The sequence below is a fragment of the Telluria sp. AC161 genome (assembly GCF_979258535.1).
Window position 1 is genome coordinate 1,142,480 of record NZ_OZ409861.1, and the last position, 109,893, is coordinate 1,252,372.

Sequence of the window (109,893 nt, forward strand, 5' to 3'; positions counted from 1 at the left end):
CGGCTCAGCATCAGCAGAGCATCCGCGCCCAGCAGGGTCTGGCGGTATTCGCTGCGACCCTGTTCGAAACGGGTCTGGCTGGCGCCGACCTGGATGTCCCAGTTCTGACTGACCGCCTTACCGAACTTCAGGCCGCCACCCGTGTCGCGGTCATCAACGCCGAAGTCTGCATCTGGCTTAACGTGGTTCACGCTAGGCTGGATATACCACGATGGGTTGATCTCTTGAGCGAGGGTGGCGCCGGATGCGCACAGCAGTGCAGCAGCCAGGGCGATTTTCTTGGTGTTGTTCACAGGTAACTCCCGTTGGTTAAAATTGATGACAAAGCATGCGTCAGCAGCTAAGTTGGATAAAGCTTAACAGTGCCAGTTCCGAATCCTCGGTGCGCTACCGCACCTAATGCAAAAACGCTGTGCGATTTTACAACAGTGGTCAAATTCGCACATTTCTAAGGTGAAACGAACTGTAACGACGCTGTCATGTTGCAGATGAAAAGAGTGCACACTGCAGAATGTCATGTTGCAGTCATGCAGGTATAGTGTTGCTTGTGCAGATGACATGATACGGCAGCGTCGTCATGTCTTAGAGAGTTTACAAGATTGCAAAGAGTTCCACCAGCGGCGCCAAAACAACGCGTTTTGTGCTCTGCACCATGGTGCTTTCAGGAATCTTGTCGAATGTTGGATGGCGCACAGACCATGGTGTCTGATGCAGGCAATCTTGAGGCTAGTTAAGCGGAACCGAGATGTTGTCAGGGTGTCACACGACACACAGCGACCCGGACCACACAGTCTCACTCTCTATTGGAGCTAATCAATATGCATGCAACGACACAGCACAACGCGGTACATAGCGAGACCAGCGCAGTGCACACCTCCGGCAATTCGGCGCTGATCGAACGCGTCCCACCACAGCCAACCGAGCGCGCACCGATTTCTTTGGCCCCGATCGAGCGCGTGCGTTCGACGTCTGCCACCCAGCGCCGCATTGAAAATATGCAAAAGCTGATCAATGAGCTCTCGAGCCATGAAATGCTGGCTGATGAAATCGCCTGGTTCCTCAAGTTTTCGCCGTCCGGCGCCCGCAAGTACATCCGCGACCTGCGTGAAGCTGGCGTGATCGAGCTGGCCCGCTACATCGAAGGCACCGCTACCTACCTGGGCAAGGCCGTGTACCAGATTTCGCCAGACCCAGACCGCGTCAAGGCGTTCCTGGCAGCGATCTGCCAGCCAAAGCGCGAAGGCGTCGCCCCACGCAAGGAGCGTCCAGGCCTGCGCGAGCAGAACATGGCTGGCAGCGGTCGTCACTTCCACATTCTGGCCGATGACACCCACTACGCCATCCGCGTCAATCGCAGCCCTGTGGCACGCGATCCACTCGTTGCAGCACTGTTCGGCCCGCCACCAGGCCAACCTGCAGTCAAGTAAGGCGCCGTAGTTGCGCCCCCGGGCTGGTGCGGTCGAGACCCGCACTGGCCACGGTCCTGACGAACGCTGTCGTCCTTCGCCGCGCATTTTGCGCGGTTTTGTTTTTTGGGCCGCGTTTTTTGCATTGCGTGTGTTGAAAACAAATCAATAGTCCTCAACTGACGTGCCATGTCGCTGTGTTTGCGCGACGCACATTCAACCAGATAGGAGTATCGATGTTACCGAGTGCCGAATCGCTGGAAGGCAAACCCGTACCCAAGGTGACGTTCAAGGCGCGCCCCGACGATCAATGGCGCGATGTGACGTCCGATGAATTGTTCAAGGGCCGCACCGTCGTGGTCTTTTCGCTGCCCGGGGCGTTCACACCAACCTGTTCTTCAACACATCTGCCTCGCTACAATGAACTGGCGCCCGTGCTGCGCTCGCACGGTGTCGATGAGGTCCTCTGTATTTCGGTCAATGACGCCTTCGTCATGAACCAATGGAAAGCAGGGCAGGACGCGGCCAATATCACGGTCATCCCGGACGGCAATGGTGACTTCACGACCGGGATGGGCATGCTGGTCGACAAGCGCGACCTTGGTTTTGGCAGCCGCTCGTGGCGTTATTCGATGCTCGTGCGCGACGGCGTGATCGACAAGATCTTCATCGAGGCCGACAAGGAAGGCGATCCGTTCGAGGTATCCGACGCCGACACGATGCTTGACTACGTTGCGCCGCAGGCCCAGGTGCCCGAGCCGGTGGTGATGTTTTCGCGACCCGGCTGCCCGCATTGCGCGCGCGCACGGCAAGCGTTGCAGGAACAGGATATCCATTTCACCGACATTTCCGAAGACCAGAAGATCAATTCGATCGTCTTGCGCGGCATCACGGGCCGCATGACATGGCCACAAGTATTCGTTGGTGGTGAATTGATCGGCGGCGCCGACGACGTGCAGGCCTGGCTCGCCAACCGGACCTGATGATGGAAGCGCTTGCTGTCGGGTTGCTGGGCGTCGTCATCCTGGCCGCCTGGCTGGTGCCCAAATGGCGTCTGCGCCGCGCTGTCTCCCGGCCGCTGCCGCCTCAGCATGTTGCAATCCTGGCGCGCAATGTCATGCAATACAGTGGCATGGACGACCTGCAGCGGCAGCAACTGGCGCGGATGGTCCAGCACTTTCTGCATCAAAAGAAGTTTGTCGGCTGCGCCGGGCTGGAACTGACCGACGAGATGCGCGTGACTATCGCGGGCCAGGCGTGCTTGCTGTTACTGGGCCGTGTTGGCAGCCACGAAAAGCCGGTCAGTTATCCGACGCTCGAGATGGTTCTGGTGTATCCGGGGGCGTTTCTGGCGCCGCGCAGGCAGATCGATGTCTCCGGCGTGGTGACTGAAGAGCGGCAGGACTTGCTGGGTGAATCGTGGGGCGATGGGCGCGTCATCCTGTCGTGGGATCACGTGCGGCGCGGCGATACTGCCAATGCGCCTGGCCACAATGTCGTGCTGCACGAGTTTGCGCATCAGCTCGACAGCGAGTCCGGCAACACCAATGGTGCGCCGTATCTGGGCAGTAGCGAGCGCTACCGTAGTTGGTCTGAAGTGCTGTCGCGCGATTACGCGAACTTGCAGCACGATGCCATGTGGGGGAAGCAGGGTGTGCTGGACCATTACGGCGCCACCAATCCCGCCGAATTTTTCGCCGTCGCCACGGAAAGCTTCTTTGAGAAACCGCACCAGCTCGCTGCGCGCCATCCCGCGTTGTACGACGAATTCCTCAAGTATTACAGGATCGATCCACGTCAATGGCAAAGCACCCCACCTGCGCCCTTGGAGGAACCGCCGCAGTATGGCGTGGTCTATGGGCAGTGGCGCTGAATCCTGACGTCGTCACATTGATGGCGACCGCCTGTGACAGGGTGCGTGCGGCGCCGTACAGATGGGTCGCTGCCGCGGGCGCATGCTGGCCTCTCTATCCAGGAGAACTTGCCCATGTCTATGATCATCGCAGGACGTTTCCAGCTTCAGGACGAGGTGGACCGCGCGCGCAGCGCACTGGTCGACGCTGGTTTTGAAGCCGATCGCATCAGCGGCTTCTATCTGAGCCAGCCGGGTCAGCACGATATGACGCCTATCGGCGGCGACAATTTGCAGTCGCCCGGCGCGAAGGACACGCCCGAAGGTGTCGTCCAGGGCATGGCGACGGGTGGTGCGGTGGGCGTGGCCGTTGGCGCGGCAACGTCGCCTGTTACCGGGCCGATCGGGCCGATCGTCGGCGGGCTCGTGGGCGGGCATATCGGTTCGCTGTTCAGTTTTTCGAAAATGAAAGACCGGGGCGAAGCGGAAGAGGGTGGTGAAAACGCAGTCGCGCCACGCACGGCCGGCATGCTGGTGGCGGTCGCGTTCACCGACCCCGCGTTGGAAGCCCGCGCCGTTGACCTGTTGCGCGGGCTCGGTGCACATCATATCGAGCGTGCGCAGGGCAATATAGTCGCTGGGGACTGGGCCGATTTCGATCCGTCGAGCCTGCCGGACGTGATTGCCTGAGCGTGTCAGTGCGGTTCGGCTGACGGCCTTTGTGCATCTTCACCCAGCAGGATTCAGGTCTTGGCTGTTGAGCCCGACTTGAGCGTCTTGAGTGTGGCGTTATGGAGCTGTATTTTCTCCAGCGCAGCGCCCACTGTCGAAAACTGGCCCCTGGCGATGCTGCCGACCAGTAACAGAATCCCGCCAACCAGCCCGGTGACTTCACCGATGACACCGATGCGCCGGATTTTTTCGGCCGCCTCTGCCGTCAGGGCCATCAGCCGATGTTGTGGCTCTTTTAGATCCTGGATCACGAATGTGGCCGCGTCGGCGTACAGCGCATGGGCGTACTGGCGCAGCAACCGCTCATCGTCGGTCAATGCGCGCATCAGGGCCTTTTGCGCATCCGGCATGGTGCGATCGTTGTAGCCGGCAATCTCTTGCAGAATACGTTCGTGCAGGTCATCGGCGATACAGACCACGCTGTCGGCCAGATCAACGACGCACTGCATGGTCGATAATGCATTGGCGCGAGTGGCACTGTCCACATCGAGCCGGTCTGCGGCTGCTGGCGGCATGCCAGGCGTCACTGTGGTGACGATGGCCTCGGGCATGGGTGGCTGGTTCGGCAGAGGCGATGCCGCCTGCTGGCGCGAAGTGGCCGACGTTGGCGTCGGGCTGGTGTCGTCGGATGCCGGGTCGGGATTGCTGTGTGAAGATGTCGCCATGATATTCCCCATTATTCGCCGCTGAGAGCGTCGCGGATCAGATTCAGGTCGTGAACATAGCCCGCCAGCATGTGGCGCGTTTCCTCGCTGCTGAGCTTATCCATGTTCTCACGCATTTTCTGGTGGCCCAGTGCCACCTTGGTCAGGCCCTGCTGGGCCAGCTTGTAACGACGGTCGATCAGCTTGTATTCGGCTGTCTTGTTTTGCAGGTGCACCTTGGCCAGCGTCACCAGCATGCGATCGGTATTGCGGTTGGCCATCGGGATTTCAGCATTGAAAAGACCCATCACGGTCTTGCGTTCATTCTCGTTGGCCTTTTCATAGATGCGGGTGAGGACGATCATGGCGTCGATCAGCGTCTGCACATCGGCATTTCCATCGCGCACCATCGTGTCGACGCTGCGGTTCTGGTAGCGGGACGTGATCACCCGCGTCAGCAGTCGGGTCATCCCTGTATAGGCGGCCACATGCCGCTGCTGCAAGCCCGAATCCGTCATCGCCTTGAGACCGCTTCCTAGATCATCGATGCGCCCGGACAAGTCATACCGGCCATCGCCCGCCAGCGAGCTCAGTGTCTGCATATACAACACGAGCGTCTTCTGAATCGCGACAAAATCATCAAACACCGCCCGCCGCCGCGCATCGGTATCACGCGCCACACGCTCGGCCTGCGGCGACAGATACGGCGACTCGCGATCATACGTATCCCGATACCGCCGCGATAACTCCGCATACCCGCCCAGCCTGGCCGACGCATCCGCAAACTCCCGCACCTCACCCAGGCTGACCTGCCCCGTCGAAGCACACCCGGCCACCAACAGCCCCACGAGCACCAGCACCCTGCGCGCCATACGACCTCCCGCACCCCAAAATCCCATTCTTCCCACCCACCTGCCACACAACTTTGTTATTCCTCAATATCCACCCATTAACATCACCAAAATAAACATGAGGGTCAGAGTCGAATTGTTTGACAACTTTAAAAGTTATCAAACAATTCGACTCTGACCCTAATTGATTAGTAATTGATTTTGAGGAAGTCGATAATGCAACAATCTCCTGGTGAATTGACTCCCGGATGTTACTCAATAATTCGACTCTGACCCTCATTAAATACAAGGCCAAAAACATCCAGGCGGAAATAAAACGACGCGAGACGAGTAATCAATGTTCTAACGAGCATTGATCGGCGAAGTTCTTGGAGTTTTAGGGATCAGCGGCAACAAAAATAATGAGGGTCAGAGTCGAATTAAATGACAACTTTTAAAGTTGTCAAACAATTCGACTCTGACCCTCATTGTTGGGTAAGAGCTTTGGCGATATTAACCTTCAGGTGACATCGAATCAGCGAGTGGTGTGACAAAGTTTCTCGATAATTCGACTCTGACCCTAATTGGGACCCTGATTGGGTTAGCGGTCGCGGCGTACTGCCGAGGCGGGGCGTGGGCCGCTGCGTTTTGCGGCTGCGGGGGCGCCGCCGGGGGCGCGGGGCTTGTTGCCGCCGCCGCCGTTACCACCACCACCGCCGCCGTTACCACGGCCACCGCCGTTGCCGCCGCCCGGACGACCGCCGCGGCCGGTGTGGCCTGGGGCGCCGCTGCGCAGCTGGATTGGCTGTGGCTTGGCGTTCATGTCTGGCTCGAAGCCTTCGATGACTTCGCGTGGCAGCGTTTGCTTGATCAGCTTTTCGATGTCTTTCAACATCTGGTGTTCGTCGACGCACACCAGCGACACTGCTTCACCCGTCGCGCCGGCACGGCCCGTACGGCCGATGCGGTGGACGTAGTCTTCCGGGATATTCGGCAGGTCGTAGTTCACCACGTGTGGCAACTGGTCGATGTCGATGCCGCGCGCGGCGATGTCGGTGGCCACCAGCACTTGCAGGCTGCCGTCCTTGAATTCAGCCAGCGCCTTGGTACGTGCCGACTGGCTCTTGTTGCCGTGGATCGCCATCGCGCCGATGCTGTCCTTGCCCAGCTGCTCGACCAGCTTGTTGGCGCCGTGCTTGGTGCGCGTGAAGACCAGCACCTGCGTCCAGTTGTTGGACTTGATCAGGTGCGACAGCAGCGGGTGCTTCTTGTCGCGGTCGACCGGGTGGATCTTCTGTGCGATGACTTCGACGGTCGAGTTGCGGCGCGCCACTTCGATCATCTGCGGGTTGTTCAGCAGGCGATCGGCCAGCGTCTTGATTTCTTCCGAGAACGTGGCCGAGAACAGCAGGTTCTGGCGCTTGGCCGGCAGCAGCGCCAGCACTTTGCGGATGTCGTGGATGAAGCCCATGTCCAGCATGCGGTCGGCTTCGTCCAGGATCAGGATTTCGACCTTCGACAGGTCGACGGTGCCCTGGCCAGCGTGGTCCAGCAGGCGGCCCGGCGTGGCGACGAGGATGTCGACGCCATGCTTGAGCAGCTTGATCTGTGGATTGATGCCGACGCCGCCGAAGATGACGGCCGAGTTCAGGTTCGTGTACGTGCCATACAGGCGCACGCTTTCCTCGACCTGGGCCGCGAGTTCGCGGGTCGGGGTCAGCACCAGCGCGCGGATCACGCGTGGCGAGGTCTTGTTTTTCTGTGCTGCGCCGATCGTGTCGGTCGACAGGCGATGCAGGATCGGCAACGTGAAGCCAGCCGTCTTGCCGGTACCGGTCTGGGCACCGGCGAGCAGGTCGCCGCCGTTCAGCACGGTTGGAATGGCCTGGCTCTGGATCGGGGTCGGGGCGGTATAGCCTTGTTCGGTTACCGCGCGCACGATCGCGTCAGAAAGACCAAGTGAAGAAAATGACATAGATTTTTTCAGTAAAAAAGCGGCCCGTCGCCATGCTTGGCGGCAGTCCTGGAATCGGATTGATCGATGCATGCGCGCAAGCTAGCGGGCGCCCGGACGCTGCCGCAAAGGCGGCTGGCAGGGATTATAGTGAAGTGTATTTCACTGTAGAAAGTATTTGATGCAGAACTCTGTAACGTATTGTACAAAAACACAGGCCACTGGCAAGCACCGCCTGCGAGTGGCCTGACTGTTACAACTTGTATTTTACGCGAAAGGCGACAACAGCGGGACAAGCGCGCCGAAAACCTTCGGGCCGGCGGCGATCACGTCGCCTTTGTTCAGGTAATCGGACTCGCCGCTGAACTCGCCGACGATGCCGCCAGCTTCGGTCACGAGAAGGGCGCCGGCGGCGATGTCCCAGATCTTCAGGTTTTTCTCAAAGAAGCCGTCGATACGGCCGGCGGCCACGTTGGCCAGTTCCAGCGCTGCCGAACCGCCGCTGCGCACGCCATGGCTGCGCGAGGCGACGACTTCGTACATGCGAAGGTATTCGGCCAGGGCGCGTGGGTCCGGACCGTGGCCCGACGACAGCAGGGCGCGGCCGATGCGCTCGGTGCTGCGCACGCGGATACGTTTGTCGTTCAGGTAGGCGCCGCCGCCCTTGGTGGCGGTGAACAGGTCGTTGCGGACCGGGTCGTAGACCAGGCCGTTCGTGATCACGCCGCGCTGCTTGAGCGCGATCGAGATGCAGTAGTTGGGGTAGCCGTGCAGGAAGTTGGTGGTGCCATCGATCGGGTCGATGATCCACACGTTTTCACTCTCGTCGTTCAGATTGGCTGATGCACCGCTTTCTTCGGCCAGGATGGCATGGCCCGGATATGCCTTGAGCAGCGTTTCGACGATCTCATGCTCCGCCGCCTGGTCGACGTCGGTGACGAAATCGTTGTGTTGCTTTTCCGAAACGACGATGCGGTCGATGTCGAAGGACGCACGGTTGATGACGGTGGCGGCGCGGCGGGCGGCCTTGATGGCCGTGTTGAGCATTGGGTGCATGGAGGCTTTTCCGTAAGAACGCGAACGCCCACTCACGCACCGATGGGGCGCCGTGAACGATCAGCTATTGAAGAGTGATTAAAGAGCAGGGTGGCGCCGGAACCCGTTACAATCCGGGGCTTGCCCCCGCTACCGTAAAACCGTCCGCACCACGCGATGGTCGCTATTGTAAATGAACCCGACCCAAACCGACACTTCTTCTTTCAGAGCGCAGCCGCTGTTCGGCCGTTTGCGTTTCGTCCTCGTCGAAACGAGCCGCGCCGGCAACATCGGCTCGGTCGCGCGTGCGATGAAAACGATGGGCTTTACCGATCTGGTGCTGGTCACGCCGAAGTGCGCCGACTTCGTCAACGATCCCGAGGCAATCGCCTTTGCCAGCGGCGCGGGCGATGTCCTGAACAACGCGCGGGTCGTGCCCGATATTGGCGCGGCCCTTGATGGCTGCAACTTCGCCGCCGCGGTCTCGGCCAGATTGCGTGAATTCTCGCCCCCCGTCTGGACCCCGCGCGCGTTCGCCGAACACGCTGGCGCCGCGCCCGAGCTGAGGGCCGCCATCGTGTTTGGTAACGAGCGCGTCGGGCTGCCAAACGACATCGTCGAGCGCTGCAATGTGTTGATCAACATCCCGGCCAATCCCGATTACTCGTCGCTGAACCTGTCGCAGGCGGCCCAGGTGCTGGCCTACGAGGCACGCATAGCTTCCGTCAGCGGCGCGCCCGATACGCGTGGCGTTGGCTTCCAGGGCGACGCTGCCAGCGTGACCCAGATCGACGGCATGTATGCGCACCTCGAGCAGGCCCTGGTCGCCATCGGGTTTCTGAATGCCGACAACCCGAAAAAGCTCATGCCGCGCATCAAGCGCATGTTCGCGCGCGGTGGTCTGGAACTCGAAGAAGTCAACATCCTGCGCGGCATCGCCCGCGCGATCCTGAAGGACGCGCCACCCCGTTGATGGGCTTGCCGCAGCAAGCCCAAACCCAAGCCTATACTCGCGTCATGGACACCGACCGCATCGCCCCCATCCTGCGCGGCGCCCGCCCTTTGAACAGGTTGCCGGCATGAGTTCGCGCCTGCTATTGGGCCTGGTCCTGCTCGTGCAGGCGCTGATCGCCTGTGCCATCGCTGCAGGCGCCGCCCGGGCTGGCGCCGGACCCTGGCAAGCCGTTGCCATCGGCGTCATGAGTGTGGTGCTGGTGCGCCTGGCGATCAATGCAAACAATTTTGTGATGAGCCGGCGCGTCGCCAGTCCCACGCCGCCCCGGCACCAGCTCGGGCCAGTCGCCGCGGTGCGCATGCTCGGCGAAGAATTCGGCGCCAGCATGCTGGCCAGTTCCTGGCACATGCCGCGCGCACGGCCCTATACACGCATTCATCCTGATTGCCGTACGCCGCCGGTCCTGCTGCTGCACGGCTACGGTTGCAACAGCGGCTACTGGGCACACCTGGCGCCGCGGCTCGACGCGGCCGGCATCAGCCACGCCACGCTCGACCTCGAACCGCTGACCGGTGACATCGACGGCTTTGCCGATGCGATCGAAGAGGGCGCAACACGGCTGCTGCGCGCGGCCGGCGCGCAGCAGGTCATCGTCGTCGGCCACAGCATGGGCGGGCTGGCCGCGCGCGCCTGGCTGCGCCGGCATGGCAGCGCGCAGGCGGCGCGCGTCATCACGCTTGGCACGCCGCACCACGGCACGTGCCTGGCAACGTTCGGGATCGGCATCAACGCCATGCAGATGCAGCGCGCGGGTGTCGACGGGCCCGCCTGCGCGTGGCTGAGCGAGCTCGCCGCGCACGAAGACGCTGCCACGCGCGCGCGCATCACGTCGATCTACACGCACCACGACAATATCGTGGCGCCCCAGACATCGGGGCACCTGGAGGGGGCGCGCAACCTCGAACTGGGCGGCGTCGGCCACGTGGCGCTGGGCCGCAACCGGCGCGTGCTGGCGCTTGTCATGGACGAGATCGGGCGTGTGCCGACGGCTTGTCCGGCACCCCCTGTTTTGCACGGCGCTGCGTGAATCCACCCCGCGCCCGAGCGTGGTACAGTCATGTCAATAACGCATCCTTTGGAGCACCCAGTGGCGCGCATCCTGATCATCGAAGACAACCCGGCGAACATCGAACTGATGTCGTTCCTGCTCAGCGCCTACGGCCACGCGCCATTGAGTGCGGCCGACGGCCCCCGCGGCGTGGCCGCTGCGCGCAGCGAGCGCCCCGACCTGATTGCCTGTGACGTCAACCTGCCCGGCATGGATGGCTTTGCCGTGCTGGCCGAACTGAAAGGCGACCCGGCGCTGGCCGGTGTGCCGATCCTGGCCGTGACCGCGCTGGCCATGACGGGCGATCGTGAAAAAGTGCTGGCCGCCGGCTTCGATGGCTATATCAGCAAGCCGATCGAACCCGAAAGTTTCGTGGCCGAACTCGAAGCCTTCCTGACCAGCACGCCAGCGACAGCATCAGCACCCGCAGCGCCTGCAGCTGCAGCGACTCCTCCGGTCACAGCCATGGCGGCCAATGACGCCACGGCCACGCCGGCCACCGGCGCACGCACGCTGCTGCTGGTCGACGACGACCGCTTCATGCTCGGGGTGCTCAACGACATGCTGGTCGGCCAGCCGTACCGGGTGCTCAGCGCCTGCTCGGGGGAAGAAGCGCTGCAGGTGCTGTCGCACGAGCCAGTCGAGGTGATTCTGTGCGACCAGGCCATGCCCGGCATGCGCGGCACCGAGGTGCTGGCCGAGGCGGCAGCGCGCTATCCGAAGACGGTGCGCCTGATGCTGTCGGGCCAGCCCGACCTGACCGATATCGAAGCGGCCATCAAGAGCGGGGTGGCTGATGGCCATTACATCAAGCCGCTCGGCGCGCGGGCGCTGCGCGAGCAGCTCGACGAAGCCTTCCGTCTGCAGAGCGCGCGCGGCACCCGATAAGGCGAGCCCGCGCCCGGTCAGCCGGTCGATTGCTCGATAGAACGACGGTTCGATGATATCCTTGCGGGAACAAACACGAACAGCGGCCTACATGCAACAAAAAGCACCGCGCCGGACCCGTGAACGCATCCTCGAGCTCTCGCTCAGGCTGTTCAACGAGTTCGGCGAGCCCAATATCACGACCACCGTCATTGCCGAAGAGATGAACATCTCGCCCGGCAATCTGTACTACCATTTCCGCAACAAGGACGACATCGTCAACTCGATCTTCGTCCAGTTCGAGGCGGAGATCGAGCGCATCCTGACGGTGCCGGCCGGGCGCCGCTCGAACATGGAAGACGTGTGGCTGTACCTGCACCATATGTTCAAGCTGATCTGGCGCTACCGCTTCTTCTACCGCGACCTGAACGATCTGCTGTCGCGCAACCGCAAGCTCGAACTGCACTTCAAGGCGATCCACGCGCACAAGATCAAGGTCGCGCGCCAGCTGTGCGAAGACTTGCGCAGCGAAGGCTCGCTTGACGCGTCCGACCAGCAGATCGGCGCCATGGCGACCAATATGGTGGTCGTGGCGACCTACTGGCTCTCGTTCGAGTACGTGCGCAACCCCCGCAAATACAGCGAGCAGCAGGCGATTGCCGATGCACTCGCGCGCGGCTGCTACCAGGTACTGTCGATGGTCGGGCCCTACCTGAATGGCGAGACGCGCGTCCTGTTCGAAAAGCTGTCTGACGACTATCTTAAAAAACTGTCGGCCGACGCCAGGCCTGGCGCCGACTTCCTTTGAAAATGCACACGATGAAAACCCTTGCTGTCTACTGCGGCGCCGCGCAAGGCGTCAACCCTGTCCACGCCGATGCGGCGCGCCTGCTGGCGCGCGCGATGGTCGACCACAATATCAGCCTCGTCTACGGCGGCGGCAAGGTCGGCCTGATGGGCGTGATCGCCGATGAAGTGCTGCGCCTGGGCGGCGAAGCCACCGGCGTCATCCCGCGCGCCCTCGTCGAGCGCGAAGTCGGCCACGCGGGCCTCACGCGCCTGTTTGTCGTCAAGGACATGCACGAGCGCAAAGCCATGATGGCCGACCTGTCCGAAGGCTTCATCGCCATGCCGGGCGGGATGGGCACGCTGGAAGAGCTGTTCGAGATGGTGACCTGGGCCCAGCTGGGCATCCACGCCAAGCCGATTGGCCTCCTGAACGTCAACGGTTTCTATGACGGCCTGCGCGCCTTCGTGGGCCATCAGGTGGCCGAAGGATTCGTGCGGCCCGAACACGAAGACCTGATGATCGCCGACAGCGATCCCGACCAGCTGATCCAGCGTCTGCGCGCGGCAGTACCGGTCGTGCTGGAGTCGAGCCTGCCAGCGGCGGCGGCCGACGAATTGAAAGGCTAGCGCTGAAAGGCTAGCGCTGAAACGCTAGGCGACCTCGATCCGGTCGCGTCCGGCCGCCTTGGCCCGGTACAGCGCCTTGTCGGCGCGGCTGATCGCTTCCGTGAACGGTTCGCCATCGCGCCGTTCGGCCAGGCCGGCCGAAAAGCTGATCCGCCGCGCCGGCGTCATGCCGTCGATCTGCAGCGCGTGCACGCGCGTGACGATGCGCTCGAGCACCTGGCGCGCCGCCTGTGGCGTGGCGTCCGGCAGCAGCAACAGAAATTCTTCGCCGCCCCAGCGCGCCAGCGTGTCGTGCTCGCGCAGCGCGCCGTGCGCCGCGCCGGCAAACCCGCGCAGCACGGCGTCGCCTACGGCGTGGCCATATTGGTCGTTGACTTGCTTGAACAGGTCGAGGTCGAGCAGCGCCACGCAGCTGGTGGCGGGCGCCGAGCGCCGCTCTTCGGCGCCCAGCAACTCGTTCATGTGGCGGCGGTTGGCCAGCGACGTCAGTTCGTCGACCGTGGCAAGCAGGCGGATGGTCTCGAGGGCCGCAAGCAGCTCCTGCTTGCTGGCCTTCATGCGCCGGCGCAGCTTGGTCATTTCGCTGGCCAGCAGCGTCGTCGCCAGCAAAGCCGCCGCCAGATAGCCGAAGCTCATCGCCTCGACGGCGGGCGGGTGGCCCCGGGGATCGATTGCCTGCAAATACCACATGATGCAGGCCATGCCGGCCAGGGCGGCGCCGGCCAGCAGCAGTGCGCGGCGCGGATGCATGGCGAACGTGCAGAAGGCGATGGCCACCACCAGCATGCTCAGGAGCGAGGAGCGCAGCGGGCCGGCGATCGCATAGCCCGCAATGGTGCAGCCGATCGCGAACAGCGATTGCAGCGCAGCGAGCATGTCGGGCGCGATCTTCAGTCGCGCGCTGAAATGGATCAGGGCGTAGAACGCGAGCGTGCCGCATGCGGCGACGACGCTCAGCAACAGAGCGGGGCCGCGCGGTGTGTAGCCGGCCCCGACCTGCGCCGCCAGCAGGCCCATGGTAGCCAGATACAGCATGGCAGTGGCGATCCAGTAGTTGCGCATGCGGCGCAGCATGGGCGCCGTATGGGCCGGCGCGGCGGTCATCCCCTTGCTATCGGTGCTACTCGGCGCAGGGGTCATGGGCATCTCCTGCGCTGCCTGCGAGCAGGCGTGCGATGTCGCTCGCCGGGAGCGGCCGGCTGAACAGGTAACCCTGCATTTCGTCGCAGTCGTTGGCACGCAGGAAGTCGCGCTGCTGTTCGGTCTCGACGCCTTCGGCAATCACGCGCAGGTCGAGCTTGTGGCCCAGCGAGATCACGGCCATCGCGATCGCCTGGTCGTCGGGCGAGTCGGCCAGGTCGGCGACAAATGACTTGTCGATCTTGAGGCGGCTGATCGGGAACGACTTGAGCGCCGACAGGCTCGAGTACCCGGTGCCGAAGTCGTCGATCGACAGCGCCACGCCCATTGCTTCAAGTTCGCGCATCTTGTCGATCGAGCGGCCCAGGTCGCGCATGATCAGACTTTCGGTGACCTCGACTTCGAGGCCGTCGGCCGGCAGGCCGCTGGCGCGCAGGGCATCGGCGACGCGTTCGACGAGGCGCTTGTCTTCGAACTGGCGCGCCGAGACATTGACCGACACGCTGACCGGGGGCAGGCCAGCCGTGCGCCAGGCCTGGGCCTGGGCGCAGGCGGTGCGCAGCACCCAGTCGCCGATCTGTACGATCAGGCCACTCTCTTCGGCGAGGCCAATGAAGCGCAGCGGCGAGACCAGGCCCTGCTCGGGGTGGTGCCAGCGAATCAGCGCCTCGACGCCGAACAGGCAATTCGTGCGCAAATCGATCTTCGGCTGGTACAGCAGCTGGAACTGGCACGGGCCCGGATAGTCTTCGGCGCAGGTATCGATTGCTGCGCGCAGGCCTTCGAGCAGCACGAGCTTTTCGTCGACGCTCTCGTTCATTTCGCTGACGTAGTACTGCACGTTGTTGCTGCCCAGTTCCTTGGCGCGGTACATGGCCACGTCGGCGTGCATCATCAGGGCATTGGCGCTGGCGCCGTCGCGCGGGTAGAACGTCACCCCGACGCTGCAGCTCACTTGCACTTCCTGGCCCTCGACCAGCACCGGTTCGGTAACGGCTTCGCGCACCCGCTCGAGCAGCGGCGCGATCGCCATCGGGTCGCCCGCGAGGTCCGGCAGCAGGATCACGAATTCATCGCCGCCAAAGCGCGCCAGCGTATCGTCGCTGCGCAGGCAGCGATGCATGCGCGCGCCGACCACCTTGAGCAGTTCGTCGCCGGCGTTGTGGCCCAGCGTGTCGTTGACCAGCTTGAAGCCATCGAGGTCGATGAACGCGAGGCCAACCGCGCGACCCGCTTCGGCAGCGGTGACGATCGCCTGGCCCAGGCGCTCGCGCAGCAGGCTGCGGTTGGGCAGGCCGGTCAGGTCGTCGTGGTGCGCCAGATGGCGGATGCGCTGCTCACCCATCTTGCGCTCGGTGATGTCGCGCACGATCACGACGACGCCATCCTCGACCGCCACCGCCTGGCGGTGCAGCCAGACGCCGGGCTGGGGCAGGGTCTGCGCCTGCCATTCGGTTTCGCGCGCAATGCCGTCGCGCGCCACCGCCGACAGGTCGTCGAAGACGGATTGACTGATCGACGGCGGCAGCAGGCCCGAGATCGGCTTGGCTGCCATCTGCTGCTTGGTCAGGCTGGTGAAGCGCTCGGCGCGGCTGTTGGTGGTGGCAACCACGAAATCACGCACCTCGCCGCGCGGACCGAACACGGTGCGCAACACGAAGAAAGCGTCGGGGCTGGCTTCGGATGCAGCGGCGTAGGTTTCCTGCGCCAGCCGTTCGCGCCGGCGCGCCTTGGCCAGCTGCCACGACCACGCGCTCACCAGGATCACGACGGCAATCAAGAGCGCGCTGGCCGCGCCCGCGCCAAGCAGCCACGCGCGCCGGCCCTGATAGAAATCGGCCATCTGTTCGGCTTCGGACAAGCCGGCCACCGCGACCAGCGGGAAGCTGTTCATCGGCCGGCTGGCGACAGTGCGTGCCTCGGATTCGAGCACCGGTGCGCCGCGCGCGGTCGTGCCGGCCGCGACGCCGCCGTTTGCGCCCGGCACGAAGCGCTGGCCCCACGAGACCGTTTCGCCCACGCGCAGCGCGCGCAGCATGCCGTCGGTGCCCGCCATACCGAGCAGGCCGCGATCGCCCTGGCGCGAGCGTTCGTAGCCGCTGGTGAAATAGGCCGGGTCGAGGGCAACGACGGCCACGCCGGAGAAGCGCCCGGCCGCATCGTTGATGCGGCGCGAAAAGTGGACGGTCGGTTCCCTTGAGTACTCGCTCAGGCTGGTCAGGCTGACGAACGGCACGTCGTCGCTGGTCTGGCGATGAAATTCGAACCACGCGGTGCGTGCCAGGTCATGCCGCTTCGACGCGGGATTGCTGGCGACGATGTGTCCGCTGGCGTCGCTGATCTCGACCTGGAACACGAGGCCGGGCGGCAGCAGGCCCTTGGCTTCGAGGGCGGGCAGGGCGCCGGTCGGGCCATTCTGCTCGACCGCGTACTTCAGCACGCGCAGGGTCTGGTCGATCGCGCTCAGGCTGCGCGCCAGTTGCGCTTCATACGTGTCGAGCAGTTCCTGGGTCGCGTCGCGTGTGGCCACGACAGCGGCGCGGCGCTCCGATTCGATCACGTGCAGCGTGCCGAACCACATGGCGCCCAGCAGTGCCAGCGCGAACAGCGGCAGCGAGATGTGCGTCTCGAGCGCCAGGCCAAGCCAGCGCGCCAGCAGGCCGCGCGTGCGCGGCGAGCCTGCCGACGGCGCGCCGTCGCCCGTGAGCGACGGCCCGCTGGAACGCGCGAGCATGTTCATGGCGTGCTCACTGCAGCACCAGCACCGGGCGCACCGACGGGTCGAGCGCGGTGCGCTCGATGTAGCCGATCATCGACGGGTTGTCGGCCACCATGCGGCGCACGGCGGCGTCGCTCGCCGCTTCGCGCGGCGGCTGGCCGCGGCCCGTGAACACCATCTTGGACCAGTGGGCCTTGAGCAGCGCAGGGGTCTTGCCGGTGAGCTGGCGATAGAACAGGTCGCGCTGCGCTGCGCCCAGCCCCTGGTCGATGGCGACAGCGGCCGCGCCATCCGGGAAGCTGCCCGTCTGGCCGAGGAAGATGGCGCTGACTTGCTCGGCGTTGAGGACCGGGTTCGGGTTGCGGCTCGAGACGATGACGACCAGTTCGGCCGACGCGCTCGTGGCGACGAAGCACAGCGTGCACAGGGCCAGCAGGTGGCGGGAATAGTTACCGAGGCGTGTTTTCATCGGCGTCAAAAGACAAAGTCCAGCGCAATGCTGGTCACGTTAGTCGTGCGGTTCGAACGAAACGCAGGCGTGGAATTGATCAGGGTGCCGCGCGAACCGCCGCGCGGCCGCACGCTCTCGAACTGCAGCTTGAGGGCGACGTTGGTGGCGACGTCCCAGCGTACGCCGGTGCTCCAGGTGGTCTGGATCGGAATCGTCGCCAGCAGCGTGTTCAGCGCGCCATTGATCTGGGCGGCGCCGGCGGCGACCGGCGGTGGCAGGCCTTGCAGTGACAGGCCGGGGTCGGACGTGGCCACATCGGCGCGGATCTGCGCATAGCCGATGTAGGGCGTGAATGCGCCCTGGCGCCAGCCGGCGCCGACATACACCGACGTGCCGCCGCCGAGCAGGGAGTCGGTGCGGGTACGTCCCGTTTCGGCGGTGACGAACCACGCACCGGGGTCATAGCTGGCGCCCGCGCTGATCATCGACACGCGCTTGTTGACGATGGCGTAGCGCTCGGCCAGCATCTGGCCCTGCGGGCCGAACATGCGCAGGCCGGCGAACAGGTCGGCAGCGATGTCGGTGTTCAGGCGCGCGCGCGCGGCCGACAGGCGTACGGTCAGGGGACCATAGTCGATGCTGTGCGACAGGCCCAGGATGTTTTCGGCGTCGATTTGCAGGCCAAAGCCCAGGTCCTGGTCGGTGCTGCCCGAAAACACCTGCGTTGCGTGACGCACGGCGCCGGCGTTCCAGCGCCAGGTCGCGTCGACCCCGTCGCTGCTTGAAATCGGCAATGCGCCATAGACTTCGACCGGCGTGCGGACCCACGGAATGGTGTAGCCGACCTTGCGCGATTCGGCGCCAAGAAAGACGGGCAGTGCGATGCGACCGACGCGTACGGCGAGGTCGGGCGTCATCTGGTACTTGATATTGGCCCATTCAACGCGCGGGTGGTAACTGCCATTCAGGCGCTGCTCGCTGATTACCTGCAGCACGCCCGACCAGGCGCCCTGGCCCACGTCGAGCTGGGCGGCGAGGCGGCTATCGACGTCCGGGCTCCACGAGCCGGACACGCCGGCACCGCTCGCGCGCAGGATGGACGAGCTGAAATCGGCCTCGCGGTTGTTCGAATGGACGACGCCGAGCGTGCCGAAGCCGGACAGCTTCCACGTGGGACCTGCAGCGGTGTCAGGCGCCGGGTCGGCGGCCTGTGCCTGTCCTTGTGTCTGCGCCTGTGCATACAACGGCGTGCAGGCGAGCACACAAGTGGCAAATGCGGCAGGCAATAGCGTGCCGGGAAAATAGTGCGAAAGCATGTGATGTGATGTTGGCGCCATGGGCCTGAGCGGTGTCGGGTGACGCCGGGCCAGAACCTGACGACTCTAGCGAAGCGCCCCTGCAAAGTCGAGCGGAGCACGACAAGACAAGCAACTGATGATCGTTTTTGTTGCGTATGCGCAACGACAGTTGCACATGGTAACATCAACGCGGAAGCGGTGCCGGTTCGGCGTTCCACAGGCGTGCGCCCGCCAGATCGAGCCACGTCAGATACAGCCGCACATCGAATTCCAGCTGGTGATAGGCCGGCTCCATCCAGCAGCACAGCTTGTAGAACGCCTTGTCGTGTTCTTTTTCTTTCAGGTGCGCCAGTTCGTGCACGGCAATCATGCGCAGGAATGGCAGCGGCGCATCACGGAACAGGCTGGCGATGCGAATCTCGTGCTTGGCCTTGAGGCGTCCGCCCTGGACGCGCGAGATGGCCGTGTGCAGGCCCAGTGCATGCTGGACCACCTGGATCTTGCTGTCGAAGGCGACCTTCGAGACCGGCGCCGCCTGGCGCAGGTATTCGTCCTTCAGGTCCTGGACGTAGTCGTACAGGGCGCGGTCGGTGCGGATGCCGTGCGGCGCCGGATAGCGCTGGCGCAGCGTGTCGCCAAGACGGTCTTGCGCGATCAGGCCGCTGACCTGCGTGCGCAGTTGCTCGGGGTAGGCTGTCAGGTATTTCAGGGTGTGCATAAGCCGCGCAATGTACCACAGGGGGTGGCACCGTGCCTGGCGGGTAATAGAGCAGCCAACAGAGCAGCCAACTGCGACCGGGGCAGCCGATACAGCCGACGCCGCAGAAAAGCGTCGTTCCCGCACCGTCTGGGAACGACGCTGCCAGGGCCAGGGAAGCACTGATTAATTCATGGCGGCGGACTTGGCGCTGAAAAGAGCCACCCTGCGGCGTTGCAAATTCTCGCAATAGCCCGCTATTGCTTCGATTTTGCGCCTTGCAGGCTGACTTTTTCAAAGCCAATTCCATCCCCCAGAATAAATCAGTGCTTCCCTAGCTGTCCTTGCTGCTCTGGCGATTGCCTTTGTCGGCCATGGCCGCTGCCGCCGCGCGCTGCGCCGACTGCCGGCTTTCGCCACCCTTGCGGCCGATGTCGGCCATGTGCGCGCGGTTGCGGCTGACGGCTTCGCCGCCTTTCTGGCCGGCGCGGCGCGCTTCTTCGGAATCGAATTCGTGCGCCGTCCCTTTTTGATGCGCCGCCTGGCCACCCTTGCTGGCGATTTCACGTTGCTGGTTCTGGTCCATTGCCGCGAAACCCCGCTTGGCCGGTTGCCCGCTCTTCTGGGCACTGCCGGTCGCCGTCTCTTTGCTGCCGTTCTCTTTGCTCGTCGCCATGTCGATCTCCTTGTGCCCGTGGGGCTGTCAGTGGAAGAGGTCGTGCCCGATGCCACGAGCGCACACAGGTTGCGCTCTCGTGTTTAGAGAAACGTGGTGAGCGTTAGTTCCGCCGTTTTCACGCCAGAGCGCGGCCAGAGACGGTATCGGTGCGACTAGGCGTCGGCCACCTTGAGTACCAGCTTGCCCAGATTGCGCCCTTCAAACAGCATCAGGAGCGCCTGCGGGAATTGCTCGAAGCCGTCGACCACGTGCTCGTGACTGGCGATCTCGCCCGCCGCCAGCCATGCGCCCAGTTCGGCCACGGCCTCGTGGTAGCGCGAGGCATAGTCGAACACCACCATGCCTTCCATCCGCGCGCGGTTCACCAGCAACGCCAGGTAGTTCGCCGGGCCCTTGACGGGCGCGGTGGCGTTGTATTGCGAAATCGCCCCGCAGATCACGATCCGCGCCTTCATGTTGATGCGCGTGAGGACGGCGTCGAGGATGTCGCCGCCGACATTGTCGAAATAGACGTCCACGCCCTGCGGGCAATGCTGTTTGAGCGCCGCATGCAGGCCACCGGCCTTGTAGTCGATGCAGGCATCAAAGCCCAGTTGCTCGACGACGAAGCGGCATTTTTCGGCGCCGCCCGCAATGCCGACCACGCGGCAGCCCATGCGCTTGGCGACCTGGCCCACGGTCATGCCGACGGCGCCGGCCGCGCCCGAGACCACGACCGTGTCGCCGGCCTTGGCCTGGCCGACCTCGCGCAGGCCGAAGTACGCCGTCATGCCAGGCATGCCGAGCAGGTTGAGCCACGCAGTCAGGTTGCCGATGCGTGGATCGATTTTGACGAAGCCGGCGTTCTTGTCATCGGCCGGGCCGGACCAGTAGCGCTGCACGCCGGTGCCGCCGGCGACATGGTCGCCCACCGCAAAGCGCGGCGAGCGCGACGCCACCACGACGCCCAGCCCGCCGGCGCGCATGACTTCGCCGATGGCGACCGGGCGGATATACGATTTGCCTTCGTTCATCCAGCCGCGCATGGCCGGGTCGAGCGAGAGGTACAGCACTTTGACCACGATCTCGCCCTCGGCGGGCGCCGGCACCGGCTGTTCGTGCAGTTGCCAGTCGTGGGCCTGCGGCAGCCCGACCGGGCGGGCAGCGAGCAGGAATTGCTGATTGGGTGGAAAGGTGTCGGTCATGCGGGTCTCCCTGGCTGGATGAATGATCTGTGCCAGGAAGTCTATACCGCGCCGTCGCCCGGCGCGCGCTGCGCATGCGACAATAGCGGGTTCCTCTACCGATCAATCCCGTTCAAAGCACCGCACCAATGGCTATCAAAGCGACCATCTACAAGGCTGACCTGTCGATTGCCGACATGGACCGCAACTATTACCAGGAACACAGCCTGACGATCGCCCGGCATCCGTCCGAGACCGAGGAGCGCGTGATGATCCGCGTGCTGGCCTACGCGCTGCACGCCGATCCGGCGCTCGCGTTTACGAAAGACCTGTTCGACGTCGACGAGCCGGCCCTGTGGCTCAAGGACCTCACCGGCGCCATCGACCTGTGGATCGAAGTGGGCCAGCCCGACGAAAAGCGCCTGCTGAAAGCAGCCGGCCGCGCCGAGAAAGTAATCGTCTACAGCTACAGCGCAACGAGCAGCATCTGGTTCAAGGGCATCGCCAACAAGATCGAGCGCGCCAAGAACGTCAGCGTGATCAACATCCCGGCCGAGATCAGCGCCCAGCTCGAGAAAATGGCGTCGCGCTCAATGGCGCTGCAGTGCACGATCCAGGATGGCCAGGTGTGGCTGACCGACGGCACCGACACCGTGCTGGTCGAGCGTGAAGCCTTGCGCGGCGCAGTGTAAGATTGTGTTTTTCACTGACATCAACTAGCCAAGGATTGCCATGACCCGTCACCTGATCGCCGCGCTTGCCGCGGGCCTGTTTTCCGTCTCCGCGCTGGCCCAGGTCACCGTCACCGAACCCTGGGTACGCGCCACCGTGCCTGCCCAGAAAAGCACGGGCGCCTTCATGCAGCTGCAATCGGCCACGCCTGCGCGCCTGCTCGAAGTGCGTACGCCGGTGGCTGGCCGCGCCGAGATCCACGAGATGGCGATGGAAGGCCAGGTGATGCGCATGCGTCAGGTGAAGGGCATCGATCTGCCGGCCGGCAAGCCGGTCGTGCTGGCCTCGGGTGGCTACCACGTGATGCTGCTGGACCTGAAGCGCCAGCTGAAGGAAGGCGAGAACGTCGAGCTGACCCTGGTGGTGCAGGACGCCGCCGCCAAGCGTCAGGAAGTGAAAGTGTCGCTGCCCGTCATGCCGCTGACGCACAGTGGCAAGCCGGCAGCGCAGGATGCGCACGCGGGCCACGCCGGTCACTGATCTGCTGAGCCGCTGAGCGCAGCGGCTCACTGCACCATCAGCGCGGCGCGTTGCCGATGCGCCGCACTTCTCCCGAGCCCGCCACGCTGCGGCTCACCTTGGGATCGCCGTAATAGCCGACATCGCCCGACCCGGCGATGCTCGCGCGCAGGTCATTCTTTGCCCACACTGTCGCGTCGCCGGATCCGGCGATGCTCACGCGCGCCGAATCGGCGGCGATCTTGCCCAGGTCGACATCGCCTGAACCACCGATCGACACCGACAGTTCGCGTACGGCGCCGCCATCGGCGCGCAGGTCGCCGCTGCCGGCCACGCTGGCGGAGACCGTGTCGGCTTCGAGACGCGCGATCTGGATCTTGCCCGAGCCGCCGACGTCCAGGTCCAGGCGCTTGCCACGCAGGACATCCGCATCGATGGTGCCCGAGCCGCCCAGCGACAGGCGCTCGATCTGGCGCGCCGTCACGACAATCTTGAGATTGCGGGTGCGCAGGTTCAGGTTGCGCTTGGCGGGACGGATGCGCAGCATGCCGTCTTCGACGCGCGTCTCGACCAGGGCCTGCAGATTGTCGTCGGTCTCGACCGTGACGCTGTCGACGTTGCCAGTACGCAGTTCCAGCCGGCCCGGCAAACCCAGCGCGATGCCATTGAACGACTCGACTTTGCGCGCCTGGCGCGTGATGTTGCCATTGCCTTCGACTTGTTCGCTGCCGAATGGCCAGGCCATGGCCGCAGGGGGCGCTACGCTGCAGGCGAGGACGGCGGCGAGCATCAGGGCGCGCAGGGCAGGGGTGGAATAGGCGTGACGCGACATGGTGGGGCTCCTTGAAAGGCGGTGGGAATGCTGCACATCCTGGCAGGACGGCCCCGTGCTGCCGAGCCGTTTGCGACAGACTGCGCGCGCCGTGGTGTGAAATGCAACTGTGCGGATTAAGCCGCGCGCTCCGACGATCCAGCACGCCCACGCAAGATGCACTAAGATAGTGCGCTTTTTGCAACGGAGTAGTGCGATGAACGTGATTTTATTGGCGATGGCCTTCTGTGTGGGCATGGCCATGTCGGTGCAGGCGGCGATCAACAGCCAGCTGGCCCATTCGATCGGGGCCAATTCGATGATGGCGGCGCTGGTGTCGTTCAGCTGCGGTACGGCGGTGTTGCTGGCGGTGGCGCTGGCCAAGAGCGGCGTCGGTGGCCTGGGCGCGACGCTGGCAGCGTTGCCGTCGCAGCCGGCCTGGAAATTCCTGGGCGGCTTTCTCGGTGCGGCATTCGTGTTCGGGACCGTGTTCCTCGCGCCGCGCATCGGGCTGCTCAGCCTGATCGTGCTGGTGATCGCCGGGCAACTGCTCAGCTCGATGGCGATCGATCATTTTGGCCTGATCAATATGGCGACGCGCAAGGTGTCCGGCGTGCGCATTGCTGGTGCGCTGGTGGTCGTGGTCGGGGTGACGATCACGGTGTTCGGCGAGCGCATTGTTGCTAGTATGTCACGCTGAAGATTTTTTTCTTTTCTGCAATATTTGAGTTCTATAATGGTCGACACTTGATCTTTTACCAGCATCGGCCAGATGGAACATCACCAGTCCTCGCAGATTCCCACCCTGTCGTATATCGAGAACGAAGACCATCCGGTATTCGAAACGCTGGTCCAGCAGATTTTGCATCTGCTGAACTCGAAGCTGGTGTTTTCGGACATCATCATCCACCAGAACAGCCCCTTGATGCTGCGCCAGCCAAAGGGCCTGGTGGCCGTGACCGATTCGCCGATCACCAAGGAAGAGCTGGAAGAATTCTTCGACGTCATCGAGCCGAACTGGACGCAGCGCATCGCTTCGCGTGCGTTCGACCGCTCCATTGACCTGCACACGGCGCGCATCCGCGCCAACTGCTTCCGCTTCCAGGGCGGCAAGCGGATTGGCTGCGTGATCCGCCGCTTTCCGAAAGAGCCGATCCCGCTGGCCGACCTGGGCCTGTGGGACGACGAGCGCGAATTCGCGAGCCTGACCAGTGGCCTGGTCCTGATCATCGGCGACACCTGCCAGGGCAAGTCGACGACGATCGCGTCGATCCTCGACGAGATCAACCGCCACCGCTCGGGCCACATCATCACCATCGAAGACCCGGTCGAAACGCTGATCCCGCAGCGCAAGTGCATCATCACGCAGCGCGAAGTGGGCGAGGACGGCGACGTCGACAGTTATTACCTGGGCGCGCTGGATGCGCTGCGCGAGCGCCCGGACGTGATCGTCATCGGCGAGATCCGCGACGCCGAGACGGCGCAGGAAGCACTGGCGCTGGCCGAATCCGGCCCGCTGGTGCTGGCGTCGCTGCATGCGCGCTCGACCGAGCTGGGCCTGCAAAAAATTCTGCGCCTGCTGGGCAACACGGACGCGCAGGCACAAGCGCTGGCGCACGCGCTGCGCGGCGTGCTGTGCCAGGCGCTGCTGCCGTCTGTCGAAGGCAACCGCTATCACCTGGCCACCGAATGCCTGACCCCCAGTCCGGCCGTCGTGCGCATGCTCGAAGCAGGGGACCTGGGCAGCATCCGCGCGCACATGAATCGCGGTATCGATGCCGGCTGCCACACGATGAATGCGTCGCTCGAAGGGTTGCTGGCGTCGCACAAGGTGCGGGTCGAAGATGCACGCAACGCCACCACCGATCGGGTGGCGTTTGCCGATATGGTGTGAGTCGTCCGCGACTCAGTCCAGTGACACCGCCCGGTAGCGATTGACCTCGGTCGCCGTCACCGGCGCGCCGGCATTGCCCCAGCTGGCCCGGACCCAGGTCAGCACCGCCGCTACCTGCGCATCGTCGAGTTCATGCCCGAACGGCGGCATCCCGTACGGCCGTGGGTTGCCGCGCGTGCCGGGCGGGAAGCCGCCGTTGACCGTCATCCGGATGGCGTTCACGGCCGGCGTCATGGTCACGGCGCGGTTGCCGGCCAGCGGCGGGTAGGCCGGCATGCGTCCCTTGCCATCGTCGCCATGACATGCCGCGCACTGCGCCCCGTAGATCCGGCCACCTTCGGCCAGTACCTGTTCAGCGGCAGGCAGCAATGCCGGCGTCGGCTGCGCGCTCACGGGCGTGGCGGCGAGCGACTTCAGGTAGCCCGCCATCGCGCCCAGATCGTCCGGTGTCAGGTACTGCAGGCTGCGTGCCACCACTTCGGCCATCGGCCCGGTCGCCGCGCCGCGCGGCGAGATGCCGGTACCCAGCAACGCCACGATATCCGCCTCGCGCCAGTCACCCAGGCCCGCCTCGTGGTTGGCCGTCAGCGATGGGGCATACCAGCCGAGGGTCGGGATCATGCCGCCAGCCAGCGCCCCATCCGCCGCGCCCAGGCTGTTGCGGGTGCTGTGGCAGGCGCTGCAGTGGCCCAGACCTTCGACGAGGTAGGCGCCCCGGTTCCAGCTGGCGCTGCGCGCCGCTTGCGCGGCATATTGGGCAGGCCGGAAGTACAGCAGGCGCCAGCCGGCCAGTAACGCCTGCTGGTCGTACGGGAAGCGGATATCGTGCGGCCGGTTCGCCTGGCGCTGCGGCGGCAGGCTGCGAAAGTACGCAAACAGCGCATCCGCATCGGCGCGCGTGACCTTCGTGTAGTTCGTGTAGGGGAAGGCCGGATACAGCAGGCGGCCGCTTGGTGCGATGCCATTGTGCAGCGCATTCCAGAAGTCGTCGGCGCTCCAGGCGCCGATGCCGGTGTCACGGTCGGGCGTGAGGTTCGGGCCGTAAAAGCGCCCGAATGGCGTATCGAGCGGACGGCCGCCCCCATACGCCACGCCGCCACGCGCCGTGTGGCAGGCGATGCAGTCGCCGGCCCGCGCCAGATACGCGCCGCGCGCGATGTTGGCGGGCGTGGATGCCCAGGCGGCGGGCGAACTGGCCGGCACGAAGTCGGCGCGTGGCCATGCCAGGGCGATTGCGACGCCGACGGCGGCGACCACCGCCAGCAGGACGATGCGCACGGTCTTCATCATGGCGCGCTACCGCAGAGTATGGGCAGCGGCCGTGCGATGGCATCAGCGGGCTTTGGGTCGACCGGCATTGGCTGCGCTGCCAGCCAGCCCGAGACGGCGGCGACATCGTCGGGCGACAGGCGCGCGGCCACCTGGCCCATGCAATCGGGTGCATGGGCGCGCCGCACGCCGTTGCGCCAGGCGCCGAACTGCGCGTTGATGTAATCGCGCGGCAGGCCAAGCAGGCCCGGGATCGCGGGCTGCACGCCGGTCAGGCGCGCGTCGTGGCAGGCGATGCAGGCCGGGATGCCACGTCCCGGGTCGCCCTCGTGCACCAGTTGCCGGCCCCGGTAACGCTGCGCGGGCGACAGGTTGACCGGCGTGGGCGGCAGCACGGTCGGCGCTTGCGCGGCAAAGTGCGCGGCGATTTCGCGCAGGTAGGCGTCGGGCAGGTGCTCGGTGAGGTACGTCATCACGGGATAGTGGCGCCGACCGTCCTGGAAGTTGCGCAGCTGGTGGTACAGGTAGCCGGCCGGCTTGCCGCCGATGCGCGGATAGAAGCTGTCGTTGACGGGATTGCCGCGCGCATCGACGCGCGCGTGGCAGGTGGCGCAGGCGAGCAGGCGCTGGGTGAGGGTGTCGGGAACGGGTTGGGGCGCGGCGTTGGCCACGAGCGCGATGGTGCACAGGAGCGTGCAGAGAAGCGCGGCAGCGGGCCAACGGAAGCGTCGAGATGGCATGGATTCACCGGCAGCATGGACGCTGACGATGATAGCGCGAATATTGAACGCCGCGCGGGATTTACACTGCCGGGATTTCGGTCTTCCAGCGCCGGTAGATCCGCAGCGCCGCATGCGCATCGTCGGCCGCGTACTGCAGCTGCTTGTCCGACAGGTGTGGCAGCGACCAGTTGGTGGTCGTGATGCGCTTGGATTTTTGCAGGCGCTGGCCGAAGAAGCGTTCCACGGCGCTCTTTGCGCCCAGCGGATTCTTTTCACCGCGCCGGCGCAGCGCCGTCGACAGATCGAGCACGTGGCGCAGCTCGATGCCGAACTTGGACTTCAGCCGCTTGACGTCGTCACCCAGGCCGAAACCCACCTTGAGGATGCTGCCAGAGGCCAGCACCGGTTCCAGCACGGTGAAGGCGAGGGCGTTGCCAGCCGGCGTGGCGGTCTGGAACAGAAAAGCGAACTCGTCGGTGGCCAGCTGCACCAAGTGCGGCCCGGTCGAGACTTCGCCCTTGGCGAACGTTGGCTTGGATTCGGTGTCGAAGCCGATGACGTCGGCCGCGAGCAGCGCCGCGAGCGCCTGCTGCGCGTCGGCGTCGGACCGTACCAGCCGCACATGGGCAGGGTCGATGCCGATGTAGGCGGGCAGCTCGGGTGGCAGACCAGCTTGCGAGCCGGCTTGCATGCCTTCTGCTGCCGCGTCTTTCAAGGCGTCGCCCGAATTCAAGTCTTCGAGAACTTGGACGCCAGCGCCTGCAGTTTTTCCTGGCGCTTGCGGTTGTTTTCTTCTTCGAGGGCGGCGTCGCGCTCGGCCTTCTTGCGGTCGGCTTCTTTCTTGAAGCGCTGCTGCAGCTGCTCTTTCGCGTGCAGGCGGTGCGCCTCAGGCACTTCGGCGCCGGCGGTACCGTCGAGGTCAAAGCGAACCTTGGCTTTTTCCATCGCGCGCAGGTAGCGCATCGAGCCGGTGTGGATGCCGAGGGCGGCGCGCATCGTTTTCTTGTCCAGGCCCGGCATGCGTGCCTGCAACTGCTTGTCGATACCGATCGACAGTGGCAGGCAGTCACGGAAGGCGGGATACTCCTGCTGGAGTTGCTTGAGCAGCGAGCGCGCCGACTGGCCTGACGCCGGAGCAGGGGCAGGGGCTGCAGCCGGGGCTGCTGGCGCTGCCGGCTCGGCTGGCGACTGCGTTGGCTGCTGTGCATCCGGGGTGGCTGGCGCGGCGGTGGTGTCGACGGACTCTGCAGGGGTATTGGTATTCATTGACTTCATGGTAAGAACAGGATTGCGAAGGATAGCACGGCGCTAAAAGCCGCATTGTACTAGTTCCACTAATAAATGTTGAGAAAGACGCACTGCGATGAAGCATTGAAACGCGAAATCGTGTATGATCCGCCTCTTGCCTTGAGTCCGGCTTGCGCCGGCGCAGACCAGCAAGAAGGTCATCATGCCGGGGCAATGCACCCGGTGACACGTGCAGATCCCTCACCGGATCGAGCAATGATCACCAAAACTTGCATTGGGGCGTAATGGCCCCATCTCCTATTCTTCTAGAAAAATAGATGCAAGCCCGTGTTAGCGGGCTTTTTTTCGTTCCGACATGCACAGCACGATTTTGAACAGCGACCAACGCCACCTGCCCGCAGCCCCGATATTACGCCGGCGCGCGCACCGAAGGGCAGGTCGAGCTTGAAGTCTGGCATGTCCGCCCTAAGGTAGGGCCACTTCCGTTCCCCATTCCCAGGTCCCGTACGCGGGGCCCAGCTGGATTATTGACTTCGCAGGCGCGCTACTCGCCTCGACTGGAGAGTTTTAAGCTATGAAAAACACCGCCAAGACATTGACACTGACAGCGAAAAAAGCCCCGGCCAAAGCATCGGCCCCGCTGGCAGTGCCTAAAACCGCCACTTCCTACTTCCTCGAAACGGAAGCGGCGGCCAAGGTCACGGTGGTCAAGACCCGTTCGCGCCTGGCGACGCTCAAAGCCCAGGCCGACGCGATCCTGGCCGCCGGTGGCCCCGCAGCCGAGCCGGTTGCCGCCCCAGCCGTCGCTGAAGCCGCACCCGCAGCGGTGGCGCCAGTGGCCGCCGCGCCAGTGGAAGCTGCCGCGCCCGTCGAGGTCAGCGCACCTGAGCCTGTCGCTACTGCAGCCGACAACGCAGCCGCTGCGCTTGACGCGCACGATCCCGCCGACGACTACATGCCAACGCAGGCCAAGCCAGCCGCGCCACCGGTCATCGTGCGCAAGCGCGGCCGTCTGGCAGCACTGAAAAACGCCGAGTCGGAAAGCGACGTCGCCGCCGAAGCTGCACCAGCCGAGGCCGTGGCCCCCGCCGTTGCCGAGACTGCCGCGGTGGCCGAGGAAGCGCCGAAAGTCGTGCGCACCCGCACCGCGCGCCGCGTCGACGCCAGCCCGGCTTCCGTCGCCGTTGCCCAGACCAATGCCGTCGGCACCGTCAGCAAGACCACCGACGCCGCTGCGCTGGCCGCGATCGACACGTCGGGCTACCTGCTGCCGCAGGTGAAGGTGCCTGGCCGCCGTGGCCGCAAGCCAAGCGAATTCGTGCCGGAGAACGACGAAGTCGCGGCGCTGAACGCTGTCGAGCGCGCCGAAATGAAGGCCGCATCGAAAGTGCGTGAGCGCAAGGCCAAGGGCATTGCGCTGCTGAAGGAAGAAGGCTTCTCGGAAACCGAACTCGAGCGCCGTCGCCAGCAGCTGAAGAACCTGATCAATATGGGCAAGGAGCGGGGCTTCCTGACCCACGCCGAGATCAACGACCATTTGCCGGAAAACATCATCGATCCGGAAGCGATCGAAGGCATCATCGCGACCTTCAACGACATGGGCATCGCCGTCTACGAGCGTGCACCGGAAGCGGAAATGATGCTGTTGTCGGACCAGGCCGTGACGCCGACGAGCGAAGACGAAGTGGAAGCGGCTGCCGCGACCGCGCTGTCGACCGCCGACTCGGACTTCGGCCGCACGACCGATCCGGTTCGCATGTACATGCGTGAAATGGGCGCCGTGTCGCTGCTGACGCGCGAAGGCGAAATCGAAATCGCCAAGCGCATCGAGCAGGGCCTGAAGGACATGGTCCAGGCGATCTCGGCCTGCCCGACGACGATCTCGGAAATCATCGCGCTGTCGCACAAGATCGCCAACGATGAACTCAAAATCGACGACGTGGTCGATGGCTTCGTCGACATGAACGACACCCCGGCACCGGCTGCCTCGGTCGCCCACGCCGCTGCGATCAGCGAAGAGGATGACGAAGAAGAAGAGGAAGAAGTCGAAGAAGAAGAGGGCGACGTCAACAGCGGCGCCGCCGCCGGCTACTCGCCCGAGCAACTCGCGCAACTGAAGAAGAGCGCGCTCGAGAAATTCGCGCTGATCGAGCAGCAGTTCGACCTGATGGGCCACGCGTTCAAGAACAAGGGCTATGGCTCGCCGGCATACGAAGATGCGCAAGCCGTCATCTCGTACGAGCTGCTGGGCATCCGCTTTACCGCCAAGGTCGTCGAGAAGCTGTGCGACACGCTGCGTGGCCAGATGGACGAAGTGCGTTCGATCGAGCGCGCCGTGCTGGACATCTGCGTGAACCGCTGCGGCATGCCGCGCGCGCACTTCATCAAGGTCTTCCCGGGCAACGAAACCGATCTGCAATGGGGCGACCGCGAAGTCGACTGCGCCTATCCGTACAGCGCAGTGCTGAGCCGTAACCTGCCGGCGATCAAGGAACTGCAACAGCGCATGATCGACCTGCAGGCGCGCGTGGCGCTGCCACTGGCCGACCTGCGCAAGATCAACAAGCAGATGGCAGCGGGCGAAAAGCGTGCACGCCAGGCCAAGCGCGAAATGACCGTGGCCAACCTGCGCCTGGTGATCTCGATTGCCAAGAAATACATCAACCGCGGCCTGCAGTTCCTGGATCTGATCCAGGAAGGCAATATCGGCCTGCTGAAAGCGGTCGACAAGTTCGAGTACCGTCGCGGCTACAAGTTCTCGACGTATGCGACGTGGTGGATCCGCCAGGCGATCACGCGTTCGATCGCCGACATGGCGCGCACGATCCGCGTGCCGGTGCACATGATCGAGACGATCAACAAGATGAACCGCATCTCGCGCCAGATCATGCAGGAAACGGGCAGCGAGCCGGATCTGCCGACGCTGGCCCTGAAGATGGAAATGCCAGAGAACAAGGTTCGCGAGATCATGAAGATCGCGAAAGAGCCGATTTCGATGGAAACGCCGATGGGCGAGGACGGCGATTCGCAGCTGGGCGACTTCATCGAAGACAACGCCACGCTGGCCCCGCTGGACGCCGCGCTGCACGCCTCGATGCGCAACGTGATCAAGGAAGTGCTGGACTCGCTGACGCCGCGCGAAGCCAAGGTGCTGCGCATGCGTTACGGCGTCGAAATGTCGAACGACCACACGCTGGAAGAAGTGGGCAAGCAGTTCGACGTGACCCGCGAGCGGATTCGTCAGATCGAAGCCAAGGCAATGAGCAAACTGCGCCAGCCATCGCGCTCGGACAAGCTCAAGACCTTCTTGCACAACCAGTAATTCGTCATGCAGCGTCGGCAGTCTCGACGTGAAAAAGCCGCCCGGTTCGCACCGGGCGGCTTTTTTTGTGCTGGCCTGTCACCGGCGGTCGACGCCATGTACGCGCCACCTTCCAGAATAAATCATCGACATGCGCCGGACACGATTCTTTGTCACTCTCCCAAGTAAACCGTGGTTGTCAATACACACGTTTTATTGAACAGCAGAAATAAATTCGGACAGATGTTCTACGTCCGCCGATTTTTGCAATACTTGACCTGCACTTCAGGCCTTGATTTCCTTCCTTGAAAGACCGCAACATGCCTTCCACCCAATACCCACGCCTTGCCAAATCCTGTCTCGCCAGCCTCGCGCTGCTGGCCCCGCTGTCCGCTGTCGCTGGCGATGACGGGATCGTTACCGACCGGCCCGATTTCGTCGAGTCCAGCAATGTGGTCGGCCGTGGCCGGTTCCAGATCGAGACCAGTGTGCTGGCCGAGCGGGACAAGTCCGATGGCGTCCGCGCGCGGACCTACAGCATGCCCACGCTGCTGCGCTATGGCGTGGGCGACGTGCTCGAACTGCGGCTCGAGACCGACGGCCGTACGGTCCAGCATGCCGGCGGCGAGGGCACCTCAGCCGGCTACGCTGACACCGCGCTCGGCGTGAAGTGGCACGTGCAGGATGAGGCGCCGGGCCGGCCTTCGGTCGGCGTGCTGCTGCATGCCGACCTGGACAGCGGATCGCGGACCTGGCGCGGCCAGGGCGTGCGCCCGTCGCTGCGCGTGGCCGCTGAATGGGAATTGCCGGGCGACCTGTCGCTGGGCGTGATGCCTGGCATCGGCCGTGAGCGCACCGAGGATGGCAAGCGCTATGGCTACGGCATCCTCGGCGTGGTGCTTGGCAAGGAGCTGACGCCGACCTGGCGCGCGTTCGTCGAAGTGGCGGCCCCGCAGATCGCCCGCAGCGCCAACGGCGGCACCGTGGCCACGTTCGATACGGGCATGGCGTGGCTGCTGTCGGACCGCTGCCAGCTCGACACCATGCTCGCGCTGGGCCTGAACCGGCGCACGCCCGATGCCGCGCTCACGGTCGGACTATCGTTCAAACTGTAGGGAGAAATCACGATGAATCTGACCATCCGGCACCGGCTGTTTCTATCGAACCTGGCAGCGGTCTTTCTGGCTGCCGTGGTGGCCTGCATCGCCTATAGCGCAATGCTGTCGCTCGAAACGGCGATGAACGCCATCACCGTCAACGGCAACGCGCTGAAGCAACAACTCCAGGCCGACATGGCGCACGACGCTCTGCGCGCCGATGTACTGGCCGCGCTGATTGCCGGACCGGATGGTGCAGGCAAGCAGGCCGACGTCCGGCGCGACCATGCGCAGCACGCGGCCACGCTGGCCGGTTTGATCGACACGCTGGCCAAGGAGCATCCCGACGCGGCGCTGCAAAGCGCCATTCCTGCCGTGCGCGCCGACGTCGACGCTTACCTCAAGAGCGTGGCGCGGATGATCGACCTGGCGTTCACCGACCCGGTCGCGGCGCGCCAGGCGCAGGCGGATTTCATGGGGCATTTCCGCAAGCTCGAAACGAGCATGGGCGAACTGAGCGACACCATCGGGGGCAGCGCCGAGGCCACACGCGTTGGCGGCCACGCACTGGTCGAGCGCTCCGAACGCCTGCTGCTGCTGGCGTCCGTGATCTCCGTGATGCTGATGGTGGTCGTGGGCCAGCTGTCTGCACGCGCCATCCGGCGCCCGCTTGAGGAAGCGGTGGCGTTCGCCGGCCGCATCGCCGACGGCGACCTTGGCGCCACGCTCGACTGCAACGCCGACGACCGGACCGAAACCGGGCGCCTGAAGGTGGCGCTGCAGCGCATGCGCGCCAATCTGCACGGGGTGGTCAGCCAGGTGCGCGGCAGCACCGACGCCATTGAAACGGCGTCCGGTGAAATCGCCAGCGGCAACCTGGACCTGTCACGCCGCACCGAACAGCAGGCCGGCGCGCTCGAGGAAACGGCGGCATCGATCGAAGAACTGGCGGCGACGGTCAAGCAGAATGCCGACAGCGCCTTGCAGGCCAACACGCTGACGGCATCGGCGTCCCAGGTGGCTGTCAAGGGCGGCGAAGCGGTGGCGCGCGTGGTCGACACGATGGGCGCGATCCACACGTCGTCGCGCCGTATCGTCGACATCACCGGCACGATCGAATCGATCGCGTTCCAGACCAATATCCTGGCGCTCAACGCAGCGGTGGAGGCGGCGCGCGCTGGCGAGCAGGGGCGCGGTTTTGCCGTGGTGGCGTCCGAGGTACGCAACCTGGCCCAGCGCGCCAATGCGGCGGCCGGCGAAATCAAGGTGCTCATCGACGAGTCGGTGCGGCACGCCGACAACGGGATCTCCCTCGTTGCGGCGGCCGGCGGCACGATGGACGAGATCGTGGCCAGCGTGCGGCGCGTGACCGATATCGTGGCCGAGATTGCGACTGCCAGCCAGCGGCAGGGACAGGGCATCGCGCAGGTCAACAGCGCGATCGGGGAAATCGACGCCGTCACGCAGCAGAATGCTGCGCTCGTCGAGCAGGCCGCCGCCGCGGCGGCCTCGATGCAGGAGCAGACCGCCAACCTCAGTGCGCTGGTCGGGAATTTCAAGCTGGGGCAGGCGGCGCCGGTACAGCTGGCGCCGGTGGAACGGCGCCGGCAGACCGGCGTGTTGCAGCTGGCCTAAACCGTTAGCCCGTATTGCGCAGACCGGCCGCAACGCCGTTGATCGACAGGTGGATGCCCCGGTGCACGCGCGCATCGACCTGGCTCGCCGGATCGAGCGCCAGTGCCCGGTGCCGGCCGATCAGCTCTACCTGCAGGTGATTCAGCGGGTCCAGGTAGGCAAACCGGTTCTGGATCGAACGCGCGAGCAGCGGATTGCCCTGCAGGCGCTCGCCCGTGCCGGTGATGTCTTCCAGGATGGTCAGCGTGAGCGCGTGTTCGGCTGTGATGCGCTTGAAGATCCGCTCGCGCAGTTCGACATCGGCCACCAGTTCGGCATAACGCCGGGCGATCGGCAGATCGGTCTTGGCCAGCACCATGTCCATGTTCGACAGCAGCGTGGCAAAGAACGGCCACTCCTGGAACATCGTGCGCAGCTCGGCCAGTTTCGCCTCGCGCTCACCGTCACCAAGCCAGCCATGGACCGCCGACGCAAACCCGAACCAGCCCGGCAGCAGCAGGCGGCACTGGCCCCACGAGAAGCCCCACGGAATCGCGCGCAGATCTTCGATGCGGCGGGTCGACTTGCGCGAAGCGGGACGCGAACCGAGGTTCAGCTCGGCGATCTCGGCGATCGGCGTGGCCGCAAAGAAGTAGTCGGTAAAGCCGGGCGTGTCGTAGACCAGGTCACGATAGGCCTTGTAGGCGCGGTTGGACAGCTCGGCCATCACCGACTCGAAGCGGTGCAGGCGACCGGTCTGCGCTTCGCTTGCGGTGTTGGGCGTCAGGCTCGCTTCCAGCGTGGCCGAGACCAGCAGCTCCAGGTTGCGCCGGCCGATTTCGGCATTCGAGAACTTGGACGCGATGATTTCGCCCTGTTCGGTCAGGCGGATCTGGCCATTGACGGTGCCCGGCGGCTGGGCGCGGATCGCATCGTAGCTCGGCCCACCGCCACGGCCAACCGTGCCGCCGCGGCCGTGGAACAGGCGCAGCTTGACCTTCTGCTGCGCGAACACCTCGACCAGCTTCAGCTCGGCCTGATACAGCTCCCAGTTCGATGTCAGGAAACCACCATCCTTGTTGGAGTCGGAGTAGCCCAGCATGACTTCCTGCAGGTGGCCCTGTTTTGCGATCACGCTGGCGACGAACGGCAGCGCCATCCAGGCATCCATGATGCCCGCCGCGCGTTGCAGGTCGGGGATGGTTTCGAACAGCGGAATCACCATCACTTCGCCGGTCGTGCTGCTGGCGCGCAGCAGCCCGGTTTCTTTTTGCAGCAGCAGCACTTCGAGCAGGTCGGACACCGTCTCGGTGTGCGAGATGATGTAGTTGCGGATCGCGCGCGGGCCGTAGCGCAGGCGGATCTCGCGCGCGCAGCGCAGGATCGCCAGCTCGGACGTCGTTTCTTCGCCGTAGGTGTCCCATGGCGAAATCAATGGCCGGGCGCTGTCGAGTTCGCGCAGCAGCAGCGCAACCTTCGCGTCTTCGTCGAGCGCAGCGTAGTCAGCCTCGACGCCAGCGCGGGCCAGCAGTTCGGCCAGCACGCGCTCGTGGATGTCCGAGCTCTGGCGCATGTCGAGCGAGGCCAGGTGAAAGCCGAAGATGCGCGCCGCGCGCAGCAAGCCGGCCAGGCGTGGCATCGTCAGCATCGCGCCGTGGTTCTGGCGCAGCGAGTCAGCCAGTGTTTCGAGGTCGGCCGCAAACAGTTCGGGGTCGAGGTAGGGCGCGGCGTGGCCGACTTCCTTGCGCAGGATGTGGCCCACGCCCAGTTCGCGCGCGGTGGCGGCCAGGCGTGCATAGATGCCGATCAGTGCGCGCCGGTAAGGCTCATCGCTGCGGTGCGGCGAGGCGTCGGGCGAGTTCTGGGCCAGCAGCTCCAGCGCCGGCGTGACGTCCACCAGCAGCGTGGAGGCCGACAGTTCGGCGCCCAGCGCATGCACTTCATCGAGATAGAAGTCGAGGATCGTCGTCGACTGGCGCGTCAGCGCGTGGCGCATCGTGTCGGCGTTGACGTTCGGGTTGCCGTCACGGTCGCCGCCGATCCAGCTGCCCATCTGCAGGTACGATGCGTGCGGTTTGGGCGCATCATCTGGTGCACCGTCGTCAGGCCCGTATTGTTCGGCGATCTCGAACTCGATGTCGTCGTACAGCGCCGGCAGTTCGCGCAGGAACGTGATGCGGTAGTAGGACAGCGCGTTGTCAATTTCGTCGGCCACCGTCAGCTTCGAGTAGCGCAGCATGCGCGTCTGCCACAGCGTGGCGATGCGCGCATGCAGCATCTGCTCGTTGCGCTGGCGCTCGCGCGGCGTGAGCGGCGTGTCGCGCTCGGCCAGCAGGCGGGCGATATCGTGTTCGGCGTCCAGGATGCTTTTGCGCTGTACCTCGGTCGGGTGCGCCGTCAGTACGGGCGAAATCAGCGCCTCGTTGAAGAATGCCTGCACTTCGTCGCGGCCGATGCCGGCGCCAGCGAGCTTGTCCAGCGCGTAGCCGATGCTGCCGGCACGCGGCGCCGAGCCGCCCAGCAGGTGCGCGCGGCGACGGCGGTTGTGGTGCTGGTCTTCGGCGATATTGGCCAGGTGCGAAAAATACGAGAACGCGCGCACGACCGAAATGGTCTGGTCGCGCGTGAGCCCGTGCAGCATCGTCGTGAGTTCCTTGCTGGCGTCGGGATCGTCGTCGCGCCTGAAGCGCACGGCGGTCTGGCGGATGGTTTCGACCAGGTCGAAGACCTCGGCGCCTTCCTGGTCGCGCAATACGTCGCCCAGCAGGCGGCCAAGCAGGCGGATGTCTTCTTTGAGCGGCGCGTCCTTGTCGGCGCCGGTGGATACGTCAGGGAGAGCAGGATTGTTCATATCGACCACAAGTAAGCGTTGTGCGAGGGCGGTTGGCCACGGTCTGCAAGAGGCCCCCATGATAAAATTTGTGATCTTATGCAGGGAGCGGTTACCGGCATCGGCCGGATCGGCCCAATGACAGTGAAAGAATTCGTGTGTTAGCAGCTATTCAGCAGGGTACTTCGGCGCCAGTGGCGCCAACGATGCCGTCAAAACTCATTATCGCATCCCGCGAGAGCCGCCTGGCCATGTGGCAGGCGGAGCACGTACGCGACCGGCTCGTCGCATTATATCCACAGTGCCGCGTCGAGATTCTCGGCATGACGACACGGGGCGACCAGATTCTCGACCGCACGCTGTCGGCCGTCGGCGGCAAGGGCCTGTTCGTCAAGGAGCTCGAAGTCGCGATGGCCGAAGGCCGCGCCGACCTGGCCGTGCACTCGCTCAAGGACGTGCCGATGGAGCTGCCCGAAGGCTTCGAGCTGACCGCCGTGCTCGAACGCGAAGACCCGCGCGACGCGTTCGTGTCAAACGATTACGCCAGCCTCGATGCGCTACCGGCTGGCGCCATCGTCGGCACCAGCAGCCTGCGCCGCCAGTCGCTGATTGCGGCGCGCTATCCGCACCTGGTCATCCTGCCGCTGCGCGGTAATCTCGATACGCGGCTGGGCAAGCTCGATCGGGGCGAATATGCCGCCATCATCCTGGCCGCCGCGGGCCTCAAGCGCCTCGGCCTGCCGCAGCGCATCCGCGCTTTGCTCGAACCCGAAATGAGCTTGCCGGCGGCCGGGCAGGGCGCGATGGCGATCGAGATCCTGAGCAGCGCGCGCAGCGACGGCGTCGACCTGCGCGCCGTGCTGGCACCGCTGAACCACGACGACACGGCCAGCGCCGTGCTGGCCGAGCGCAAGGTCTCGCGCATCTTTGGCGGCAGCTGCCAGATCCCGCTGGCGGCGTTCGCCACCGTGCAGGGCGGCCAACTGCGCCTGCGCGCGATGGTCGCCACGCCGGACGGCAAGCGCAGCGCGCACGCCGAAGTGAGCGGCCCGGTCGAGCAGCCCGAATATCTGGGCGAGCAGGTGTCCGAGTTGCTGGCCCAGCAGGATGCGAATGCGATCCTGGCGGCGTGCCGTCTCGATGCCGCTGCAAACCAGGATGCCTGACCTGCCTGAGACGGCGCGCGTCGTCGTCGTCACGCGCCCGCGCGCGCAGGCCGATGCACTGGCCCAGGCGGTGTCCGCCAGCGGCCGCACGGCCGTGCTGCTGCCGCTGCTCGAGATCAGCCCGGTCGACGATGCTGCGCCGCTGCGCGCGGCGCTGGCTGAGCTCGACCGGTTTGCGCTGGTGGCGTTCGTCTCGCCCAATGCCATCGACGCCGCGTTCGCGCACATCGACGCCTGGCCAGTGGGCGTGCCGGTGGCGATCGTCGGCGACGGCAGCCGCGCGGCGCTGGCGCGCCACGGCCTGACGGGTGACGCGTGTACGATTTTCAGCCCGGCTGACAGCGCGCACAGCGATTCCGAGCACTTGCTGCAGCGCCTCGACCTGGCGGCGTACGCCGGCAAAAGGGTGCTGATCGTGCGTGGCGACGGTGGCCGCGAGCTGCTGGCCGAGGCCTTGCGCGCCGCTGGTGCCCGGGTCGAGCCGGTGGCCGCGTATCGCCGCGCGACGCCGGTATTGACGGCGGAACTGGCCACACGATTGCGCGCCTTGCTGGCGCAGCCAAACGACTGGATAATCACGAGCTCGGAAGCCCTGCGTGGCCTGGCCGGGCTGGTGCAAGCCATCGACGACGATGCGCTGATGGCGCGATTACAGCAGCAGCGCCTGATCGTGCCCCATGCGCGGATTGCACAGACGGCCCGCGATCTGGGCCTGGAACACGTGCGCCTCACCGGTTCCGGCGATGCACGCCTATTAGCAGCGTTACAATCACAAGAATGAACGAATTGCCGAACAACCCAGACCAGCCCCAGGCCAGCGTGCCCGCCCCCAGCCTTGCCAAGCCGGAGGAGACGCAGGTGCCGCCTGCTGCGCCGCGCATGAGCGGTCCGGCCGCGCGCGGCCTGTTTGATCGCGTGGCGCGGCCGTTGCCGCTGGCCGTCATCGCGCTGGCCGTGCTGCTGGCCGTGCAGACGTTCTCGTCGCACAGCCGCATCAATTCGCTGCGTCAGGACATGGCGCGCAGCCTGCAGAAGGGCAATGCGGTCAATGCCGAGACGGCGGCGCTCGCGCGCGACGTGGCCGACCAGTCGAAAGAGCTGCAGATCAAGGTCGGCGTGCTGGAAAGCCGCCAGAGCGAAGCGCAGAGCCAGCAGGTCGCGCTCGAGCAGCTCTACAAGGATCTTTCGCAGAACCGTGACGAATGGGCGCTGTCCGAAATCGAGCAGGTGCTCGCGACCGCGAGCCAGCAGCTGCAACTGGCCGGCAATGTGCAGGGCGCCCTGATCGCGCTGCAGAACGCCGACCGCGCAGTCTCGAGCTCGAACGCCCCGCAATTCCTGACCATCCGCCGCGCAATCGCGGCCGACATCGACCGGCTCAAGGCCTTGCCGGCCGTCGATCTTGCCGGTGTCGCGCTGCGTCTGGACAATGTGATCGTCCAGGTCGAGACGCTGCCGATGCTGGCCGATGAAAAGCCGCTGCTGCCGGTGGCCCCGGTGCGCACGACGCGCCGGCTCGAGGCCGCAGCCGCGGCCGCGCCGGCCAAGAATGCCGCGCCGGCCGTGCCACCCGAGTCGCTCGGCGTGGGCCAGCGCCTGCTGCAGACCTGGAGCATGTGGAGCCAGGAGATGTGGGACGACGTGCGCCAGCTGATCCGCGTGCGCAGCGTCGACGATCCCGAAGCGCTGATGCTGTCGCCGAGCGAGTCGTTCTTTGTGCGCGAAAACCTGAAACTGCGCCTGCTCAATGCGCGCCTGGCCCTGTTGTCGCGTAACGAAGCCACGTTCCGCGACGACCTGGCCACGGCCCAGACCATGCTGGCCAAGTACTTCGACACGCGCGCCCGCACGACGCAATCGGCCCAGGCAGCACTGCGCCAGGTGCAGGCCAATGACCTGACGATCGAATTGCCGACGCTGGCCGAGAGCCTGGGCGCGGTGCGCAACTACAAAGCGAAGCAATAACCATGCGCTTACTCATCTGGCTGGTTACGCTGATGGCCGCAGCCATCGGCATCGCGGTGACGGCGCGCTTCAATCCGGGCAATGTGGTGCTGTTCTATCCGCCGCACCGGATCGACATGTCGCTCAATCTGTTCGTCGTCGTGCTGATGCTGCTGTTCGCCACGCTGTACGTGCTGGTGCGCACCTTCTATGCGACGGCGCGCATGCCACAGCGGGTGGCGGCGTACCGCCAGCGCCGCCGCGAGCGCGATGGCAACAAGGGCTTGCGCGACGCGCTCAAGGCACTGTTCGAAGGTCGCTTCGGCCACGCCGAAAAAGCCGCGATGCGCGCTGCCGACCTGCCCGAGAACACGGGCCTGGCAGCGCTGATCGGCGCGCGCGCCGCGCACCGCATGCGCGAACCGGCGCGGCGCGACGCCTGGCTGGCCGGCATCTCGCATGACACCACGCTCAAGACGGCGCGCCTGATGACGCTGACCGAACTGCTGGTCGACGACCACCGCCCCGAGGCGGCGCTTGAAGCAGTGGCCGAACTCAATGCCAGCGGCCAGCGCCACATCCACGCGCTGCAATGGGCGATGAAGGCCAACCAGCAGGCGCGCAACTGGCCCGAGGTGCTGCGCCTGGTGCGCATTCTCGACAAGCGCAACGCGCTGCATCCGGCCCTGGCCCGGCGCCTGCGCGAAATGGCCTACGAAGCGCTGCTGGGCGGCGAAGACCACGACGCCGAATCGATCCGCTGGACCTGGGCCACGGTGCCCCCGCAAGACCGCACGGTGCCGTACGTCGCGGCGCGCGCCGCCGGCGCCTTCAATGCGCGCGGCCTGCACGACGAAGCGCGCGCGATCGCCGAAGAGTCGCTCAAGGCCAACTGGGACGAGCGCGTCGTGCGTGCCTACCGCGATGCGGCCAGCCCGGCCGGTTCGCCATCGCTGCTGGCCCAGATCGAAGCCTGCGAAACCTGGCGCCGTGAACGGCCGCAGGACGCCGAACTGGCGCTCACGCTTGGCACGCTGTGCCTGAAACAGAAGCTGTGGGGCAAGGCCCAGCGCTATCTGGAGCAAGCCCTGTCGGACGCGACCGAAGCGGCGATGGTGCGCGAAGCGCATCTGAAACTGGCCCAGATGCATGAAGCGCTGGGGCAGGACGAGCTGGCCGCCAAGCATTACCGGCAGTGCGCACTGGCGACTGTGTTGTAACGCGTGCCTTTCGCTATAATGGCGGACTAATTTTGACTCTTTAGCAACCAAGGATCCCATCATGAGCCTGAACAACGTCCCAGCCGGCAAAGACGTGCCGAACGACTTCAACGTCATCATTGAAATCCCGATGAACTCCGATCCGGTCAAGTATGAAGTCGACAAGGACACGGGCGCGATCTTCGTCGATCGTTTCATGGGTACGGCCATGCACTATCCGTGCAACTACGGCTACGTGCCGCAAACCATCGCCGACGACGGCGATCCATGCGACGTGCTGGTCATCACCCCGTTCCCGCTGCCACCAGGCGTCGTGGTCCGTTGCCGCGCGCTGGGCGTGCTGAAGATGACCGACGACGGCGGCGGCGACGCCAAAGTCATCGCAGTGCCGATCGAAAAAGTGCTGCCGATGTACAAGAAAATCCAGTCGCTGGACGACGTGGAAGAGCTGCGCCTGAAGCAGATCCAGCACTTCTTCGAGCACTACAAGGATCTGGAAGCCGGCAAATGGGTCAAGATTGAAGGCTGGGCTGGCATCGATGAAGCCAAGGCCGAGATCGTTGCCGGCGTGGCAGCGTTCAACAAGGGCGCCCAGGCATAAGCCAGCGCGCAGGCAATATCCGAAAGCCGGCGGTCCGTGAGGACCGCCGGCTTTTTTACGTCAGTGGCGCTCGTGGCGGCGCAGCAGGCCGAGCACGCCCAGGCCATCGGCCAGCAGCAGCCGGCTGGTGGGTTCCGGCAGGCGCGTGACCACGCGCAGCGTGTCGAGCCCGACATGGCTCAGCCTGGCCGCATCGCCCAGGTAGCGAAACGCGAAGCGGCCTGTGCCGTCCACCGTCAGGTCGAGGTGCCATGGCTGCCATTGTGCGGGGAAGTCGGCGGCGCCGCCGATGCTGGACAGCAGCGTGTCGAACGACGCTGCATCGGTGTCGCTGCCGCGGCCGCTGCCGTAGCGCACTTCGAGCAGGTCGTCGAAGCCGTCGACGCGTTCCCGGCTGGTGAAGAATGACAGCGTGGTGAGGCCGCCGAGCGTCAATGTCGGCGTGATCAGCCAGTTGTCGACGCGGCCAGCGCTGTGAGCGGCGCTGCGGCAGCTCGCGGCGGCGTACGCGCCCGGTGCGCCGGCCTGGGCCGGGAAGACTTCGGGATTGCCCTGGCACCATGGCGCGCCTATCGGGATGCTGCGGTTGATGCGGACCCAGCCGGGGGCATCGGCCAGGGTGCCGAAATCTTCGCTGAGTACCTCGGTTCCGGCTGCCTGGGTGGTGTGCGGCGCGCAGGCGGCTGGGCTCTCTGGTGTGGCGAGCATGTAATTGAGTCGTTGCATGATGAGGCGTCGCGTCGTGGATCGAGGCTTCATCATAGAAACGGCGGGCGCCGCGGTATTGCGGTGCGTTGGGGCTGTCGGGTCACGTGCCCGGCCCGACGCAAAGGGGGAGGGGGAACCAAAAAAAGTCGCCGAGGTCGTAGGGTGGACGGCTCTGCCGTCCACGCGTCCAAACCAACCCCGCTCCGTCGCATGCGACGTCGGGTTGAACGCGTGGACGGGAAACCCGTCCACCCTACCTATTGCTTCAAGAGCGCGTCGGTCGCTGCGCCAGCCACGCCCGCAGCCGCAGCTTGCCAACGATCCCGACCGGAAACCAGTAAATGGACAGGATGAACAGCAGCCCCAGCCACAGCATCCAGCGATCCGGGTGCAGGGCGGCGGCCAGCAGCGGCACGCCGTCCAGTGCGGCGCTGCCGTGAGCCATCCACTCCTTCAGATAGTTCTGGGCCAGGATGAACAGCGTCGCGCCCACGACCGCGCCATACATCGTGCCCATCCCGCCGATCACGACGATCAGCAGGATGTCGGTCATGACATCGAAGCCGAGCGACGTCTTCGGACCGACGTAGCGCAGCCACAGCGCCATCAGGGCGCCGGCCAGGCTTGCCGTCAGCGCCGCCAGGACATTGGCCCAGATCCGGTACACCATCGTGCGATACCCAAGGGCTTCGGCGCGAAATGCGTTTTCGCGGATCGCCTGCAGTACCCGCCCGAACGGCGAATTGACCAGCCGCAGCAGGAACAGGAACAGCAGCAGGCAGCCGAAGAACACGACGTAATAGGTCAGCACCCGGCCATCGAGATGACGGCCGAACACCTCGTGCTCGACCAGCCGATAGGCAGGAGAAAGCACGTGCGGCACGCTGAACGTGACGCCATCCTCGCCACCGGTGAAATCGGACAGTTGCGACGCCAGCACGGCAAACGACGAGGCCACGGCCAGCGTGATCATCGCGTAGAAGATGGCTTGCACGCGCAGCGCGAACAGCCCCACCACGAGCGCCAGGGCGAGCGCAAGCAGCAGCGCCAGGCCAAGGCCCGTCATGGCGACGCCCCAGGTCGGCTCATCGACGCGCGCCAGCGCCAGCCCGATGCCATACGCCCCGATTCCATAGAACATCGTGTGAGCGAACGAAACGATGCCTGTGTAACCCAGCAGCAGGTCGTAGGACGCCACCAGCACGATGTAGACGCAGATCGTGGCTGCCGTGTTGAGCGGCCGCGCACCGGAGGTCAGGAACGGCGCCAGCGCGAGCCCGAGCAGGATCACGACCAGCAGCGCCGTCAGGCTGCGGCTGCGCGGCAGGTCGCCCGATAACAGTTGCTGCAGCATGGTCAGCCCCGTCCCGTCGCATACAGCCCGGCGGGCCGCCACAGCAGGACCGAGATCATCAGGACGATGCCCGACACCAGCGCGATCCCGGGCGCCAGAAAGCTCGTGTAGTTGGCCACCAGGGCGATGAGCAGCGCGCCGATGAAGCAGCCGCCGACCGATCCCAGGCCGCCGATGATGATGACGATAAACAGCATCACCATGATCTCGCCGCCCATCGCCGCCGTCAGCGTCTCCTTGTACAGACCCCACATCACGCCGCCCAGACCGGCCAGGCCCGCGCCGGCCGCGAACACCAGCACGAACAGGCGCCGGATGCGGTAGCCGAGCGCTTCGACCATCTCGCCATGTTCGACACCGGCGCGTACCAGCAGGCCGATCTTCGTGCGGTTCAGGATCAGGTACATCGCGACGAACACCACCAGTCCCACTGCCACCGCCACCAGGCGGTACTTGTCGATGGCCGCGTCGCCCAGCAGGAATGCACCGCGCAGGGCCGTGGGCAGCGGCACGGCGATCGTCCCGGCGCCCCAGGCAACGTGGATCAGCTGTTCGGCCACGATCATGCCGCCCATCGTGACCAGGATCTGCTTGAGGTGCTGGCCGTAGACGGGCTGGATGAGCAGCCGCTCGAAGGCCCAGCCGAGCAGCGCCGTAACAAGCATCGCCACCACGATCGCCAGCGCCAGCACAGCCAGGTTGGCGGGCAGGGAATCCATCTCGAGCCAGCGGCGCAGCGGCAGCAGCACGAGCGTGGCGGAAAACGCGCCGACCGCGATGAACGCGCCATGGCCGAAATTGATCACGTTCATCAGCCCGAATACGAGGGTCAGCCCGCTGGCCATGATGAAGATCATCATGCCCATCGCGAGGCCCGCGACGGTGAGAGTGACCCAGGTGGACCAGCTGCCCACCAGCGGCAGGGTGACCAGCATCAGCGCCGGCACCAGCAGCAGTGGCGCGATGTCGCGGCGGGTGGCCGGCAGCTGGGCGTCGGCCGACGGGATGGCGGGGGAGATGGGCATGGGCGTTCCTAGGGTTGGGTGTCGAGGGACAGGCCAAGCAGGCGCTGCTGGAGCGCGGCGTCGCCCGCCAGCACGGCCATCGGCCCGGCATGGACCACGCGGCCGCCGTCCATCACGCTGGCCGTGTCGCCCAGCGCGCGCACGACCTGCACGTTCTGTTCGACCAGCAGGATCGTCGCGCCTTGCGCCTTCAGCTCGCGAAACGCCGCCATCAGGCTGTGCACGATGGCGGGCGCCAGGCCCTTGGTCGGCTCGTCGACCAGCAGCAGCTTGCGCGGTTCGACGATGGCGCGCGCGATCGCCACCATCTGTTTCTGGCCACCGGACAGGTTGCCGGCCGGGCGGTGCCAGAACGTGCGCAGCGCCGGGAAGAAGCCGCAGATCCAGTCGACACGCGCGGTGTCGAGCGGGCCGTTGCGCGCGGCCAGCACCAGGTTTTCGCGTACCGTCAGGTCGGAAAACACGGCCATGTTCTCGGGCACGTACGCGATGCCGGCGCGCGCGATGGCGGATGTGGCCAGCCTGGTGATGTCGGCGCCGTCGAAGTGAATGCTGCCACTGCTGGCGCGCCACAGGCCCATGATCGTACGTAGCGTCGTCGTCTTGCCGGCCCCGTTGCGCCCCAGCAGGACGGCCAGTTCGCCGCGCGCCACCTGCAGGTCGACCCCGTGCAGGATGTGGTACTGACCGATGTGCGTGTGCACGCCGGCCAGGCGCAGCAGCGGCTGGCGCGTCGCCGGATCAGGCGCGAGCATGTTCGGTGTCGGACGTTCCAAGATAAGCCTCCTGAACGATGGCGGATGCCATGACGTCGCGCGGTTCGCCATCGGCTACCAGCGCGCCGTTGTGCAGCACGACGATGCGGTCGGCCAGCTGGCGCACGACGTCCATCTTGTGTTCGACCAGCAGCACGGTGCGGGCCGCGTCGCCCTTGACTTCGCGGATCAGGTCGAGCACGACCGGCACGTCGTCGGCGCTCATGCCGGCGGTGGGTTCGTCGAACATCATCACGGACGGCTGCAGCGCCAGCAGGATCGCGACTTCGAGCTTGCGCTGGTCGCCGTGCGACAGCGCGCCCACCAGCATGTCGCGCCGCGCCGCCAGCGTCACGCGCTCGAGGTAATAGTCGGCGCGTTCGATGAGGTCCCGGTGGCTTGACCAGACCGACAGGAAGTCCAGGCCAATGCCGGCGCGGCTCTGCACTGCCAGCCGCACGTTCTCGACCACTGACAGCAACGGGAACAGGTTGGTAAGCTGGAAGGCGCGGCCGATGCCAAGGCGCGTGCGGCGCGCGGCGCCCAGACGCGTGATGTCGCGGCCATGCAGGTGCACGCTGCCGGCGCTCGCGCGCAACTGGCCCGAGATCAGGTTGAACCACGTGGTCTTGCCGGCGCCGTTGGGCCCGACGATGACGGTGAGCGTGCCGGGATAAAAATCGGCCGTGACGGCGTTGACGGCAACGTGCCCGCCGAAGCGGATCGTCAGGCCGTGCGTGGACAGGGACGGCGCGGCGCGCGCGCTGGCGGCAGCCATGTCAGCCATGTCAGCGCTTGTTCCGCACTGGCAGCGGCATCTCGTCCGCCGGGATGTCGCGCACCAGTTCGAGCAGATCCCATTCGTTTTTCTGGTCCTTCTTGATGCGAAAGTGGTACAACGGCTGGATCGCCTGGTGGTCGTCCTTGCGAAAGACCATGGCGCCTTTTGGCGTCCCGAAGCGCATGCCTTCCATCGCGGCGGCCATCTTGTCGCCATCGCCGTCCGGCACCCTGCTCAGCGCCGTCACGACCGCGCTTGCGGCGGCCATGCCACCGGCCGTGAACATGTCGGGCGGGGTCTTGTAGCGCTTCGTGTGCTCTGCCACCAGCCAGTCGTTCATCGGATTTCTCGGAAAACCGTAGTAGTAATAGATGGTGCCTTCGGTGCCGGCATGGGCCTTCCAGGTCTGCATCACGGGCAGGATATTGCCGCCCGGGGCCAGCGCGATGCCGTAGCGTTCGGGTTTCATGGCGGCGATCTTGTTCATGGGGCTCGGACCGGCCCAGACGATGGCCAGCACGCGCGGCTGCGGCTTGTCTTTCAGGGCATCGAACAGGCGCTGCGCCGATGCGGTGAAGTCGGTCGTCGCGAGCGGCGCGTATTCTTCATGGACGACGCTGGCCTTGCTGCCGGTGGCGATCAAGGCTTCCTTGCCGGCCTTGATCGCATCGCGGCCGAACGCATAATCCTGGGTCAGGAAGCCCACGCTGCCGCTTTTCAGGGTGCTGGCGGCGGCCAGTGCATCCTGCATCGAACTGCGCGCGGTGCGAAAAATGTACTTGTTCCACTTGTCGCCCGTGATCGCATCGGCCACGGCCGGCTCGATGATCAGAATTTTTTTATACTCCTTCGCCACCGGCAGCATGGCCAGCGCCGAGGCGGACGAGGTGGTGCCGACCGCAATGTCGACGCGGTCGTCGCCATACGCTTCGGCCAGCAGCGTACGGCCCAGATCGGGCTTGCTCTGGTCGTCCTTGACGATGACCTTGATGGCGCGGCCATTGATGCTCATCCTGCCCCTGGTCAGGTACTCGAGGCCCAGCATGAAGCCGGTCTCGGTCTCACGCGCGTAGGTCTCCAGTGCGCCCGTCTTGCCGGCGATGAGGGCAACTTTAAAGTCCTTGCCCTGTGCACCCGCGTGGGGCGCGGCGCCCAGTGCACATGCGGCCAATGCGGCCTGAAGCAGCAGGGCGAAGGATCTGATCGAATGGCGCATGCGGTCTCCTCGTGATGTTTTTAGAAGCGCAGTTCGATCGTCGCCGACACCGTGCGCGGGTTGCCGTAGAAGGCGGTCAGCGTGCCTTCGTTGCCCAGCGTCGGGAACAGGTAGCCGGCCGTTTTATAGTGTTCGTCGCCCAGGTTCTTGCCGTGCAGGCCGGCGCGTACCTTGCCATCGGCGCGGGTCCAGACGATGCTCGCGTCCCAAATCCTGTACGAGTCCTGGTCGAGGATCGATGCGGTTTCGAACTGGCTGGTGGCGCCCTTGAATGCATAGCTGCCGATCAGCGAGACGCGCCCGTTGTGGCCCATGACCGGCAGCGGGATGTCGTAATTGGCGCGCAGGTTGGCCGAATTCTTCGGCGTGTTCTGGAACGTACGCTGGCCGGCCACGTTCACACCGGCCACGATGTATTCCCGGTAGCTGGCGTCGATGTAGCTGTACATTCCGGCGACCATGAAGTTGGGCGTGATGTTGGCGACCGCCTCGAGTTCGACGCCCTTGATCCGTGCCTTGCCGGCGTTGGTGGTCACGCCGGCGAAGCTGTCGTCGCGCCCGTCGCCATTGGTGTCGATGGCGATCGAACCCGGGATCTGCACGTCCTGGTAGTCGCTGTGGAACACGGCCAGGTTGGTCGTGATGCGCCCGCCATTGAAGGCCGACTTGAGACCCAGTTCGGTCGTCTCGATCGTTTCCGGCGCATAGCCGGCGCGCGCGGTGGCGATCGGGAGCCGAGTGCCGACCACGTTTACGCGTGGATCGAACCCGCCACCCTTGAAGCCTTCGGAGTATGACGCGTACAGGTTGTGGGCATCGTTCATCTTCCAGCTCAGTGCCACGCGCGGCGTGAATTTCTTGTCCTTGCGCTCGAGCAGGCCGCCTGCTAGGTCCGTGTCGGTGCGAAACAGGATCGCGTTCGGATTGCCCATCCGGGGCGAGCCGGCCAGGCCGAAATAAATCTGGCGCAGCACGTCGGCTTCGCGCTGGTCGACCGTGTAGCGTCCGCCCAGCGACAGGCTCAGGCCCTCGGCGAGCGTATAGCTGCCGTCAAAGTAAGCGGCCCAGGCCTTCGTGTCGATGTCGCCCAGCGTGAAGGTCGACGTGGGCACCGCGCCGGCCAGGATGGTGTCGAACTGGTTGAAGGCGTTGGCGTTCATGTAGTACACGCCGGCCACGCCCTGCAGGCGCGCGCCGCTGTAGGTCGCTTGCAGCTCCTGGCTGAACTGGCGGTTGGTATACAGCGCCGGCACTTCCATGTCGACGACGGGCAGGGCGTCGAAGTCGATCGGCGCCCATGACTTGTCGCGCCGCGCGGCCGTGATCGATTTCAGGCGCCACGCGCTGTCGACGGTGTATTCGACCGTGACCGAGCCGCCATACGAGCGCACTTCCTGGTCGCGGCCCAGCACTTTGGTGAGGTTGCCGCGCGTGTCGAACACGTCGTTCAGGATGGGCGCGCGGCTCGTGCGCCCGACGATCAGGCGATGGCCATTCTTCGGATTGGAATCGTCCTGCGTGAAGTCGCCGGCAAGGCGGACGAACAGGTCCTGGTTCGGCACGAGTTCAATTGAGACCCTGCCGGCGGTGACGTCCTTGTCGTAGTTGCCCTTGCCGGTGGTCAGGTTGTCGCCAAAGCCGCCGCGCGTGAAGCGCGCGAATGTGCCGCCAATGCGCGCGGTGTCGGTCAGCGGCGTGCTGGCCGTGAGCACGCCGTCTCGCTGGCCGTAGTCGCCGAGCGTGGCGCGCACGCGCACGTCGCGCTGGGGGCCAAGCTTGCGCGTGACGTACTTGAGCGCGCCGCCGATCGTGTTGCGGCCGTACAGCGTGCCCTGCGGGCCGCGCAGCACCTCGATGCGCTCGACGTCATAGATATCCGCCACGGCGGCCTGCGGCCGGGCCAGGTAAATGTCGTCGACATAGATGCCCACGCCCGATTCGAAGCCGGCCAGCGGGTCGGCCTGGCCGACGCCACGGATGAACGCCGTGAGCGTGCTGTTGGTGGCGCGCGACGCCTTGAGCATCGTGTTGGGCAGCGACAGCGCCAGGGCAGTCACGTCGGGCAGCGCCTGCTTGGAGAGCTGGTCGGCGGAGAACGCGGTGACCGACACCGGCACGTCCTGCAGCGACTCTTCGCGCCGGCGCGCGGTGACGACCACCCTGGACATGTTTTCTTCGGTGCTCACCGCGGCCGGGGCGCCCGTTGCTTCCTGGGCATGGACGGCGCCGATGGCGCCGCTGCACGCGGCCAGCAGGGCGCATGTGGACGGATGCAGCAGCTTCATCTTTCTGATCGGACGCATGGATGTCTCCTTATTGTTCGTCGCCACGGTGGATGTGTCGCTCAAAGGGGGAATGTGCCCGAGCGCACCATGCGTCGCCTTGCGTATTAACAAGCGCTCCCATGAATACGCAGTTCGAATAGCGGCGTTGCAACAGATGGTCGAACCCATGCGCGTTGCATCACCAAGCGTGCCGGTGCCTGGCGATTGAGGCCCCGTGTGGACGGTTGATGTATCCTCGTCATGTATCCATTTCACGAGGGCCCCCATGCGCAGCCAGATCAGCGACGACATCACCTTCCGCAAACTCGAGATCCTGCTGGCGTACATGGAAGGCGGCAACCTGAACGCCGCCGCCCGCATGCTCGACATCAGCGCCGTCAGCGTGCACCGCGCGCTGCATTCGCTGGAAGATGGAATGAGTTGTCAGCTGTTCAGTCTGCAGGGCCGCAACCTGATTCCCAACGACGCCGCGCAGGTGCTGGCGGACGTGAGCCGCGACGTGGTGCGGCTGATGGCGGACGGGATTGCCGCGACGCGCTCGGCCGCCGGCTATTCAGCCGATCACTTGAAGATCGGCTCGCTGTATTCGCTGACGACCGGCACGATTCCCGACGTCATCATCGGCATCAAGCTGCGCAAGCAGGAACTGGAAACCGAACTGGTGCTGGGTTCAAATGCGGATCTGCTGCACAAGCTCAAGCAGAATGCGATCGATGCAGCGCTGATGGCGGTGCCCGAACCCGATCCGGACATCGAATCGATCGCGCTGTTCGAGGACGAGATTTTCTTTGCGGCACCGGCCGGCTCACCCTATGCGGGGATGGCCGAGGTGGATCTGCGCGCCTGTGCGGACGAAAAGTTCGTCTGCCTGAAGGATGGTTTCGTGACCTTCAACGGGTTCCAGGAAGCGTTCCGCATCGCCGGGTATGCGCCGAGCATCGTCACGCGCGTGGGCGATATCTTCTCGCTGATGAATCTGGTGGGGGCAGGGATCGGCTACACGCTGCTGCCTGGCCGCGTGCGCCATGCGTTTGGCGACAAGGTCCAGCTGATCCCGCTGAAGAACGATTATCTGATGCGTCAGACAATCGGCCTGAGTTTCCTGCGGGTGCGTGAGCGGGATCCGAACCTGCTGGCGCTGGCAGCGGTGTGCCGGATGCTGAAACACCGCACGCCGGCGGGCTGAATGCCGTGGCGCTGGCTGGTGCCGGTAAGGATCAGCGCCCAGCCATCTTTACGAGCGCTTCAGCTGGTTGATCACGCTGGCGACCTTGGTGGTGATCATGTCGACCGCGGGATTGTTCGCCCCGTGCGGGATGATGACGTCGGCGTTGCGCTTGGTCGGCTCGATGAACTGCTTGTGCATCGGGCGCACGGTGTCCAGGTACTGGCTGATGACGCTTTCCACCGAGCGGCCCCGTTCCGTGATATCGCGCTGCATGCGGCGGATGAAGCGGATGTCGGACGCCGTATCGACAAAGATTTTCAGCGACATCATGTCGCACAAGGCCGGGTCATACAGGGCAAACAGGCCTTCGATGACGATGACCGGGGCGGGCTTGACCCGGATGGTGCGGTCGGAGCGGTTGTGCAGCGTGAAGTCGTACTCGGGCATGTCGATCGATTCGCCCCGGCGCAGCGCCTGGACGTGCTGCACCAGCAGCGACCACTCGAACGCCTGCGGATGATCGTAATTCTGCTGGGTGCGCACTTCAGGGCTGAGATGCGTCTGGTCGCAGTAATAATCGTCCTGCATCACGACCGAGACCATCTCGGTGCCGAATGTGGACAGCACTTGCCTGGACACCGTGGACTTGCCACTGCCGCTACCGCCCGCGACGCCAATAATAAACGGTTGAAAAGGAAAACTGAGCATGCCGAATGATACCGGATTCGGGACCGGACCGACAGGTCCCGGGACCCCTGGCGCCGCCGTTACTTCAGGCTGCGCAGCGCTGCTTCCAGCGCCGGATAGGTGAACTCGAATCCTTCGCGGGCGAACCGCAACGGCACCACGCGCTGGCCTTCGAGCAGCAAATCGGCCTGCTCGCCCAGCGCCAGGCGCATCGGCCAACCGGGTGTCGGGATCACGCATGGCCGTTTCCAGACGCGCGCGGCCGCCTGGCTGAATTCCAGTTGCGACACCGCGATCGGCGCGGTGAAGTTGGTTGCGCCAAACGTCGGCGCAGACGGATCGCTGAGCGCCTGCTTCCAGCGGTGCGCGATGCCCCCGATCAGATCGTCGATGTGAATCCACGACAGCCACTGGCGGCCGCTCCCCAGCCGGCCGCCGATGCCCAGCCGGATCGGCAGCAGCATCATCGGCAGCGCGCCTTGCTCGCCCAGCACCAGGCCGAAGCGCATGCACTCGACCTGTACGCCGTGGCGCACCGCGCCGGCCGCGGCGGCTTCCCACTCGCGGCACAGGTCCGACATGAACATCGGCTGGGGCGGCGCTGCTTCGTCGAGCTTGGTGTCGTCGCCGATCCGCTGGATGCCGTAGTAGCCGATCGCCGACGCCGACAGCAGCAGCCGCGGCTTGTGGCTGGCGCGGCCGATCCAGTCGACCACGTTCTCGGTCAGTGCGACGCGGCTCTGGCGCAGCGTCGCCTTGCGCGCGTCGGTCCAGCGCTGGCCGAGGATCCGGGCGCCGGCCAGATTGACGACGATGTCGACCTGGTGGCCGGGCGGCAGATCGTCCATCGAGGCGATGGTGCGCACCTGCGCACCGAGCAGCCCGGCAGCGCGCCCCACGTCGCGGGTCAGCGCAATCACCTGATGGCCGTCCTGCAGCAGCGCGCGTACCAGGTGCTGGCCGACGAAGCCCGTGGCGCCGGTGACCAGCACGCAGCGGGCGACCTTGTCGAACACGATCGGTGCCTTGTTGGATGTCGGTGTCGCACTCGTTGTCAACTTGTTCTCCGGTTCTTTGTTCGCAATTCTGCCAAGACAGGAATGTAACACTTCCGCTGACAGTAAACGTTAGTACCCCAGCGTAATTGATCTCGACAGCGATCAGGTTTACCTTTGCCGCACAACCTGCATAACAAAAGAGCATGGCCGGCCCCGCAGTGTCCCGAGACCACGGTCCGAGGAGGCGATGGCGACAGGCCATGCATTGGAGACGTATCACCAGCGACGCGCCGGGTGGAACCGGCCTTCGCACCTCGTAGGAGCCACCCTGTGTCCTCTCATGTCATTGCAATCTGCGTTCTGGCGCTCATGTTCATCGTCGCCACCGCCATGCCCATCAATATGGGCGTCATCGCGTTTGTCGGCGCCTTCCTGGTCGGCACTCTTGTCTTCAGTATGGAGACCAAGGCCATCATGTCCGGCTACCCGGCCGAGCTGTTCCTGACCCTGGTCGGCATCACCTTCCTGTTCGCCCAGGCCCAGAACAATGGCACCATCGACTGGCTCGTCAGACTGGCCGTGCGCGCCGTCGGCGGGCGCATCGCCGCCATCCCGTGGGTCATGTTCGCAGTCACTGCGCTCCTGACCTCCGTCGGCGCCGTCAGCCCGGCCGCAGTGGCGATCATCGCCCCGATCGCGCTGGGCTTTGCCGCCAAGTACAAGATCAATCCCCTGATGATGGGCCTGCTGGTCATCCACGGCGCGCAGGGCGGCGGTTTCTCGCCGATCAGCATCTATGGCGGCATCACCAACAAGGTCGTCATGGAAGCCGGCCTGCCGATTTCGCCGCTGACCACCGCGTTCACCAGCCTGGGCGTGAACCTGGCTGTGTCGATCATCCTGTTCTTCGTGTTCGGCGGCGCCAAGCTGATGCGCCAGGAAATGCCGAAGGCCGGCGCCGGCATCCGTCCGATGACGCCGTTTACGCCACCAGTGGCAGTCGCAGCGCAGGGCCCAGCAGATCTACGGCGACGCCGAAAATGAAACCGGCAGCGAAGAGCGCCTCACCGCGCAGCGTTCCAGCGCTGCCGTCGGCGCCGTTGGCAACGGTGGCCCCGGTTCGGGCCTGGGCACCGGCGACATCGACCTGCATGCCGGGCCGACCTTTCACCAGATGTTTACCGTTGTCGGCCTGGTCGCGCTGGCCGTGCTCACGCTGCTGTACAAACTCGATATCGGCTTCGTTGCCCTGACCATCGGCCTGTTGATTTCGATCCTGTCGCCGCAGGTGCAAAAGCGCGCCATCGGCCAGGTGTCGTGGCCCGAGATCATGCTGATCGTCGGTGTGAGCACATATGTCGGCGTCATGCAGAAGATGGGCACCATCAGCTGGGTTGGCGAAAGCGTCGCCAGCCTGACCTCGCCGCTGACGGTGGCCTTGCTGCTGCTGTTCGTCGGCGCCATCGTTTCGGCCTTTGCCTCGTCGACCGCCGTATTGGGTTCGCTCATTCCGCTGGCCGTGCCATTCCTGGCATCGGGCACCGGTGTCGACGCCATTGGCTTCATCGCCGCCATGGCCGTCGCCTCGACGATCGTCGACGTCAGCCCGTTCTCGACCAATGGCGCACTTGTGCTGGCCAGTGCCCAGGGCATCGACCGCGACGTATTCCTGCGCCAGTTGATGATCTATGGCGGTATCGTGACGCTGGTCGCACCGATCGTCGTGTGGCTGCTGTTCGTGGTGTTGTAAGGCCACGCAAATTTTAGGAACTATCATGAATCATGCTGAAGGCCGCTGGACCGGCCAGCAACGTAACCGCAGCGAGCGCCTGGCCCGCGCTGGCGCCGCCCTTGGCGGGGCGCTCGACGGCAAGGTCGTCCAGGCCTCGCACATCGTCGAGCTGCTGCACGCGGTGCTCGAACCGGGCGACCGTGTCTGCCTCGAAGGCAACAATCAGAAGCAGGCCGACTTTCTCGGTAAAGCCCTGACGCGCGTCGATACGGCGCGCGTGCATGACCTGCACATGCTGCTGTCGGTGCTCTCGCTCCCGGAACACCTGGACGTGTTCGAGAAGGGGATCGCCTCCAAACTCGACTTTTCGTTCTCGGGTCCGCAGGCCGGGCGCCTGGCCAAGCTGGCGCAGTCGGGCAAGCTCAATATCGGCGCGATCCACACCTACCTCGAGCTGTTCGCGCGCTACTTCATCGACCTGACGCCGCGCGTGGCGCTGGTGGCCGCCGAAATGGCCGATCGCGAGGGCAATCTGTACACCGGCCCGAACACCGAAGACACGCCGGCCATTGTTGAAGCGACGGCCTTCAAGAGCGGCATCGTGATTGCGCAGGTGAACCAGATCGTCGACAAGCTGCCCCGCATCGACATTCCCGGCGACTGGGTCGGCTACGTCGTGCAGTCGCCCACGCCGTACTACATCGAGCCGCTGTTTACGCGTGACCCGGCCCTGATTTCGGAGATCCAAGTGTTGATGGCGATGATGGCCATCAAGGGCATCTATGCCGAGTACGAGATCGAGCGCCTGAACCACGGCATCGGCTTCGACACGGCTGCCATCGAACTGCTGCTGCCAACCTACGCCGCCAGCCTGGGCCTGAAAGGCAAGATCGCCCGTCACTGGGCATTGAATCCGCATCCGGCTCTGATTCCGGCCATCGAAGCGGGCTTCGTCGAATCGGTGCACTCGTTCGGCTCGGAGCTGGGGATGGAAAACTATATCCGCGCGCGGCCCGATGTGTTCTTCGTGGGGCCGGATGGTTCGATGCGCAGCAACCGCGCCTTTTCACAGGCGGCCGGGCACTACGCGTGCGATCTGTTCATCGGCTCGACGCTGCAGATCGACTTGCAGGGCAATTCGTCGACCGCCACGCTGGGGCGCATCGCGGGCTTCGGCGGCGCGCCGAACATGGGCGCCGATGCGCGAGGCCGGCGCCATCCGAGCAAGGCCTGGCTGAAGGCCGGCGAAGAGGCGCGCGCGGGCCGCAACGTGATCCCGCGTGGGCAGAAGCTGGTGGTGCAGATGGTCGAGACCTTCCGCGAACATATGGCGCCGGCGTTCGTCGACAAGCTCGACGCGTGGCAACTGGCCGAGCAGGCCGGGATGGCGATTCCGCCCGTGATGATCTATGGTGACGACGTCAGCCACATCCTGACCGAGGAAGGCATCGCCAACCTGCTGCTGTGCCGCACGGACGAAGAGCGCGAACAGGCGATCCGCGGCGTGGCCGGCTATACGCCGGTGGGCATGGCGCGCGACAAGCGCATGGTCGAGAACCTGCGCGACCGGGGCATCATCCGCCGGCCGGAAGATCTCGGCATCGACAAACGCATGGCGACCCGCGACCTGCTGGCCGCCAAGAACATGAAGGGCCTGGTGCGCGCATCGGGCGGGCTGTACGACCCGCCGAAGCGCTTCAGGAACTGGTAAGGAACAACATCATGGAAACGCTGAACTATCGTTTCGAAGGCGGCCAGCGCCCGTTGAGCGGCATGCCGCAGCTAGTGGGCGTGGTCGGCTCGGGCAATCTCGAAATCCTGATCGAACCGGCGCACCTGAAGGGCGCGTGCGAGATCGAAGTGCGCACGGCGGCCGTCGGTTTCGGCGCCACGTGGCAGGCCGTCATGGCCGACTTTCATGCGCGCTGGAGCCTGGCCGATGCGCGCGTGAGCGTCAACGACATGGGCGCCACGCCGGCCGTCGTGAGCCTGCGCCTGGACCAGGCGGTCGAGTCGATCGCCGCTCTGCCCGGAGGCGCGCCATGAGCAGCTACCAGGAACTCACGGCGCGCCAGCGCATTCCGGCCATGTTCGACGCCGGCAGTTTCGAAGAATTCTTGCCGCCGTCAATGCGCATCGTCAGTCCGCACCTGGCGCAGCTCGATGCGGCGGTCTCGTTCGACGATGGCGTCGTCGTCGGACGCGGCAAGCTCGGTGGCCAGGTCGTGTTTGGCGCGGCGCAGGAGGGCGGCTTCATGGGCGGCGCGGTGGGCGAAGTCCATGGCGCCAAGCTGGTGGGCATGCTGCAGCGCGCGATCGATGAGCGGGCGCACGCCGTCGTGCTGCTGCTCGAATCGGGCGGCGTGCGGCTGCATGAAGCCAATGCGGGCCTGATCGCCGTGTCGGAAGTCATGCGCGCGATCCTCGACGTGCGCGCGGCCGGCATCCCCGTGATCGCGGTGGTCGGTGGCGCCAACGGGTGTTTCGGCGGCATGGGCATCGCGGCGCGCTGCGCCAACACGGTCATCATGTCCGAAGAAGGGCGCCTGGCGATGTCGGGCCCCGAAGTCATCGAGACTGCCAACGGCGTTGAAGAATTCGATTCGCGCGACCGCGCGCTGGTGTGGCGCACGACGGGCGGCAAGCACCGCTACCTGCTGGGCGACTGCCAGGTGCTGGTGGAAGACGACACCGAGGCGCTGCGCGCTGCGGCGCTTGAGGCCATCGCGGACATCCCGTCAGGGGGCGCGCCGTTGACGCTCGATGGCCTGCTGGCCGAGCAGGCGATGCTCGAACGGCGCCTGCGTGACACGCAGGGCCTGGTCGAACCGATGGATATCTGGAAGGGACTGGGCATGCCAGAGCCGGCACGGGTGCCGATGCTGGAGCCCGACGCCTTCCTCACACTGGCCGCGCAGCACCGCGCCACGCCCACGCTGGGAGAACGATGATGGATTGGCAGACGGTAGCAGCACAACTTTTCCCGGGCGGGCATACCATCACCGAAGCCGACAACTTTTTAAGTGGCAGCGCGCAGGTCGACGGCAAGCCGGTGGCCGTCATCGGCACCACCGACCATACGCCGATCGGCATCGAGATCGCGCTGGCCCAGGCCCAGGCAATCCTGCGGACGGTGCGCGATCATCCGGGCCGGCCGATCCTGATCCTGGTCGACACGCAAGGCCAGCGCCTGCGCCACCGCGACGAGATGTTGGGCATCAACAGCTACATGGCCCATCTTGGCAAATGCGTCGACCTGGCGCGGCGCGAAGGCCACACGGTGATCGGCCTCGTGTACGACCAGGCGCTGTCGGGTGGCTTCATCACCAGTGGCCTGATTGCGAGCGCCTGTTACGCGCTGCCCGAGGCCACCATCCGCGTGATGGGCTTGCCGGCGATGGCGCGCATCACGAAGGTGCCCGAGGAACGCCTGACCGAACTGGCCAAGGACAATCCGGTGTTCGCACCAGGGCCGGAAAACTACCTGCGCATGGGTGGCCTGCACGGCATCTGGGATGGCGATCTGGCCGGCGAGTTGATCCGCGCACTGGCCGATGCCAAGGCCGAGGATGGGCGCATGGCGCTGGGCCTGGCGCGGGGCGGCCGCCTGATGGCGCACCCGGTGGCGCAGGCGGTCAGGGTGGGCAGCGATGTTCGCCCGGCATGACCTGGTCTGGCTGACGAGCCGCGGCTGGCAGCGCGTGCGCGACGGCGCGCCGCAGGCCGCCCTGTCTGCGCTGGACCGCTGGCGTGATGGCGGCTGGCCAGCGGTCGTGCGGCGCACCGAAGCCGGCATGCTGCCGGGCGAGGTGGCGATCGGGTTCCCGCTGCCGCCGCGCCCTGAAGACGGCGGCAAACTCAAATTCGGCTGCGCCGTCGAGATGTCCGACATCGGCCGGCGCACGCGCGCCTTGCCGCTGGTCGGCGCACTTGACGCCGTGCCGGCGCAGTGGCGCGAAGGCCTGGAAGCGCTCGAGCGCCAGGCGGCCAATGCCGGCGTAAGCCTCTCCGTGTATGGCTCGGTGGCGCTGGCCGCACTCACGGGCCAGTATTACCTGACGCCGCTGTCCGATATTGACGTGCTGCTGCAGCCGCAGACGCGGCGCCAGCTGATGATCGGGCTCGATCTGCTGTCGTGGCATGCGGGCATCCTGCCGCTCGATGGCGAAGTGGTGTTTCCCGATGGCCGCGCGGTCGCTTGGAAAGAATTGCGCGCGGCGTTTGCCGGTGCGCCGGGCACGCGCGTGTTGACGAAAGGGCTGGACCGCATCGCGCTGGTCCTGCCCGAAGCCTTGATGGCCACGCTGGAGGAAGAACATGGATGACCTGAACCCGCTGCAGACAGTACGCGCGCCTGGCCGGCCCGAGCAGGGCGAGGCCAGCGAGCGCGCCTTTTGCCAGCGCATCGCGCGCGTGGCCGTGCGCAGCCTGTATGCGGAACTGGTGCTGTACCCGAAGCCGGGCCTGGTCTCGAAGATCGACAACGGCAGCCATACCGACATGACGGCCGCCACCTTCGTGCGCAGCCTGTTTGCGCTGCGGCGCTACTTTGCCGACATCACCCGCGCCGGCATGCTGGATGCGCCATTCCACACACTAAAACAACTTGGCATCGACGCCGAAGCACGGATGCTGCGCGCCACCGGCGGCATCAACACCCACCGCGGTGCGATCTTTTGCCTGGGCATGCTGTGCGCGGCGATCGGCCGCTGCCGGGCGCGTGGTGAGACCTTGACCCCGGCGCGCATTGGCGAACTGCTGCGCGCATGCTGGGGCCAGGCGCTGGGCGCGCACAGCGTTGTCGACGGCGCGCCTGTTTCGCACGGCGCCCGCGCCGTGCTGCGCTACGCAGCGAGCGGCGCGCGTGAAGAAGGGGCGCTTGGTTTTCCGTCGGTGTTCGATGTCGGCCTGCCGGCGCTGAATCGGGCATTGGCAGCGGGGCGCGGTATGCGCGAAGCCCGCATCGACGCGCTGTTTGCGCTGATGGCCCATATCAGCGACACGAATGTCTACCATCGCGGCGGCGTCGAAGGCGCGTTGACGGTGCGGCGCCAGGCACGCGCCTTCGTCGCACGCGGTGGGACGGCTGCGCCAGACTGGGAAGCGCGTGCGCTGGCGAGCCACCGCAGCTTCGTCGCGGCGCGCCTGTCGCCGGGCGGCGCGGCCGATCTGCTGGGCGCTGTGTGCCTCGTGCACGCCGTGACGACGCGCTGATGGCGGGGCGCCTGGCCATCCTGTGCCCGGGGCAGGGCGCGCAGCATCCGGCCATGTTCGACATGGCACGCGGCGATCCTGCGGCCAGCCGGCTGCTGGAGGAATGGTGCGCCGATCCCGCACTGGGTGCGACGCTGCACGCCGGCCTTGGCGAAGAGCGCTTCACGAACCGCATCGCGCAACCGGCCGTCGTCGCTGCCACGCTGGCCATGTGGCGGGCGTTGCAGGACTCGATCGCGACGCCGGCGCTGGTGGCCGGCTACAGCATCGGGGAGTTGTCGGCCTATGGCGTGGCCGGAGCGCTGGCACCGGAGGACGTGATCAAGCTGGCCATCGAACGGGCACGGCTGATGGATGCTTGTGTTGTCGAGGGTGCGGCGCAGGGCATGGTGGCGCTGTCCGGCATGCCGTCCGGGACGGTTGACGGCTTGCTGGCGGGCGCCGGATTCTATCCGGCCATCGTAACCGGCGACGATGCGCTGGTGGCCGGCGGCCCGGCCGCGCAGCGTGACGCGCTGGCCAGCGCCGCGATCGCCGCCGGTGGCCACGCCACGGTGCTGCCGGTCGCGGTCGCATCGCATACGCCGCTGCTGGCAGGCGCGGTCGCACCGTTCGCGGCCTTGCTGGCCGATGCGCAATGGCGCGCGCACGCATTCCCGGTGCTGTCCGGCATCACGGCTGAACCGGTGTTCAATACGGCCAAGGCGTTGGCAGAACTGCCGCGCCAGATCGCCGAGCCGATCCGCTGGCGTGACTGCATGGACGCGTTGGGCGAGGCTGGCGTCACTGTGGCACTGGAATTGGGGCCTGGTGCCGCGCTGTCCCGTATGTTGCAGTCACGCAACCCAAACATCGCTTGCCGCTCGGTGACGGAATTCCGGTCGCTCGACGGGATACGCGCCTGGCTAGAGAGACAGCTCGACTGACATTCACGAAGCTGATGTCTGATATTGCAACTCAGAATTGGAAAACACGCTGAGTCGCCTATATAACAGTGGTACACCAACTGAAACCATAGGCGTTGTCCATCTGGGCAATGCAATCGAAGGAGCTTTACGTGAAAAAGATTGTCCACGCACTGGTCGCCGCTGCCGGCAGCCGCGCCAAATATGCCCTGCGCAAGCGCGCTGAAGCCATCAAGCCATCGAAGGTTGACTACCGCCTGAACGCCGGCGGCTGGAACTAAGCAGTACGCACCGCCATCCCATGGCGGACTGATGAAAAGGCTGGGCCCGTACTTGCGGGCCGGCCTTTTTTTACGTCTGGCAGCGTCGTGTTATGGCTGACTGCGGAACGGACTGCGTTCGTTCAACTCATCGAGATAGTCATCGATTCCGCCGGCCTCACGCTGCAGAAAATTTTCCACCGCATTGGCAAACGACGGATGCGCCAGCCAGTGCGCCGACCAGGTCTTGGTCGGCAGGAAGCCGCGTGCCATCTTGTGCTCGCCCTGCGCGCCGCCCTCGAACGTGCCGATGCCCTGTTCGATGCAGAATTCCAGCGGCTGGTAATACGCAGCCTCGAAATGCAGGCACGGCACGTGTTCGAGTGCGCCCCAGTAACGGCCGTACAGCGTGTCGGCATCATGAATGACGAGCGATGCGGCGACCGCGCGGCCTTCCAGTTCGGCGATCACGAGCAGGATATTGTCCGGCATCGTCGCACCGATGCGCAGGAAAAAGTCCAGATTCAGATACGGCGTCGAGTGGTGGTCTTTATAGGTGTTGCGGTAGCAGCGGTTGAACAGCACCCAGTCCTCGCGCGTGGCGTCTGCGCCCCGCACGCGCCGCATCTTCACTCCAGCCTCGACCACCTTGCGCCGCTCGGCGCGGATGTTCTTGCGCTTCTTTGGCTCGAGCGTGGCCAGAAAGTCATCGAAACTTGCATAACCCCGGTTCAGCCAGTGAAACTGCACGCCACTGCGCAGCAGGAAGCCAGCATCCTTGAGCGCCTGTGCTTCGTCTTCGGGCGGGAACAGGATGTGGGTCGACGAGACCTCGGTGGCCGACTGCGTGGCCGTCAGCACGTCGATCAGCGCGGCGCGCGCAGCGGCGTCGACCGCCAGCAGGCGTGAGCCGGCCACGGGCGTGAACGGAATCGCCGACAGCAGCTTCGGGTAATAGTCGAGTCCATTGCGGGCGTAAGCGTCGGCCCAGGCCCAGTCGAATACATACTCGCCATACGAGTGGCCCTTGACGTACAGGGGCAGGGCGGCCGCCAGCACATCGGCCGCGTCGTACAGCAGCAGAAATTGCGGCTGCCAGCCGCTCTCGGGCGCCGCGCTGCCCGACGCGTGCAGCGCGTGCAGGAAGGCGTACGAGAGAAACGGCGTCGGCGCTGCCTGGGCCTGGACCAGTGCGTCCCACGGCGCTTGCCCGACTTCGGACAGGCTCGAGACGATATGCGTGCGATAATCTGTCATTGCTTTCAACATTGCTTCCAATTCCAAGAAGTGAGTGCCACGGGCAGCGATTCGCCGCGTCGGCACTGCGAGAGACCCTTATGACCAGCCGATTCTTCAATCTCTATTCGCACCATTTTGCACGCGTTGCGGTCGCCATCCCGCGCATCCGTGTGGCCGACCCGGCCTACAACGTCGAACAGACGATCAAACTGGCGCAGCAGGCAGCAAGCGAAGGCGCGGCACTGGTCGCGTTTCCCGAGCTGGGCCTGTCCGCCTACACCTGCGACGACCTGTTCCACCAGCGCGCGCTGCTCGACGCCTGCCTTGATGGCTTGCAAACCGTTCTCGATGCCTCGCGCAGCCTGCCGCTGGCCATCGTCATCGGCATGCCGCTGCGGGTCAACCACATGCTGTTCAACTGCGCCGTCGCCATCGCCAGTGGCCGTGTGCTGGGCGTGGTGCCGAAAAGTTATTTGCCTAATTATGGCGAGTTTTATGAATCCCGGCAGTTCACGCCCGCCGATTGCGCGCCGGTCGACGGGATCGACCTGTTTGGCGAGACCGTGCCGTTCGGCGTGAACCTGCTGTTCGAGGTCGCCAACCTGCCGCTGCTGCGCTTTCACCTCGAAATCTGCGAAGACGTCTGGGTGCCGGTGCCGCCGTCGTCGTTCGCGGCACTGGCCGGCGCCACGGTGCTGGTCAACCTGTCGGCCTCGAACGTCGTCGTCGGCAAGAGCGGCTACCGCCACCAGCTGGTCGCCCAGCAATCGGCGCGCTGCATGGCCGCTTACCTGTACACGTCGGCCGGGCGGGGCGAGTCGACCACCGACATGGCGTGGGACGGCCAGTCGCTGATCTACGAAAAGGGCGAGCTGCTGTCCGAATCCGAACGTTTTTCCGACGAATCGCACATCATCTTCGCCGACGTCGACCTCGAGCGCCTGTCGACCGAGCGCATGAAGGCCACCACCTTCGCACAGTCGGCCCGGCGCCATGCGGCCGAAGTGGCGGCGTTTCGCATCGTGCGCTTCGACCTCGCGCTGCCCGTGGAGCACACGATGCCGCTGGCGCGCGGCATCGAGCGCTTCCCGTACGTGCCGGCCGACCGCGCCCGGCGCGACGAGCGCTGCACCGAGGTCTACAACATCCAGGTGCAGGCCCTGATCCAGCGCCTGGCCTCGAGCGGCATCCAGAAGGTGGTCATTGGCGTCTCGGGTGGCCTGGACTCGACCCACGCGCTGCTCGTCTGCGCAAAGGTCATGGACCGCCTGAAGCTGCCACGCACGAACATCCTGGCCTACACGATGCCGGGCTTTGCCACCAGCGAGCGCACGCTCAAACAGGCGCGCGACCTGATGGCGGCCGTGGGCTGCAGCGCGCAAGAGATCGATATCCGTCCGAGCTGCATCCAGATGCTCAAGGACCTCGGCCACCCGTACAGCGAGGGCACGCTAGATTACGACATCACGTTCGAGAACGTGCAGGCGGGCGAGCGCACCAACCACTTGTTCCGGCTGGCGAACTTCCACAACGGGATCGTGATCGGCACGGGCGATTTGTCCGAGCTGGCGCTGGGCTGGTGCACCTACGGCGTGGGCGACCATATGTCGCACTACAACGTCAATGCCAGCGTACCCAAGACGCTGATCTCGTACCTGGTGCGCTGGGTGGCCGAGACGGGCACCGTGGTTGCCGAAGGCCAGTCGCAAGTGCTGATCGACATTCTCGATACCGAGATCAGCCCCGAGCTGGTTCCCGGCGGCGCAGTCAGTCACGGCACTGATGCCAAGCCCGCGCAAAGCACGCAGGAGCGCATCGGCCCCTACGAGCTGCAAGACTTCAACCTGTTCTACACGCTGCGCTACGGCTTCAAGCCGAGCAAGGTCGCGTTCATGGCGTATTCGGCCTGGCACGACAGCGCAGCGGGGCGCTGGCCGGACGAGACCGGCACGCGCAACCAATACGACCTGGACGCCATCAAGCGCAACCTGTCGATCTTTTTGTTCCGCTTCTTCAAGACCAGCCAGTTCAAGCGCTCGTGCGTACCGAACGGACCGAAGGTCGGCAACGGCGGCTCCCTCTCGCCGCGCGGCGACTGGCGCGCACCGTCCGACTCCGAGGCCACCGTCTGGCTCGACGACCTGGCGAATATCCCCGACTCATCGAAAGGACTACCACCATGAAACAGATTACCTGCGTGATCAAGCCGTTCAAGCTCGACGAAGTGCGTGAAGCGCTGGCCGAAGTCAATGTCACCGGCCTGACCGTCACCGAAGTAAAAGGCTTCGGCCGCCAGAAAGGGCACACCGAGCTGTACCGCGGCGCCGAATACGTCGTGGATTTCCTGCCGAAAGTGAAGATCGAAGTGGTGGTCGACGATCCGATGGCCGACAGCGTCGTCGACGCCATCATCAAGGCAGCGCGCACCGGCAAGATCGGTGACGGCAAGATTTTTGTACAGAACATCGAGCAGGTCATCCGGATCCGTACCGGCGAGACCGGCCCCGACGCCGTCTAAGCAGCCCCCGGGGCGGTGCGTCGTTACCGCCCCATCCGCATATCGAACTTCCACGTCAGCAGCCGCAGGCCGCTGATGAACAGGCAGCTCGACCACAGCGCAAAATCGTCCGGCACGCCGTACTTGCCCATGAGCAGGAACAGCCAGTTGCCGATGAAGGCGCAGATCGCATACGGTTTGCCATCCCGAAACACCATCGGCACCTCGTTGCAGACGATATCGCGCAGTACGCCTCCGAAAATCCCCGTAATGACGCCCATCATCGAGGCGATGAAGATCGGCATGTCCGCTGCCAGCGCGGCTGACACGCCCGCGATCGAGAACAGGCCCAGGCCCACCGCATCGGCAATTACGATCAGGCGCTCAGAGACGATCTGGCGCAGCGTGCGGATGAGGGGAGAGGCAACCAGTGCCAGCACGAAGATCGCGATCGCGTATTCCTGGTGCGTCACCCAGAACAGCGGACGCTTGTCGAGCAGGATGTCGCGCAGCGTGCCGCCGCCGAATGCCGTGATGAACGCGACGGTAAAGACGCCCACCAGGTCCATGCGCTTGCGCCGCGCTTCGATGAAGCCGGAAAACGCACCGACCAGGATCGCCATGATTTCGATGAACTTGATGAGCGTCATGCAGCAGAGGTCAGGGAATGTTGTTGTGAGATTACCACGGGCACGACGCTTGCATAAGAGAATTATGCGCACCCTGCGCCATGGGCGACCGTCCATCTGACAGGCCGGAAGGCAACCGGAAGGTTACTGCAGCCGGGTTTGCCTAGAGTAGCCATGACCCGGGCAGCGCGAGCGCCGGGGCATCCTGCAAGCCAACCCAGATGAAGGAGTACATGATGGCCAATACATTCGATTCTGTCAGAGTGATCACGCTGACCGCCGGCAACCAGGGTATGCCCGGCGCCCCGATCCTGACGATGGCACTGTTGATCGACGGGGCCGATGGCACCGTGCAGGGCAAGGGCGAGATTTCCCAGGCAGTGGCGCCACCGTATGGCGAACTGCGCGTGTCCAACATCACCGGCCAGGTGCGCTCGATGGGGTTTGGCCCGGCAACGCAGGCGCTGGCACTGAAAGGGACGATCTTCACGACGCTCAAACCGCCGGCGATCGGCACCATGGAGATACCGTTCAGCGCGTTCTTTGTGACCGACAACGACTGGGTGGGCAACGGTTACTTCAACTACCCACCCAACGACGTGACCGATGTGCCGATCGCCCCGGGGGTTACTTTGTCAGCAGTGGCAGCCGCAGCGTAAAGATGACCCGCCCGTCCGCATACCGGTAGGCCAGTTCGCCCTGGTGCTCGCGCACGATCTGTTGCGCGATGTACAGGCCCAGGCCCATGCCGGTGCGGTTGCGCGGGTTGTTCATCGATGCGCGCTTGAACGGGTTGAAGAGCGTGGCCACCGTCTCGGGTGGGATCGCCTGACCGGCGTTGGCGACTTCGACCGATGCGTCGCGCTCGTTGGCGCGCAGGCACACAGTCACCGGCGTGCCTGGCTCGCCATGATGGCGCGCATTGCTCATCAGGTTGGATAACACCTGGCCCAGCCGGCCGCTGTCGGCCTTGACGGTGGCCTCGTCGTCGCAGATCAGGTCGAGCGGGATCGACGGGTACGCCATGCGCGCCTCGTCCATCAGGTCGATCAGCAATTCCTTCAGGTCGACCGGTATCAGCGAGACACCCAGCCCCATGCCGCTGTCGATGCGGCTCATGTCCAGCACCTGGCTGATCATGCGCTGCATGCGGTTGGTCGACGACTGGATGCGCTTGCCCAGCGTCGGCTGGCCGTTGCCGCCGCCGTTACCGGTGCGTTCCAGCACCATGCCGGCCATATTGATCGAGTGCAGCGGATCGCGCAGGTCGTGCCCGAGCATCGCCAGCAACTGCGCGCGGGTTGCTTCGGTTTGCGAGCGGTGCGAGTTCATCGCGCGCACCAGTTCGGCCAGCGTCAGGCGGGCGTTGCCCAATACGGTGGGTTCCCACGGGTGCGCGCAGCCGCGCACTGTTTCATGCCAGGCGTCGAACGAGCCGCGTGGCGTCAGGCGTTCGCCCAGCGGGCCGAAGATGGCAATCTTTTCGGGGCGACCGCCCCAGGCCACGGTTTCGATCTGTTCGACGCGCAGCAGCACGCACCAGCCCTGGCCCATCGGATCGAAGGGCAGGGCCAGCATGCCGACCCACTTCCCCAATTGTTCCTGAAGCGCCTCCGGCCATTCGTGCTTGCCTTCGCGCACCAGCAAGTCATGCTGGTTGTCCGGCAGCGACGCAATGACGGCCTTGGCCAGTTCGGGCGCCAGTTCACCATGCACGACGACCTTGCCATGCTGGGCAACGATCATCGCCTGGGCGCCGGCAGCCGCCATCAGTGATTTGCTGTGCTCGCCCAGCGCGTCGATCGGGTCGTCGTCGAGCAGCAGCGATTCGACGATGCTCGTGCGCACGCGGGCCGACTGCTCGGCCAGCGTGGCGTCGGCGCGCGCTTCGATGCTGAGGATGGTCGAGGCCATTACCTGTGCCAGCACGTCGGCCGCCAGGCGCACCGCGTACGGCACCAGCTTCTTCGACATGTGGTGGCAGGCGATCAGGCCCCACAGACGGCCGTTGATGACGATGGACACGCTCATCGACGCCATCACGTGCATGTTCTTCAGGTACTCGATATGGACCGGCGAGACGCTGCGCAGCACCGCGAAACTCATGTCCAGCGGCAGGGCGCCCGGTGCGCCGCACAGCGGCACGGCGGTGTAGTCCATGTCGCCGATCATGCGCAGCGTATTGAGCGTGTACAGCCGGCGGGCCTGGGCCGGGATGTCGCCGGCCGGATAGCGCTGGCCGATGTACGGCACCAGGTCGTCGCGGCGGCTTTCGGCCACCACGTCGCCGCTGTCGTCAGCGCGGAAGCGGTAGGCCATCACGCGGTCGAACCCGGTGAACTCGCGCACCTGGGCCACGGCCACGCTGAGCAGCCCTTCGATGGTTTTCTGGCGGCGCAGGCGATCGATCGAGCTGTGCGCCTTGACGGCGAACTGCGATACTTCTTCGGTCGAGGCTTCGCGCAGTTCGAATTCGGCAGTGACGCGCCCATGGGCGGCGTGCACGACACAATCGTATTCCGCCGCGCCGATGGACAGGCCGGCCACGATCGGGCCGGCATCGTCGTCGTGCAGGGCGTCGATGCAGTCGGTAATGGCGTCGAAAGCAGCCACCGGCAGGGCCAGCGCGTCCAGCGACAGGCCCAGTTGCGGGGTGACACCGAGCATGGCAGGCGCGTTTTCGCTCCAGCCGGCCAGACGTGCATCTTCGGAAAAGAACAGGACTGCGCCATGGGGCTGGATCGAGCCTGGGATATGAATCGGCTCGTCGGCGCAGGACGACAAATCGACCTGCTGCCCATGCTCCATGATGACCGCTTGCATTGCCTTCAAATCACACCACCCCTAATCGAATGACCGGCAAAAGACCGGCCGAGAGGAATTCTACAATCAACCGGCAAAAGGCGTGGAAACTGCAAACACGAACATTGCAATTGTTACACAACCATGTTGCATTACCCATACAGACGCGTGTTATTCCAGTAGTGCAGCGCGCAGCAGGGCGATCAGTGCGCCATGGCCGCCGTCGGACCGGCCGGCCGCGCAAAAGGCAATCACCTCGTTTTTTTGCACGAGCCAGCTGTGCACGATCCCGCGCAGCACCGGTTCTCCACCCGGTGAGCCGTAACCGATGCCGTGGATGATGCGCACGCAGCGCACGCCGCGCCGGTTGGCGCGGTGCAAGAAGTCGGTGAGGGCGTCGCGCGCAGCGTCGCGGTTCAGGCCATGCAGGTCGAGTTCATCCTGGATCGGCCAGTGACGTTTGCGCAACTTGCGCACGACATCCGGGCCGACGCCGTCGCGCGAGTAACTCAGGGCCGGGTCTTCGTCGAGCATGCCTTCGACATCGAACTGGTCCGACAGCGATTCGCGCAGAACGGCTTCGGTTTCCTCTTCGGCGGAGAGCACCGGGCCGCGCTGAATGGGGCGGTTCGGCGCCACATACACCGGGCGGTGCACGTAGCGGTCGGACTCGGGCAGCTTGCGCACGCCCTGCATCGAGCTGCGAAATTCCACGGCCCGTTCGCGCGCCAGGCGTTCGCGTTGTTCACGCTCGGCCTGTTCGATGGCGCGCACGCGCTCGTTTTCCTTGAGCTGGTCGCGCAGGCCCTTGAGTTCAGCGAAGTCTTTCATGCCTGCCATCGAATGCGGTCCCTGGTGAGGATTTACTGTGGGTCGTCTTCCAGCGCTTCGAGGTAGCGCTGTGCGTCGAGCGCGGCCATGCAGCCCGAGCCCGAGCTGGTGATGGCCTGGCGATAGATGTGATCCTGCACGTCGCCGGCAGCAAACACGCCCGGCACGCTGGTGGCGGTCGCCATGCCTTCGAGGCCCGACTTCGTCACCAGATAGCCACCGTTGTGCATCTCGAGCTGACCGTCGAAGATGCCCGTGTTCGGCTTGTGGCCGATCGCCACGAACAGGCCGTGCACGGTCAGGTCCTTGAACTCGCCCGTCTGGGACGACTTCAGGCGCAGGCCGGTCACACCGCTGTTGTCGCCCAGGACTTCATCGAGCGTCTGGTTATATTCCAGCACGATCTTGCCTTCGGAGACCTTGTGCATCAGGCGGTCGACCAGGATCGGCTCGGCGCGGAAGCGGTCGCGACGGTGAATCAGCGTGACCTTCGAGGCGATGCCGGCCAGGTACAGCGCTTCTTCGACAGCGGTATTGCCGCCGCCGATGACCGCGACTTCCTGGTTGCGGTAGAAGAAGCCGTCGCAGGTGGCGCAGGCCGAGACGCCCTTGCCCATGAACGCCTGCTCGGACGGCAGGCCCAGGTACTGGGCCGAGGCGCCGGTGGCGATGATCAGGGCGTCGCAGGTGAACGTGAAGCTGTCGCCCACCAGGCGGATCGGCTTTTCGTTCAGGTAGGTCGTGTGGATCTGGTCGAACACGATCTCGGTATTGAAGCGCTCGGCGTGCTGCAGCAGGCGCTGCATCAGCTCCGGACCCTGCACGCCCAGCGGATCGCCCGGCCAGTTCTCGACATCGGTGGTGGTCATCAGCTGGCCGCCTTGCTCGACGCCCGTCACCAGCATCGGCTTGAGGTTGGCGCGCGCGGCGTACACAGCGGCGCTGTAGCCGGCAGGACCGGAACCGAGAATGAGGACTTTGGCGTGTTTAGATGTAGTCATGGCGGCGCTTCAATGATTGTTAATAGACACACGGCAATTGGGGGCGCCTTGAGAAGAATCAAGGCCCACGCGGGCGCCGGTCGGGCTGTGCGAAAGAGGGCAGATTATAGACGATGCGGCGCGCGGGCATGAATCGTGGGGCCAGCGCGACCATATATCGCTTAGAATGACCGGATCGTCGATTCGTAGTTACCACGCAGTGCCTGCAATGAGCAAGAATAGTCCAGCCGCCACCTCCGGATATACCCGCACCAAGCAAACGGCCCGCGCGCCGCTGCCAGGCCGCCTGTCGCGCCTGCTGTCCGAAGCGCGCTGGATCGCCGGCGCCGTCGCGTTCCTTTATTTCGTCCTGATTTTGCTCAGCTACAGCAAGGGTGATCCCGGCTGGTCGCATGCCAATTCAGTACCGCGCATCGACAATCTGGGCGGCGCTGCCGGCGCCTGGCTGTCCGACCTGCTGCTGTTCATCTTCGGCTTTTCGGCCTGGTGGTGGAGCGTCATCTTCCTGCGCCAGGTCTGGCGCGGCTGGCGGCGCCTGACCGACAAGCTCGGCACGGCTGCGGCCGCCGAGCCCGTGCACCACGGTGAAATCTACGTGCGCTGGATCGGCTTTGCGCTGATGTTTGCCGGCAGTGTCGGCCTGGAATACCTGCGCATGTGGTCGTGGGATGTTGAACTGCCGCGCGCACCGGGTGGCGTGCTGGGGCAACTGATCGGGCACGCCAGCCAGGTCACGTTCGGCGCCACCGGCGCCACATTGCTGCTGTTGCTGCTGTTCGGCCTGGGCTTCTCGCTGTTCTTCCAGGTGTCGTGGCTGGCCGTGGCCGAGCGCATCGGCGGCGTGTTCGACGACGCGTTCGACTGGTTCCGCCTGCGCATGGAAGACATCGAAGACCGCAAGCAGGGCGAAGTCGCGGCCGTCAAGCGGGACGAGGTGGTCGATCATGGCCGCGCCAAGTTCACCGAAAAGCATTCGAACGAGCCGATTCCGGTCGTCAAGGCCGAGCCGTCGCTCGACATGGCGCCAGCGCCGGCGCCGGTTTCCATGGCCAAGTCGACGGCGGCGTCAGCCCCGACGGTGGCGCCAGTTGGTACGGCAAGTGTCGTGCCAAATGCGCAGCCGACGCTGCAGCCGATCAAGATCGAGCCGCAGATGGTCAGCGTGCCCAAGTCCGAGCGCGCCGAAAAAGAACGCCAGACGCCGTTGTTTGCCGATCACCGGGGCGATACCGGCCTGCCGCCGCTGGCGCTGCTCGATGAAGCACCGCCCGTGACCGAAACGGTCAGCGTCGAGACGCTGGAATTCACCAGCCGCCTCATCGAAAAGAAACTGTCCGACTTCGGGGTCGATGCCAAGGTCGTGGCCGCCTACCCGGGCCCGGTCGTCACGCGCTACGAGATCGAACCGGCCACCGGCGTAAAAGGTAGCCAGATCGTCAACCTGGCGCGCGACCTGGCGCGTTCGCTGTCGCTGACCTCGATCCGTGTCGTGGAAACCATCCCCGGCAAGAACTACATGGCGCTCGAGCTGCCAAACCCGAAGCGCCAGATCGTGCGCCTGTCCGAAATCGTCGGCTCCAAGGTGTATGGCGACAGTGCGTCGAGCCTGACCGTGGCGCTGGGCAAGGACATCGCCGGCAAGCCGGTGGTGGCCGACCTGGCCAAGATGCCGCACCTGCTGGTGGCCGGTACGACGGGTTCCGGTAAATCGGTCGGCATCAACGCCACCATCCTGTCGCTGCTCTACAAGTCCGACCCGGCCGACGTGCGCCTGATCCTGATCGACCCGAAGATGCTGGAAATGTCGGTGTACGAAGGCATTCCGCACCTGCTCGCGCCGGTCGTGACCGACATGCGCCAGGCAGGGCACGCGCTGAACTGGGCCGTCAACGAGATGGAGCGCCGCTACAAGCTGATGAGTAAGCTCGGCGTGCGTAATCTGGCCGGCTACAACAACAAGATCCTCGAGGCCGACAAGCGCGAAGAACACATCCCGAATCCGTTCTCGATCATGCCGGACAACCCGGAGCCACTCGAAAAGCTGCCAACCATCGTCATCATCATCGACGAGCTGGCCGACCTGATGATGGTCGTCGGTAAGAAGGTCGAAGAGCTGATTGCCCGTATTGCCCAGAAGGCGCGCGCGGCCGGCATTCACCTGATCCTGGCGACGCAGCGCCCGTCGGTCGACGTCATCACGGGCCTGATCAAGGCCAACATCCCGACCCGCATTGCATTCCAGGTGTCGTCGAAGATCGACTCGCGCACGATTCTCGACCAGATGGGCGCCGAGGCGCTGCTGGGCATGGGTGACATGCTGTACATGCCGCCGGGTACCGGCCTGCCGGTGCGCGTGCACGGGGCCTTTGTGTCCGATGAGGAAGTGCATCGAGTTGTAAAACATCTGCAATCGCTGGGCGAGCCGAACTATATTGAAGGCATCCTCGAAGGGGGCACGCTGGAAGAAGGCGGCGCCGCCGACGGGGCCGCAGCAGGCGAGGGCGGTGGCGAGGCCGACGCGTTGTACGACCAGGCGGTGCAGGTGGTGCTCAAGAACCGCCGCGCATCGATCTCGCTGGTCCAGCGTCATCTGCGCATCGGCTACAACCGCGCCGCGCGCCTGCTGGAACAGATGGAAAACAGCGGTGTCGTCTCGCCGATGCAGTCGAACGGCAACCGCGACATCCTGGTGCCGGCAGCCAGCGCGGAATAACAGCGCGCCGCCCATCCGCTTTCGTTACGTGGGCGGGTCATGTGCCTTCGTCGGCTGTAGGGTGGACGGCTCAGCCGTCCACGCGTTCAACCTGCCCAAGCAGGCCCAAAAACAAGAACAGGACCTCCGCATGCAAGCAACCAAATTCACGATCGCCGCATTGTTTGCCACTAGCGTCTTTGCCGTTTCAAACATCGCGCACGCCGCCGCACTCGACCAATTCAAATCCTTCGTCGCCAGCACCAAATCGGCCAAGGGCGAATTCACCCAGCAACAGCTGGGCAAATCCAAAAGCGGCAAGGCCAGCCCCGCATCGAGCGGCAGCTTTGTCTTCGCCCGTCCCGGGAAGTTCATCTGGACCTACCAGAAGCCGTACGAGCAAGTCCTGCAAGCCGACGGCGACCAGCTGTATATCTACGACAAGGACCTGAACCAGGTCACCGTGCGCAAACTCGGTAACGCGCTGGGTTCATCCCCGGCCGCGATCCTGTTCGGCAGCAACAAGCTCGAAGAAAACTTCACGCTCAGCGAAGCTGGCGAGCGCGATGGCATGGAATGGCTCAACGCCGTACCGAAAGCCAAGGACACGTCGTTCGAGCAGATCAGCATCGGCCTGAAGGGGGGGGTGCCGCTGGCGATGGAACTGAAGGACACGTTTGGCCAGACCTCGCGCCTGACGTTCACCAACTTCCAGCGCAACCCGGCCCTAGGCGCGCAGCAATTCAAGTTCGAGACGCCCAAGGGCGCCGACGTCGTCAACCAGTAAGCCGCACCGGAGCCTGCCGTGGATGACCTGTTCAAGACCGAACCGGCGGCGCCGCTGGCCGAAGCCCTGCGCCCGCGCACCATCGATGAGGTCGTGGGGCAGAGCCACCTGCTGGGACCCGGCAAGCCGCTGAACCTGGTCTTCAAGTCGGGCAAGCCCCATTCGATGATTCTGTGGGGTCCGCCGGGCGTGGGCAAAACCACGCTGGCGCGCCTGTCCGCGTATGCGTTCGACTGCGAATTCATCGCGTTGTCGGCGGTGCTGTCGGGCGTGAAGGATATCCGCGCGTCGATCGACCAGGCCGAGCAGTATCTGGCGCGCGGCAAGCACACGATCCTGTTCATCGACGAAATCCACCGTTTCAACAAAGCTGTCGACTCCTTTTTAAAACAGAGACTTAGAAAAGTAGTTATGCAAATATTTGGACTTCCCCATTGTTTAGCGGGAGGTAATCATGGCTGATTTGTTCTCACAAAAGCCTCAAGCACCATTGGCAGAAGAGCTCCGCCCCAAGACCTTGGACGAGGTGGTTGGGCAGTCTCATCTGCTCGGTGAGGGTAAACCGTTGAGGCTGGCGTTTCAGTCTGGTAGACCGCATTCCATGATTTTTTGGGGGCCGCCTGGTGTCGGCAAAACGACCTTGGCACGGCTCACGGCAACCGCCTTCGAGTGCGAATTCATTGCTTTGTCGGCTGTGTTCTCTGGCGTCAAAGACATTAGGGCCGCAATGGAACAGGCCCAGCAGAATCTGGCTATGGGCAAGCACACTATCTTGTTCGTTGATGAGATTCACAGGTTCAATAAATCTCAACAAGACGCTCTTCTTCCTTATGCTGAAAGTGGCCTTGTTACCTTTATCGGGGCCACCACAGAGAACCCTTCGTTTGAAGTCAATTCAGCGTTGTTGTCGCGGGCGCAGGTCTATGTTCTCAAGTCGCTCACTGATGAAGAACTCAGGCTGCTCTTAAAGCGCGCCCAAGAAATTGCGCTTGGCCATCTGGTGTTTGATGGCTTGGCTACCGATACGATCATTGGCTATGCAGACGGTGATGCAAGGCGGTTCTTGAACCTGCTGGAACAAACCAGCACCGCTGCCAATACTTCGGGTATCACAGAGATTACCGCTGACTTTTTGCAGAACGCCTTGACGTTGAATAGTCGGCGCTTTGACAAAGGAGGCGACAACTTCTATGACCAGATTTCAGCGCTGCACAAGTCTGTTCGTGGTTCCCATCCTGACGCTGCTTTGTATTGGCTAACTCGTATGTTGGACGGTGGTGCAGATGCGCGGTATCTGGCACGGCGCATTGTTCGTATGGCTTGGGAAGACATTGGCTTGGCCGATCCAAGAGCCATGCAAATCGCCAACGACGCAGCGTTGACCTATGAGCGGCTTGGCAGTCCAGAAGGGGAGTTGGCCTTGGGGCAGGCTGTGATTTATCTGGCGATAGCTGCCAAGAGCAATGCTGGATACAACGCTTACAACCAGGCCAGAGCTTTCGTGAAGCAGGACAAGAGCCGCGAGGTGCCAGGCCACCTCAGAAATGCGCCGACAAAATTGATGAAAGAACTTGGCTATGGGCATGAGTATCGGTATGCTCATGACGAACCTAATGCCTATGCAGCGGGAGAAACTTATTTGCCTGATGGTATAGGGGAGCCAGGTTGGTACCAACCTGTGCCAAGGGGCTTGGAGATCAAGATTAGTGAAAAGCTCGCGGTACTCAGGAAGTGGGATGAGGAGGCGGGAACGACCTAAAAAATCGTATTAGGACTGGGAATGGCAGAGACAATCAATATTGCAAATATGACTGAGAAATTATCCAACGGAATTTTCCAAGAATTCCTTTGGGGTCGGATGGAACACGCGAACCTCAATTTGTAGTGGTCAAGTAATTTCGGACACGACAATAAGTTCTTTCTCTACCATTGCGCGTTAATAGACGCTGGGCGGCAGATTGCCCAATACAGAATGCAAGCGCTTGCAGTTGTAGAGGCCGACGATGTAGTTGGCGACATCAAGCTTAGCTTCGGCTTGGTTCGCATAATTGCGCTGCCAGACACGCTCCATCTTTAAATTTAAGAAGAAGCGTTCAGCGATGGCGTTATCCCAGCAGTTGATTTTGCGGCTCATGCTGCAAACGAAGCCATGCTCGGTCAACAAAGCCTGGTACTGGTCGCTTGCATATTGGCTGCCGCGATCGGAGTGGACGACCAGTCCGGCCGCTGGTCGCCGCGCTTGGATCGCCGTGCGCGAGCCAGCGCGAACCAAGGCAGCTGGCATGCTCGGCGCCATTGCCCAGCCCACGACTCTGCGCGAGAACAGGTCGAGCACGACAGCCAAGTAAAGCGAGCCTGCGCCGGTACGGATGTACGTGATATCCAAGGCATAGGCCTGATTCGGCGCTGCCGGGTTGAACTGTCGGGCAAGGGCGTTCGGCGCAACCGGCTGGGCGTGCTTGCTGTCGGTCGTGTGTACGAATTTGCGCTCCCAGACTGGCATCAGGCAGGCCTGTTGCATCAGGCGGCGCACCTTGTAACGCCCGACCTACAGGCCTCTGTTGGCCAGTGCCGTGACAAGCCCACGGCTGCCGTAACATTGGCCGCTGCTCATGAACGCGGCACGCAAATGCACGCTCGCTTTGCAAAACATCGGCGCAGCTGCACGACGCTTGGCTTCGTAAAATCCAGCCCGGCTAACACCAAGGAGACGACAGGTTTGTGCTACAGGTACGGCCTTCGTTTGCAGCTCGTCGATGAGCCGATAGGTCATTTGAGCTCGCGGGCAAAGAAGGCCGATGCCTTTTTTAAGGCGTCCACATCACTACTAAGTTGACGGTTTTCCTTCTCCAATTGACGGATTCGCTGCTGCTCAGCCGTCAACGGTTTGCCAATGCCTGGCTGTCCTTATTGCTCGGCCTCGTACTGATCCATCCAGCGACGGATCGCAGTAACGCTAATGTTCATCGTCTGGCTGACGTGCGAGATGCTGAGGCCTTGTTCTGGGATCATTCGAACGACCTCAAGCTTGAAGCTAGGGTCAAAATTGCGGCGCTGCCTGGTCATATAAACTCCTTCGAAGGTGAATTACCCACCTATCAAGGCGTCCAACAACACTAGACCACTACAGTCTTCTTGAATGTCTTAGTAGGACACAGGCGAGCTGGTCCAGCTTTCACTGGCGTGACCCGTGTTGACTTCACCGAAAATTTTTATAGATTGATTTTCAAAAGGAGATTAACCTATGGTGCGGTGGAAAAATTTATTCAACAGGATCATTAGAAAGATTGGGAAATGTATGTCTGATCTGAGTTTCATTCCTCGTAAAGAGGATACCAAGAAAATTGACACAACCAGGCTGACCCACGCCTATGTTCTGAAAACGTCTGATGGCACTAAGGTAGCTATTGCAGTCAAAATTGATGGAGCATGGCTGACAATACCGTACGACCGAGCGTTAGATGATGAGCTGTCTTTGACTATGGACTTAGTCTACTCTGTAGTACTAATTGATGATTGGGCAAGAATTCTGCATGAGTATTCCAACATCATTGATCTGGTGGATGAAAAGGTCAAGCAAGCTATCCTTAAGAGTTCTAATAAAAATAATCTTGGCTGAATTAAGAAAGCACCTCCTGGTGCTTTTTTGTTATTGAAAATTCTTGTCGGTTTTCCTCATTTTCACAGAATAAATGAATTTTTAAAAAAGATAGTCTTGAATGCCTATAAAAAAATTAAGCGCAAAGCATATTAAAAAAGCTGCTAAGTTCTGGAGTGAAAATCAAGGTCACAGGGGCTTTAAAAATAGCCAGCACTATGATGTGATCATAGAGGGTGCGCCTTATCCACCTAAAGCGATAGTTTCTATTGCTCATGAGATTTCAGGGATTGCGGACATGAAGCCCTCAAGTTTCAAGGGCGCACGTAGGGGGCCTTGGCATGATATGTTGAGAGGTCTTGGGTTTCAGGTCGTTCCTAAAGGCTTAGTTGTGTCGAAAGTCCAAGACATTGGGGAGAGTGCCACAGCACTACAAGACATTGAAGATATCGAAGCGGATACTAATTGTACTTTGACTGAGCGACAAACTTTAATCTTGGCACGGATAGGCCAAGGAATATATCGTAAGGAACTTTTGAAACTGTGGGATGGAAAGTGTGCAGTTACTGGGTGTTCTGTCTTGCCAGTGTTAAGGGCTTCACACGCGAAGCCATGGAAAAATTCCAACAACGAAGAACGTCTTGATCCGAATAATGGTCTTATTCTTGTTGCCAATCTTGATGCTTTGTTTGACACTGGTCTAATCGGCTTCGATAACGATGGGAAAATGCTTGTCTCAAAAGAACTTAGTGACAAAGAGCTGCTAAAAGGAGTGCCACATACTCTTCGTAAAGAACCAACGAATGAGCAAGCTAGTTACTTAGAAGAGCATTTTAATGATATTTTCAAAGGTGGTTATGATTTTTAGGTGTCAGAGGGAAGCTGATGAAGCTTCCAAGCTCGCACTCGAGCGTATGGCTTGAAACATTTATTACATAGAAGTGGGTTGTTTTTGTAGCGCAGGTCTGGCGCGCCGTTGGCTTTTTTATAGGTATATATAGGGTCTGTCTTATTGCTGCAATGTGCACAGATCGGGCGACGCGCGTCTTGCTCTTGAGCGAGTAACTTGGACTTCTCTTCTCTCTGTAGATCAGCCTTTTTTGTGCGCTCTTTCTCTGTGCCACTTTGCTCAGTTCGTAACAGGGCTGGTTGCTTACTTGTTGGAAAACTTTCCAGGGCGTGTACTGATTTTGAAAAATCTGAAATTAGCCGCAGGATTTCAGGAACTGCGCCGAAGAATGCACCAATAAGAGCAAATAATTTTAGAAAGCCACGATCTTGTACGCCAAATAAGAAAATTGCCACGATTATTGCTATGATTGCGCCACTGGCGGCGCTTGCGAAAGGAGCAAGTATGCTTCTGATTATAGAGTTCATGACTTGATTTTTCTGACCAATATAGGTTTTTTGGATTATCTTTTAAGTGTCAAGGTAGTTGTTCCTTGATAAGAAATTTTGGTTGCCTGGAAGCCAGAACTCTTTAATATCTGCATCATGGCTACTGATTGTGGATAACAGCGTGCGTATATTTCTTTGGCTGGCGTGATCTTTGTTATATCGCTGACAAGCTGCTTCCCAATGCCCATTCTTCTGAAGCTGGGCAGGATGGAAACTAGGTGAATTTCCACTTTTTGGTTCCATGAGCCAGGCATGTCCTCTAGTAGCAGTACAAACCCAACACGTTCGTTCCCTTTCTCGATCAGCAGCATCTTTGCACCAGTTCCATGACGTGGATTGCCTGGCTCAAATGGGTACGGCAGATCGTTAACAGCGCACGCCATTTGGTGTTTGAGTCCATCTAAGATATCCGCGTCCGCTGTGCTGAACATTTCTGAAAAATGACCATCTTGCGCTTCTGCGGTGCAACGACCAATGATGAAGTCAAATTCCTCTACAGTGGAAATCTCTCGGTAATTTAAACAACGTGTAGCTTTGCTAAATATTTTACTGAACATTTGGTTAAATTGGATTATTAAATTTACTATATGGTTATGACCAATGTATTGTTGACATTCGCTCCTATCGATGTGTAACTATTTATATAAACGGGAGTTGAGATGAAAAAATACGAACTTACTTATCTAGACATGCTTGTTCTGTGCGGTGTCGTTTTTTTGATCGTCGGACTGAGCTATTTTTGATTTTTTTGGATTTAGCCAAATCATCGCAGCCGCAAGAATTCATAGTGCTAGTCCAAACCCACCCGATTCCGTGATCGAATTTACCTCTTCAGGCGAGTTTATTTTGTCTTTTAGGAAAAGTATCATTATATTTGCTACCGCAATGATTGATCCTATTCTTATAAGCTGTGAAAACAGTTCATCTACTACGTAATTCATCATGTCACGGGGCTGGACGACGAGGCGCGCCGCTAGCGGCCCTCGGCCGCCTTCACCAGCAGACCGGATAACTCATCGAAATACGCCAGCGCCGCCGGTGTCAGGTCGACCTGCTTGCGCCGCGTGTCTTCGGTGTCGGTGAGCGTGAGCCAGCCTTTCTTGCGCATCGCCGTGACCCGCGCATGAATGGTGGCAGGCGCACCGAGGTGTTCCTGCGCCATCAGGTCGCGCACGGAGAGCCGCTGGTGCGCCTGCGCTGCGCAAGCGACCACCGTCAGCACGCGCTCTTCGCGCGCGTCAAGCGGCCCCAGGGTGGGCAGCGTGCGCAGTGCATCGACCAGATTCAGGAAGCGCAGGTAGATATCGGCCGGCCGCGTCGGCAGTTTTTCTTGACTCATCGAGTTCCCATGCCCTGTCAGGGCAGCTTGTTGCAGTGCTGCCACGCTCAGTAAATTGTTGCATCTCGGATAACATCCGCTTTGTTTATAATCCGGCGGCCATCCGTGGTCTTTACATTGTATCCAAAGCGTCTCATCCATGCGTCATTTGCAGCTTAAACTTGCCTTGGTGGCGGGCACCGCAGCCCTGTTCCTGGCCACGATCCTGCTGAACGAACTGCTGTTCACGCATCTCGAGTTTGCGCCCGGGATCAATATGATCTACCTGCCTGCCGGCGTGCGCCTGCTGAGCGTCCTGTTGTTTGCCGAAGCCGGCGCCATCGGCCTGCTGCTGGCATCCTGGGGCATCTGCTTCTTCTACCTGTTTCCGGATGATCCGCTGCGCTCGTTCATCGGCGGCATCTTGTCTGCGCTGGCGCCATTTCTTGCTTACCGCGTGTTGCTGGCGTCGGGCATTGGCGCATCGCTGCGTGGCATGAGCGGTCAGCGATTGTTCTGCTTTGCGCTGCTGTTTTCTGTCATGAGTCCTGCCATGCACCACGCCTGGTTCGCGCTGACAGGCGGACAGGATTTGTGGCACAGCTTCGTCGTCATGGTCATTGGTGACCTGGCCGGCACGCTCATCGTGCTGTATGGCGCCAGGCTTGCCCTGCACGTGTTCTGGCCCAAGCCCGTGACGCGCCGCTGCTGATTGACGGGCGGGGCTGCCGTCGGTCGCATGGCGGCGCATTCTGCGCCGCGGTTCGTGCGCTTCGTCGCAAGTCGATGGTGGTGCAGGGTGTCGGTGGCTACAGTACCACCATACCGCAGCAAGTCTGCGACCCTGAAACCACCACCGAGGAGCCATCATGCACATCCGTAAAAACTTCGAAGCCCTGTTCCTGGCCGTTGTTGCACTGGGCCTGATTGGCAGCTACGTCACCGCCAGCGAACGGCCAATCACGATCGCTGCATCGACCGCATCGACCGCATCGACCGCATCGACCGCGCCAAAGCTCGACATGGCCAGCATCCAGACCGTCGTCGTGAGCGCGCCGCGCCTGGCCGCCACGCTGTAACTCGCCGCCAACCGGTGGGCAGGCGAGGGCCCGGCAGAGTCACTGCCAAATCTCGCTAGGAATGCCAGTCGGCTTGGTACAATTGTGGTTTCGATACACACAGCCTGGTCCAACCCGACATGATTGACATCCAACTTCTCCGCAAAGACATCGACACCGCTGCCGCCCGCCTGGCGACCCGCAAATACCAGCTCGATGTGTCCGCCTTCAGTGCACTGGAGGCCGAACGCAAGGCCATCCAGACGCGCACCGAAGAACTGCAGGGCAAGCGCAATGCGCTGTCCAAGCAGATCGGCATGCTCAAGGGCAAAGGCGAAGACACGACCGCCGTGATGGCCGAAGTAGCGGGCCTGGCCGACGAGCTCAAGGCCAATGAAGCAGCGCTGGCGAAGGTGCAGGAGAGCATGGCCCAGTTCATGGCGGCCGTGCCGAATCTGCCGCACGAGAGCGCCCCGCAGGGCCTGGATGAAAGCGGCAACGTCGAAGTGCGCAAGGTCGGCGATGTGCCAGCATTCGACTTCGCCGTGCGCGACCACGTCGACATCGGCGAGCGCCTGGGCCTGGACTTCGAAACCGCCACCAAGATCACCGGCTCGCGTTTCTCGATGATGAAGGGCGGCATGGCGCGCCTGCACCGCGCGCTGGCGCAGTTCATGCTCGACACGCACACCGAACGCCACGGCTATACCGAGTGCTACACGCCGTACATGGTCAATGCCGATTCGCTGCGCGGCACCGGCCAGCTGCCGAAATTCGAAGCCGACCTGTTCTCGGTGAAAAAGGGCGGCGTCGAAGGCGAGGGCGAAACCTTCTACCTGATCCCGACGTCCGAAGTCTCGCTGACCAACGTCGTGCGCGACGAGATCCTGGCGCTGGACGCGCTGCCGCTGAAGATGACGGCGCACACGCCATGCTTCCGTTCCGAAGCCGGCAGCTACGGCCGCGACACGCGCGGCATGATCCGCCAGCACCAGTTCGACAAGGTCGAGCTGGTCCAGGTGGTGCATCCGGAGCAGTCGTACGCGGTGCTCGACGAGATGGTTGGCCATGCCGAGTTCATCCTGACTTCGCTTGGCCTGCCATACCGCGTCATGCTGCTGTGCACGGGCGATATGGGCTTCTCGGCCGCCAAGACCTTTGACATCGAAGTCTGGCTGCCGGCGCAGAACACCTACCGTGAGATTTCGTCGCTGTCGAACTGCGAAGCGTTCCAGGCGCGCCGCATGCAGGCCCGCTTCCGCAATGCCCAGGGCAAGCCCGAGCTGGCGCACACGCTCAATGGTTCGGGTCTGGCCGTGGGCCGGACGCTGGTGGCCGTGCTCGAAAACTACCAGCAGGCCGACGGCAGCGTGATCGTGCCCGAGGTGCTGCGCCCGTACATGGGTGGCCTGGAACGCCTGACGCCAGCAGCTTGAAACGGGTGATGGAAAGGGAAATCAGCCACTGCGCATTTTCTCCCTTCCATTTTCCGATCAATCCGCTATAATGGCGGTCTCTTGCAGCTCACAGCAAGAATCGACCGAATCAGGAGAGGTGGCAGAGTGGTCGAATGTACCTGACTCGAAATCAGGCGTACGCGCGAGCGTACCGTGGGTTCGAATCCCACCCTCTCCGCCAAGTAGCATGGAACAAGCCACCGTAAGGTGGCTTTTTTCATTCCCGAACGCTGCCAGGATCCCCGTATGCTCGCCCGAATGTCATCCCGATTTTTGCCGGACCGAATGACCCTGATGCTGCTGGCTGTCGTGGCCGCCGCCAGCATCTTCCCGGCGCAGGGCGACGTCGCTGCCGTGCTGAAGATTGTCACGATGGTGATGATCGGCGTGCTGTTCTTTTTGCACGGCGCCAAGCTGTCGCGCGCCGCGATCATCGCCGGTGCAACCCACTGGCGCCTGCACCTGCTGGTGCTGCTGTGCACCTTCGCGCTGTTCCCCGTGCTGGCGCTGCTGTTCAAGCCCGCCATCCTGCTGCTGCTCACGCCCGAGCTGTATCTCGGCATCCTGTTCCTGTGCCTGCTGCCCTCGACCGTCCAGTCGTCGATTGCATTCACGGCCGCAGCGCGCGGCAATGTGCCGGCCGCAGTCTGCAGCGCGTCGGTGTCGAGCCTGCTCGGTATCGTCCTAACGCCGCTGCTGGTGAGCGTGGCGATGCCGGCCTCGTCCGGCGCCGGCGCGTCGCTCGATTCGGTCCTGATGATCGTCTACCAGCTGTTGCTGCCATTCGTTGCGGGCCAGATTGCGCGGCGCTGGATCGGTGGCTGGGTCGATCGTCACAAGAGCCTGGTCAGGGGAGTCGATCAGGGCTCGATCCTGCTGGTGGTGTTTTCCGCGTTCAGCGCGGCGGTGGTGGAAGGGTTGTGGTCACGCGTGCCGCCCGCCATGCTGGGCAACCTGATCCTGGTCTGCATCCTCCTGCTGGCCGTCGTCATGCTGGTGGTGACGTGGCTGGCGCGGCGCTTCGGTTTTTCAAAGCCCGACGAAATCACCATCGTGTTTTGCGGCTCCAAGAAAAGCCTGGCCACCGGCATCCCGCTGGCCCACGTGCTGATTCCCGCCGCCAGCATCAGCATGGTCGTGTTGCCGCTGATGCTGTTTCATCAGATCCAGCTGATCGTGTGCGCGGTCATCGCGGGCAGGTATGCGCGGCGGCCGGTTGAGCCCGCCGAGCAAGTCTAGCCTGGCGTCAGGCGCATCTGCCAGTACCCGACATCGAGCCACATCCCGAGCTTGAAACCCACTTCTGAAAAATGCGCGACCTTGGCAAAACCCAGGCGTTCGTGCAGCCGGACACTGCGCGCGTTCGGCTGCGCGATGCCGGCAATGACGGTGTGCAGGCCACGCGTGCGCAACGCGTCCAGCAAGCTGGCATACAGGCGCATGCCATGGCCCTGGCCGGCCAGCGCGGCATCGAGATAGATCGTGCTCTCGACCGCGTGGCGGTAGGCGGGGCGGGCGCGCCATTTGGTAGCGTAGGCGTAGCCGATGATGGCGTCGCCGTCTGTCAGCACCAGCCAGGGCAGGCCGCCGTCAATGACGTCAGTGATACGCGCGGCCATGTCGTCGGCACTCACCGACGCTTCCTTGAACGAGATGGTCGTGCCGTCGACGTAGTGGTTGTAGATGGCGCAGATACGGGCGGCGTCAAGCGGGCATGCGGGGCGGATCGTGGTCATCGTCGGGTGCCAGGCCATGTAAAGATGCATCATAGGACAAGCTGATCCATAAGCCACGAACTGCGTGAATACCCGACCAAACCGCTCGATGATTGATGCGGTGCAATATATCCCTGTTACTATCAGACCAGTAGTCAATATTTTCGTTGGCTGGTCGGTTACGTAGAAGGAAGTTCATGCTGTTGCGCTTGCAGGCTGCATTTCGTTATTTCAATCAGGCCGTGCCGTTTCGCCTGATTCCTGCACTGATCACCACCGCCGTACTGCTCACGCTGCTGATCATTCCGCACCCGTCTGGCCTGACCGCTGGCGCATGGACGCTGGTGGCGATTTTTCTGACCACCATCGTTGCCATCATCCTGAAGGTCATGCCAATCGGCGTCATGGCGCTGATGGCGATCGTGATCGTGGCGCTGTCGCAGGTGACGTCCGGATCATCGAAGGGCGCAATGGCGGACGCGCTGGGCAGCTTTTCCAGCCCGCTCATCTGGCTGATCGTCGTTGCCGTGCTGATTTCGCGCGGCCTGAAAAAGACGGGCCTGGGCAACCGCATCGGGCTGAACTTCATCGCGCTGCTTGGCAAGCGCACGATCGGCATCGGCTACGGGCTGGCCGTGTGCGAGCTGGTCCTGGCGCCGTTCACGCCCAGTAATACCGCGCGCGGTGGCGGCATCGTCCATCCGATCATGAAGTCGATCGCCGCGTCGTTCGATTCCGACCCGGCCAAGGGCACCGAGCGCAAGGTGGGCACGTACCTGGCGCTGGTCAACTACCACGCCAATCCGATCACTTCGACGATGTTCGTCACCGCCACCGCGCCCAATCCGCTGGTGGTCGACTTCGTCGCGCGCGCCAGCGGCCAGACATTTCAGCTGAGCTGGACCACGTGGGCGCTGTGCATGGTGCTGCCGGGCCTCGTGTGCCTGTTCCTGATGCCCCTGATCATCTACCTGCTGGCGCCGCCGGAGCTCAAGCAGACGCCCGATGCGATCGGTTTCGCGCGGGGCGAGCTCGCGCGCATGGGTCCCTTGTCAGCCAGTGAGCGCGTGATGCTTGGGACCTTCGGCCTGCTGCTGGTTCTGTGGGCGAACGTGCCGGCCATGGTCTTTGGCAGCGCGTTCACGCTCGACCCGACCGTGGTCGCCTTTGTCGGCCTGTTCATCCTGATCATCACGGGCACGCTCGACTGGGACGATATCCTGTCCGAGAAAAGCGCGTGGGATACCTTGATCTGGTTCGGCGCGCTCGTCATGCTGGCCGAGCAGCTCAACAAGATGGGCGTGATCGCCTGGGCTTCGAACGGCATGCGCGACGCCATCGTCGCCAGCGGCATGGGGTGGGGCGCCGCAGCGAGCGTGCTGGTGCTGGCCTTCGTGTTCTCGCACTACCTGTTTGCCAGCACCACGGCCCACATCAGCGCGATGATGTTCGCGTTCCTGTCGGTGGGCGCCGCGCTGGTGCCAAGCGAGTACCTCGTTCTGTTCCTGCTGATGATGACGGCGGCGTCGGGCATCATGATGACGCTGACCCACTACGCCACCGGCACCTCGCCGATCATCTTTGGCAGCGGGTATGTCACCATGGGGCTGTGGTGGAAGGTGGGCTTCATCATGTGCCTGTTCGAGCTGGCGGTGTTTGCCGTCGTCGGCGGCCTGTGGTGGAAGTTGCTCGGGTACTGGTGATGTACCCACGTTCAAGGAGAGATAGATGACCGCAGTGCCGACAGTAGTTGCGACCGCACATCCGTATTACGACCGCCTGATCGAGGCCGGCCGCGCCAACGGCCCGGTGACGGTGGCGGTGGCGCACCCGTGCGACCGCTATGCACTCTAAGCGGCGCTCGACGCAGCCCGCATCGGCCTGATCACGCCGCTCCTGGTCGGCCCGGCCGCGCGCATTCACGCTGCGGCCGATGCCGCCGGCCTGGACATCGGCGCGCTGCGCCTGGTCGACACGGCGCACAGTCACGCCTCGGCCGCACGGGCCGTCGAACTGGTGCGCGAAGGGAAGGCCGCCGCGCTGATGAAAGGCAGCCTGCACACCGATGAACTGATGGGCGCGGTGGTGGCCGCCACGACCGGCCTGCGCACGGCGCGTCGCCTGAGCCATTGCTTCGTGATGGACGTGCCGGGGCGCAGCGAACCGCTCATCATCACCGACGCCGCCATCAACATCATCCCGACGCTGGCCGAGAAGCGCGACATCGTGCAGAACGCGATCGACCTGGCGCACGTGCTGCGCTTCGAGGGTGTACGCGTGGCGATCCTGGCCGCCGTGGAAACGGTCAGCGACAAGATGCCATCGACGATCGACGCGGCGGCGCTGTGCAAGATGGCCGATCGCGGCCAGATCACCGGCGCGATCCTCGATGGCCCGCTGGCGATGGACAATGCGATCGATCCGCAGGCCGCCGCCGTCAAGGGGCTCGATTCGCCCGTGGCCGGACGCGCCAACGTGCTCGTCGCGCCCGATCTGGAAGCGGGCAACATGCTGGCCAAGAGCCTGACCTTCATGGCCGGGGCGGCGGCGGCCGGCATCGTCCTCGGCGCCCGCGTGCCGCTGATCCTGACCAGCCGCGCCGATTCGGTGGCCGCGCGCCTGGCGTCGTGCGCCGTCGCCGTGCTGCTGGCGCGGCATCAGCTGGCTACCGCGACCGCCAGCGCCAATGCCAGCGTGGCGGGGCGCTGATGGCGACGCAGGACTGCATTGCGGTCATCAACGCCGGCTCGTCGAGCATCAAGTTTTCGCTGCATGCGCTGCCTGATCTGGCGCCGCTCTTCACGGGCAAGATCGACGGGCTGTATCGGGGCGCCGCGCGCTTCATCGCCCGCGCCGCCGCCGGTCACACGGTCGGTGAACATGCCTGGACGGCGCCGCTCGACCATCAGGCCGGGATGGCGTACCTGATCGATTTTGCCGAGAGCCACCTGGATGGCTACCGCGTGTGCGCGTGCGGTCACCGCATCGTGCACGGCGGGGTCGACTTCAGCGGACCGGTGCAGCTGGACGATGCCTTGCTCGACCGGCTGGCCGGCCTGATTCCGCTTGCGCCGCTGCACCTGCCGCACAATCTCGCGCCGGTGCGCGCCTTGATGGCGCTGCGCCCCGGCCTGCTGCAGGTTGGCTGCTTCGACACCGCGTTCCACACGGCGCAGCCGGCGCTGGCGCAGGCGTTCGCGCTACCGCAGGCGATCACCGACCTGGGTATCCGCCGCTACGGTTTTCACGGGCTGTCCTACGAATACATCGCGGCCACGCTGCCGCTGTGCGATCCGGCGCTGGCCGGCGCGCGCGTGGTCGCCGCGCACCTGGGCAACGGCGCCAGCATGTGCGCGATGCGGGGCGGGCGCAGCATGGCCAGCACGATGGGTTTCACGGCGGTCGACGGCCTGCCGATGGGCACGCGCTGCGGCGCGCTCGATCCGGGCGTGGTCATCTACCTGATCGAAGAACTGGGCATGACGGTGGAGAGCGTGCAGCGCATGATGTACAACGAGTCGGGCTTGCTGGGCGTGTCCGGCGTGTCGTCCGACATGCGCGTGCTGGAAGCGAGCAGCGAGCCGCGCGCGCAACTGGCGATCGATCTGCTGGTGTACCGCATCGGCCGCGAACTCGGTTCGCTGGCGGCGAGCCTGGGCGGACTCGATGCGCTGGTGTTCTCGGGCGGAATCGGCGAGAACAGTGAGCGGCTTCGCACCGCGGTATGCCGTGATGCGGCCTGGCTCGGGGTCGAGCTCGACCCGGCCGCGAACACCGCGCCGCCGGCCGGCCCGGCCCGTATCAGCCTGGCATCGAGCCGGGTCGCCGTCTGGCTGGTGCCCGCCAATGAAGAACTGATGATCGCGCGTCATGCGTATGACCTGCGCGAACTGCTCGATCCACCCTTGCCTGAATCTGGAGAACACCCATGAAAGTCATCCTGTCGGGCCTGCACGCCGATGCCTGTGAAAGCGCCATCATCGACAGCTTCACCCCGTACTTTCACATCACGCAGGTGGACATGATCCGCGAAGGTTCGCCTGACAGCCCTTGGGCCGTACTGCACATCGCCGACTCGTACGAACACGCGTGGGCGGCCTGCAACAGCCTGCGCGGCGTCTTCCATCGCGGCAAGCGCCTGAGCGTATACATCCCGACCCACCAGCCCGACATCTATCACGAGTTCGCGCCGCACGAGCGCCTCGATATCGCTTGAGCGTGGCGCCGTGGCGCGGCGTGCCACTGGCAGCCGGGCAGGCGTTGCAACAGCTGCGCCTGCAGTGCCGGGGCGGCGTCGCGCTCGACGCACAGCAAGGCGCGCACCGTGCACCCGCTCGGGCAGGCATCGATGCGCAGAAATCGCACTGCATCCAGACCCGCGCGGATCACTGCCTGGCGCAAGCTCGTTGCCGATGCCGTGTCGACCTGCAGCCAGACGAGCATCGTATGATCGGCCGGCGATTGGCGCCGCAGGGCGGGGCTGTGAAGCGTAACGTGTTTCATCGTGATTTCTCCTTCGGTTACCGTGACATCCGGTGTGTCAACGATTCCTGACGACTGATCTGCGCCTGCACGACCCATGCCATCGGCGCTGCCGCCGGATACACCTCGTCGTACAGCGCGCGCAGTTCGGCGGCCGCATCGGGATCGCAGGTCGTAGCGTCCGAGACGCAGCGGCCAGGCCCGTAGTCGCGCGCAGCCGGCGCATGCAGGACCGTCGCGGCCAGTGTGGCATCGTCGACCCGCGCCACGTGCGCGAGCACGGCGGCGCGCTCGCTGACGCCCGCGCCGGCAGCGCCACTGACAGCCACAAACAACACCCGCATGGCGGGGTTGAACGTGCGTGCGCCATGCAGGCGCGCCAGCAGGCGGTATTGCAGGTCAAGCTCGAGCGCGCCGCTGCGCACCGGCACCACCACCAGCCGGCTCTCGGCCAGCACGCAGCGGCAGCTGTCGGTATCGCGCGTGCCGGCGTCGATCAGGATGTCGTCGAACAACGGGCGCAGCGCCGCCAGGCGCATCTTGATCGCGCGGCTGCCCACCTGGTGGGTTTCGATCCACGGCTGCACGCCGGCCTGGTTGCGTTCCTCTGACCAGTGGCTGTTGCCATTCCCTGCGGTGGTCATCAGGCATACGCGACGCCCCGCACGCGCACGCAGCACCGCCAGGTTGCGCGCCACGACCGTGCGCTCAGGGCTGCTGTGTTGATTGACGATGGCGATGATCATGGCTGGCTTCCTGAACAGATTCGATCTGCCCAGCGTAGCGATCCGGCTGTAAAAACAGGGCAAAAGAGCAGGGCGCACCTGTCAATGCCGTGTAAACGCGGCATTGCATGTACAGCGGACGATCAGGCGGCGGCGTCGCGCAGCGCGGTGGCCATGTCGATGAAGGCACGCAGCTTGGGCTGGCCTTGCGCTTTCGCGGCGAAGTACAGGTAGAGGCCTGACGTGTTCGGCACGAACGGTGCAAGGACCTGTTCGAGCTGGCCGTTGGCGAGGTCGTGCGCGATCTCGATGTCGGGCAGGTAGGCCAGGCCCAGGCCCGAGCGGGCAAAGTCGGCAATCAGGCCCGTGTCGTTGACCACGAGCGTGTGGCCGGTCTCGACGTGAAACGCGCCGCCATCGCGCGTGAACTGCCAGCGCGCCAGCATGTTCGAGGTGTGGAAGCGGTAGCGGATCGTCGCGTGGCGCACGAGGTCTTCCGGTATACGCGGCCGGCCGGCATCGGCGAAGTAGACAGGGGCGCCGACGACCGACCAGCGCAGGTCGGGCGTCAACCGCACCGCCACCATGCCTTGCGCGACCGACTGGCCGAGACGAATGCCCGCATCGTACCCCCGTTCCAGCAAATCGACCTCGCCGTCGTCGAGCGAAATGTCGAGCGCCACGTCGGGATGCGCCTGGCGGAACTGCGGCGCCAATATCTTGAGCACCAGCGCGCCCAGGGCGCGCGGGACCGTCAGCCGCAGGGTGCCGGCCGGCTTGTCCCGAAAGCGCGCCAGGCTCGAAAAGGCGTCGTCGATCTGGCACGTCGCCGCCAGCAGGTCGGCGTACAGCGCGCTGCCCGTCTCGGTCAGCATGACCCGGCGCGTATTGCGCGTCAGAAGGATGACGCCGTGCTGCGCTTCGAGCAGTTTCACGGCCTTGCTGGCGGCGGCAGGTGTCACGCCGATGCGGATGGCGGCGGCGGTAAAACTCTTCATCTCGGCAACGGCCAGAAAGATGCGGATGGCGTCCAGGGAAGTATGTTTCATCGCCGCGATCATGAACTTGGAGTTGATAGTCTATCGGCTAACTATGTGTATCGCCAGGCAATCGGGGCTGGCACGATGGGGACTTCCATCGACCTTCAGGAGATACCATGACAATCCCAATGCCCGCCCCGGTCGCAGACTACTTTCTGCGCGCGAATGCACACGACGCCGATGCGGTGGCAGCGTGCTTCAGCCAGGATGCCGAGGTTCGCGACGAGGGGCACGCGTATCGCGGGCACGACGCGATCCACGCCTGGAAGCGCGCGACCAGCGCCCGCTACGGCGCGATAGCGCATCCGGTATCGTGCGAAATGACGCCGCCCGGTTGTATCGTCCAGGCCGAAGTCACGGGAAACTTCCCCGGCAGCCCTGCGCGTATCGTCTTCGATTTCAGTCTCGCCGGCCCGGCGATCACCGCCCTGGCCATCCGTGCATGAGCTAACCTGGACAGCAAGTCGCCACCATGAGAATAAGTTGCACGGCATTACTTGCAAGATTCGCCAAGCTGTCGGTATAATGCGGCCTCTCGCAGCGATGCGAGACGACCGAATCTGGAGAGGTGGCAGAGTGGTCGAATGTACCTGACTCGAAATCAGGCGTACGCGCGAGCGTACCGTGGGTTCGAATCCCACCCTCTCCGCCAAGTAGCAAAAAAAAGCCACCGCAAGGTGGCTTTTTTCATTCCGCGGCGTGTCAGAGGAGCAGGGCGCCTGCGCGCCCTGCGTGTGGGATGAGAAGGCCAGCGCGTACTCGCGATGGCGCGGCCTGCGGCATGTAGGCGAATCCCACCCTCTCCGCCAAGTAGCAAAAAAAAGCCACCGCAAGGTGGCTTTTTTCATTCCGCGGCGTGTCAGAGGAGCAGGGCGCCTGCGCGCCCTGCGTGTGGGATGAGAAGGCCAGCGCGTACTCGCGATGGCGCGGCCTGCGGCATGTAGGCGAATCCCACCCTCTCCGCCAAGTAGCAAAAAAAAAGCCACCGCAAGGTGGCTTTTTTCATTCCGCGGCTTGCTAACTCGTAGGGTGGACGGGTCCCCGTCCACGCGTTCAAACGGACTTCGCTCCGCGGTGCGACGGCGCAACGGTACGTTAAACGCGTGGGCGGGAAACCCGCCCACCCTACGGCGGCTTTTCAGCGCTTGCGCGCCTGCAACCATACTGCGGCAATCCGCTCGACTTCTTCGTACCCGGGCTCGCCGAGCTGCCCGCCGAAGATGTCGGGGTCGAGCTCTTCGTACGACCACGATGCGCATTGCGCATCCAGCTGCGCGCGCAGGCTCTCGAGGAAATGGTCACTGTCCCCCGTGATCGCGACGCCCGTGTACAGCAGCAGCCGCCCGCCGGAGCGCAGGCGCGGCAGGCCTTCTTCGACGATGCGGCGCGACAGCTCGGCGCCACGTTCACCGCCACCGTGGCGGTAGCGGCGAGCGTCCGGATCGAGAACGAACGGCGGATTCGACACGATCAGGTCGACCTCGCCCGCCACACCATTGAACAGATCGCTTTCGCAGGCCGTGAATTTCGTCACGTCGTTCAGTTGTGCATTCACCCGGGACAGCGCCAGTGCGGCCATGTTGACATCGGCGCCGATGACCTCGGCAGCCGGGAAGGCACGCGCGATCGTCAGCGCACCGGCACCACTGCCGCAGCCGACATCGATCGCGCGCATGGGCGCGGGGGCGGCCGACGCGAATGCGCGCCGCATGGCGCCGATAAAGCGGTAGGTGTCCGGCCCGAAGAACACCGCATCGTCATCGTGCGTCGGAAAGGCCGAATGAAACAACAGCAGGTCGTCCAGCGTCGAGGCGCGCACGGTCGAGCGCAGCGCGTCGCCTTCGCCAGCCAGTACGCCGGCATCCGCCATCAGTTCGAGCATGCCGGGCGGCAGCACGGCGGGGGCAAACGGCCGGCTCCAGCCGAACACGTCGCGCAGGTCGCGCGCCTGTTCGTTGCCGGGCCGACCGTTGATGCGCCGGTGTGTCGACGGTGTGACCGTCATGAAGCGGTAACCGGCCTGGCGCAGGGTCGTGCCAAGGGTGAGCAGGGCAGTGGCTTGGATAGGTGTCATGGCGCAAGGATCGCATGAATCGCGCGGAGCAGCGCGCACGAATCGGGTCATATGCCGATGGAATTTGATGCATTATGTGATCACTCGAACATACCGGATGACGGCGACCAACCATACTCATCAACATAGTCAAACGACAACGACAACGAGAGAGAACACGCAAAATGAAGAGCTTTGACATGGACGACGTCCCGCGCGGCCGCATGGACCGCGAAATCGCCCGCGAGCGCCGTGAGCGCGCACTGAACGACGAGCAGCGCGCGGGCCTGGCGCCCGTCGATGACCTGCGCGGCAAGGATGCGCGCGAGCGCGCCGATACCTCCAACCTCAAGCGCAACAGCCGCTGAATCAACAACTGAACGACCAGGAGAACATATGCGTTGGGATGGTGACCGTGAAAGCAGCAATGTCGAAGACCGTCGGGGCGACAGTGGCGGGGGAGGTGGTGGTGGCTTCGGTATTGGCGGGCGCTCGATCGGCATCGGCACCATCGTCATCGCACTGGTGGGGTCCTACTTTTTGGGCGTCTCGCCGGCCACGATCCTGAGCCTGCTGTCGGGTGGCGGCGCGCCGCAGGTGCAGCAATCGTCGCAGCCACGCGCGGCGCCAGCCGACGACCGCGAAAGCAAGTTCGTGCGCACCACGCTGGCCTACACCGAAGATGCATGGACCCAGATCTTCACCGAACAGAATGCGCAATACCAGCCGGCCAAACTCGTGCTGTTCGACGGCCGCACGAACACCTCGTGCGGTGTCGGCCAGAGCGCGACCGGGCCGTTCTACTGCCCAGCCGATGCATCGGTGTATATCGACCTCGACTTCTTCCGCACGATGCAGCAGCGTTTTAACGCCGGCGGCGAATTTGCCCAGGCGTACGTGATCGCGCACGAGGTCGGTCACCATGTCCAGAACCTGCTCGGGATCTCCGACAAGGTACATGCGGCCCAGCAGAACGCGTCGGAAAAACAGGGCAATATCCTGTCGGTCAAGCTCGAGCTGCAAGCCGACTGCTTCGCCGGTGTCTGGGCCAAGCGCACCGATCAGCGTGCGAAGATCCTGGAGCAGGGCGATGTCGAAGCCGCTCTGAACGCAGCCAGCGCCATCGGCGACGACGCGCTGCAAAAGCAGTCGCGCGGTGTGGTGGTGCCAGACTCCTTCACGCACGGCACATCGGCGCAGCGCGTCCGTTGGTTCGAGCGTGGCCTGGAAAGTGGTGAAGTGGCCTCGTGCAATACTTTTGATGCCAAAAATCTATAAAAGGCGTGATAAAGTTTCCTGTCGGGTATAAAGGCGGACATTAATTCGTCGTAAGCGCGTAAAAATGCATGTTCGTTACCGTGCGCGTATGGCAATTCTTGGTAACTTGACCTAAGTTAGTGTTAGATCAGCACGCTATTCAGAGCGCGCCGACATAACCTCACTGAATTTGCCAAGGAGTGCTTATGCTTGCCATGAACTACCGCGGGCCATACCGTGTCCGCGCCGACCAGAAGCCTGAACCCGTCATCGAGCACCCCGGCGACGCCATCGTGCGCGTAACCCGCGCCTGCATCTGCGGTTCCGACCTGCACCTGTACCACGGCCTCGTGCCCGATACCCGCGTGGGCCACACCTTTGGCCACGAATTCATCGGCATCGTCGAAGAAGTCGGATCGGATGTGCACAAGCTGAAAGTCGGCGACAAGGTCCTGGTGCCGTTCAACGTCTTTTGCGGCTCCTGCTTCTTTTGCCAGCACGAGCTGTACGGCAATTGCCACAATACGAATGCGCAAGCAACCGCCGTGGGCGCGATCTATGGCTACTCGCACACGGCCGGCGGCTACGACGGCGGCCAGGCCGAGTACGTGCGCGTGCCGATGGCCGACGTCGGCCCGATGATCATCCCGGAAGACATCCACGACGATGACGCCGTGCTGCTCACCGACGCGCTGCCCACCGGTTACCAGGCTGCCGAAATGGGCGACATCAAGGAAGGCGACACGGTTGTCGTGTTCGGCGCGGGCCCGGTCGGCATCTTCGCCGCCAAGTCGGCCTGGCTGATGGGCGCGGGCCGCGTGATCGTCGTCGACGAGATCGAATACCGCCTCGAATTCGTCAAGAACTACGCGCAGTGCGAAGTCGTGAACTTCAAGGAAGTGCGCGACATGGCGCTGCACATCAAGAAAATGACCGACTGGATGGGCGCCGACGTCTGCATCGACGCGGTCGGCTGCGAAGCAGCGGGCAACACGATGCAGACCATCACGGGTGTCTACACGATGATGCAGGCTGGCGCGGCGACCGTGCTGCACTGGTGCATCAACTCGGTGCGCAAGGGCGGCAACGTGTCGATCGTCGGCGTGTACGGGCCAACCTTCAATGCAGTCCCGATCGGCAATGCGCTGAACAAGGGCTTGACACTGCGCATGAACCAGGCCAGCGTGCGTCGCCATCTGCCACGCTTGATCGAGCACATCCGCGCCGGCCGCATCGATCCGAAAGCCATCATCACGCACCGCGTGCCGCTGGAAGAAGTGTCGGATGCGTATCACATCTTCTCGAGCAAGCTCGACAACTGCATCAAGACGATCCTGATTCCGCCGCGCGCGAACGAAGTACGCGCCGTCAAGGCCAGCATCGCAGCGTAACCGACATGCAGATCACTAATGCAGATCAATACGAGGACACATTATGCAGACACGTAACGACATCGTGAGCGCCAACGACCAGCACGACGGCGATCACGCACCAGGCGAACACGACAACGATGGCCACGTCGGCCACGTCCACGGCGCGATTGCGCCACGCCGCCCCACCCGCGCGCAACTGGCGCACATCCAGGGCTGGGGCGCCGACCTCGACCGCAAAGACCGGCCTGGCGTGCCAATGGAACGCACGCCGCCGCGCTTCATCAACGTGCCGGACGGCGATCCTGTGCCGCAGGAGGAACGCGTCGAGGTGCTCGTCTCCACCGAGCGGCCGGGCCGCACGCCGCTGTTCGGCACGGTTCAGCCACCATCCGGGCTCTCTGGCATGATCCGGCGCCAGGCCTTCAAGCTGACCGAGAACGATGTGCGCCACTGGCTGCTGTTGCTGGTGGCCGACCGCGTGAACATGGTCGAAGGCATCGGCGACGATCTTGCCAGCGGCAAGATCCCGAACGTGCTGGCCGAGATGGGCATCAAGGCCGAGTTCCAGCACAACAAGGCGGGCCTGGCGAAGAAGGTTGCGCTGGGTGTGGCTGTTGTTGGCACGGCGGTGTATCTGATGAAGCGCCGTAGGTAGGAGATATTGTTCTCAAGCAAATACTCGTTTATTTGCACGTCCATCATGGTCGATGACCGGCGCCACCTGGCCCGGCATACTGGATGGAGCCGAGATGATTTCTCAACCGTTGTTCAGGGCAGTTCTACTGGGTGCCGCCATCGCGCTGGCACCCGGCGTCCACGGCGCGCCGATGATGAGCGCGCCACTGAAGTTGGACACGCAGGCGCAGACGCAGGTCATCAGCCAGCTGACAGCGCGCCGGCCGGCGATCGGCCTTGATGCCGATCATGGCTACCGCGTCGTCGCGCAGCACCCCGGCGTGCAGGGCACGCACGTGGTGCGAGCGGCGCACCTGTACAAGGGCGTGCGCATCTTCGGCTCCGAGTCGGTGGTCGTGCTCGATGCGCGCCAGCAGATCGTCTCCGAAAGCGCCTCGCCCCGCCGCCTGCAGCTGGGGCGCGGCGCGGCCGGGGCGCTGAGCCCCGTCACCACCGGCTTCGACACCACACCAGTCATCAAGCGCAAGGCGGCCATCAGCGCCGCCCTCAAGGGCAGTCCGTCCCGCGCCGTCAACGTCAAGCTTCCTACTGCCGAGCTGGTGATCTATCCCGTGATGCGCGACGAGCGCACACCTGGCGCTGTCGCCAAACCGGATAGTGAACTCAATGCGCTCGACCTGGTCGAAACAGTCGACCGCTACGCGCTGGCCTGGCACGTGCGCGTGCGCATGCGCAGCGGCGAGCAGCCGATCTTCTACGACGTCATTGTCGACGCACGCACGGGCGATACCATCGACCGCTGGAACACGCTGCAAACGGTCGAAGGTGTCGGTCAGAGCCAGTACAGCGGCAACGTACCGCTCAGCACGACATTCAATGGCAATGTGTACCAATTGCTCGACCCGCAGCGCGGCAAGGGCGGTTCGTTCGGTGCGATGGCAATCACCAACGCCAACCACGGCACCACGAGCGGGCGCGTCTACACCAACAGCAGCAACACCTGGGGCGACGGCAAGCAGTTCGTCGAAGGCGCCAGCACGACAGGCGCCAACGGCCAGACCGCCGCTGTCAACGCCATGTGGGGCTTGATGAATACGTATGACCTGCACCTGAACGTGCTGGGCTGGCGCGCGCTCGACGGCCAGGATACGGCGTCGCACATTGCCGTGCATGTCAATCGCGGCTACGACAACGCCTACTACAGCGACACCTGTCACTGCATGTTCATTGGCGATGGCACCTTCTTCACGAACCTGGCGGCGATCGACGTGATCGGCCACGAAATGGGGCACGGCGTCACGGCCGCCACATCGAACCTGGTCTACACGGGCGAATCGGGCGGGCTGAACGAGTCGAGTTCGGACATCGCCGGCGAAGTCGTCGAAGCGTATGCGCGCGCCGGCGGCAAGGGAGACGTCGTGCCCGAACTGGGCAACGACTGGATGCTGGGCAGCGAGATTGCCCGCGACGGCAAGCCGCTGCGCTGGATGATCAAGCCGAGCAAGGATGGCAGCAGCCGCGACGCCTGGAGCACCAGCCTCAAGCGCCTGGACGTGCATTACAGCAGCGGCCCGAACAACCGGATGTTTTATTTCCTGGCGCGGGGTTCAGCAGCCGACAAGACGAACGATGCGTGGAGCAGCTACCTGAAGCGGCGCCCGCTGGCGATGACGGGTATTGGCATCGACAAGGCGTTCCGGATCTGGTTCCGTGCGAACACGACCAAGTTCACGGCCAGCACCAATTATGCCGATGCGCGGGCGAAGATGATCGAGTCGGCGGGGGAGTTGTACGGGACGGGCAGCCGCGAAGTGGTGGCGGTCACGCGCGCCTATGCAGCAATCAATGTCGGGGCTGACATCGACGAACTGGCGACCGCGTCCGTTGCCGGACCGGCCGCCGCAGCGGTCACTGCAGTGCTCACTGCAGTAATTACTGATCGCTCATCAGTGGAAACGGATTGAGCGGCGTGCCTTTCCACCACTGCTTCTCCGGCGTCAGGGCGACGACGGCGAAGTGCAGGTGCGGTGCGTTCGGATCGGAATTGCCGGTCACGCCGACATAACCGATCAACGTGCCGCGCTTGACCTCCATGCCTTCGGCGATGCCGTCGGCGTAGCGGTCCAGGTGGGCGTAGTAATACGCGAACTGGCCGGTTGGATCGAACTGATACACAGTCAGGCCACCCGGCTTGCTGTGAAACAGCTTGGCGACCTTGCCATCGGCCACGGCGACGACGGGCGTGCCGGTCGGGGCCATGATGTCAAGCGCCTCGTGCTGGCGCTGCTCACCGCGTGGCTGGTAGAAGGTATCGGTCAGCTGGGCCGACTTGATGCCTTGCACCGGCACCAGCAGCTTGCCCGGCATCGTCGTCGGGGCAGCCGAACCTGCCGCGGCATTGGCGTCAGGCGTCGGACGCAGTGGCAGGTCGGCATCTTCCAGATTCGGCACGACGACCGGCGCCGGCGGCAGCTGGCCCTCGATCTGCGATGCCGGAATGCCGGGTGCTGCCGGCACCGTCGCCGTCGCTGCAACCTCGGTCGCCGGCTTGTCAGGCACCTCCTGCAATGCCACGAACAGGATCGCGGCGCCGACCAGCACGCCAAGGACAAACGTGATCAACCATTTCATCTTGTTCTCCGTGCGGCGCCACGGGCGCCGCGTGTGTGCCTGGGGCGCGCGTTATTTTTGCAGGATCACTTCGGTGCCAGCCGACACGGCGGCGCCCACTTCAGCGGCGCTCCAGTTGGTCAGGCGGATGCAGCCGTGCGATTCGGTCTTGCCCACGTGGCCCGGCACTGGCGTGCCGTGGATGCCGTAGTGCGGCTTGGACAGGTCGATCCACATCACGCCGACCGGGTTGTTCGGGCCTGGCTTGACAGGGGTTGCCTTGTCGCCCGGCTTGGCGTCCCAGAACAGTTTCGGGTTGTAGTTATAGACCGGATTGGCGTGCACGCCCTCGATTTTCCAGGTGCCGATCGGCAGCGGATCGCGGCTGCTGCCGGTCGAGGCCGGATACTGGGCCAGCAGGCGGCCCGATGCGTCAAACAGTTGCAGCGTCTTGGCGCCATCGCGCACGACGACCTTGGTCGCCTGGGCCAGTGGTTCCTTGCCGCTCACGTTCGGCACCATGATGCGTTCGCCCGCGCGGGCAAAGGTCTTGCCAGGATTGAGGCGCTGCAGCAGTTCCGGGCTGGCGTGGAATTTTTCGCCCAGGCCTTCGAGCACGTTGGCGTAGCCCAGCTGAGCCAGCTTGGCCTTTTCCATCATCGTGTCGGGCACTGGCTGGAACGGGCCTTCGACGTCTTCGGCGATCAGCGCGTATTCGGCCAGCGTTGGCGTGGTGTCGGTGGCGAGGGCATTCCAGGTCGCGTCATCGAGCTTGCCGGTGACCGGCAGCTTGCGCACGGCCTGGAACGTATTCAGGGCCTGACGCATGTTCGAGCCATAAGCACCGTCCAGTTCGCCTGGCGACAGGTAGGCGCGTTCGAGCAGCACCTGGGCGCGCAGCAGTTTTTCGAATTCTGCCTGCTCGGCAATGGCCGGATCCTGCACAGCGCCCGGCGCAGCGGTCACCGCCGTCGACATCGTCGTATTCTGGGCTGTCGTCGCCGGTTGGGCGGCTGGCGGCAGCGGGGCAGGCTGTTGCGCGATGGCGTGGGTCAGCGTGCCTCCAAGGGCGGCGATCAGGGTCAGGGCGGTTATCTTGTTCATGCGGTCTCCGGGTTTGCTTCTGGAAAACTGTAGAGTAGTGAAATGCATCGTCCGGGTCTGTGCGTCAGCGTACTCACAACCGGTCAACTGTTTCATTGAGGCTACAATTGCACTATGGATCAGCCTATCTACACCGTTACCGTCATGCCGCTTGGCGTCAGCGTCGTTGTTGGCGCGGCCACGACCGTGCTTCACGCACTCGAGGCTGCCGGCATCGAACTGCCCAGCTCATGCCGCAACGGAACCTGCCGCACCTGCCTGTGCCGTCTGCGCGCCGGCAAGGTGGCGTACACGGTGGAGTGGCCCGGCCTGTCGGCCGATGAGCGGCGGGATGGCGACATCCTGCCCTGCGTGGCGCTGGCGCGCGACGATCTGGTGCTGGACGTCCCGCTGGCGCGGCGCATCGCTACCGGGCGCGATTAGCATGGTGGTACTATCCGCATGATGCCCGACGCGCTGTCCGGCACGTTCTGATGACATCCGCAGCAACCACCACGAATGGAGCACCACCATGAGCAAAAGTCAGGATGCAAAGAAGACGACCAAGAAGGAACCGGCCAAGACCATGAAGGAAAAGAAGGAAGCCAAGAAGGTCAAGAAAGAAGAAAAGTCGCGCCAGCAGTAAAGACCGCAGTAAACCAGCAGTAAAGCACACGCAATAACCTCAGCTTGAACCTGCATCACCGCGTCGCCTCCCGGCGACGCGCACCGCCTGTCCTACGGCGTTTCTGTACTCAAGCCCAGTGCTCCCTCGATCACGTTCAGCACCGTTGGCCACGCCGGCGAACTCGTTGCGACCTCATCGTAATGGCTGGCCTCTGGCAGGATCACGACGTCTGCCACATCCCCCAGCTTGGCTGCGCGCGCCGCGTAGTCGTGCGCCACGCGCGGCGGCGAGATCGTGTCGAGCGCGCCCGTCACGAGCCAAGTGCGGCTGCCATTGGGCATCAGGTCGGCGGCATTGGTATCGACCAGCACATCGGGCCGCGCAGCGCTTGGGGTGCCGGCCAGCTGCGTGAGATCGCGGTCGCAACTCGATTTGATCAGCGCCGCTTCGTGGCGCAGGTCGGCCAGGCCGCCCAGGCTCACGATACGGTCGATCTTGAGTGGATTGGCATGGTGCAGCGGGCTGCCGGCCGGGATGCGCGCGCGGCCCGCGATCCATTGCACCAATTGACCGCCGGCAGAATGGCCGACAGCGACGATGCGGGCCAGGTCGAGCTTGTGCGCGGGTGCATGCGCTGCCAGCAGGTCGAGCGCGGCGTGCATGTCGAGGTACATGCCGGGATAGCCGCCGCCCGGTTCATCGATGCGCCGGTATTCGACGTTCCAGACCGCGATGCCGCGTGCGGCCAGCGCGCCGGCCATATTGCGAAACTGGGTAATGCCGCCGAACTTGCTGTTCCAGCAGCCGCCGTGCACGAGCACTGCCACGGGGAACGGGCCGGCACCGGGCGGCACGAACAGTTCCGCGTACTGGGACGGCGCGGGGCCATAGGCAAGTTTGGTGGTCGGGGCAGGGCCGCGCAGGGCCAGGTAGTCGTCGAGTTTCATCGGGGCGGCGTGGGCGCTCGAGGCGGCGCCAAGCGCGAGGGCAAACAGCAGGCTGGAAAAGCGCATGGCGGGGCGGTGAAGGTGTTGAAAACATCACTATAGCCGAGTCGCCACGCCGCAGCAGCATGCGGCAGTGAAGGCTGACGGCTGCGGGGCAATCGTACGGCCCCGGGGTGACAGCCATGCTAGTCTGCCCATGACTCCATCACTTACCGAAAGGCGACCATGATTCAATTCCATGCCAACAACGCCTCGCGCGAACCGATCATTCTGCATGCGCACACGACACCCGATCCGGATGCGCCGAACGACCCATTGGCGCCGCCGACGCAGCCACCGGTGCCGGATGACGTGCCCGATCCTGTCAATGCCCCGGTCGAAGAGCCGAGCATGCCCGAACCACCGATCCGGGCCCACTGAACTAATCTTACTTGATCAAGCGCCAGGTCCCTGGCGCTGACCTTCCTTGTCTTCTTGCTTGTCATCGCTGCCTGCCGGCGGCAGTCCCGGAATCTCGCGAATCATTTGTTCGGTGTCGTGCTGACCGGGCGAGCGTTCGCCGCTGCCGATGTCGGCTTCATCAAAAATGGCGCGATCCTTGTTTTTCGGGTCGACGTTGTTGGGTGTGTCATTCATGCTGGGCTCCAATAGCGTTATCAATGTTGTACGATCCTAACAGCCCCGGTGTAGCCATGTCGCGCGGCAGGCCATGGTGAAAACTGTTGCTTTTTCGTCCGTGTACAGGGCACGTGTGCTTCCTGTCACAGAACGGCAACAATGGGCTTTCTATAATGTCGATAACATGAAAAACAGGAGGAGATCATGGGCTCGACGTTGTACAACAAGATTTATCTGGGGCGCAGCTCGGTGCTGGGCTCGCGTAGCGTGCAGCTCGCGCTCGTGCTGGGCGTACTGGCCAGCGCCGGACTGGGCTGGCTGATCCTGCGTTCGCTGCGCTGAAGGTTGCCCCGGCGCGCTGCGACGCGTACCATGCGCCCTTTGGTCAACGAAACGCGGTAATGAAAAACGAAAAGCTCACGACGGACGAATACGACGCACTCGACATGGTGCGGCGCGGCGGTAAACAAGAGATGGCCAGTGCCTGTGTCGGGCGCAATTCGAAGCGCCTGTGTGGCATCAAGCTGATGTCCTACGGCCGTGACAAGCGGCTGACGCTGACGGACAAGGGTGAAGAAGTGCTGTTCCTGCGCCGCTGCGTCACGGGCCTGCGCGCCCTGGCGGCCGATCCGCAGGTGGTGCTTGACGACGACGTGCTGCGTTTTCTGAACCGCAAATCGCATATCGTGCCGCTCGAAGGCGGTGGCCATGGCCTGAGCGACAAGGGCCGCGAATCGCTGGCCGATATCGCCCTGAACGAAGAGCGCCGCTGACCGCGCCGGCCGTCCATCGCGGACGGCCGCTGTATTGCCTGCTCAACTGTTTCTGTGTTTTCAGCTGCAGTCGGCTGCAGCATTGCGCCTGCTTAGTGCGCGCGGCGGCGGGCCGGATAGACCAGCGCCCGCACGGCCACTTCGGCCGGTACATTCATCGTCGCGAGAAATTCCGCTGCGCGCTGCAGGCCGAGGGTCGGAATCGAGGCGATCGCCTGGTTGACCAGATCGGACGTGCGGCCATCGACGCGCTGGTGGCGCGTGGTGGTCGTATTGGGTGTCATGGCCAGGTCGGGCATGTCATTCATGTTCATTGTGGGGTCCAGGTCTCGGGGTTGTGCCATTGGCCCGATGATTGTACGACCAATAATGTTTATTTAGCTATACAAATGTTTTGCCGGCTAAGTAATGAGACGGCGTCGTCCCACCACGCGTGGCGGCCATGCAACTGATCGTACGCTAGGCGGGTAGGGTCTCGGGCGCTGGTGATGGCGCTGGTGGAGGCGCTGGCGCTGGCAGGCAGCGGCCTTCGGCCAGCAGTGCCTCGAATTGATCAGCCGGCACCGGCTTGCTGAAGTAATAGCCCTGCATTTCATCGCAGCCGTGGCTGCGCAGGTAGTCGAGCTGCGCGAGCGTCTCGACGCCTTCGGCGATCACGGCCAGCTTCAGGTTGTGGGCCAGCGCGATGATGGACGTGACGATGGCGGCATCGTTGGCGTCGTGCGTGATGTCGGCCACGAACGAGCGGTCGATTTTGAGCACGTCGATCGGGAAACGCGACAGGTACGAGAAGCTCGAATAGCCGGTGCCGAAGTCGTCGATGGACAGATTGACCCCGAGCGCCTTCATCCTGTGCAGTAACTCCACCGCCGGCGTGACGTCGCTCATGAACAGGCTTTCGGTCAGCTCGATCTCCAGGCAGGCTGCATCGAGCCCGGTCTCTTGCAGTGTCGCTTCCAGGCTGGCCATCAGGTTGGCCGCGCCGAACTGGCGCGCCGACAGGTTCACTGCCACCCGCAGGCGGGGGTAGCCGGCAACCTGCCAGGCCTTGTTCTGCGCACAGGCGGTGCGCATAACCCAGGCGCCGATCGGGACGATCAGGCCGGTCTCTTCGGCCACGCCGACAAAGCGCCCCGGTGGCACCATGCCCAGTTCGGGATGGTTCCAGCGGATCAGTGCTTCCATGCCGACGATCTGCCCCGTCTTCATGTCCACCTGCGGCTGGTAATGCAGCACGAATTCGTCGCGTTCGAGCGCATTGCGCAGCGCGCCTTCGATGCGCACCCGTTCCATCGCCTCGTCGTTCATGCTCGGCGTGAAGAACTGGAAGTTGTTGCGCCCCAGCTTCTTGGCGCGGTACATCGCGATGTCGGCGTGCTCGATCAGGTTTTCGCTCAGCGTGCCTTCGGTCGGGAACACAGCCACGCCCACCGAGCAGGTCACGAAGAATTCCTTGTTGCCGAGCATGACCGGCTGGGCAACGGCATCCATGATCCGCTGCACGACGGCAGGGGAGAGCGGCTCGTCGGCATGCTCGTTGAGGATCACGACGAACTCATCGCCCGACAGGCGCGCCACGGTATCGGCATCGCGCAGCGCCGCGCGCAGGCGCGCCGCCACGGTCACCAGCAGCACGTCGCCGGCCTTGTGGCCCATGCTGTCGTTGACGAACTTGAAGCGGTCCAGGTCGATCAGCATGACCCACACCGGTCGCTCGCTGCGGCTGGCAAACGCGATCGACTGGCTCAGGCGGTCCTGCAGCAGCGAGCGGTTGGGCAGGCCGGTGAGCACGTCATGCTGGGCCACGTGGTGCACGCGCTGCTCGGTCAGCTTGCGCTCGGTGATGTCGCTGCCGGTACCGCGGTAGCCGGTGAGTGCACCCGTCTCGTCGAACACGGGTTCGCCATTCACGCAGAACCAGCGCGCATTGCCGTCGTCATCGACGATCTGGTACTCGAGGTTGTTGAACGCTTCGCGCGCCTGCATCTTGGCCAGGTGGGTACGGCCGCTTTCGCTGTCGAGCAGGCCGGGCACGTATTCCCAGCGCGTCTTGCCGATCAGGCCTTGCACGGCGACGCCCGATTTTTCGGTGAAGCCGCCGGTGATCATCGTGAAGCGCAGCTCGGCATCCTGTTCCCAGTACCAGTCCGACGACATCGACACCAGCTGGCGGAAACGCTGCTCGCTGTGCAGCAGCGCTTTTTCGGCGCGCTCGCGCGCAATCATGTCGTCGATCAGCTGGCGGTTGCTGCGGCGCAGCTCCGACGTGCGCTGGCGCACCAGTTGCTGGACCTTGCGCGCCCGCTCGCCGGCCGATTGCACAAAGGCGGCGCCCATCAGCGTGACGAGGATGCCCCCGAACAGCAGCGACAGCGAGGCGAGATGATCGGCCAGAAACGGCCGGGGCGCCGCGGCGACCTCAACGCGCCAGGCCCGGCCGCCCGCGTGCAGGATGGTGTTCTGCATGCCGTGGTCGGGGCGCAGCCAGCCGGCAAATTCGTGGCGCGAGGCGCTGGACGTTGGGCCGTTCGAGAACAGCAGGGCGGCAGGATCGGCATGGTCGCTCGCATACACCGACACGAAGATGTCGCTGCCATCGAGCAGGCCGGCCGCGGCAAGCGATTCGCGCACCAGTTCCTTGCCCCGCAGGACGACGGCCGTGTTGCCCCGCATGACGCCCTGCTTGTCGACTACCGGCTGCACCAGATCGAAGCTGGCCTGACTTGTCGGCGCCTGGGCCAGCGCGAACAGGCTGCTGGCGGCCGGCTGGCCCGTGCTGCGCGCCAGCTCGAGTGCGTCCATGACGGCGGCGTTGTGGGACAGGTTCAGGCCCAGGGCCGCTTCGTTGCCGGCCATCGGTTCGACGTATTCGATGACGTGATAGCGGGTGCGCAGCGGCGCGGGCACCTGGCCACCCGGCGTCATCTCGGTCAGGATCGTGCCGGGCCGCACATGCTGCAGCTCGGCTTCGATGAACGCGCGTTCATTGCCCGGCACGACGCGGTGGAAATTGAACGCCTGAATAAAGCGGTGGCGCTCCAGCAGGGCCGACGTGAAGTCGGCAAACCGTTCGCGGCTGACGGGCTCGCCCCTGGAAAACAGCTGGTTGGTGACGGCCAGGACTTCAAACGCCTGGCCCATGCCCTGGCGCACCGCCGCCACGCGCTGGTCGGCGCGCTGGCCGAAGGCGAGCGCCATATTGTCATATTCGAGGTGGCTGACACCGATGAACAGGCCGATGGAAGCGGCCATGCCGCCCCCGAGCGTGAGGGCTGCCGCGAGAGTCAGTGAACGGGGCAGTCGGCGCGGCATGTTATCGAAAGGTCCAGGTCAATCCGTACAAATGAGTCAGGAGCACACGTGGCAGACGGTTCTTGCCGACGAGCATGAATGCGCGCCAGTGTGTCATACAAGAGGCTGGCGCCGCAAACTTATCGTATTGTGAGGGACAATCTGCCCGTCGTGGGTAAAACCGTGTTAGCCCCGGCGCCACGCCAGCCAGGCCACCACACCCCGCGCAAGCAGCCGGTTGGCCCAGCCGAAGCCGATGCCGCTGCGGTCCCGGCCGCGCCGTGCGAGGCGTCCCAGCAGGCGTTCTCCGCGTAAAGGCGTTGTGCCGGGGCGCACGGCGAACAGAATCCGGTTGTTGCCGGCGATGTCCCGAAACCAGACCACATGCCCCTCGAAGGCATCCCGCAGCCGTTGTAAGAAAGACACATAATCGGGATCGTAGGTGAAGATATTGGCCACTAATACGCCGCCAGGCCGCAGCGCGCGGCGGCCGGCGTCGTAGAACGCGCGGCTGGCCAGCGCCGGCGGCAAGCCGCCCCGGTCGAAGCCATCGACCAGCAGCACATCAGCGTTGCCCGGTGTGCGCGCCAGATAATCGGCCGCGTCGCAATGCAGCACCCGTAGGCGCGCATCGTCCGGCGGCACGCAGAACAGGTCGCGCAGCGCGATCACGTCGGCACGGATCTCGAGCACCGTGATGCGGGCCTGGGGAAAGTGGCGGTAGCAGAACTTGGCGAGCGAGCCGCCGCCCAGGCCCACCATCACGATGTGGCGCGGGCGCGGCGCGAACAGCGCAAAGCACATCATGGCGCGGGTGTAATCGAGAACGAGAGCGTCGGGCCGCGCCAGCAGCATCTCGCTTTGCACGTCGTCGGGTGTGAATGCGAGGGTGCGGCGCTTGCCGTCGCTTACCACCAGAGGCGCGGCGGCGGCGGGTGGTTCAGGAAGATCGTGGGGCGCGGACATCCGGCAAGTATATGCCGCCGCGCCCCGCCGGATTAGGCAGCGCTGCCCATCAGCGGGACCACGCCGAACACCAGCGCCGCCACCAGCATGACCAGTGCCGCCGAGATCGACCAGATCAGCGTGAAGCGCTGGTGGTCGCCAAACTCCACCTTGCACATGCCCACCAGCAGATAGGTCGAGGCGACCAGTGGGCTGAGCAGGTGGACCGGCTGGCCGATCACCGAGGCGCGGCCGATTTCTGCCGCCGTGATGCCGTACACTTCGGCCGCCTTGGCCAGCACCGGCACGATGCCGAAGTAGAACGCGTCGTTCGAGATGAAGAACGTGAACGGAATGCTGAGCAGGCCCGTGACGACCGCCAGGTACGGACCCATCCAGTCGGGCACACCGGCGATAACGGACAGCGCAATCGCATCGACCATCTTGGTGCCTTGCAGGATGCCGACGAAGATACCGGCGGCAAAGATCAGCGACACCACCGGCAACACGTTCGCGGCATGGTGCGCAATGCGCTCCTTCTGCTCTTCGAGGCCCGGGTAGTTGATCATGATCGCGACGGCAAAGAAGATCATGAACAGCACGGGCAGTGGCAGTACACCCTTGATCAGAAACGCCATCAACAGGGTCGTCATCGCGAAGTTGATCCAGATCAGCCGTGGGCGCTTGATCGCGGCGTTCGAGACGTCGTTGTCATCGCCACCACCGTTACCACCGCCGGTGGCCAGCGCCGGTTCGGCCGACGACGTCACCGTCGATTCGACCCGGCCGCCCGCCAGCTGGTGCACATTGCCGTCACGCGCTGCGGCAGCGGCGGCAGGGCTCCAGTGGCCGGTGGTGCCGTTCATTTCGGCGGCCACTGCCGGCTGCAGCACGGCGACGTTCTGCGCTGCCTGAGCAGCTTTTTCCGCTTTTTCAGCCTGCGTCGGCAGTGTCATGATGCCCAGGCGCTTGCGCTCCTTCATGCCCAGCACGCAGGCCACGAACACGACCCAGAGGGACGTAACGGCCATCGGCAGGATCATCGGCACGAAGATGTCGCTGACGTCCACGCCCAGGGCGGTGGCGGCGCGCGCCGTCGGGCCGCCCCATGGCAGGATGTTGAAGACGCCACCCGCCAGCATGATGACGCAGGCCAGCACCAGGCGGCTCATGCCGAGCCGCACATACAGCGGCAGCATGGCGGCAACGGTAATCATGTAGGTCGTGGCGCCGTCGCCGTCGAGCGAGATGAACATCGCCAGCACGGCAGTGCCGACGACGATCTTGAACGGGTCACCGCCGACGATCTTCAGGATCAGGCGCACGACCGGATCGAACAAACCCGAATCGATCATGATGCCGAAATACAGGATGGCGAACATCAGCATGACGCCGGTCGGGGCCAGGTTGCGGATCCCGTCGAGCATCATCGGGCCGAGTTGCGGGCCGAAGCCGCCGATCACGCCGAACCCGATAGGCACCACGATCAGGGCCACGAGCGCCGGCAGGCGCTTGGTCATGATCAGGTACATGAACACGACGACCATGGAATACGCCAGGATGGTCAACATCATCATCATTCTCCTTGCCGGTGCGCTTGCCGCACGCGGTGTGTGGGCCGCTGAGGCCCGGGGTGTTGGTGCAGGTGGCGCGTGGGGTTGTGGTGCAGGGCTGCTTCATGCAGACCGTTGCACGGTCGATCGCGCGCCGTGTTTGTCAGGCGCGGTTCAAGGGCGGGAAAGCGCAGCCAGAGCGGCGTGCGCGGGGGCAGGGAAGTGCATGGTGTCTCCGATCGTTGTCGTTGGTGTGCTGCTGTTTGCACCAACTATAGGCGTGCGTGCCTTTCAATTGGCTTTCAGTGCACTTGACGCTTCAACGATTGCCAGCGCGGGAAATATCACGCGCACGCTCAGGCCATGGCCATCGCCGGATTGGCCCAGCGTGATGCCGGCGCCATGCAGGTTGGCGATATCGCGCACGATGGCCAGTCCCAGTCCGGTGCCGCCCGGATTGGCTTCGAGCGTCGCCTGGGCGCGGTAGAACGGCATGAACACCTTGTCCATGTCGGCCGCGGCGATGCCCGGTCCACTGTCGCTGACGGCGAGCGTGACATCGTCGCCGTAGCGCCCGACCTGCAGCAGTACGCTGCCGCCAGCGGGCGTATAGCGGATCGCATTGTCGACCAGGTTCGACACCATTTCGTGCAGCAGCAACCCCTGGCCCGGAACCGTGGTGAGATCGTCGGCATCGGCTTCGAGCGCCAGGTCGATCCCTTTCTGGACTGCCGGCAGCGCCAGTTCCAGTCCGACCTGGCGCGCCACCTCTGCCAGCGAGACGGGCGCATTGGGTGTGCTACCGCTGCCATGCTCGATGCGCGCGAGCGTCAGCAGGCGGTTGGCCAGGTGAATTGCGCCGTCGGTGGTGCCGGCAATCGAGCCGACGATCGCGCGCATCGCGGCCGGATCGTTTTCGCGCAGGGCCAGTTCGGCCTGGGTCTTCAGCACCGCCAGCGGGGTGCGCAACTGGTGCGAGGCGTCGGCGATGAAGCGGCGCTGGCTGGCGATCAGGTCCTGCGTGCGCGCCATCGCGCCATTCATCGCCGCCACCAGCGGCCGCACTTCCTTGTGCACGAGCGCCGGGTCGATGTTCGACAGGTCGGACAACGCGCGCGTTTCGACCTCGTTCTTCAGGATCATCAGGGGCCGCAACACCAGACGCACGGCGAACCACACCATCGCCGCCACCGCCAGCACCAGCAGGGCCTGGCGCAGCAAGGTACTGAACAGAATGTCGCGCGACAGGGCCTGGCGCGCGTCGAGCGTTTCGCCGACCTGGATCAGCGCGATGCCGCGCATCGAATCGTCGTACACCGGCTGCAGCAGCGCGGCGATGCGCACCCGCTCACCGTTGTAGGTGGCGTGGTAGAACCGCACCAGCGCCGGATACAGGTCGGTGCGCGGCACGTTCTTCGGCACCGGCGGCAGGTCGTCGTAGCCCGACACGGTTTCGCCCTGCAGCCCCGTGACCTTGTAATAGATGCGGCCCAGCGTGTCGGTTTCAAAGCTGTCGAGCGCCACGTAGGGCACGTTGGCGACGACCTTGCCATCCTGGACCGAAACACGCTCGGCCAGCGCGCGCGTGGACGAGAGCAGCGAGCGGTCGTAGGCCACATCGGCCGCCTCGAGGGCATCGCGGTACAGCGACACCGCATTGAGCGCGACCAGCAGCACCAGCGGCAGGATCAGCCAGCGCAGCAGCTGCCCGCGCAGGCTGCCCAGTGGGCGGCCTGCGGTGATCTGGAGCAGGGAGGCGCGCAGGGTCATCGCGTGCGGCGTTTCAATCGGGCCGCTCTTGCATCAGGTAGCCGATGCCCCGCAGCGTGACGATCATCGCGCGGGCATCCGGGAACTTGTCGAGCTTCTTGCGGATGCGGTGGATATACAGCTCGATGGCGTCGAGGTTGACGTC

General features: G+C 64.1%; 106 protein-coding genes, 2 tRNA genes and 3 pseudogenes (2 of these 111 only partly in view). 60 read left to right on the forward strand and 51 right to left on the reverse strand.

Going from position 1 to position 109,893, the window contains the following annotated elements:
* Positions 1 to 293: the start of an OmpA family protein gene (locus ACZ0AJ_RS05135; RefSeq protein WP_499452995.1), read on the reverse strand. Its footprint begins 736 nt before the window's first position; 293 of the gene's 1,029 nt are visible here — the first part of the coding sequence; its start codon is at positions 291 to 293; the stop codon falls past the left edge of the window.
* Positions 294 to 818: 525 nt separating this feature from the next.
* Here ACZ0AJ_RS05135 and ACZ0AJ_RS05140 point away from each other — a divergent pair.
* The 4 genes from ACZ0AJ_RS05140 to ACZ0AJ_RS05155 all read left to right on the forward strand — a co-directional run bounded on the left by ACZ0AJ_RS05140 (position 819) and on the right by ACZ0AJ_RS05155 (position 3,948).
* Positions 819 to 1,427: a winged helix-turn-helix domain-containing protein gene (locus tag ACZ0AJ_RS05140; RefSeq protein ID WP_499452996.1), complete on the forward strand. Its 609-nt coding sequence runs from the start codon at positions 819 to 821 to the stop codon at positions 1,425 to 1,427.
* Positions 1,428 to 1,642: 215 nt separating this feature from the next.
* Positions 1,643 to 2,389: a glutathione peroxidase gene (locus tag ACZ0AJ_RS05145; RefSeq protein ID WP_183550725.1), complete on the forward strand. Its 747-nt coding sequence runs from the start codon at positions 1,643 to 1,645 to the stop codon at positions 2,387 to 2,389.
* A 2-nt stretch (positions 2,390 to 2,391) separates the two neighbouring features.
* The gene (locus tag ACZ0AJ_RS05150; RefSeq protein ID WP_499452997.1) at positions 2,392 to 3,279 is read left to right on the forward strand and encodes a M90 family metallopeptidase; all 888 of its coding nucleotides are present in this window, start codon (positions 2,392 to 2,394) and stop codon (positions 3,277 to 3,279) included.
* A gap of 114 nt (positions 3,280 to 3,393) precedes the next feature.
* A complete protein-coding gene (locus ACZ0AJ_RS05155; RefSeq protein ID WP_499452998.1) occupies positions 3,394 to 3,948 on the forward strand; it encodes a hypothetical protein in 555 nt (184 codons plus the stop codon).
* A 53-nt stretch (positions 3,949 to 4,001) separates the two neighbouring features.
* Here the strand turns inward: ACZ0AJ_RS05155 and ACZ0AJ_RS05160 are convergent, their stop codons facing one another.
* The 4 genes from ACZ0AJ_RS05160 to ACZ0AJ_RS05175 all read right to left on the reverse strand — a co-directional run bounded on the left by ACZ0AJ_RS05160 (position 4,002) and on the right by ACZ0AJ_RS05175 (position 8,465).
* Positions 4,002 to 4,655, reverse strand: a complete 654-nt coding sequence (locus tag ACZ0AJ_RS05160) for a hypothetical protein (RefSeq protein ID WP_499454089.1) — start codon at positions 4,653 to 4,655, stop codon at positions 4,002 to 4,004.
* A gap of 11 nt (positions 4,656 to 4,666) precedes the next feature.
* Complete coding sequence (locus ACZ0AJ_RS05165; RefSeq protein ID WP_499454091.1) at positions 4,667 to 5,506, reverse strand: hypothetical protein; 840 nt, start codon at positions 5,504 to 5,506, stop codon at positions 4,667 to 4,669.
* Between the two features lie 559 nt (positions 5,507 to 6,065).
* On the reverse strand, positions 6,066 to 7,439 hold the full coding sequence (locus ACZ0AJ_RS05170) for a DEAD/DEAH box helicase (protein ID WP_499453001.1): 1,374 nt from the start codon (positions 7,437 to 7,439) through the stop codon (positions 6,066 to 6,068).
* A 246-nt stretch (positions 7,440 to 7,685) separates the two neighbouring features.
* Entirely contained in the window at positions 7,686 to 8,465 is a 780-nt protein-coding gene (locus tag ACZ0AJ_RS05175; protein ID WP_183553544.1) for an inositol monophosphatase family protein, read from the reverse strand.
* Positions 8,466 to 8,646: 181 nt separating this feature from the next.
* Here ACZ0AJ_RS05175 and ACZ0AJ_RS05180 point away from each other — a divergent pair, with 181 nt between their 5' ends.
* The 5 genes from ACZ0AJ_RS05180 to ACZ0AJ_RS05200 all read left to right on the forward strand — a co-directional run bounded on the left by ACZ0AJ_RS05180 (position 8,647) and on the right by ACZ0AJ_RS05200 (position 12,799).
* Positions 8,647 to 9,426, forward strand: a complete 780-nt coding sequence (locus tag ACZ0AJ_RS05180; protein ID WP_499453002.1) for an RNA methyltransferase — start codon at positions 8,647 to 8,649, stop codon at positions 9,424 to 9,426.
* Between the two features lie 106 nt (positions 9,427 to 9,532).
* Positions 9,533 to 10,495, forward strand: a complete 963-nt coding sequence (locus ACZ0AJ_RS05185) for an esterase/lipase family protein (RefSeq protein ID WP_499454094.1) — start codon at positions 9,533 to 9,535, stop codon at positions 10,493 to 10,495.
* A gap of 60 nt (positions 10,496 to 10,555) precedes the next feature.
* Complete coding sequence (locus tag ACZ0AJ_RS05190; RefSeq protein WP_499453004.1) at positions 10,556 to 11,404, forward strand: response regulator; 849 nt, start codon at positions 10,556 to 10,558, stop codon at positions 11,402 to 11,404.
* Between the two features lie 91 nt (positions 11,405 to 11,495).
* A complete protein-coding gene (locus tag ACZ0AJ_RS05195; RefSeq protein ID WP_183550752.1) occupies positions 11,496 to 12,191 on the forward strand; it encodes a TetR/AcrR family transcriptional regulator in 696 nt (231 codons plus the stop codon).
* Between the two features lie 11 nt (positions 12,192 to 12,202).
* A complete protein-coding gene (locus ACZ0AJ_RS05200; protein WP_499453005.1) occupies positions 12,203 to 12,799 on the forward strand; it encodes an LOG family protein in 597 nt (198 codons plus the stop codon).
* 24 nt (positions 12,800 to 12,823) lie between these two features.
* Here the strand turns inward: ACZ0AJ_RS05200 and ACZ0AJ_RS05205 are convergent, their stop codons facing one another.
* The 7 genes from ACZ0AJ_RS05205 to ACZ0AJ_RS05235 all read right to left on the reverse strand — a co-directional run bounded on the left by ACZ0AJ_RS05205 (position 12,824) and on the right by ACZ0AJ_RS05235 (position 20,967).
* Positions 12,824 to 13,939, reverse strand: a complete 1,116-nt coding sequence (locus tag ACZ0AJ_RS05205; protein ID WP_499453006.1) for a diguanylate cyclase domain-containing protein — start codon at positions 13,937 to 13,939, stop codon at positions 12,824 to 12,826.
* Positions 13,920 to 16,679: a bifunctional diguanylate cyclase/phosphodiesterase gene (locus tag ACZ0AJ_RS05210; RefSeq protein ID WP_499453007.1), complete on the reverse strand. Its 2,760-nt coding sequence runs from the start codon at positions 16,677 to 16,679 to the stop codon at positions 13,920 to 13,922. The genes ACZ0AJ_RS05205 and ACZ0AJ_RS05210 overlap by 20 nt, the downstream gene beginning before the upstream one ends.
* A 7-nt stretch (positions 16,680 to 16,686) precedes the next feature.
* Positions 16,687 to 17,127 carry a phosphate ABC transporter substrate-binding protein gene (locus tag ACZ0AJ_RS05215; protein ID WP_499453008.1) on the reverse strand — a complete coding sequence of 147 codons (441 nt, stop codon included), beginning with the start codon at positions 17,125 to 17,127 and terminating at the stop codon, positions 16,687 to 16,689.
* Between the two features lie 5 nt (positions 17,128 to 17,132).
* Positions 17,133 to 18,425, reverse strand: coding sequence for a hypothetical protein (locus ACZ0AJ_RS05220; protein WP_499453009.1), 1,293 nt, complete (start codon positions 18,423 to 18,425; stop codon positions 17,133 to 17,135).
* Positions 18,426 to 18,591: 166 nt separating this feature from the next.
* Positions 18,592 to 19,125 carry a M48 family metallopeptidase gene (locus ACZ0AJ_RS05225; RefSeq protein ID WP_183550764.1) on the reverse strand — a complete coding sequence of 178 codons (534 nt, stop codon included), beginning with the start codon at positions 19,123 to 19,125 and terminating at the stop codon, positions 18,592 to 18,594.
* Between the two features lie 313 nt (positions 19,126 to 19,438).
* On the reverse strand, positions 19,439 to 19,780 hold the full coding sequence (locus ACZ0AJ_RS05230; RefSeq protein ID WP_183550767.1) for a KGG domain-containing protein: 342 nt from the start codon (positions 19,778 to 19,780) through the stop codon (positions 19,439 to 19,441).
* A gap of 155 nt (positions 19,781 to 19,935) precedes the next feature.
* Positions 19,936 to 20,967, reverse strand: coding sequence for an NADP-dependent oxidoreductase (locus tag ACZ0AJ_RS05235; RefSeq protein ID WP_499453010.1), 1,032 nt, complete (start codon positions 20,965 to 20,967; stop codon positions 19,936 to 19,938).
* A 128-nt stretch (positions 20,968 to 21,095) separates the two neighbouring features.
* On the opposite strand from ACZ0AJ_RS05235, the gene ACZ0AJ_RS05240 reads away from it, so the two are divergent.
* Together ACZ0AJ_RS05240 and ACZ0AJ_RS05245 are read left to right on the forward strand one after the other, a co-directional pair.
* Positions 21,096 to 21,638, forward strand: coding sequence for a YaeQ family protein (locus tag ACZ0AJ_RS05240; protein ID WP_183550773.1), 543 nt, complete (start codon positions 21,096 to 21,098; stop codon positions 21,636 to 21,638).
* A 40-nt stretch (positions 21,639 to 21,678) separates the two neighbouring features.
* Entirely contained in the window at positions 21,679 to 22,158 is a 480-nt protein-coding gene (locus ACZ0AJ_RS05245; RefSeq protein WP_499453011.1) for a copper chaperone PCu(A)C, read from the forward strand.
* Between the two features lie 37 nt (positions 22,159 to 22,195).
* Here the strand turns inward: ACZ0AJ_RS05245 and ACZ0AJ_RS05250 are convergent, their stop codons facing one another.
* Positions 22,196 to 22,969, reverse strand: a complete 774-nt coding sequence (locus ACZ0AJ_RS05250) for a head GIN domain-containing protein (RefSeq protein ID WP_499453012.1) — start codon at positions 22,967 to 22,969, stop codon at positions 22,196 to 22,198.
* A 196-nt stretch (positions 22,970 to 23,165) separates the two neighbouring features.
* Here ACZ0AJ_RS05250 and ACZ0AJ_RS05255 point away from each other — a divergent pair, with 196 nt between their 5' ends.
* Complete coding sequence (locus ACZ0AJ_RS05255) at positions 23,166 to 23,648, forward strand: DMT family transporter (protein ID WP_499453013.1); 483 nt, start codon at positions 23,166 to 23,168, stop codon at positions 23,646 to 23,648.
* A gap of 72 nt (positions 23,649 to 23,720) precedes the next feature.
* Positions 23,721 to 24,842 (forward strand): type IV pilus twitching motility protein PilT, encoded by a 1,122-nt coding sequence (locus tag ACZ0AJ_RS05260; protein WP_499453014.1) that lies wholly within the window; start codon positions 23,721 to 23,723, stop codon positions 24,840 to 24,842.
* Positions 24,843 to 24,854: 12 nt separating this feature from the next.
* On the opposite strand, the gene ACZ0AJ_RS05265 is transcribed toward ACZ0AJ_RS05260, so the two are convergent.
* From ACZ0AJ_RS05265 to ACZ0AJ_RS05280, 4 genes are all read right to left on the reverse strand, one after another.
* A complete protein-coding gene (locus ACZ0AJ_RS05265) occupies positions 24,855 to 26,129 on the reverse strand; it encodes a cytochrome c (RefSeq protein WP_499456730.1) in 1,275 nt (424 codons plus the stop codon).
* Complete coding sequence (locus tag ACZ0AJ_RS05270; protein ID WP_499453015.1) at positions 26,129 to 26,851, reverse strand: c-type cytochrome; 723 nt, start codon at positions 26,849 to 26,851, stop codon at positions 26,129 to 26,131. Before ACZ0AJ_RS05270 ends, ACZ0AJ_RS05265 begins: the two co-directional genes overlap by 1 nt.
* A gap of 61 nt (positions 26,852 to 26,912) precedes the next feature.
* A complete protein-coding gene (locus ACZ0AJ_RS05275) occupies positions 26,913 to 27,524 on the reverse strand; it encodes a 3'-5' exonuclease (protein WP_499454101.1) in 612 nt (203 codons plus the stop codon).
* A gap of 38 nt (positions 27,525 to 27,562) precedes the next feature.
* Positions 27,563 to 28,099, reverse strand: a complete 537-nt coding sequence (locus tag ACZ0AJ_RS05280; protein WP_499454103.1) for a ProQ/FINO family protein — start codon at positions 28,097 to 28,099, stop codon at positions 27,563 to 27,565.
* Positions 28,100 to 28,655: 556 nt separating this feature from the next.
* Between ACZ0AJ_RS05280 and rpoD the strand changes: the two genes are divergently transcribed.
* The 3 genes from rpoD to ACZ0AJ_RS05295 all read left to right on the forward strand — a co-directional run bounded on the left by rpoD (position 28,656) and on the right by ACZ0AJ_RS05295 (position 34,114).
* On the forward strand, positions 28,656 to 31,403 hold the full coding sequence (rpoD, locus tag ACZ0AJ_RS05285; RefSeq protein WP_499454105.1) for an RNA polymerase sigma factor RpoD: 2,748 nt from the start codon (positions 28,656 to 28,658) through the stop codon (positions 31,401 to 31,403).
* Positions 31,404 to 31,702: 299 nt separating this feature from the next.
* The gene (locus ACZ0AJ_RS05290; RefSeq protein ID WP_499453017.1) at positions 31,703 to 32,497 is read left to right on the forward strand and encodes a transporter; all 795 of its coding nucleotides are present in this window, start codon (positions 31,703 to 31,705) and stop codon (positions 32,495 to 32,497) included.
* A 12-nt stretch (positions 32,498 to 32,509) separates the two neighbouring features.
* On the forward strand, positions 32,510 to 34,114 hold the full coding sequence (locus ACZ0AJ_RS05295) for a methyl-accepting chemotaxis protein (RefSeq protein WP_499453018.1): 1,605 nt from the start codon (positions 32,510 to 32,512) through the stop codon (positions 34,112 to 34,114).
* Positions 34,115 to 34,118: 4 nt separating this feature from the next.
* On the opposite strand, the gene ppc is transcribed toward ACZ0AJ_RS05295, so the two are convergent.
* Complete coding sequence (gene ppc / locus ACZ0AJ_RS05300; protein ID WP_499453019.1) at positions 34,119 to 36,944, reverse strand: phosphoenolpyruvate carboxylase; 2,826 nt, start codon at positions 36,942 to 36,944, stop codon at positions 34,119 to 34,121.
* Positions 36,945 to 37,129: 185 nt separating this feature from the next.
* Between ppc and hemC the strand changes: the two genes are divergently transcribed.
* The 5 genes from hemC (at position 37,130) to ppa (ending at position 41,854) form a co-directional block, all read left to right on the forward strand.
* On the forward strand, positions 37,130 to 38,089 hold the full coding sequence (gene hemC, locus ACZ0AJ_RS05305) for a hydroxymethylbilane synthase (protein ID WP_332529931.1): 960 nt from the start codon (positions 37,130 to 37,132) through the stop codon (positions 38,087 to 38,089).
* Positions 38,082 to 38,870 carry a uroporphyrinogen-III synthase gene (locus ACZ0AJ_RS05310; protein ID WP_499453020.1) on the forward strand — a complete coding sequence of 263 codons (789 nt, stop codon included), beginning with the start codon at positions 38,082 to 38,084 and terminating at the stop codon, positions 38,868 to 38,870. Before hemC ends, ACZ0AJ_RS05310 begins: the two co-directional genes overlap by 8 nt.
* Positions 38,867 to 40,054, forward strand: coding sequence for a uroporphyrinogen-III C-methyltransferase (locus ACZ0AJ_RS05315; RefSeq protein ID WP_499453021.1), 1,188 nt, complete (start codon positions 38,867 to 38,869; stop codon positions 40,052 to 40,054). The genes ACZ0AJ_RS05310 and ACZ0AJ_RS05315 overlap by 4 nt, the downstream gene beginning before the upstream one ends.
* A 2-nt stretch (positions 40,055 to 40,056) precedes the next feature.
* On the forward strand, positions 40,057 to 41,253 hold the full coding sequence (locus ACZ0AJ_RS05320; RefSeq protein WP_183550809.1) for a heme biosynthesis protein HemY: 1,197 nt from the start codon (positions 40,057 to 40,059) through the stop codon (positions 41,251 to 41,253).
* 61 nt (positions 41,254 to 41,314) lie between these two features.
* Positions 41,315 to 41,854 carry an inorganic diphosphatase gene (gene ppa, locus ACZ0AJ_RS05325; protein WP_258837489.1) on the forward strand — a complete coding sequence of 180 codons (540 nt, stop codon included), beginning with the start codon at positions 41,315 to 41,317 and terminating at the stop codon, positions 41,852 to 41,854.
* 60 nt (positions 41,855 to 41,914) lie between these two features.
* On the opposite strand, the gene ACZ0AJ_RS05330 is transcribed toward ppa, so the two are convergent.
* From ACZ0AJ_RS05330 to ACZ0AJ_RS05360, 7 genes are all read right to left on the reverse strand, one after another.
* Positions 41,915 to 42,580: a choice-of-anchor J domain-containing protein gene (locus ACZ0AJ_RS05330; RefSeq protein ID WP_499453022.1), complete on the reverse strand. Its 666-nt coding sequence runs from the start codon at positions 42,578 to 42,580 to the stop codon at positions 41,915 to 41,917.
* A gap of 247 nt (positions 42,581 to 42,827) precedes the next feature.
* Complete coding sequence (locus ACZ0AJ_RS05335) at positions 42,828 to 43,916, reverse strand: branched-chain amino acid ABC transporter permease (RefSeq protein ID WP_499453023.1); 1,089 nt, start codon at positions 43,914 to 43,916, stop codon at positions 42,828 to 42,830.
* Between the two features lie 2 nt (positions 43,917 to 43,918).
* Entirely contained in the window at positions 43,919 to 44,941 is a 1,023-nt protein-coding gene (locus ACZ0AJ_RS05340) for a branched-chain amino acid ABC transporter permease (RefSeq protein ID WP_499453024.1), read from the reverse strand.
* An 8-nt stretch (positions 44,942 to 44,949) separates the two neighbouring features.
* A complete protein-coding gene (locus tag ACZ0AJ_RS05345) occupies positions 44,950 to 45,696 on the reverse strand; it encodes an ABC transporter ATP-binding protein (RefSeq protein ID WP_499456732.1) in 747 nt (248 codons plus the stop codon).
* A complete protein-coding gene (locus ACZ0AJ_RS05350; protein WP_499454111.1) occupies positions 45,683 to 46,483 on the reverse strand; it encodes an ABC transporter ATP-binding protein in 801 nt (266 codons plus the stop codon). The genes ACZ0AJ_RS05345 and ACZ0AJ_RS05350 overlap by 14 nt, the downstream gene beginning before the upstream one ends.
* 1 nt (position 46,484) lies before the next feature.
* The gene (locus ACZ0AJ_RS05355; protein ID WP_499454113.1) at positions 46,485 to 47,693 is read right to left on the reverse strand and encodes a substrate-binding domain-containing protein; all 1,209 of its coding nucleotides are present in this window, start codon (positions 47,691 to 47,693) and stop codon (positions 46,485 to 46,487) included.
* Positions 47,694 to 47,713: 20 nt separating this feature from the next.
* Positions 47,714 to 49,996 (reverse strand): TonB-dependent receptor, encoded by a 2,283-nt coding sequence (locus tag ACZ0AJ_RS05360; RefSeq protein WP_499453027.1) that lies wholly within the window; start codon positions 49,994 to 49,996, stop codon positions 47,714 to 47,716.
* Between the two features lie 247 nt (positions 49,997 to 50,243).
* Between ACZ0AJ_RS05360 and ACZ0AJ_RS05365 the strand changes: the two genes are divergently transcribed.
* Positions 50,244 to 51,164, forward strand: coding sequence for a LysR family transcriptional regulator (locus ACZ0AJ_RS05365; protein ID WP_183550833.1), 921 nt, complete (start codon positions 50,244 to 50,246; stop codon positions 51,162 to 51,164).
* A gap of 48 nt (positions 51,165 to 51,212) precedes the next feature.
* On the opposite strand, the gene udk is transcribed toward ACZ0AJ_RS05365, so the two are convergent.
* Together udk and ACZ0AJ_RS05375 are read right to left on the reverse strand one after the other, a co-directional pair.
* Positions 51,213 to 51,854: a uridine kinase gene (gene udk / locus ACZ0AJ_RS05370; protein WP_183550835.1), complete on the reverse strand. Its 642-nt coding sequence runs from the start codon at positions 51,852 to 51,854 to the stop codon at positions 51,213 to 51,215.
* Positions 51,855 to 51,913: 59 nt separating this feature from the next.
* Complete coding sequence (locus ACZ0AJ_RS05375) at positions 51,914 to 52,891, reverse strand: TIGR01777 family oxidoreductase (RefSeq protein ID WP_499453028.1); 978 nt, start codon at positions 52,889 to 52,891, stop codon at positions 51,914 to 51,916.
* Between the two features lie 270 nt (positions 52,892 to 53,161).
* Between ACZ0AJ_RS05375 and ACZ0AJ_RS05380 the strand changes: the two are divergent.
* The 9 genes and pseudogenes from ACZ0AJ_RS05380 to ACZ0AJ_RS05420 all read left to right on the forward strand — a co-directional run bounded on the left by ACZ0AJ_RS05380 (position 53,162) and on the right by ACZ0AJ_RS05420 (position 60,963).
* A pseudogene (locus ACZ0AJ_RS05380) lies at positions 53,162 to 54,581 on the forward strand (SLC13 family permease).
* A 25-nt stretch (positions 54,582 to 54,606) separates the two neighbouring features.
* The gene (gene mdcA, locus ACZ0AJ_RS05385) at positions 54,607 to 56,274 is read left to right on the forward strand and encodes a malonate decarboxylase subunit alpha (protein ID WP_499454117.1); all 1,668 of its coding nucleotides are present in this window, start codon (positions 54,607 to 54,609) and stop codon (positions 56,272 to 56,274) included.
* 11 nt (positions 56,275 to 56,285) lie between these two features.
* Entirely contained in the window at positions 56,286 to 56,609 is a 324-nt protein-coding gene (gene mdcC, locus ACZ0AJ_RS05390) for a malonate decarboxylase acyl carrier protein (protein WP_258837503.1), read from the forward strand.
* The gene (locus ACZ0AJ_RS05395; RefSeq protein ID WP_499453030.1) at positions 56,606 to 57,514 is read left to right on the forward strand and encodes a biotin-independent malonate decarboxylase subunit beta; all 909 of its coding nucleotides are present in this window, start codon (positions 56,606 to 56,608) and stop codon (positions 57,512 to 57,514) included. The genes mdcC and ACZ0AJ_RS05395 overlap by 4 nt, the downstream gene beginning before the upstream one ends.
* A complete protein-coding gene (gene mdcE, locus ACZ0AJ_RS05400; protein ID WP_499453031.1) occupies positions 57,514 to 58,230 on the forward strand; it encodes a biotin-independent malonate decarboxylase subunit gamma in 717 nt (238 codons plus the stop codon). Before ACZ0AJ_RS05395 ends, mdcE begins: the two co-directional genes overlap by 1 nt.
* Positions 58,214 to 58,888: a malonate decarboxylase holo-[acyl-carrier-protein] synthase gene (gene mdcG, locus ACZ0AJ_RS05405; RefSeq protein ID WP_499453032.1), complete on the forward strand. Its 675-nt coding sequence runs from the start codon at positions 58,214 to 58,216 to the stop codon at positions 58,886 to 58,888. Before mdcE ends, mdcG begins: the two co-directional genes overlap by 17 nt.
* On the forward strand, positions 58,881 to 59,777 hold the full coding sequence (gene mdcB / locus ACZ0AJ_RS05410) for a triphosphoribosyl-dephospho-CoA synthase MdcB (protein ID WP_499453033.1): 897 nt from the start codon (positions 58,881 to 58,883) through the stop codon (positions 59,775 to 59,777). Before mdcG ends, mdcB begins: the two co-directional genes overlap by 8 nt.
* Entirely contained in the window at positions 59,747 to 60,703 is a 957-nt protein-coding gene (locus ACZ0AJ_RS05415; RefSeq protein WP_499453034.1) for an ACP S-malonyltransferase, read from the forward strand. Before mdcB ends, ACZ0AJ_RS05415 begins: the two co-directional genes overlap by 31 nt.
* Positions 60,704 to 60,834: 131 nt before the next feature.
* Complete coding sequence (locus ACZ0AJ_RS05420; RefSeq protein ID WP_258837507.1) at positions 60,835 to 60,963, forward strand: hypothetical protein; 129 nt, start codon at positions 60,835 to 60,837, stop codon at positions 60,961 to 60,963.
* 90 nt (positions 60,964 to 61,053) lie between these two features.
* On the opposite strand, the gene ACZ0AJ_RS05425 is transcribed toward ACZ0AJ_RS05420, so the two are convergent.
* On the reverse strand, positions 61,054 to 62,199 hold the full coding sequence (locus ACZ0AJ_RS05425) for a GNAT family N-acetyltransferase (protein ID WP_499454121.1): 1,146 nt from the start codon (positions 62,197 to 62,199) through the stop codon (positions 61,054 to 61,056).
* Between the two features lie 80 nt (positions 62,200 to 62,279).
* Between ACZ0AJ_RS05425 and ACZ0AJ_RS05430 the strand changes: the two genes are divergently transcribed.
* Positions 62,280 to 64,364, forward strand: a complete 2,085-nt coding sequence (locus tag ACZ0AJ_RS05430) for an NAD(+) synthase (protein WP_499454123.1) — start codon at positions 62,280 to 62,282, stop codon at positions 64,362 to 64,364.
* Positions 64,361 to 64,699 carry a P-II family nitrogen regulator gene (locus ACZ0AJ_RS05435; RefSeq protein WP_183550870.1) on the forward strand — a complete coding sequence of 113 codons (339 nt, stop codon included), beginning with the start codon at positions 64,361 to 64,363 and terminating at the stop codon, positions 64,697 to 64,699. The genes ACZ0AJ_RS05430 and ACZ0AJ_RS05435 overlap by 4 nt, the downstream gene beginning before the upstream one ends.
* Before the next feature lie 23 nt (positions 64,700 to 64,722).
* Here the strand turns inward: ACZ0AJ_RS05435 and ACZ0AJ_RS05440 are convergent, their stop codons facing one another.
* Entirely contained in the window at positions 64,723 to 65,328 is a 606-nt protein-coding gene (locus ACZ0AJ_RS05440) for a trimeric intracellular cation channel family protein (protein WP_183550873.1), read from the reverse strand.
* Positions 65,329 to 65,540: 212 nt separating this feature from the next.
* On the opposite strand from ACZ0AJ_RS05440, the gene ACZ0AJ_RS05445 reads away from it, so the two are divergent.
* Positions 65,541 to 65,966, forward strand: a complete 426-nt coding sequence (locus ACZ0AJ_RS05445; protein ID WP_499454126.1) for a DUF1842 domain-containing protein — start codon at positions 65,541 to 65,543, stop codon at positions 65,964 to 65,966.
* Here ACZ0AJ_RS05445 and ACZ0AJ_RS05450 read toward each other — a convergent pair.
* From ACZ0AJ_RS05450 to trxB, 3 genes are all read right to left on the reverse strand, one after another.
* Positions 65,935 to 68,130: an ATP-binding protein gene (locus ACZ0AJ_RS05450; protein ID WP_499454128.1), complete on the reverse strand. Its 2,196-nt coding sequence runs from the start codon at positions 68,128 to 68,130 to the stop codon at positions 65,935 to 65,937. The two genes, ACZ0AJ_RS05445 and ACZ0AJ_RS05450, sit on opposite strands and share 32 nt — an antisense overlap.
* Positions 68,131 to 68,280: 150 nt before the next feature.
* Positions 68,281 to 68,949, reverse strand: coding sequence for a Smr/MutS family protein (locus tag ACZ0AJ_RS05455; RefSeq protein WP_332529956.1), 669 nt, complete (start codon positions 68,947 to 68,949; stop codon positions 68,281 to 68,283).
* A 23-nt stretch (positions 68,950 to 68,972) separates the two neighbouring features.
* Entirely contained in the window at positions 68,973 to 69,941 is a 969-nt protein-coding gene (gene trxB / locus ACZ0AJ_RS05460; protein WP_499453038.1) for a thioredoxin-disulfide reductase, read from the reverse strand.
* Positions 69,942 to 70,149: 208 nt separating this feature from the next.
* Here trxB and ACZ0AJ_RS05465 point away from each other — a divergent pair, with 208 nt between their 5' ends.
* The 4 genes from ACZ0AJ_RS05465 (at position 70,150) to ACZ0AJ_RS05480 (ending at position 75,179) form a co-directional block, all read left to right on the forward strand.
* A complete protein-coding gene (locus tag ACZ0AJ_RS05465; RefSeq protein WP_499454131.1) occupies positions 70,150 to 72,654 on the forward strand; it encodes a DNA translocase FtsK in 2,505 nt (834 codons plus the stop codon).
* Positions 72,655 to 72,745: 91 nt separating this feature from the next.
* On the forward strand, positions 72,746 to 73,420 hold the full coding sequence (lolA, locus tag ACZ0AJ_RS05470; RefSeq protein ID WP_499456734.1) for an outer membrane lipoprotein chaperone LolA: 675 nt from the start codon (positions 72,746 to 72,748) through the stop codon (positions 73,418 to 73,420).
* 18 nt (positions 73,421 to 73,438) lie between these two features.
* Positions 73,439 to 73,882, forward strand: a complete 444-nt coding sequence (locus tag ACZ0AJ_RS05475; RefSeq protein ID WP_499453039.1) for an AAA family ATPase — start codon at positions 73,439 to 73,441, stop codon at positions 73,880 to 73,882.
* The gene (locus ACZ0AJ_RS05480; RefSeq protein ID WP_499454133.1) at positions 73,875 to 75,179 is read left to right on the forward strand and encodes a replication-associated recombination protein A; all 1,305 of its coding nucleotides are present in this window, start codon (positions 73,875 to 73,877) and stop codon (positions 75,177 to 75,179) included. The genes ACZ0AJ_RS05475 and ACZ0AJ_RS05480 overlap by 8 nt, the downstream gene beginning before the upstream one ends.
* A 177-nt stretch (positions 75,180 to 75,356) precedes the next feature.
* Here ACZ0AJ_RS05480 and ACZ0AJ_RS05485 read toward each other — a convergent pair.
* Positions 75,357 to 76,486: pseudogene (locus ACZ0AJ_RS05485) on the reverse strand (IS3 family transposase).
* 232 nt (positions 76,487 to 76,718) lie between these two features.
* Here ACZ0AJ_RS05485 and ACZ0AJ_RS05490 point away from each other — a divergent pair.
* Positions 76,719 to 77,039: a hypothetical protein gene (locus tag ACZ0AJ_RS05490; protein WP_499454135.1), complete on the forward strand. Its 321-nt coding sequence runs from the start codon at positions 76,719 to 76,721 to the stop codon at positions 77,037 to 77,039.
* A 100-nt stretch (positions 77,040 to 77,139) separates the two neighbouring features.
* On the forward strand, positions 77,140 to 77,886 hold the full coding sequence (locus ACZ0AJ_RS05495; protein ID WP_499453041.1) for an HNH endonuclease: 747 nt from the start codon (positions 77,140 to 77,142) through the stop codon (positions 77,884 to 77,886).
* On the opposite strand, the gene ACZ0AJ_RS05500 is transcribed toward ACZ0AJ_RS05495, so the two are convergent.
* The 3 genes from ACZ0AJ_RS05500 to ACZ0AJ_RS05510 all read right to left on the reverse strand — a co-directional run bounded on the left by ACZ0AJ_RS05500 (position 77,883) and on the right by ACZ0AJ_RS05510 (position 79,755).
* Positions 77,883 to 78,395 carry a hypothetical protein gene (locus ACZ0AJ_RS05500; protein ID WP_499453042.1) on the reverse strand — a complete coding sequence of 171 codons (513 nt, stop codon included), beginning with the start codon at positions 78,393 to 78,395 and terminating at the stop codon, positions 77,883 to 77,885. The genes ACZ0AJ_RS05495 and ACZ0AJ_RS05500 overlap by 4 nt on opposite strands.
* Positions 78,396 to 78,430: 35 nt before the next feature.
* Positions 78,431 to 78,973, reverse strand: coding sequence for a GNAT family N-acetyltransferase (locus ACZ0AJ_RS05505; RefSeq protein ID WP_499454138.1), 543 nt, complete (start codon positions 78,971 to 78,973; stop codon positions 78,431 to 78,433).
* Positions 78,974 to 79,389: 416 nt separating this feature from the next.
* Positions 79,390 to 79,755, reverse strand: a complete 366-nt coding sequence (locus ACZ0AJ_RS05510) for a winged helix-turn-helix domain-containing protein (protein ID WP_499453044.1) — start codon at positions 79,753 to 79,755, stop codon at positions 79,390 to 79,392.
* Between the two features lie 139 nt (positions 79,756 to 79,894).
* Between ACZ0AJ_RS05510 and ACZ0AJ_RS05515 the strand changes: the two genes are divergently transcribed.
* The 5 genes from ACZ0AJ_RS05515 (at position 79,895) to ACZ0AJ_RS05535 (ending at position 83,488) form a co-directional block, all read left to right on the forward strand.
* A complete protein-coding gene (locus ACZ0AJ_RS05515) occupies positions 79,895 to 80,446 on the forward strand; it encodes a hypothetical protein (protein WP_499453045.1) in 552 nt (183 codons plus the stop codon).
* A 157-nt stretch (positions 80,447 to 80,603) separates the two neighbouring features.
* Positions 80,604 to 80,813, forward strand: a complete 210-nt coding sequence (locus ACZ0AJ_RS05520) for a hypothetical protein (RefSeq protein ID WP_499454141.1) — start codon at positions 80,604 to 80,606, stop codon at positions 80,811 to 80,813.
* Positions 80,814 to 80,932: 119 nt separating this feature from the next.
* The gene (gene serS / locus ACZ0AJ_RS05525; protein ID WP_499453047.1) at positions 80,933 to 82,228 is read left to right on the forward strand and encodes a serine--tRNA ligase; all 1,296 of its coding nucleotides are present in this window, start codon (positions 80,933 to 80,935) and stop codon (positions 82,226 to 82,228) included.
* A gap of 112 nt (positions 82,229 to 82,340) precedes the next feature.
* Positions 82,341 to 82,430: transfer RNA gene (locus ACZ0AJ_RS05530), tRNA-Ser, on the forward strand.
* Positions 82,431 to 82,534: 104 nt separating this feature from the next.
* Positions 82,535 to 83,488, forward strand: a complete 954-nt coding sequence (locus ACZ0AJ_RS05535) for a bile acid:sodium symporter family protein (RefSeq protein ID WP_499453048.1) — start codon at positions 82,535 to 82,537, stop codon at positions 83,486 to 83,488.
* Here the strand turns inward: ACZ0AJ_RS05535 and ACZ0AJ_RS05540 are convergent.
* Complete coding sequence (locus tag ACZ0AJ_RS05540; protein WP_499454144.1) at positions 83,485 to 84,018, reverse strand: arsinothricin resistance N-acetyltransferase ArsN1 family B; 534 nt, start codon at positions 84,016 to 84,018, stop codon at positions 83,485 to 83,487. The genes ACZ0AJ_RS05535 and ACZ0AJ_RS05540 overlap by 4 nt on opposite strands.
* A gap of 143 nt (positions 84,019 to 84,161) precedes the next feature.
* On the opposite strand from ACZ0AJ_RS05540, the gene ACZ0AJ_RS05545 reads away from it, so the two are divergent.
* From ACZ0AJ_RS05545 to ACZ0AJ_RS05560, 4 genes and pseudogenes are all read left to right on the forward strand, one after another.
* The gene (locus ACZ0AJ_RS05545) at positions 84,162 to 85,667 is read left to right on the forward strand and encodes a DASS family sodium-coupled anion symporter (RefSeq protein ID WP_499454146.1); all 1,506 of its coding nucleotides are present in this window, start codon (positions 84,162 to 84,164) and stop codon (positions 85,665 to 85,667) included.
* A 25-nt stretch (positions 85,668 to 85,692) separates the two neighbouring features.
* Positions 85,693 to 86,673 (forward strand): annotated as a pseudogene (locus ACZ0AJ_RS05550) (phosphate acetyltransferase).
* On the forward strand, positions 86,673 to 87,896 hold the full coding sequence (locus tag ACZ0AJ_RS05555; protein ID WP_499454148.1) for an acetate/propionate family kinase: 1,224 nt from the start codon (positions 86,673 to 86,675) through the stop codon (positions 87,894 to 87,896). The pseudogene ACZ0AJ_RS05550 and the gene ACZ0AJ_RS05555 overlap by 1 nt, the downstream one beginning before the upstream one ends.
* The gene (locus tag ACZ0AJ_RS05560) at positions 87,893 to 88,180 is read left to right on the forward strand and encodes an RNA recognition motif domain-containing protein (RefSeq protein WP_258837522.1); all 288 of its coding nucleotides are present in this window, start codon (positions 87,893 to 87,895) and stop codon (positions 88,178 to 88,180) included. The genes ACZ0AJ_RS05555 and ACZ0AJ_RS05560 overlap by 4 nt, the downstream gene beginning before the upstream one ends.
* On the opposite strand, the gene ACZ0AJ_RS05565 is transcribed toward ACZ0AJ_RS05560, so the two are convergent.
* The 3 genes from ACZ0AJ_RS05565 to ACZ0AJ_RS05575 form a co-directional block, all read right to left on the reverse strand.
* On the reverse strand, positions 88,141 to 88,467 hold the full coding sequence (locus tag ACZ0AJ_RS05565) for a hypothetical protein (protein ID WP_499454151.1): 327 nt from the start codon (positions 88,465 to 88,467) through the stop codon (positions 88,141 to 88,143). The two genes, ACZ0AJ_RS05560 and ACZ0AJ_RS05565, sit on opposite strands and share 40 nt — an antisense overlap.
* A gap of 17 nt (positions 88,468 to 88,484) precedes the next feature.
* Positions 88,485 to 89,192, reverse strand: a complete 708-nt coding sequence (locus ACZ0AJ_RS05570) for a hypothetical protein (RefSeq protein WP_499453051.1) — start codon at positions 89,190 to 89,192, stop codon at positions 88,485 to 88,487.
* Between the two features lie 122 nt (positions 89,193 to 89,314).
* Positions 89,315 to 90,220, reverse strand: a complete 906-nt coding sequence (locus ACZ0AJ_RS05575) for a LysR family transcriptional regulator (RefSeq protein WP_499454153.1) — start codon at positions 90,218 to 90,220, stop codon at positions 89,315 to 89,317.
* Between the two features lie 107 nt (positions 90,221 to 90,327).
* On the opposite strand from ACZ0AJ_RS05575, the gene ACZ0AJ_RS05580 reads away from it, so the two are divergent.
* Positions 90,328 to 90,657 (forward strand): nuclear transport factor 2 family protein, encoded by a 330-nt coding sequence (locus tag ACZ0AJ_RS05580; RefSeq protein WP_499453052.1) that lies wholly within the window; start codon positions 90,328 to 90,330, stop codon positions 90,655 to 90,657.
* 116 nt (positions 90,658 to 90,773) lie between these two features.
* Positions 90,774 to 90,863, forward strand: a tRNA-Ser gene (locus ACZ0AJ_RS05585).
* A 486-nt stretch (positions 90,864 to 91,349) separates the two neighbouring features.
* Here the strand turns inward: ACZ0AJ_RS05585 and ACZ0AJ_RS05590 are convergent.
* Positions 91,350 to 92,285 (reverse strand): methyltransferase, encoded by a 936-nt coding sequence (locus ACZ0AJ_RS05590; RefSeq protein WP_499453053.1) that lies wholly within the window; start codon positions 92,283 to 92,285, stop codon positions 91,350 to 91,352.
* Positions 92,286 to 92,449: 164 nt separating this feature from the next.
* Here ACZ0AJ_RS05590 and ACZ0AJ_RS05595 point away from each other — a divergent pair, with 164 nt between their 5' ends.
* The 5 genes from ACZ0AJ_RS05595 (at position 92,450) to ACZ0AJ_RS05615 (ending at position 97,494) form a co-directional block, all read left to right on the forward strand.
* Positions 92,450 to 92,632: a hypothetical protein gene (locus tag ACZ0AJ_RS05595; RefSeq protein WP_332529978.1), complete on the forward strand. Its 183-nt coding sequence runs from the start codon at positions 92,450 to 92,452 to the stop codon at positions 92,630 to 92,632.
* Between the two features lie 28 nt (positions 92,633 to 92,660).
* The gene (gene ypfJ, locus ACZ0AJ_RS05600) at positions 92,661 to 93,542 is read left to right on the forward strand and encodes a KPN_02809 family neutral zinc metallopeptidase (RefSeq protein ID WP_499453054.1); all 882 of its coding nucleotides are present in this window, start codon (positions 92,661 to 92,663) and stop codon (positions 93,540 to 93,542) included.
* Positions 93,543 to 93,727: 185 nt separating this feature from the next.
* Positions 93,728 to 94,912, forward strand: coding sequence for a zinc-dependent alcohol dehydrogenase (locus ACZ0AJ_RS05605; protein WP_499454157.1), 1,185 nt, complete (start codon positions 93,728 to 93,730; stop codon positions 94,910 to 94,912).
* A 43-nt stretch (positions 94,913 to 94,955) separates the two neighbouring features.
* On the forward strand, positions 94,956 to 95,549 hold the full coding sequence (locus ACZ0AJ_RS05610; protein ID WP_499453055.1) for a hypothetical protein: 594 nt from the start codon (positions 94,956 to 94,958) through the stop codon (positions 95,547 to 95,549).
* A 94-nt stretch (positions 95,550 to 95,643) separates the two neighbouring features.
* Positions 95,644 to 97,494, forward strand: coding sequence for a M4 family metallopeptidase (locus ACZ0AJ_RS05615; RefSeq protein ID WP_499453056.1), 1,851 nt, complete (start codon positions 95,644 to 95,646; stop codon positions 97,492 to 97,494).
* On the opposite strand, the gene ACZ0AJ_RS05620 is transcribed toward ACZ0AJ_RS05615, so the two are convergent.
* Positions 97,463 to 98,161 (reverse strand): M23 family metallopeptidase, encoded by a 699-nt coding sequence (locus ACZ0AJ_RS05620; protein WP_499453057.1) that lies wholly within the window; start codon positions 98,159 to 98,161, stop codon positions 97,463 to 97,465. The genes ACZ0AJ_RS05615 and ACZ0AJ_RS05620 overlap by 32 nt on opposite strands.
* 51 nt (positions 98,162 to 98,212) lie before the next feature.
* Positions 98,213 to 99,244, reverse strand: a complete 1,032-nt coding sequence (locus ACZ0AJ_RS05625) for a L,D-transpeptidase family protein (RefSeq protein ID WP_499453058.1) — start codon at positions 99,242 to 99,244, stop codon at positions 98,213 to 98,215.
* 114 nt (positions 99,245 to 99,358) lie between these two features.
* Here ACZ0AJ_RS05625 and ACZ0AJ_RS05630 point away from each other — a divergent pair, with 114 nt between their 5' ends.
* Entirely contained in the window at positions 99,359 to 99,667 is a 309-nt protein-coding gene (locus ACZ0AJ_RS05630) for a 2Fe-2S iron-sulfur cluster-binding protein (RefSeq protein ID WP_499453059.1), read from the forward strand.
* 294 nt (positions 99,668 to 99,961) lie between these two features.
* Here ACZ0AJ_RS05630 and ACZ0AJ_RS05635 read toward each other — a convergent pair whose 3' ends face one another.
* Positions 99,962 to 100,864, reverse strand: coding sequence for an alpha/beta hydrolase (locus ACZ0AJ_RS05635; RefSeq protein WP_499453060.1), 903 nt, complete (start codon positions 100,862 to 100,864; stop codon positions 99,962 to 99,964).
* Positions 100,865 to 101,023: 159 nt separating this feature from the next.
* Between ACZ0AJ_RS05635 and ACZ0AJ_RS05640 the strand changes: the two genes are divergently transcribed.
* On the forward strand, positions 101,024 to 101,218 hold the full coding sequence (locus ACZ0AJ_RS05640; RefSeq protein ID WP_499453061.1) for a hypothetical protein: 195 nt from the start codon (positions 101,024 to 101,026) through the stop codon (positions 101,216 to 101,218).
* Positions 101,219 to 101,233: 15 nt separating this feature from the next.
* Here ACZ0AJ_RS05640 and ACZ0AJ_RS05645 read toward each other — a convergent pair whose 3' ends face one another.
* Entirely contained in the window at positions 101,234 to 101,434 is a 201-nt protein-coding gene (locus tag ACZ0AJ_RS05645; RefSeq protein ID WP_183550959.1) for a hypothetical protein, read from the reverse strand.
* Between the two features lie 186 nt (positions 101,435 to 101,620).
* Between ACZ0AJ_RS05645 and ACZ0AJ_RS05650 the strand changes: the two genes are divergently transcribed.
* Positions 101,621 to 101,758: a hypothetical protein gene (locus tag ACZ0AJ_RS05650; protein ID WP_183550962.1), complete on the forward strand. Its 138-nt coding sequence runs from the start codon at positions 101,621 to 101,623 to the stop codon at positions 101,756 to 101,758.
* A 59-nt stretch (positions 101,759 to 101,817) separates the two neighbouring features.
* Positions 101,818 to 102,189 (forward strand): hypothetical protein, encoded by a 372-nt coding sequence (locus tag ACZ0AJ_RS05655; protein ID WP_499453062.1) that lies wholly within the window; start codon positions 101,818 to 101,820, stop codon positions 102,187 to 102,189.
* A 92-nt stretch (positions 102,190 to 102,281) separates the two neighbouring features.
* Here the strand turns inward: ACZ0AJ_RS05655 and ACZ0AJ_RS05660 are convergent, their stop codons facing one another.
* From ACZ0AJ_RS05660 to ACZ0AJ_RS05685, 6 genes are all read right to left on the reverse strand, one after another.
* Entirely contained in the window at positions 102,282 to 102,503 is a 222-nt protein-coding gene (locus ACZ0AJ_RS05660; RefSeq protein WP_258837538.1) for a hypothetical protein, read from the reverse strand.
* 145 nt (positions 102,504 to 102,648) lie between these two features.
* Positions 102,649 to 105,501: a bifunctional diguanylate cyclase/phosphodiesterase gene (locus ACZ0AJ_RS05665; RefSeq protein ID WP_499453063.1), complete on the reverse strand. Its 2,853-nt coding sequence runs from the start codon at positions 105,499 to 105,501 to the stop codon at positions 102,649 to 102,651.
* A 165-nt stretch (positions 105,502 to 105,666) separates the two neighbouring features.
* The gene (locus ACZ0AJ_RS05670) at positions 105,667 to 106,395 is read right to left on the reverse strand and encodes a fused MFS/spermidine synthase (RefSeq protein WP_499454163.1); all 729 of its coding nucleotides are present in this window, start codon (positions 106,393 to 106,395) and stop codon (positions 105,667 to 105,669) included.
* 83 nt (positions 106,396 to 106,478) lie between these two features.
* Entirely contained in the window at positions 106,479 to 107,996 is a 1,518-nt protein-coding gene (locus ACZ0AJ_RS05675) for a CitMHS family transporter (protein ID WP_499456735.1), read from the reverse strand.
* A 273-nt stretch (positions 107,997 to 108,269) separates the two neighbouring features.
* Complete coding sequence (locus tag ACZ0AJ_RS05680; RefSeq protein WP_499453065.1) at positions 108,270 to 109,748, reverse strand: sensor histidine kinase; 1,479 nt, start codon at positions 109,746 to 109,748, stop codon at positions 108,270 to 108,272.
* A gap of 13 nt (positions 109,749 to 109,761) precedes the next feature.
* Positions 109,762 to 109,893, reverse strand: the final stretch of a protein-coding gene (locus tag ACZ0AJ_RS05685; RefSeq protein ID WP_183550982.1) for a response regulator. The gene runs 558 nt beyond the window's last position; 132 of the gene's 690 nt are visible here — the last part of the coding sequence; the start codon falls outside the window, past its right edge; it ends in the stop codon at positions 109,762 to 109,764.

What these genes read in the sequence shown, in the direction of transcription:
- ACZ0AJ_RS05140 (WP_499452996.1), top strand. Translation starts at nt 819, where the DNA reads ATGCATGCAACGACACAGCACAACGCGGTACATAGCGAGACCAGCGCA.
- ACZ0AJ_RS05145 (WP_183550725.1), top strand. Translation starts at nt 1,643, where the DNA reads ATGTTACCGAGTGCCGAATCGCTGGAAGGCAAACCCGTACCCAAGGTG.
- ACZ0AJ_RS05150 (WP_499452997.1), top strand. Translation starts at nt 2,392, where the DNA reads ATGGAAGCGCTTGCTGTCGGGTTGCTGGGCGTCGTCATCCTGGCCGCC.
- ACZ0AJ_RS05155 (WP_499452998.1), top strand. Translation starts at nt 3,394, where the DNA reads ATGTCTATGATCATCGCAGGACGTTTCCAGCTTCAGGACGAGGTGGAC.
- ACZ0AJ_RS05160 (WP_499454089.1), bottom strand. Translation starts at nt 4,655, where the DNA reads ATGGCGACATCTTCACACAGCAATCCCGACCCGGCATCCGACGACACC.
- ACZ0AJ_RS05165 (WP_499454091.1), bottom strand. Translation starts at nt 5,506, where the DNA reads ATGGCGCGCAGGGTGCTGGTGCTCGTGGGGCTGTTGGTGGCCGGGTGT.
- ACZ0AJ_RS05170 (WP_499453001.1), bottom strand. Translation starts at nt 7,439, where the DNA reads ATGTCATTTTCTTCACTTGGTCTTTCTGACGCGATCGTGCGCGCGGTA.
- ACZ0AJ_RS05175 (WP_183553544.1), bottom strand. Translation starts at nt 8,465, where the DNA reads ATGCTCAACACGGCCATCAAGGCCGCCCGCCGCGCCGCCACCGTCATC.
- ACZ0AJ_RS05180 (WP_499453002.1), top strand. Translation starts at nt 8,647, where the DNA reads ATGAACCCGACCCAAACCGACACTTCTTCTTTCAGAGCGCAGCCGCTG.
- ACZ0AJ_RS05185 (WP_499454094.1), top strand. Translation starts at nt 9,533, where the DNA reads ATGAGTTCGCGCCTGCTATTGGGCCTGGTCCTGCTCGTGCAGGCGCTG.
- ACZ0AJ_RS05195 (WP_183550752.1), top strand. Translation starts at nt 11,496, where the DNA reads ATGCAACAAAAAGCACCGCGCCGGACCCGTGAACGCATCCTCGAGCTC.
- ACZ0AJ_RS05200 (WP_499453005.1), top strand. Translation starts at nt 12,203, where the DNA reads ATGAAAACCCTTGCTGTCTACTGCGGCGCCGCGCAAGGCGTCAACCCT.
- ACZ0AJ_RS05205 (WP_499453006.1), bottom strand. Translation starts at nt 13,939, where the DNA reads ATGACCCCTGCGCCGAGTAGCACCGATAGCAAGGGGATGACCGCCGCG.
- ACZ0AJ_RS05210 (WP_499453007.1), bottom strand. Translation starts at nt 16,679, where the DNA reads ATGAACATGCTCGCGCGTTCCAGCGGGCCGTCGCTCACGGGCGACGGC.
- ACZ0AJ_RS05215 (WP_499453008.1), bottom strand. Translation starts at nt 17,127, where the DNA reads ATGAAAACACGCCTCGGTAACTATTCCCGCCACCTGCTGGCCCTGTGC.
- ACZ0AJ_RS05220 (WP_499453009.1), bottom strand. Translation starts at nt 18,425, where the DNA reads ATGCTTTCGCACTATTTTCCCGGCACGCTATTGCCTGCCGCATTTGCC.
- ACZ0AJ_RS05225 (WP_183550764.1), bottom strand. Translation starts at nt 19,125, where the DNA reads ATGCACACCCTGAAATACCTGACAGCCTACCCCGAGCAACTGCGCACG.
- ACZ0AJ_RS05230 (WP_183550767.1), bottom strand. Translation starts at nt 19,780, where the DNA reads ATGGCGACGAGCAAAGAGAACGGCAGCAAAGAGACGGCGACCGGCAGT.
- ACZ0AJ_RS05235 (WP_499453010.1), bottom strand. Translation starts at nt 20,967, where the DNA reads ATGACCGACACCTTTCCACCCAATCAGCAATTCCTGCTCGCTGCCCGC.
- ACZ0AJ_RS05240 (WP_183550773.1), top strand. Translation starts at nt 21,096, where the DNA reads ATGGCTATCAAAGCGACCATCTACAAGGCTGACCTGTCGATTGCCGAC.
- ACZ0AJ_RS05245 (WP_499453011.1), top strand. Translation starts at nt 21,679, where the DNA reads ATGACCCGTCACCTGATCGCCGCGCTTGCCGCGGGCCTGTTTTCCGTC.
- ACZ0AJ_RS05250 (WP_499453012.1), bottom strand. Translation starts at nt 22,969, where the DNA reads ATGTCGCGTCACGCCTATTCCACCCCTGCCCTGCGCGCCCTGATGCTC.
- ACZ0AJ_RS05255 (WP_499453013.1), top strand. Translation starts at nt 23,166, where the DNA reads ATGAACGTGATTTTATTGGCGATGGCCTTCTGTGTGGGCATGGCCATG.
- ACZ0AJ_RS05260 (WP_499453014.1), top strand. Translation starts at nt 23,721, where the DNA reads ATGGAACATCACCAGTCCTCGCAGATTCCCACCCTGTCGTATATCGAG.
- ACZ0AJ_RS05265 (WP_499456730.1), bottom strand. Translation starts at nt 26,129, where the DNA reads ATGAAGACCGTGCGCATCGTCCTGCTGGCGGTGGTCGCCGCCGTCGGC.
- ACZ0AJ_RS05270 (WP_499453015.1), bottom strand. Translation starts at nt 26,851, where the DNA reads ATGCCATCTCGACGCTTCCGTTGGCCCGCTGCCGCGCTTCTCTGCACG.
- ACZ0AJ_RS05275 (WP_499454101.1), bottom strand. Translation starts at nt 27,524, where the DNA reads ATGCAAGCCGGCTCGCAAGCTGGTCTGCCACCCGAGCTGCCCGCCTAC.
- ACZ0AJ_RS05280 (WP_499454103.1), bottom strand. Translation starts at nt 28,099, where the DNA reads ATGAATACCAATACCCCTGCAGAGTCCGTCGACACCACCGCCGCGCCA.
- rpoD (WP_499454105.1), top strand. Translation starts at nt 28,656, where the DNA reads ATGAAAAACACCGCCAAGACATTGACACTGACAGCGAAAAAAGCCCCG.
- ACZ0AJ_RS05290 (WP_499453017.1), top strand. Translation starts at nt 31,703, where the DNA reads ATGCCTTCCACCCAATACCCACGCCTTGCCAAATCCTGTCTCGCCAGC.
- ACZ0AJ_RS05295 (WP_499453018.1), top strand. Translation starts at nt 32,510, where the DNA reads ATGAATCTGACCATCCGGCACCGGCTGTTTCTATCGAACCTGGCAGCG.
- ppc (WP_499453019.1), bottom strand. Translation starts at nt 36,944, where the DNA reads ATGAACAATCCTGCTCTCCCTGACGTATCCACCGGCGCCGACAAGGAC.
- hemC (WP_332529931.1), top strand. Translation starts at nt 37,130, where the DNA reads ATGCCGTCAAAACTCATTATCGCATCCCGCGAGAGCCGCCTGGCCATG.
- ACZ0AJ_RS05310 (WP_499453020.1), top strand. Translation starts at nt 38,082, where the DNA reads ATGCCTGACCTGCCTGAGACGGCGCGCGTCGTCGTCGTCACGCGCCCG.
- ACZ0AJ_RS05315 (WP_499453021.1), top strand. Translation starts at nt 38,867, where the DNA reads ATGAACGAATTGCCGAACAACCCAGACCAGCCCCAGGCCAGCGTGCCC.
- ACZ0AJ_RS05320 (WP_183550809.1), top strand. Translation starts at nt 40,057, where the DNA reads ATGCGCTTACTCATCTGGCTGGTTACGCTGATGGCCGCAGCCATCGGC.
- ppa (WP_258837489.1), top strand. Translation starts at nt 41,315, where the DNA reads ATGAGCCTGAACAACGTCCCAGCCGGCAAAGACGTGCCGAACGACTTC.
- ACZ0AJ_RS05330 (WP_499453022.1), bottom strand. Translation starts at nt 42,580, where the DNA reads ATGCAACGACTCAATTACATGCTCGCCACACCAGAGAGCCCAGCCGCC.
- ACZ0AJ_RS05335 (WP_499453023.1), bottom strand. Translation starts at nt 43,916, where the DNA reads ATGCTGCAGCAACTGTTATCGGGCGACCTGCCGCGCAGCCGCAGCCTG.
- ACZ0AJ_RS05340 (WP_499453024.1), bottom strand. Translation starts at nt 44,941, where the DNA reads ATGCCCATCTCCCCCGCCATCCCGTCGGCCGACGCCCAGCTGCCGGCC.
- ACZ0AJ_RS05345 (WP_499456732.1), bottom strand. Translation starts at nt 45,696, where the DNA reads ATGCTCGCGCCTGATCCGGCGACGCGCCAGCCGCTGCTGCGCCTGGCC.
- ACZ0AJ_RS05350 (WP_499454111.1), bottom strand. Translation starts at nt 46,483, where the DNA reads ATGGCTGACATGGCTGCCGCCAGCGCGCGCGCCGCGCCGTCCCTGTCC.
- ACZ0AJ_RS05355 (WP_499454113.1), bottom strand. Translation starts at nt 47,693, where the DNA reads ATGCGCCATTCGATCAGATCCTTCGCCCTGCTGCTTCAGGCCGCATTG.
- ACZ0AJ_RS05360 (WP_499453027.1), bottom strand. Translation starts at nt 49,996, where the DNA reads ATGCGTCCGATCAGAAAGATGAAGCTGCTGCATCCGTCCACATGCGCC.
- ACZ0AJ_RS05365 (WP_183550833.1), top strand. Translation starts at nt 50,244, where the DNA reads ATGCGCAGCCAGATCAGCGACGACATCACCTTCCGCAAACTCGAGATC.
- udk (WP_183550835.1), bottom strand. Translation starts at nt 51,854, where the DNA reads ATGCTCAGTTTTCCTTTTCAACCGTTTATTATTGGCGTCGCGGGCGGT.
- mdcA (WP_499454117.1), top strand. Translation starts at nt 54,607, where the DNA reads ATGAATCATGCTGAAGGCCGCTGGACCGGCCAGCAACGTAACCGCAGC.
- mdcC (WP_258837503.1), top strand. Translation starts at nt 56,286, where the DNA reads ATGGAAACGCTGAACTATCGTTTCGAAGGCGGCCAGCGCCCGTTGAGC.
- ACZ0AJ_RS05395 (WP_499453030.1), top strand. Translation starts at nt 56,606, where the DNA reads ATGAGCAGCTACCAGGAACTCACGGCGCGCCAGCGCATTCCGGCCATG.
- mdcE (WP_499453031.1), top strand. Translation starts at nt 57,514, where the DNA reads ATGGATTGGCAGACGGTAGCAGCACAACTTTTCCCGGGCGGGCATACC.
- mdcG (WP_499453032.1), top strand. Translation starts at nt 58,214, where the DNA reads ATGTTCGCCCGGCATGACCTGGTCTGGCTGACGAGCCGCGGCTGGCAG.
- mdcB (WP_499453033.1), top strand. Translation starts at nt 58,881, where the DNA reads ATGGATGACCTGAACCCGCTGCAGACAGTACGCGCGCCTGGCCGGCCC.
- ACZ0AJ_RS05425 (WP_499454121.1), bottom strand. Translation starts at nt 62,199, where the DNA reads ATGACAGATTATCGCACGCATATCGTCTCGAGCCTGTCCGAAGTCGGG.
- ACZ0AJ_RS05430 (WP_499454123.1), top strand. Translation starts at nt 62,280, where the DNA reads ATGACCAGCCGATTCTTCAATCTCTATTCGCACCATTTTGCACGCGTT.
- ACZ0AJ_RS05435 (WP_183550870.1), top strand. Translation starts at nt 64,361, where the DNA reads ATGAAACAGATTACCTGCGTGATCAAGCCGTTCAAGCTCGACGAAGTG.
- ACZ0AJ_RS05440 (WP_183550873.1), bottom strand. Translation starts at nt 65,328, where the DNA reads ATGACGCTCATCAAGTTCATCGAAATCATGGCGATCCTGGTCGGTGCG.
- ACZ0AJ_RS05445 (WP_499454126.1), top strand. Translation starts at nt 65,541, where the DNA reads ATGATGGCCAATACATTCGATTCTGTCAGAGTGATCACGCTGACCGCC.
- ACZ0AJ_RS05450 (WP_499454128.1), bottom strand. Translation starts at nt 68,130, where the DNA reads ATGCAAGCGGTCATCATGGAGCATGGGCAGCAGGTCGATTTGTCGTCC.
- ACZ0AJ_RS05455 (WP_332529956.1), bottom strand. Translation starts at nt 68,949, where the DNA reads ATGGCAGGCATGAAAGACTTCGCTGAACTCAAGGGCCTGCGCGACCAG.
- trxB (WP_499453038.1), bottom strand. Translation starts at nt 69,941, where the DNA reads ATGACTACATCTAAACACGCCAAAGTCCTCATTCTCGGTTCCGGTCCT.
- ACZ0AJ_RS05465 (WP_499454131.1), top strand. Translation starts at nt 70,150, where the DNA reads ATGAGCAAGAATAGTCCAGCCGCCACCTCCGGATATACCCGCACCAAG.
- ACZ0AJ_RS05480 (WP_499454133.1), top strand. Translation starts at nt 73,875, where the DNA reads ATGGCTGATTTGTTCTCACAAAAGCCTCAAGCACCATTGGCAGAAGAG.
- ACZ0AJ_RS05490 (WP_499454135.1), top strand. Translation starts at nt 76,719, where the DNA reads ATGTCTGATCTGAGTTTCATTCCTCGTAAAGAGGATACCAAGAAAATT.
- ACZ0AJ_RS05495 (WP_499453041.1), top strand. Translation starts at nt 77,140, where the DNA reads ATGCCTATAAAAAAATTAAGCGCAAAGCATATTAAAAAAGCTGCTAAG.
- ACZ0AJ_RS05500 (WP_499453042.1), bottom strand. Translation starts at nt 78,395, where the DNA reads ATGAACTCTATAATCAGAAGCATACTTGCTCCTTTCGCAAGCGCCGCC.
- ACZ0AJ_RS05505 (WP_499454138.1), bottom strand. Translation starts at nt 78,973, where the DNA reads ATGTTCAGTAAAATATTTAGCAAAGCTACACGTTGTTTAAATTACCGA.
- ACZ0AJ_RS05510 (WP_499453044.1), bottom strand. Translation starts at nt 79,755, where the DNA reads ATGAGTCAAGAAAAACTGCCGACGCGGCCGGCCGATATCTACCTGCGC.
- ACZ0AJ_RS05515 (WP_499453045.1), top strand. Translation starts at nt 79,895, where the DNA reads ATGCGTCATTTGCAGCTTAAACTTGCCTTGGTGGCGGGCACCGCAGCC.
- ACZ0AJ_RS05520 (WP_499454141.1), top strand. Translation starts at nt 80,604, where the DNA reads ATGCACATCCGTAAAAACTTCGAAGCCCTGTTCCTGGCCGTTGTTGCA.
- serS (WP_499453047.1), top strand. Translation starts at nt 80,933, where the DNA reads ATGATTGACATCCAACTTCTCCGCAAAGACATCGACACCGCTGCCGCC.
- ACZ0AJ_RS05535 (WP_499453048.1), top strand. Translation starts at nt 82,535, where the DNA reads ATGACCCTGATGCTGCTGGCTGTCGTGGCCGCCGCCAGCATCTTCCCG.
- ACZ0AJ_RS05540 (WP_499454144.1), bottom strand. Translation starts at nt 84,018, where the DNA reads ATGATGCATCTTTACATGGCCTGGCACCCGACGATGACCACGATCCGC.
- ACZ0AJ_RS05545 (WP_499454146.1), top strand. Translation starts at nt 84,162, where the DNA reads ATGCTGTTGCGCTTGCAGGCTGCATTTCGTTATTTCAATCAGGCCGTG.
- ACZ0AJ_RS05555 (WP_499454148.1), top strand. Translation starts at nt 86,673, where the DNA reads ATGGCGACGCAGGACTGCATTGCGGTCATCAACGCCGGCTCGTCGAGC.
- ACZ0AJ_RS05560 (WP_258837522.1), top strand. Translation starts at nt 87,893, where the DNA reads ATGAAAGTCATCCTGTCGGGCCTGCACGCCGATGCCTGTGAAAGCGCC.
- ACZ0AJ_RS05565 (WP_499454151.1), bottom strand. Translation starts at nt 88,467, where the DNA reads ATGAAACACGTTACGCTTCACAGCCCCGCCCTGCGGCGCCAATCGCCG.
- ACZ0AJ_RS05570 (WP_499453051.1), bottom strand. Translation starts at nt 89,192, where the DNA reads ATGATCATCGCCATCGTCAATCAACACAGCAGCCCTGAGCGCACGGTC.
- ACZ0AJ_RS05575 (WP_499454153.1), bottom strand. Translation starts at nt 90,220, where the DNA reads ATGAAACATACTTCCCTGGACGCCATCCGCATCTTTCTGGCCGTTGCC.
- ACZ0AJ_RS05580 (WP_499453052.1), top strand. Translation starts at nt 90,328, where the DNA reads ATGACAATCCCAATGCCCGCCCCGGTCGCAGACTACTTTCTGCGCGCG.
- ACZ0AJ_RS05590 (WP_499453053.1), bottom strand. Translation starts at nt 92,285, where the DNA reads ATGACACCTATCCAAGCCACTGCCCTGCTCACCCTTGGCACGACCCTG.
- ACZ0AJ_RS05595 (WP_332529978.1), top strand. Translation starts at nt 92,450, where the DNA reads ATGAAGAGCTTTGACATGGACGACGTCCCGCGCGGCCGCATGGACCGC.
- ypfJ (WP_499453054.1), top strand. Translation starts at nt 92,661, where the DNA reads ATGCGTTGGGATGGTGACCGTGAAAGCAGCAATGTCGAAGACCGTCGG.
- ACZ0AJ_RS05605 (WP_499454157.1), top strand. Translation starts at nt 93,728, where the DNA reads ATGCTTGCCATGAACTACCGCGGGCCATACCGTGTCCGCGCCGACCAG.
- ACZ0AJ_RS05610 (WP_499453055.1), top strand. Translation starts at nt 94,956, where the DNA reads ATGCAGACACGTAACGACATCGTGAGCGCCAACGACCAGCACGACGGC.
- ACZ0AJ_RS05615 (WP_499453056.1), top strand. Translation starts at nt 95,644, where the DNA reads ATGATTTCTCAACCGTTGTTCAGGGCAGTTCTACTGGGTGCCGCCATC.
- ACZ0AJ_RS05620 (WP_499453057.1), bottom strand. Translation starts at nt 98,161, where the DNA reads ATGAAATGGTTGATCACGTTTGTCCTTGGCGTGCTGGTCGGCGCCGCG.
- ACZ0AJ_RS05625 (WP_499453058.1), bottom strand. Translation starts at nt 99,244, where the DNA reads ATGAACAAGATAACCGCCCTGACCCTGATCGCCGCCCTTGGAGGCACG.
- ACZ0AJ_RS05630 (WP_499453059.1), top strand. Translation starts at nt 99,359, where the DNA reads ATGGATCAGCCTATCTACACCGTTACCGTCATGCCGCTTGGCGTCAGC.
- ACZ0AJ_RS05635 (WP_499453060.1), bottom strand. Translation starts at nt 100,864, where the DNA reads ATGCGCTTTTCCAGCCTGCTGTTTGCCCTCGCGCTTGGCGCCGCCTCG.
- ACZ0AJ_RS05640 (WP_499453061.1), top strand. Translation starts at nt 101,024, where the DNA reads ATGATTCAATTCCATGCCAACAACGCCTCGCGCGAACCGATCATTCTG.
- ACZ0AJ_RS05645 (WP_183550959.1), bottom strand. Translation starts at nt 101,434, where the DNA reads ATGAATGACACACCCAACAACGTCGACCCGAAAAACAAGGATCGCGCC.
- ACZ0AJ_RS05650 (WP_183550962.1), top strand. Translation starts at nt 101,621, where the DNA reads ATGGGCTCGACGTTGTACAACAAGATTTATCTGGGGCGCAGCTCGGTG.
- ACZ0AJ_RS05655 (WP_499453062.1), top strand. Translation starts at nt 101,818, where the DNA reads ATGAAAAACGAAAAGCTCACGACGGACGAATACGACGCACTCGACATG.
- ACZ0AJ_RS05660 (WP_258837538.1), bottom strand. Translation starts at nt 102,503, where the DNA reads ATGAACATGAATGACATGCCCGACCTGGCCATGACACCCAATACGACC.
- ACZ0AJ_RS05665 (WP_499453063.1), bottom strand. Translation starts at nt 105,501, where the DNA reads ATGCCGCGCCGACTGCCCCGTTCACTGACTCTCGCGGCAGCCCTCACG.
- ACZ0AJ_RS05675 (WP_499456735.1), bottom strand. Translation starts at nt 107,996, where the DNA reads ATGTTGACCATCCTGGCGTATTCCATGGTCGTCGTGTTCATGTACCTG.
- ACZ0AJ_RS05680 (WP_499453065.1), bottom strand. Translation starts at nt 109,748, where the DNA reads ATGACCCTGCGCGCCTCCCTGCTCCAGATCACCGCAGGCCGCCCACTG.